The sequence below is a fragment of the Microbacterium alkaliflavum genome, assembly GCF_044325405.1.
Taxonomy (GTDB): domain Bacteria; phylum Actinomycetota; class Actinomycetes; order Actinomycetales; family Microbacteriaceae; genus Microbacterium; species Microbacterium alkaliflavum.
In genome coordinates this window covers 115,344-228,595 of sequence record NZ_JBIQWL010000003.1, presented here as the reverse complement: position 1 = coordinate 228,595, position 113,252 = coordinate 115,344, and the positions used below count along the sequence as shown (strand labels likewise).

102 protein-coding genes and 1 riboswitch (2 of these 103 cut by a window edge) are annotated in these 113,252 nt (G+C 70.3%); of the genes, 55 read left to right on the top strand and 47 right to left on the bottom strand.

The features are described from left to right. From ptsP to ACH3VR_RS10080, 8 genes are all read left to right on the top strand, one after another. Positions 1–1,235, top strand: the 3' portion of a protein-coding gene (ptsP, locus tag ACH3VR_RS10115) for a phosphoenolpyruvate--protein phosphotransferase (protein ID WP_396640663.1). The gene continues 439 nt to the left of window position 1, outside the view; only the last 1,235 of its 1,674 coding nucleotides appear in the window; the start codon falls outside the window, past its left edge; it ends in the stop codon at positions 1,233–1,235. 14 nt (positions 1,236–1,249) lie between these two features. Then, positions 1,250–2,812: a PTS mannitol transporter subunit IICB gene (locus ACH3VR_RS10110; protein WP_396640662.1), complete on the top strand. Its 1,563-nt coding sequence runs from the start codon at positions 1,250–1,252 to the stop codon at positions 2,810–2,812. Between the two features lie 165 nt (positions 2,813–2,977). Next, positions 2,978–3,418, top strand: a complete 441-nt coding sequence (locus tag ACH3VR_RS10105; protein WP_396640661.1) for a PTS sugar transporter subunit IIA — start codon at positions 2,978–2,980, stop codon at positions 3,416–3,418. A 2-nt stretch (positions 3,419–3,420) separates the two neighbouring features. Continuing rightward, positions 3,421–4,581: a mannitol-1-phosphate 5-dehydrogenase gene (locus ACH3VR_RS10100; protein ID WP_396640660.1), complete on the top strand. Its 1,161-nt coding sequence runs from the start codon at positions 3,421–3,423 to the stop codon at positions 4,579–4,581. Beyond that, positions 4,578–5,396: an alpha/beta hydrolase gene (locus ACH3VR_RS10095; protein ID WP_396640659.1), complete on the top strand. Its 819-nt coding sequence runs from the start codon at positions 4,578–4,580 to the stop codon at positions 5,394–5,396. The genes ACH3VR_RS10100 and ACH3VR_RS10095 overlap by 4 nt, the downstream gene beginning before the upstream one ends. A 128-nt stretch (positions 5,397–5,524) precedes the next feature. Beyond that, the gene (locus ACH3VR_RS10090) at positions 5,525–6,868 is read left to right on the top strand and encodes a flavin-containing monooxygenase (RefSeq protein WP_396640658.1); all 1,344 of its coding nucleotides are present in this window, start codon (positions 5,525–5,527) and stop codon (positions 6,866–6,868) included. Next, complete coding sequence (locus ACH3VR_RS10085) at positions 6,865–7,818, top strand: bile acid:sodium symporter family protein (RefSeq protein WP_396640657.1); 954 nt, start codon at positions 6,865–6,867, stop codon at positions 7,816–7,818. Before ACH3VR_RS10090 ends, ACH3VR_RS10085 begins: the two co-directional genes overlap by 4 nt. Then, entirely contained in the window at positions 7,818–8,768 is a 951-nt protein-coding gene (locus tag ACH3VR_RS10080) for an NAD-dependent epimerase/dehydratase family protein (RefSeq protein WP_396640656.1), read from the top strand. The genes ACH3VR_RS10085 and ACH3VR_RS10080 overlap by 1 nt, the downstream gene beginning before the upstream one ends. 119 nt (positions 8,769–8,887) lie before the next feature. Here ACH3VR_RS10080 and ACH3VR_RS10075 read toward each other — a convergent pair whose 3' ends face one another. The 8 genes from ACH3VR_RS10075 to ACH3VR_RS10040 form a co-directional block, all read right to left on the bottom strand. Beyond that, entirely contained in the window at positions 8,888–10,003 is a 1,116-nt protein-coding gene (locus tag ACH3VR_RS10075; protein ID WP_396640655.1) for an adenosine deaminase, read from the bottom strand. 64 nt (positions 10,004–10,067) lie between these two features. Continuing rightward, positions 10,068–11,387, bottom strand: a complete 1,320-nt coding sequence (locus ACH3VR_RS10070; RefSeq protein WP_396640654.1) for a thymidine phosphorylase — start codon at positions 11,385–11,387, stop codon at positions 10,068–10,070. Then, the gene (locus ACH3VR_RS10065; RefSeq protein WP_396640653.1) at positions 11,387–11,827 is read right to left on the bottom strand and encodes a cytidine deaminase; all 441 of its coding nucleotides are present in this window, start codon (positions 11,825–11,827) and stop codon (positions 11,387–11,389) included. Before ACH3VR_RS10065 ends, ACH3VR_RS10070 begins: the two co-directional genes overlap by 1 nt. A 5-nt stretch (positions 11,828–11,832) precedes the next feature. Beyond that, on the bottom strand, positions 11,833–13,110 hold the full coding sequence (locus tag ACH3VR_RS10060) for an ABC transporter permease (protein WP_397556499.1): 1,278 nt from the start codon (positions 13,108–13,110) through the stop codon (positions 11,833–11,835). Between the two features lie 8 nt (positions 13,111–13,118). Continuing rightward, positions 13,119–14,399 (bottom strand): ABC transporter permease, encoded by a 1,281-nt coding sequence (locus tag ACH3VR_RS10055; protein WP_396640652.1) that lies wholly within the window; start codon positions 14,397–14,399, stop codon positions 13,119–13,121. After that, entirely contained in the window at positions 14,396–15,916 is a 1,521-nt protein-coding gene (locus ACH3VR_RS10050; protein ID WP_396640651.1) for an ABC transporter ATP-binding protein, read from the bottom strand. Before ACH3VR_RS10050 ends, ACH3VR_RS10055 begins: the two co-directional genes overlap by 4 nt. 127 nt (positions 15,917–16,043) lie before the next feature. Next, positions 16,044–17,156, bottom strand: coding sequence for a BMP family lipoprotein (locus ACH3VR_RS10045; protein WP_396640650.1), 1,113 nt, complete (start codon positions 17,154–17,156; stop codon positions 16,044–16,046). A 198-nt stretch (positions 17,157–17,354) separates the two neighbouring features. After that, positions 17,355–18,467 carry a mannose-1-phosphate guanylyltransferase gene (locus tag ACH3VR_RS10040; protein WP_396640649.1) on the bottom strand — a complete coding sequence of 371 codons (1,113 nt, stop codon included), beginning with the start codon at positions 18,465–18,467 and terminating at the stop codon, positions 17,355–17,357. Between the two features lie 237 nt (positions 18,468–18,704). Here ACH3VR_RS10040 and sdhC point away from each other — a divergent pair, with 237 nt between their 5' ends. The 6 genes from sdhC (at position 18,705) to ACH3VR_RS10010 (ending at position 24,474) form a co-directional block, all read left to right on the top strand. Continuing rightward, entirely contained in the window at positions 18,705–19,139 is a 435-nt protein-coding gene (sdhC, locus tag ACH3VR_RS10035) for a succinate dehydrogenase, cytochrome b556 subunit (RefSeq protein ID WP_396640648.1), read from the top strand. Then, positions 19,139–19,591: a succinate dehydrogenase hydrophobic membrane anchor subunit gene (locus ACH3VR_RS10030; protein ID WP_396640647.1), complete on the top strand. Its 453-nt coding sequence runs from the start codon at positions 19,139–19,141 to the stop codon at positions 19,589–19,591. Before sdhC ends, ACH3VR_RS10030 begins: the two co-directional genes overlap by 1 nt. A gap of 43 nt (positions 19,592–19,634) precedes the next feature. Then, a complete protein-coding gene (sdhA, locus tag ACH3VR_RS10025) occupies positions 19,635–21,464 on the top strand; it encodes a succinate dehydrogenase flavoprotein subunit (protein ID WP_396640646.1) in 1,830 nt (609 codons plus the stop codon). Further along, positions 21,464–22,246: a succinate dehydrogenase iron-sulfur subunit gene (locus ACH3VR_RS10020; RefSeq protein WP_396640645.1), complete on the top strand. Its 783-nt coding sequence runs from the start codon at positions 21,464–21,466 to the stop codon at positions 22,244–22,246. Before sdhA ends, ACH3VR_RS10020 begins: the two co-directional genes overlap by 1 nt. Before the next feature lie 100 nt (positions 22,247–22,346). Continuing rightward, on the top strand, positions 22,347–23,615 hold the full coding sequence (locus ACH3VR_RS10015) for a YihY/virulence factor BrkB family protein (protein WP_396640644.1): 1,269 nt from the start codon (positions 22,347–22,349) through the stop codon (positions 23,613–23,615). 10 nt (positions 23,616–23,625) lie between these two features. After that, a complete protein-coding gene (locus ACH3VR_RS10010) occupies positions 23,626–24,474 on the top strand; it encodes an exodeoxyribonuclease III (protein WP_396640643.1) in 849 nt (282 codons plus the stop codon). Positions 24,475–24,508: 34 nt separating this feature from the next. Here the strand turns inward: ACH3VR_RS10010 and ACH3VR_RS10005 are convergent, their stop codons facing one another. After that, the gene (locus ACH3VR_RS10005) at positions 24,509–25,540 is read right to left on the bottom strand and encodes an NAD(P)-dependent alcohol dehydrogenase (protein WP_396640642.1); all 1,032 of its coding nucleotides are present in this window, start codon (positions 25,538–25,540) and stop codon (positions 24,509–24,511) included. Between the two features lie 131 nt (positions 25,541–25,671). Here ACH3VR_RS10005 and ACH3VR_RS10000 point away from each other — a divergent pair, with 131 nt between their 5' ends. The 4 genes from ACH3VR_RS10000 to ACH3VR_RS09985 all read left to right on the top strand — a co-directional run bounded on the left by ACH3VR_RS10000 (position 25,672) and on the right by ACH3VR_RS09985 (position 29,042). Then, the gene (locus tag ACH3VR_RS10000; protein ID WP_396640641.1) at positions 25,672–26,358 is read left to right on the top strand and encodes a TetR/AcrR family transcriptional regulator; all 687 of its coding nucleotides are present in this window, start codon (positions 25,672–25,674) and stop codon (positions 26,356–26,358) included. Between the two features lie 50 nt (positions 26,359–26,408). Then, positions 26,409–27,413 (top strand): tryptophan--tRNA ligase, encoded by a 1,005-nt coding sequence (gene trpS / locus ACH3VR_RS09995; protein WP_396640640.1) that lies wholly within the window; start codon positions 26,409–26,411, stop codon positions 27,411–27,413. Further along, positions 27,413–27,979: a GNAT family N-acetyltransferase gene (locus ACH3VR_RS09990; RefSeq protein ID WP_396640639.1), complete on the top strand. Its 567-nt coding sequence runs from the start codon at positions 27,413–27,415 to the stop codon at positions 27,977–27,979. Before trpS ends, ACH3VR_RS09990 begins: the two co-directional genes overlap by 1 nt. Positions 27,980–28,181: 202 nt before the next feature. Continuing rightward, a complete protein-coding gene (locus ACH3VR_RS09985) occupies positions 28,182–29,042 on the top strand; it encodes an Fpg/Nei family DNA glycosylase (RefSeq protein ID WP_396640638.1) in 861 nt (286 codons plus the stop codon). Positions 29,043–29,054: 12 nt separating this feature from the next. Here ACH3VR_RS09985 and glpK read toward each other — a convergent pair whose 3' ends face one another. Both glpK and ACH3VR_RS09975 read right to left on the bottom strand, forming a co-directional pair. Beyond that, positions 29,055–30,602, bottom strand: a complete 1,548-nt coding sequence (glpK, locus tag ACH3VR_RS09980) for a glycerol kinase GlpK (protein WP_396640637.1) — start codon at positions 30,600–30,602, stop codon at positions 29,055–29,057. Between the two features lie 119 nt (positions 30,603–30,721). Next, the gene (locus tag ACH3VR_RS09975; protein WP_396640636.1) at positions 30,722–32,458 is read right to left on the bottom strand and encodes a glycerol-3-phosphate dehydrogenase/oxidase; all 1,737 of its coding nucleotides are present in this window, start codon (positions 32,456–32,458) and stop codon (positions 30,722–30,724) included. A 177-nt stretch (positions 32,459–32,635) separates the two neighbouring features. After that, positions 32,636–32,794: riboswitch (FMN riboswitch) on the top strand. Between the two features lie 65 nt (positions 32,795–32,859). Here ACH3VR_RS09975 and ribD point away from each other — a divergent pair. From ribD to ACH3VR_RS09945, 6 genes are all read left to right on the top strand, one after another. Then, a complete protein-coding gene (gene ribD, locus ACH3VR_RS09970) occupies positions 32,860–33,927 on the top strand; it encodes a bifunctional diaminohydroxyphosphoribosylaminopyrimidine deaminase/5-amino-6-(5-phosphoribosylamino)uracil reductase RibD (RefSeq protein ID WP_396640635.1) in 1,068 nt (355 codons plus the stop codon). Further along, positions 33,927–34,601 carry a riboflavin synthase gene (locus ACH3VR_RS09965; RefSeq protein WP_396640634.1) on the top strand — a complete coding sequence of 225 codons (675 nt, stop codon included), beginning with the start codon at positions 33,927–33,929 and terminating at the stop codon, positions 34,599–34,601. Before ribD ends, ACH3VR_RS09965 begins: the two co-directional genes overlap by 1 nt. Continuing rightward, entirely contained in the window at positions 34,598–35,890 is a 1,293-nt protein-coding gene (ribA, locus tag ACH3VR_RS09960) for a GTP cyclohydrolase II (protein ID WP_396640633.1), read from the top strand. The genes ACH3VR_RS09965 and ribA overlap by 4 nt, the downstream gene beginning before the upstream one ends. Continuing rightward, complete coding sequence (gene ribH / locus ACH3VR_RS09955) at positions 35,887–36,384, top strand: 6,7-dimethyl-8-ribityllumazine synthase (protein WP_396640632.1); 498 nt, start codon at positions 35,887–35,889, stop codon at positions 36,382–36,384. The genes ribA and ribH overlap by 4 nt, the downstream gene beginning before the upstream one ends. A gap of 216 nt (positions 36,385–36,600) precedes the next feature. Continuing rightward, positions 36,601–36,954 carry a Fe-S protein gene (locus ACH3VR_RS09950; protein ID WP_396640631.1) on the top strand — a complete coding sequence of 118 codons (354 nt, stop codon included), beginning with the start codon at positions 36,601–36,603 and terminating at the stop codon, positions 36,952–36,954. Positions 36,955–37,206: 252 nt separating this feature from the next. Then, complete coding sequence (locus ACH3VR_RS09945) at positions 37,207–38,319, top strand: LLM class flavin-dependent oxidoreductase (RefSeq protein WP_396640630.1); 1,113 nt, start codon at positions 37,207–37,209, stop codon at positions 38,317–38,319. 111 nt (positions 38,320–38,430) lie between these two features. Here ACH3VR_RS09945 and ACH3VR_RS09940 read toward each other — a convergent pair whose 3' ends face one another. Further along, positions 38,431–39,309: an RNA polymerase sigma-70 factor gene (locus tag ACH3VR_RS09940; protein ID WP_396640629.1), complete on the bottom strand. Its 879-nt coding sequence runs from the start codon at positions 39,307–39,309 to the stop codon at positions 38,431–38,433. 9 nt (positions 39,310–39,318) lie between these two features. Next, the gene (locus ACH3VR_RS09935; RefSeq protein ID WP_396640628.1) at positions 39,319–39,900 is read right to left on the bottom strand and encodes a carboxymuconolactone decarboxylase family protein; all 582 of its coding nucleotides are present in this window, start codon (positions 39,898–39,900) and stop codon (positions 39,319–39,321) included. 168 nt (positions 39,901–40,068) lie between these two features. Between ACH3VR_RS09935 and ACH3VR_RS09930 the strand changes: the two genes are divergently transcribed. The 3 genes from ACH3VR_RS09930 to ACH3VR_RS09920 are packed head-to-tail and all read left to right on the top strand — an operon-like array spanning position 40,069 to position 40,996. Then, on the top strand, positions 40,069–40,563 hold the full coding sequence (locus ACH3VR_RS09930; RefSeq protein WP_396640627.1) for a hypothetical protein: 495 nt from the start codon (positions 40,069–40,071) through the stop codon (positions 40,561–40,563). Next, the gene (locus ACH3VR_RS09925; protein WP_396640626.1) at positions 40,560–40,727 is read left to right on the top strand and encodes a hypothetical protein; all 168 of its coding nucleotides are present in this window, start codon (positions 40,560–40,562) and stop codon (positions 40,725–40,727) included. The genes ACH3VR_RS09930 and ACH3VR_RS09925 overlap by 4 nt, the downstream gene beginning before the upstream one ends. Beyond that, entirely contained in the window at positions 40,727–40,996 is a 270-nt protein-coding gene (locus tag ACH3VR_RS09920) for a hypothetical protein (RefSeq protein ID WP_396640625.1), read from the top strand. Before ACH3VR_RS09925 ends, ACH3VR_RS09920 begins: the two co-directional genes overlap by 1 nt. 53 nt (positions 40,997–41,049) lie before the next feature. On the opposite strand, the gene ACH3VR_RS09915 is transcribed toward ACH3VR_RS09920, so the two are convergent. The 3 genes from ACH3VR_RS09915 to ACH3VR_RS09905 all read right to left on the bottom strand — a co-directional run bounded on the left by ACH3VR_RS09915 (position 41,050) and on the right by ACH3VR_RS09905 (position 43,741). Then, positions 41,050–41,820, bottom strand: a complete 771-nt coding sequence (locus ACH3VR_RS09915; protein WP_397556498.1) for an ABC transporter permease — start codon at positions 41,818–41,820, stop codon at positions 41,050–41,052. Between the two features lie 86 nt (positions 41,821–41,906). Continuing rightward, positions 41,907–42,803, bottom strand: coding sequence for an ABC transporter permease (locus ACH3VR_RS09910; protein ID WP_396640624.1), 897 nt, complete (start codon positions 42,801–42,803; stop codon positions 41,907–41,909). Beyond that, a complete protein-coding gene (locus ACH3VR_RS09905; RefSeq protein WP_396640623.1) occupies positions 42,800–43,741 on the bottom strand; it encodes an ABC transporter ATP-binding protein in 942 nt (313 codons plus the stop codon). Before ACH3VR_RS09905 ends, ACH3VR_RS09910 begins: the two co-directional genes overlap by 4 nt. Before the next feature lie 102 nt (positions 43,742–43,843). On the opposite strand from ACH3VR_RS09905, the gene ACH3VR_RS09900 reads away from it, so the two are divergent. After that, positions 43,844–44,980, top strand: a complete 1,137-nt coding sequence (locus ACH3VR_RS09900; RefSeq protein ID WP_396640622.1) for a 5-methyltetrahydropteroyltriglutamate--homocysteine S-methyltransferase — start codon at positions 43,844–43,846, stop codon at positions 44,978–44,980. Positions 44,981–45,146: 166 nt separating this feature from the next. Here the strand turns inward: ACH3VR_RS09900 and ACH3VR_RS09895 are convergent, their stop codons facing one another. From ACH3VR_RS09895 to ACH3VR_RS09880, 4 genes are all read right to left on the bottom strand, one after another. Next, complete coding sequence (locus ACH3VR_RS09895) at positions 45,147–46,097, bottom strand: VOC family protein (RefSeq protein WP_396640621.1); 951 nt, start codon at positions 46,095–46,097, stop codon at positions 45,147–45,149. A 48-nt stretch (positions 46,098–46,145) separates the two neighbouring features. Further along, positions 46,146–47,243: a 4-oxalomesaconate tautomerase gene (locus ACH3VR_RS09890; RefSeq protein ID WP_396640620.1), complete on the bottom strand. Its 1,098-nt coding sequence runs from the start codon at positions 47,241–47,243 to the stop codon at positions 46,146–46,148. Further along, entirely contained in the window at positions 47,230–47,937 is a 708-nt protein-coding gene (locus tag ACH3VR_RS09885) for a 4-carboxy-4-hydroxy-2-oxoadipate aldolase/oxaloacetate decarboxylase (protein WP_396640619.1), read from the bottom strand. The genes ACH3VR_RS09890 and ACH3VR_RS09885 overlap by 14 nt, the downstream gene beginning before the upstream one ends. An 88-nt stretch (positions 47,938–48,025) precedes the next feature. After that, positions 48,026–48,781 (bottom strand): PIG-L deacetylase family protein, encoded by a 756-nt coding sequence (locus ACH3VR_RS09880; protein WP_396640618.1) that lies wholly within the window; start codon positions 48,779–48,781, stop codon positions 48,026–48,028. Positions 48,782–48,994: 213 nt separating this feature from the next. On the opposite strand from ACH3VR_RS09880, the gene ligM reads away from it, so the two are divergent. After that, positions 48,995–50,398: a vanillate/3-O-methylgallate O-demethylase gene (gene ligM, locus ACH3VR_RS09875; RefSeq protein ID WP_396640617.1), complete on the top strand. Its 1,404-nt coding sequence runs from the start codon at positions 48,995–48,997 to the stop codon at positions 50,396–50,398. A gap of 48 nt (positions 50,399–50,446) precedes the next feature. Here the strand turns inward: ligM and ACH3VR_RS09870 are convergent, their stop codons facing one another. Next, entirely contained in the window at positions 50,447–51,388 is a 942-nt protein-coding gene (locus tag ACH3VR_RS09870) for a LysR family transcriptional regulator (RefSeq protein WP_396640616.1), read from the bottom strand. Between the two features lie 150 nt (positions 51,389–51,538). Here ACH3VR_RS09870 and ACH3VR_RS09865 point away from each other — a divergent pair, with 150 nt between their 5' ends. Further along, positions 51,539–52,897, top strand: a complete 1,359-nt coding sequence (locus ACH3VR_RS09865) for an aminomethyl transferase family protein (RefSeq protein ID WP_396640615.1) — start codon at positions 51,539–51,541, stop codon at positions 52,895–52,897. Positions 52,898–53,078: 181 nt separating this feature from the next. Then, positions 53,079–54,713: a tannase/feruloyl esterase family alpha/beta hydrolase gene (locus tag ACH3VR_RS09860; protein WP_396640614.1), complete on the top strand. Its 1,635-nt coding sequence runs from the start codon at positions 53,079–53,081 to the stop codon at positions 54,711–54,713. Positions 54,714–54,854: 141 nt separating this feature from the next. Here the strand turns inward: ACH3VR_RS09860 and ACH3VR_RS09855 are convergent, their stop codons facing one another. From ACH3VR_RS09855 to ACH3VR_RS09845, 3 genes are all read right to left on the bottom strand, one after another. Then, a complete protein-coding gene (locus tag ACH3VR_RS09855; RefSeq protein WP_396640613.1) occupies positions 54,855–55,631 on the bottom strand; it encodes a DUF1932 domain-containing protein in 777 nt (258 codons plus the stop codon). Further along, the gene (locus tag ACH3VR_RS09850) at positions 55,628–56,524 is read right to left on the bottom strand and encodes an IclR family transcriptional regulator (RefSeq protein WP_396640612.1); all 897 of its coding nucleotides are present in this window, start codon (positions 56,522–56,524) and stop codon (positions 55,628–55,630) included. Before ACH3VR_RS09850 ends, ACH3VR_RS09855 begins: the two co-directional genes overlap by 4 nt. Before the next feature lie 75 nt (positions 56,525–56,599). Beyond that, positions 56,600–57,982: an aminomethyl transferase family protein gene (locus ACH3VR_RS09845; protein WP_396640611.1), complete on the bottom strand. Its 1,383-nt coding sequence runs from the start codon at positions 57,980–57,982 to the stop codon at positions 56,600–56,602. 304 nt (positions 57,983–58,286) lie between these two features. On the opposite strand from ACH3VR_RS09845, the gene ACH3VR_RS09840 reads away from it, so the two are divergent. The 5 genes from ACH3VR_RS09840 to ACH3VR_RS09820 are packed head-to-tail and all read left to right on the top strand — an operon-like array spanning position 58,287 to position 62,992. Next, positions 58,287–59,069: an ABC transporter ATP-binding protein gene (locus ACH3VR_RS09840; RefSeq protein WP_396640610.1), complete on the top strand. Its 783-nt coding sequence runs from the start codon at positions 58,287–58,289 to the stop codon at positions 59,067–59,069. Continuing rightward, positions 59,056–59,766, top strand: a complete 711-nt coding sequence (locus tag ACH3VR_RS09835) for an ABC transporter ATP-binding protein (protein ID WP_396640609.1) — start codon at positions 59,056–59,058, stop codon at positions 59,764–59,766. The genes ACH3VR_RS09840 and ACH3VR_RS09835 overlap by 14 nt, the downstream gene beginning before the upstream one ends. A 3-nt stretch (positions 59,767–59,769) precedes the next feature. Then, positions 59,770–60,651: a branched-chain amino acid ABC transporter permease gene (locus tag ACH3VR_RS09830; protein ID WP_396640608.1), complete on the top strand. Its 882-nt coding sequence runs from the start codon at positions 59,770–59,772 to the stop codon at positions 60,649–60,651. Beyond that, the gene (locus ACH3VR_RS09825) at positions 60,651–61,730 is read left to right on the top strand and encodes a branched-chain amino acid ABC transporter permease (protein ID WP_396640607.1); all 1,080 of its coding nucleotides are present in this window, start codon (positions 60,651–60,653) and stop codon (positions 61,728–61,730) included. Before ACH3VR_RS09830 ends, ACH3VR_RS09825 begins: the two co-directional genes overlap by 1 nt. Further along, positions 61,727–62,992, top strand: a complete 1,266-nt coding sequence (locus ACH3VR_RS09820) for an ABC transporter substrate-binding protein (RefSeq protein ID WP_396640606.1) — start codon at positions 61,727–61,729, stop codon at positions 62,990–62,992. Before ACH3VR_RS09825 ends, ACH3VR_RS09820 begins: the two co-directional genes overlap by 4 nt. Positions 62,993–63,209: 217 nt before the next feature. Here the strand turns inward: ACH3VR_RS09820 and ACH3VR_RS09815 are convergent, their stop codons facing one another. Continuing rightward, positions 63,210–63,869, bottom strand: a complete 660-nt coding sequence (locus ACH3VR_RS09815; protein ID WP_396640605.1) for a GntR family transcriptional regulator — start codon at positions 63,867–63,869, stop codon at positions 63,210–63,212. Between the two features lie 239 nt (positions 63,870–64,108). On the opposite strand from ACH3VR_RS09815, the gene ACH3VR_RS09810 reads away from it, so the two are divergent. The 3 genes from ACH3VR_RS09810 (at position 64,109) to ACH3VR_RS09800 (ending at position 67,913) form a co-directional block, all read left to right on the top strand. Next, positions 64,109–65,599 carry an aldehyde dehydrogenase family protein gene (locus tag ACH3VR_RS09810; protein ID WP_396640604.1) on the top strand — a complete coding sequence of 497 codons (1,491 nt, stop codon included), beginning with the start codon at positions 64,109–64,111 and terminating at the stop codon, positions 65,597–65,599. Positions 65,600–65,723: 124 nt separating this feature from the next. Next, on the top strand, positions 65,724–65,936 hold the full coding sequence (locus ACH3VR_RS09805) for an AsnC family protein (RefSeq protein WP_396640603.1): 213 nt from the start codon (positions 65,724–65,726) through the stop codon (positions 65,934–65,936). A gap of 45 nt (positions 65,937–65,981) precedes the next feature. Then, a complete protein-coding gene (locus ACH3VR_RS09800; RefSeq protein WP_396640602.1) occupies positions 65,982–67,913 on the top strand; it encodes an ABC transporter ATP-binding protein in 1,932 nt (643 codons plus the stop codon). A 1,065-nt stretch (positions 67,914–68,978) separates the two neighbouring features. On the opposite strand, the gene ACH3VR_RS09795 is transcribed toward ACH3VR_RS09800, so the two are convergent. The 5 genes from ACH3VR_RS09795 to ACH3VR_RS09775 all read right to left on the bottom strand — a co-directional run bounded on the left by ACH3VR_RS09795 (position 68,979) and on the right by ACH3VR_RS09775 (position 74,118). Continuing rightward, entirely contained in the window at positions 68,979–70,670 is a 1,692-nt protein-coding gene (locus ACH3VR_RS09795) for a Dyp-type peroxidase (RefSeq protein WP_396640601.1), read from the bottom strand. Then, entirely contained in the window at positions 70,667–71,599 is a 933-nt protein-coding gene (locus ACH3VR_RS09790) for a hypothetical protein (protein ID WP_396640600.1), read from the bottom strand. The genes ACH3VR_RS09795 and ACH3VR_RS09790 overlap by 4 nt, the downstream gene beginning before the upstream one ends. Positions 71,600–71,678: 79 nt before the next feature. Next, the gene (locus tag ACH3VR_RS09785; protein WP_396640599.1) at positions 71,679–71,888 is read right to left on the bottom strand and encodes a hypothetical protein; all 210 of its coding nucleotides are present in this window, start codon (positions 71,886–71,888) and stop codon (positions 71,679–71,681) included. 2 nt (positions 71,889–71,890) lie between these two features. Further along, complete coding sequence (locus ACH3VR_RS09780; protein ID WP_396640598.1) at positions 71,891–72,040, bottom strand: hypothetical protein; 150 nt, start codon at positions 72,038–72,040, stop codon at positions 71,891–71,893. 188 nt (positions 72,041–72,228) lie between these two features. Then, entirely contained in the window at positions 72,229–74,118 is a 1,890-nt protein-coding gene (locus ACH3VR_RS09775) for a phosphoenolpyruvate carboxykinase (GTP) (RefSeq protein ID WP_396640597.1), read from the bottom strand. Positions 74,119–74,242: 124 nt separating this feature from the next. Here ACH3VR_RS09775 and ACH3VR_RS09770 point away from each other — a divergent pair, with 124 nt between their 5' ends. Further along, on the top strand, positions 74,243–75,685 hold the full coding sequence (locus ACH3VR_RS09770; protein ID WP_396640596.1) for a helix-turn-helix domain-containing protein: 1,443 nt from the start codon (positions 74,243–74,245) through the stop codon (positions 75,683–75,685). A gap of 520 nt (positions 75,686–76,205) precedes the next feature. On the opposite strand, the gene ACH3VR_RS09765 is transcribed toward ACH3VR_RS09770, so the two are convergent. The 3 genes from ACH3VR_RS09765 to ACH3VR_RS09755 form a co-directional block, all read right to left on the bottom strand. After that, positions 76,206–77,282 carry a winged helix DNA-binding domain-containing protein gene (locus ACH3VR_RS09765; RefSeq protein WP_396640595.1) on the bottom strand — a complete coding sequence of 359 codons (1,077 nt, stop codon included), beginning with the start codon at positions 77,280–77,282 and terminating at the stop codon, positions 76,206–76,208. 131 nt (positions 77,283–77,413) lie between these two features. Continuing rightward, positions 77,414–78,886, bottom strand: coding sequence for an NAD-dependent succinate-semialdehyde dehydrogenase (locus ACH3VR_RS09760; protein ID WP_396640594.1), 1,473 nt, complete (start codon positions 78,884–78,886; stop codon positions 77,414–77,416). A 252-nt stretch (positions 78,887–79,138) separates the two neighbouring features. Next, a complete protein-coding gene (locus tag ACH3VR_RS09755; RefSeq protein WP_396640593.1) occupies positions 79,139–81,037 on the bottom strand; it encodes an FAD-dependent monooxygenase in 1,899 nt (632 codons plus the stop codon). A 139-nt stretch (positions 81,038–81,176) separates the two neighbouring features. On the opposite strand from ACH3VR_RS09755, the gene ACH3VR_RS09750 reads away from it, so the two are divergent. Continuing rightward, positions 81,177–81,884, top strand: a complete 708-nt coding sequence (locus tag ACH3VR_RS09750) for an IclR family transcriptional regulator (protein WP_396640592.1) — start codon at positions 81,177–81,179, stop codon at positions 81,882–81,884. A gap of 45 nt (positions 81,885–81,929) precedes the next feature. Here ACH3VR_RS09750 and ACH3VR_RS09745 read toward each other — a convergent pair whose 3' ends face one another. Beyond that, the gene (locus tag ACH3VR_RS09745; protein WP_396640591.1) at positions 81,930–82,247 is read right to left on the bottom strand and encodes a hypothetical protein; all 318 of its coding nucleotides are present in this window, start codon (positions 82,245–82,247) and stop codon (positions 81,930–81,932) included. Positions 82,248–82,271: 24 nt separating this feature from the next. Continuing rightward, positions 82,272–83,204, bottom strand: coding sequence for a carbamate kinase (locus ACH3VR_RS09740; protein ID WP_396640590.1), 933 nt, complete (start codon positions 83,202–83,204; stop codon positions 82,272–82,274). 91 nt (positions 83,205–83,295) lie between these two features. Here ACH3VR_RS09740 and ACH3VR_RS09735 point away from each other — a divergent pair, with 91 nt between their 5' ends. From ACH3VR_RS09735 to ACH3VR_RS09725, 3 genes are read left to right on the top strand one after another with little or no spacing between them, the layout of a single operon-like run. Beyond that, entirely contained in the window at positions 83,296–84,174 is an 879-nt protein-coding gene (locus ACH3VR_RS09735; protein ID WP_396640589.1) for a DUF2877 domain-containing protein, read from the top strand. Next, positions 84,171–85,709 carry an acyl-CoA synthetase FdrA gene (gene fdrA, locus ACH3VR_RS09730; RefSeq protein ID WP_396640588.1) on the top strand — a complete coding sequence of 513 codons (1,539 nt, stop codon included), beginning with the start codon at positions 84,171–84,173 and terminating at the stop codon, positions 85,707–85,709. Before ACH3VR_RS09735 ends, fdrA begins: the two co-directional genes overlap by 4 nt. After that, a complete protein-coding gene (locus ACH3VR_RS09725) occupies positions 85,706–87,130 on the top strand; it encodes a YlbE family protein (RefSeq protein WP_396640587.1) in 1,425 nt (474 codons plus the stop codon). Before fdrA ends, ACH3VR_RS09725 begins: the two co-directional genes overlap by 4 nt. A 61-nt stretch (positions 87,131–87,191) precedes the next feature. Here ACH3VR_RS09725 and ACH3VR_RS09720 read toward each other — a convergent pair whose 3' ends face one another. Genes ACH3VR_RS09720 through ACH3VR_RS09695 form a run of 6 tightly spaced genes read right to left on the bottom strand, consistent with a single transcriptional unit; the run spans position 87,192 to position 94,247 of the window. Continuing rightward, positions 87,192–88,835 carry a thiamine pyrophosphate-binding protein gene (locus ACH3VR_RS09720; RefSeq protein WP_397556497.1) on the bottom strand — a complete coding sequence of 548 codons (1,644 nt, stop codon included), beginning with the start codon at positions 88,833–88,835 and terminating at the stop codon, positions 87,192–87,194. Next, positions 88,835–89,836 (bottom strand): ABC transporter ATP-binding protein, encoded by a 1,002-nt coding sequence (locus tag ACH3VR_RS09715; protein WP_396640586.1) that lies wholly within the window; start codon positions 89,834–89,836, stop codon positions 88,835–88,837. The genes ACH3VR_RS09720 and ACH3VR_RS09715 overlap by 1 nt, the downstream gene beginning before the upstream one ends. Continuing rightward, positions 89,823–90,848 (bottom strand): ABC transporter ATP-binding protein, encoded by a 1,026-nt coding sequence (locus ACH3VR_RS09710; protein WP_396640585.1) that lies wholly within the window; start codon positions 90,846–90,848, stop codon positions 89,823–89,825. Before ACH3VR_RS09710 ends, ACH3VR_RS09715 begins: the two co-directional genes overlap by 14 nt. Further along, positions 90,845–91,717 carry an ABC transporter permease gene (locus ACH3VR_RS09705; RefSeq protein ID WP_396640584.1) on the bottom strand — a complete coding sequence of 291 codons (873 nt, stop codon included), beginning with the start codon at positions 91,715–91,717 and terminating at the stop codon, positions 90,845–90,847. Before ACH3VR_RS09705 ends, ACH3VR_RS09710 begins: the two co-directional genes overlap by 4 nt. Then, positions 91,698–92,663 (bottom strand): ABC transporter permease, encoded by a 966-nt coding sequence (locus tag ACH3VR_RS09700; protein ID WP_396640583.1) that lies wholly within the window; start codon positions 92,661–92,663, stop codon positions 91,698–91,700. The genes ACH3VR_RS09705 and ACH3VR_RS09700 overlap by 20 nt, the downstream gene beginning before the upstream one ends. Positions 92,664–92,693: 30 nt before the next feature. Further along, positions 92,694–94,247 (bottom strand): ABC transporter substrate-binding protein, encoded by a 1,554-nt coding sequence (locus tag ACH3VR_RS09695; protein WP_396640582.1) that lies wholly within the window; start codon positions 94,245–94,247, stop codon positions 92,694–92,696. Between the two features lie 178 nt (positions 94,248–94,425). Here ACH3VR_RS09695 and ACH3VR_RS09690 point away from each other — a divergent pair, with 178 nt between their 5' ends. The 3 genes from ACH3VR_RS09690 (at position 94,426) to ACH3VR_RS09680 (ending at position 96,958) form a co-directional block, all read left to right on the top strand. Then, entirely contained in the window at positions 94,426–95,127 is a 702-nt protein-coding gene (locus ACH3VR_RS09690) for a GntR family transcriptional regulator (RefSeq protein WP_396640581.1), read from the top strand. A 167-nt stretch (positions 95,128–95,294) separates the two neighbouring features. Next, a complete protein-coding gene (locus ACH3VR_RS09685) occupies positions 95,295–95,906 on the top strand; it encodes an ankyrin repeat domain-containing protein (protein ID WP_396640580.1) in 612 nt (203 codons plus the stop codon). Positions 95,907–95,938: 32 nt separating this feature from the next. After that, complete coding sequence (locus tag ACH3VR_RS09680; RefSeq protein ID WP_396640579.1) at positions 95,939–96,958, top strand: hypothetical protein; 1,020 nt, start codon at positions 95,939–95,941, stop codon at positions 96,956–96,958. A gap of 74 nt (positions 96,959–97,032) precedes the next feature. Here the strand turns inward: ACH3VR_RS09680 and ACH3VR_RS09675 are convergent, their stop codons facing one another. From ACH3VR_RS09675 to ACH3VR_RS09660, 4 genes are read right to left on the bottom strand one after another with little or no spacing between them, the layout of a single operon-like run. Beyond that, entirely contained in the window at positions 97,033–98,253 is a 1,221-nt protein-coding gene (locus ACH3VR_RS09675) for a M24 family metallopeptidase (protein WP_396640578.1), read from the bottom strand. Then, positions 98,250–99,350, bottom strand: coding sequence for a sugar phosphate isomerase/epimerase family protein (locus ACH3VR_RS09670; protein WP_396640577.1), 1,101 nt, complete (start codon positions 99,348–99,350; stop codon positions 98,250–98,252). The genes ACH3VR_RS09675 and ACH3VR_RS09670 overlap by 4 nt, the downstream gene beginning before the upstream one ends. Positions 99,351–99,355: 5 nt before the next feature. Next, positions 99,356–100,795 (bottom strand): FAD-binding oxidoreductase, encoded by a 1,440-nt coding sequence (locus ACH3VR_RS09665; protein ID WP_396640576.1) that lies wholly within the window; start codon positions 100,793–100,795, stop codon positions 99,356–99,358. Between the two features lie 35 nt (positions 100,796–100,830). Continuing rightward, positions 100,831–101,904 (bottom strand): sugar phosphate isomerase/epimerase family protein, encoded by a 1,074-nt coding sequence (locus tag ACH3VR_RS09660; RefSeq protein WP_396640575.1) that lies wholly within the window; start codon positions 101,902–101,904, stop codon positions 100,831–100,833. Positions 101,905–102,038: 134 nt separating this feature from the next. On the opposite strand from ACH3VR_RS09660, the gene ACH3VR_RS09655 reads away from it, so the two are divergent. After that, positions 102,039–102,377 (top strand): nuclear transport factor 2 family protein, encoded by a 339-nt coding sequence (locus ACH3VR_RS09655; protein WP_396640574.1) that lies wholly within the window; start codon positions 102,039–102,041, stop codon positions 102,375–102,377. A gap of 119 nt (positions 102,378–102,496) precedes the next feature. Here ACH3VR_RS09655 and ACH3VR_RS09650 read toward each other — a convergent pair whose 3' ends face one another. Continuing rightward, positions 102,497–103,888: an MFS transporter gene (locus ACH3VR_RS09650; protein ID WP_396640573.1), complete on the bottom strand. Its 1,392-nt coding sequence runs from the start codon at positions 103,886–103,888 to the stop codon at positions 102,497–102,499. 113 nt (positions 103,889–104,001) lie between these two features. On the opposite strand from ACH3VR_RS09650, the gene ACH3VR_RS09645 reads away from it, so the two are divergent. The 6 genes from ACH3VR_RS09645 to ACH3VR_RS09620 all read left to right on the top strand — a co-directional run bounded on the left by ACH3VR_RS09645 (position 104,002) and on the right by ACH3VR_RS09620 (position 110,654). Further along, on the top strand, positions 104,002–105,477 hold the full coding sequence (locus tag ACH3VR_RS09645; protein ID WP_396640572.1) for a fumarylacetoacetate hydrolase family protein: 1,476 nt from the start codon (positions 104,002–104,004) through the stop codon (positions 105,475–105,477). Continuing rightward, positions 105,474–106,166, top strand: coding sequence for a GntR family transcriptional regulator (locus ACH3VR_RS09640; protein ID WP_396640571.1), 693 nt, complete (start codon positions 105,474–105,476; stop codon positions 106,164–106,166). The genes ACH3VR_RS09645 and ACH3VR_RS09640 overlap by 4 nt, the downstream gene beginning before the upstream one ends. 28 nt (positions 106,167–106,194) lie before the next feature. Beyond that, a complete protein-coding gene (gene hpaE / locus ACH3VR_RS09635; RefSeq protein WP_396640570.1) occupies positions 106,195–107,772 on the top strand; it encodes a 5-carboxymethyl-2-hydroxymuconate semialdehyde dehydrogenase in 1,578 nt (525 codons plus the stop codon). Positions 107,773–107,807: 35 nt separating this feature from the next. Next, on the top strand, positions 107,808–108,962 hold the full coding sequence (gene hpaD, locus ACH3VR_RS09630) for a 3,4-dihydroxyphenylacetate 2,3-dioxygenase (RefSeq protein WP_396640569.1): 1,155 nt from the start codon (positions 107,808–107,810) through the stop codon (positions 108,960–108,962). A gap of 118 nt (positions 108,963–109,080) precedes the next feature. Then, positions 109,081–109,866, top strand: coding sequence for a fumarylacetoacetate hydrolase family protein (locus tag ACH3VR_RS09625; RefSeq protein WP_396640568.1), 786 nt, complete (start codon positions 109,081–109,083; stop codon positions 109,864–109,866). Continuing rightward, a complete protein-coding gene (locus ACH3VR_RS09620; protein ID WP_396640567.1) occupies positions 109,851–110,654 on the top strand; it encodes an HpcH/HpaI aldolase family protein in 804 nt (267 codons plus the stop codon). Before ACH3VR_RS09625 ends, ACH3VR_RS09620 begins: the two co-directional genes overlap by 16 nt. Before the next feature lie 95 nt (positions 110,655–110,749). Here ACH3VR_RS09620 and ACH3VR_RS09615 read toward each other — a convergent pair whose 3' ends face one another. Next, positions 110,750–111,718, bottom strand: coding sequence for a helix-turn-helix domain-containing protein (locus ACH3VR_RS09615; protein ID WP_396640566.1), 969 nt, complete (start codon positions 111,716–111,718; stop codon positions 110,750–110,752). 112 nt (positions 111,719–111,830) lie between these two features. On the opposite strand from ACH3VR_RS09615, the gene ACH3VR_RS09610 reads away from it, so the two are divergent. Beyond that, positions 111,831–113,252 carry the start of a S8 family serine peptidase gene (locus ACH3VR_RS09610; RefSeq protein ID WP_396640565.1) on the top strand. Its footprint extends 2,397 nt past the window's final position, so 1,422 of the gene's 3,819 nt are visible here — the first part of the coding sequence; its start codon is at positions 111,831–111,833; its stop codon lies off the right edge, out of view.

Sequence of the window (113,252 nt, the reverse complement as noted above, 5' to 3'; positions counted from 1 at the left end):
CCGGGCATCCGTTCGTGCTCGTCGCGAAGGATCTCGCCCCGGCCGACACGGCGCTGCTCGACCTCGACAAGGTCCTCGCGCTCGTCACGACCGAGGGCGGTCCCACGTCGCACACGGCGATCCTCGCGCGCGAGAAGTCGATCGTCGCCGTCGTCGGCGCCGCGGCCGCGAAAGACCTCGCCGACGGCGAGACGGTGATCGTGGATGCCGCCGCCGGCGTCGTGACGACCGAGCCGACCGCCGCCGAGCTCGAGCGGGCCCAGAACCGCGCCGACGCGCGGGCTGCGCAGGCATCCGCCCCCATCACTCCGGGTGCGCTCGCCGACGGAACGGCCATCCCGCTGCTCGCGAACCTCGGCAAGCCCGAGGGCGCGGAGGAGGCGGTCGCCCTCGGCGCCGAGGGCGTCGGCCTGTTCCGCACGGAGTTCCTGTTCCTGAGCTCCACCCACGCGCCGACGGTCGAACAGCAGCGCGAGTCGTACACGAAGCTGCTGTCGGCGTTCCCCGGCCAGAAGGTCGTCGTGCGGGTCCTCGACGCCGGTGCCGACAAGCCGCTCGCGTTCCTCAACGACGCGCACGAGGAGAACCCGGCACTGGGCCTGCGCGGCATCCGCGCGCTGCGCGCGAGCGAGGACATCCTGCGCGAGCAGCTCACGGCGCTGGCCGAGGCGGATGCCGCGACCCGGCACACCGAGGCCGGCCCGGCGGACCTGTGGGTCATGGCGCCCATGATCGCCACCGTCGAGGAGACCGACTACTTCACCGCCCTGGCGCGCGAGTACGGCATCAAGACGGCCGGCGTCATGGTCGAGGTGCCCTCGTCGGCGCTGCTGGCCGACCGCATCCTGCGGGTCGCCGACTTCGCCTCGATCGGCACGAACGACCTCACGCAGTACACGCTCGCGGCCGACCGCCTGCTCGGCTCCGTCGCGGGGTTCCAGGATCCGTGGCATCCCGCCGTGCTCCAGCTCATCCGCGACGTCGGCCAGGCGGGCCGCGAGAACGGCAAGCCGGTCGGGATCTGCGGCGAGGCCGCCGCGGATCCGCTGCTGGCCGTCGTCCTCGTGGGCCTGGGCGCGACGAGTCTGTCCATGGCCCCCACCGCTCTCGCCGACGTCCGCGCGTCGCTTTTGGAGCACACCCTCGCTGAGGCGCGCGGAATCGCCGAAGCAGCCATCGCCGCGGACGACGCGGCATCCGCCCGAACCGCGGCTCGAGAAGCCGCTTCCCGATAAAAGGAGACACAGCAATGACAACGGCGTCAGCACCGGCTTCCGGTGCCAAGAAGGCGCAGGTTCACGTCCAGCGCTTCGGAACCTTCCTGTCCGGCATGATCATGCCGAACATCCCCGCGCTCATCGCGTGGGGCATCTTCACGGCGTTCTTCATCGAGGCCGGGTTCACCCCGAACGCGGCCCTCGCCACGATCGTCGGACCGTTCATCCACTACCTGCTGCCGCTGCTGATCGCCTATACGGGCGGCAACATCGTGTACGGCATCCGCGGCGGCGTCGTCGCCTCGATCGGCACGATGGGCGCGATCGCGGGTTCCGACCTGCTCATCGCGAACTTCAACGCCACGCTGCCCGAGGGCGCTGCGCCCCTCGGCCAGGTGCACATGTTCATCGGCGCGATGATCATGGCCCCGGTCGCGGCGTACAGCATGAAGTGGCTGGACAGTCTGTGGGAGGGCAAGATCAGGGCGGGCTTCGAGATGCTCGTCAACATGTTCTCGGCCGGCATCTGGGGCTTCGCGATGGCGATCCTCGGGTTCTACCCCATCGCGCTGATCGTCAACTGGCTCATGCAGGTGCTGTCCAACGCCGTGAACTGGCTCGTCGAGATGAACCTGCTGCCGCTCACGAGCATCGTGATCGAGCCCGCCAAGGTGCTGTTCCTCAACAACGCCATCAACCACGGCGTGCTGACCCCGCTGGGCATCCAGCAGGCGGCCGACGAGGGCTCGTCGATCCTGTTCCTCCTCGAGGCGAACCCCGGCCCGGGTCTCGGCATCCTGCTCGCGTTCAGCTTCTTCGGGCTCGGCGCGGCACGCGCGTCGGCACCCGGTGCAGCCGTGATCCAGTTCGTCGGCGGCATCCACGAGGTGTACTTCCCGTACGCCCTGATGAAGCCGATCCTCATCCTCGGCCTCATCGCCGGCGGCATGACGGGCGTCACGACGAACATGCTCCTCGGCGGCGCGCTGCGTGCCCCGGCCGCTCCGGGAAGCATCCTCGCCGTCATCGCGCAGACCCCTCCCGGCAAGTACTTCGCCGTCCTGCTGTCGGTCGTGCTCGCCGCGGCGGTGTCGTTCATCGTCTGCTCGCTCATCCTCCGGGCCACGCGCAAGCGCGACCTCGAGGAACTCGCCCTCACCGACGACGCGTTCGGCGCCGCGATCACGCAGACCGAGGCAGCCAAGGGCAAGTCGTCCGACGCGCTTCGCAACCTCCGCGGCGGGGCGGCCACCCAGGCCGACGGCAGCGCCGGTGCGGCGACGGCCACCGAGAAGGAGATCCGCAGCATCGTGTTCGCTTGCGACGCGGGCATGGGCTCGTCGGCGATGGGCGCGAGCGTCCTGCGCAACAAGATCAAGAAGGCGGGCATCGATGATGTCACGGTCGTCAACAAGGCGATCGCGAGCCTCGACGGCTCGGCCGACCTGGTCATCACGCAGAACCAGCTCACCGATCGCGCTCGCGCGCAGTCGCCCAACGCGGTGCACGTCTCGGTGGACAACTTCATGAACAGCCCGCGCTACGACGAGGTCGTCGACCTGGTCAAGGCGCAGCACGAGGACGCCGGAGCGTAGTCCGAAGACTCTCCGGGGTCGGATGCGCGAGATGCCCCGGCCCCGGAGTTCGGACTGTGCCCCGGTCGTCGCGCGGACACACGGCGCGGCGGTCGTCGCGCAGACGCAGCGCGGCGGCGGCCTCGCAGACACACAACGAGTACAGACAGCGAGAAAGGCGAAGACATGGCACGTGAGGTCCTGAGCATCGGGCAGGTCCGCATCCATTCGGGTGGAGCAACCCGCGACGATGCGATGAAGGAGGCGGCCGACATCCTCGAAGCGGTGGGCTCCGTCACCGGCGAGTACTTCGACGCCATGAAGCAGCGCGAGCAGACCGTCTCGACCTACATGGGCAATGAGCTGGCCATCCCGCACGGCACGAACGAGACGAAGAACACGATCCTCGCGTCGGGCCTGTCGGTCATCCGCTACGACGGCGGGGTCGACTGGGACGGCGAGCCCGTCACGTTCGTCATCGGCATCGCCGGCAAGGGCGACGAGCACCTCGAGATCCTGTCGCAGATCGCGATCCTCTTCTCCGACGAGGACGAGGTCGCGCGCCTGAAGACGCTCGAGACGCCGGAGGAGCTGTACAGCGCCCTCGCCGAAGCGGTCAACGAGTAGCGATGAAGGCCGTCCACTTCGGCGCCGGCAACATCGGGCGCGGGTTCGTAGGGCTGCTCCTCCACGAGGGCGGCTACGAGCTCGTGTTCTCGGATGTCGCGGCCCCCCTCGTCGACGCCATCAACGCCGTCGACCAGTACACCGTGCACGAGGTCGGGGAAGGCGGGCGCGACACCGTCGTGACCGGCTTCCGCGCCCTCAACAGCGGGACCAGCCCCGACGCGGTCATCGACGAGATCGCGAGCGCGAACGTCGTGACGACCGCCGTCGGGCCGACGATCCTCAAGTTCGTGGCACCCCTCGTGCTGTCCGGCCTCGCCCTGCGCGACCCGCAGGCTCCGCCGCTGCAGGTCATGGCGTGCGAGAACGCCATCAACGCGACCGACCTCCTTCGCGACGAGATCCGCGAGCGGGCGGGCGACGCGTGGGAGGCGCTGCAGGGCCGCGCGGTCTTCGCCAACACGGCCGTCGACCGCATCGTGCCGGCACAGCCCGAGGGCGGCGGCGTCGACGTGACGGTCGAGCCGTTCTTCGAGTGGGCGATCGAGCGACCGCCGTTCGGCGACGATCCGCCGAACATCCCGGGCGCCCACTTCGTCGACGACCTCGCGCCGTACATCGAACGCAAGCTCTTCACCGTCAACACGGGTCACGCGACGACGGCGTACTTCGGCGCGCAGGCCGGCGTCGAGCGCATCTCCGACGCCCTCGCCGACGAGTCCATCGCGGGCAGGGTCGCGGCGGCGCTGGAGGAGACGTCGGCGCTGCTCTCGGTCAAGCACGGCCTGGACCCCGCCGAGCTCGCCGAGTACCGCGCCACGATCCTCCACCGCTTCCGCAACGACGCCCTCCCCGACACGGTGTGGCGCGTCGGGCGGCAGCCGCTGCGCAAGCTCTCGCGGCACGAGCGGTTCATCGGCCCCGCCGCCGAGGCCGCCGAGCGCGGACTGTCGACGCAGGCGCTGATCGCCGCCATCGGGGCGGCGCTGGCGTTCCAGGATGCGGAGGACGAGCAGGCCGTTCAGCTGCAGGCCCTCCTCCGGGAACAGGATGCCGCGACCCTCACGGGGACGCTCACGGGCCTCGAGCCCGAGCATCCCCTCTTCCCCAAGGTGCAGGACGTCATCGCAAGGAGGCAGGCCGAACTAGGCTCGGTCGCGTGACAGCGGACGCGCCAGACACCTCCTCCGACGCCGCAGAGGCCGCAGCCGCCGACGCGCCGCCGCGCAAGCGGCGCCGCGTCGGTCTGCGGATCCTCTGGTGGACGCTCGGCGTCATCGGCGGGGTCATCGTCGCCGCGATCGTCGGCATCCTCATCTGGAGCCAGGTCGGGGTCGCGCAGGCCGAGCCCGAGCCGCTCGCCGCCGTCAAGGCGGACGACCGCATCGTCATCACAGACGACGAGGCGGGCATCCTGATGCAGCCCGCCGAAGGGGCATCCGACGTGGGTCTCGTCTTCATCCCCGGCGGCAAGGTCGACGCGTGGGCCTATGCGTCGAAGCTGTCCGGCGTCGTGGCGGACGACCACATCACCGTCGTCATCACGAAGCCGTGGCTCAACCTCGCGTTCTTCGACCTCCGGCCGCTCGGCTCGTTCACGGCGCTCGCGCCCGACATCAAGACCTGGATGGTGGGCGGCCACTCGCTCGGCGGCGTGCGCTCGTGCATGCTCGCCTCGCAGGCGAAGGCGCTCGTGCTGTTCGGCTCCTACTGCTCGAGCGACCTGTCCGGCTGGACGGACTACCCCGTCCTGAGCATCGGCGGGAGCGAGGACGGACTGTCCACCCCCGAGAAGATCGCGGACGCACGGCACCTGCTGCCCGAGGATGCCGAGCTCGTCGAGATCGACGGTGCGAGCCACTCCTCGTTCGGCGACTACGGGCTCCAGGACGGCGACGGCACCCCCACGATCTCCGACGAGGAGATGATCGCCGAGCTCACGCAGCTGCTGCGAACCTTCAGCGAGCGCGTGGGCTGACAGCCGGCCCGTCGCTCGAGTTAACACCCGCTAACATCGAGAGGTCGATCGGAGCCCGGTCGGCACGACGGCCGCGGCGCGGCCCGAATACGGCCGGGGTGCGGCCGGCACGACGGAGTGTGGGAGACATGCAGGAGCACCGGTACGCCATCATCGGGGCGGGCCCCTCGGGCCTCGCGGCGGCGCGCGCGCTGCAGAAGGCCGGGATCGCGTTCGACGGGTACGAGGCATCCCGCGGCGTCGGCGGACTGTGGGACATCGAGAACCCGCGCTCGACGATGTACGAGTCGGCGCACCTCATCTCATCGCGTACCACGACGCAGTTCGCCGAGTTCCCGATGGACGGGGCTCCCGACTACCCGAGCCACCGGGTCCTGATCGAGTACTTCCGCGACTACGCCGCGCGCTTCGGGCTCGACGCCCGCTTCCGGTTCGACACGAAGGTCACGCGCCTGGAGCGCACCGACGACGGCGGGTGGATGCTGCACGCCGACGGTGCCGTCGCCCAGCGCTACGCGGGGGTCATCCTCGCGAACGGCACGCTCGCCGAGCCCAACATCCCCGTGTTCCCCGGCGAGTTCACCGGCGAGCTGCTCCACACGAGCGCCTACAAGCGCGCGACGCAGCTCACCGGCAAGCGGGTGCTCATCATCGGCGCGGGCAACTCGGGCTGCGACATCGCGGTCGACGCCGTCCATCACGCGGCATCCGTCGACATGAGCGTCCGCCGCGGCTACTACTTCGTGCCGCGCTACCTGTTCGGGCGTCCCTCCGACACGCTCAATCAGGGCAAGCCGCTCCCCGCCCGCCTCAAGCAGCTCGTCGACACGCGCGTCCTCCGCGCCTTCACGGGCGACCCCGTGCGGTTCGGCTTCCCCAAGCCCGACTACCGCATCTACGAGTCGCACCCGATCGTCAACACGCTCATCCTCAACCACCTCGGCCAGGGTGATCTGCGCATACGGCCCGACGTCGACCGCTTCGACGGCACGACCGTGCACTTCCGCGACGGGTCGAGCGGCGAGTACGACACCGTGCTGCTCGCGACCGGCTACACGCTCGACTACCCCTTCGTCGACCGCGCCGAGCTCAACTGGACGTCCTGGTCGCCCGAGCTCTTCCTCAACGTCTTCCCGCCTTCGTTCAACGGCCTCTACGTCATGGGCATGATCGAGGCGTCCGGAATCGGCTGGCAGGGCCGCTACGAGCAGGCCGAGCTCATCGCCGAGTACCTCGCCGCGCTCGAGCGCGATCCGGCCCGGGCGGAAGAGCTCCGCCGCCGCGTCGCCGACGATCCCTGGCCCGACCTCACAGGCGGCTACCGGTACCTGGGGCTCGAGCGCATGTCGTACTACGTCAACAAGGACGCCTACCGCGCGGCCGTGCGTTCCGCCGTCGCGTCGCTGCGCGAGGCGCCCGGCCCTGCTGTTCGGGATGCCGCGCCCCGCCGCCGAGCGAAGGCACGCGCATGAACGTCGACGACGTCGTCCTGAACTTCAACCCGAACACGCTGCTGATCCTCAATGTCGTGCTCGCGCTCATCATGCTGGGCATCGCTCTGGACACGGCGCCGGAGGACTTCAAAGTCGTCGCACGCAAGCCCAAGCCCTTCGTCATCGCGATCCTCGCGCAGTTGATCGTGCTGCCCGCCGTGACGTTCTGCCTGACGCTCATCCTCCCGGTGACGCCGTCGATGGCCCTCGGCATGCTCCTCGTCGCGTGCTGCCCGCCGGGGAACATCTCGCAGGTGCTGACCCACCGCTCGGGCGGCAACGTCGCCCTGTCGGTGTCGATGACGGCCGTGTCGAATCTCATCTACATCGTGGTGCTGCCGTTGTCGATCGCGTTCTGGGGATCGCTTCATCCCACGGCGCGCTCTCTCCTGGAGACCGTCGAGCTCAACCCGTGGCAGATGCTCGTCGACATCTTCCTCATCATCGGCGTCCCCTTCCTCACGGGGCTCGGCATCCGCGCCCGCTTCCCCGCCTTCGCGGCGAAGGTGCAGCCGTTCGTCAAGTGGTTCTCGCTCCTCGCGCTCGTGGGCTTCATCGTCGCGGCCCTCGCGGGCAACTGGTCGTACTTCGTCGCCTTCCTCGGGATCATCCTCGCGGTCGTCGCGATCCACGACGCCGTCGCGCTCGCGATCGGCTACTCGACCGCGGTCGTCGGCGGGCTCGGCACGCGCGAGCGCAAGGCCATGACGTTCGAGGTCGGCATCCGCAACGCCGGCCTCGGCCTCGGGCTCGTCTTCACCTTCTTCGGCGGCCTCGGCGGCATGGCGATCGTCGCCGGCTGGTGGGGAATCTGGGACATCATCGCGGGCCTCGCCGTCGCGGCGCTGTGGGCGCGGCACACGCGCCGGCGCACCGGATCGGCCAAGGGCGACGCGACGCGGCACGCGACCGCCCCCGAGGCTGCCTGATGCGGGTCCTTGTGACCGGCGGCGCCGGCTTCCTCGGCACGCATGTCGCGTCGGCCCTCATCGCCCGCCCCGAGGTGGAGCTCGTCGTGGCGGGCGACGTGCGGCCGCCCGGCGAGCCCGTCGACGGCGTGGTCTACGACTCCTGCGATGTGACGCGCCCCGAAGGGCTCGAGCCACTGCTCGAGCGGCACCGCATCGACGTCGTCGTGCACCTCGCCGCGATCGTCAACCCGGGCCGCGACCACGACCTCGAGTTCCGGGTCGACGTCGACGGCACGCGACACGTGCTCGAGGCCTGCGTCGCGGCCGGCGTGCGCCGAGTCGTCGTCTCGTCGTCGGGCGCCGCATACGGGTACCACGCCGACAGTCCCGAGTGGCTGCGCGAGAGCGACCCCGTTCGCGGAAACGACGAGTTCCCGTACGCCAAGCACAAGCGGCTCGTCGAGCAGATGCTCGCGGGCTACCGCCTCGCCCACCCCGAGCTCGAGCAGGTCGTCTTCCGCATCGGCACAATCCTCGGTCCGACCGTGCGCAACCAGATCACGGCGCTGTGGGACGGTCGCCGCATCCTCGCGATCCGCGGCTCCGACTCGCCCTTCGTTTTCGTATGGGTCGACGACGTCGCAGCCGCCATGGCGCGCGCCGCGACGGACGGACCGCCCGGCGTCTACAACGTCGCCGGCGACGGCCGGGTGACAGTGCACGAGCTCGCCCGCCGCCTGGGCAAGCCCGTCCTCACCGTGCGGGCCGACGTGCTCGCGCTCGCCCTGCGGGTCGGACGCGCCCTGCGGCTCACGGTGCACGGCCCCGAGCAGGTCGGGTTCCTCCGCTACCGCCCTGTGCTGGCCAACGACGCGCTGAAGCGCGAGTTCGGCTACACCCCGGCCAAGACGAGCATCGAGGCGTTCGAGGCCTACCTCGCGACGCATCCCGGCGTCGCGCGCGGCTGACCGGCGGCATCCCCCTCCTGAATCCGGGTTTGGGGCGGATGCCGTCACCGACACGCCGCGTCGCTCAGCGTGTCGCGCGCGGGATGCGCCCCAAACGCAACGAAGGCGGGGGCCAGCCGTCAGGCGTCGAAGCCGTCGCTGATGATGTCGATCAGCTCCTCGCGCTCCTCGACCGGCAGGAACGAGCCGGCCGCGGCGTTGAGCTGGAAGGTCTCGAGGTCTTCGAGGTCGTACTCGAACGTTTCGGCGAGCAGGGCGAGCTCGCGCGTCAGCGACGTGCGGCTCATCGTGCGGTTGTCGACGTTCACCGTGACGCAGAATCCGAGCTGGTATAGCAGATCGAAGGGGTGGTCCTCGATCGTCGTGCCCCAGCGTGCGATCGCACCGGTCTGCAGGTTCGACGTGGGCGAGAGCTCGAGCGGGATCTCCCGGTCGCGCACCCAGCGGGCCAGGTCGCCGAAGGTGACGAGCACCTCCTCGCCCTCGCGCGAGACGATCTCGAGGTCCTCGGCGATGCGCACGCCGTGCCCGAGGCGCAGCGCACGCCCGTCGAGCAGCGCCGAGCGGATCGAGTCGAGGCCCGCCGCCTCGCCCGCATGCACGGTCGCCGGGAAGAACTCCGACGCGAGGTAGTCGAAGGCCGCCTTGTGCCGCGACGGCGGGAAGCCGTCCTCGGGGCCGGCGATGTCGAAGCCGACGGCGCCGCGGCCGCGGAAGTCGACCGCGAGCTTCGCGATCTCCAGCGAACGGTCGGTGTGGCGCATCGCGGTGATGAGCTGCCCGACGCGGATGTCGCGCCCGTCGCCGTCGGCGGCATCCTCGCCCTCTTCGATGCCTTCCTGCACCGCCTCGACGGCCTCCTCGAGCGACAGGCCCCGGCCGAGGTGCTGCTCCGGCGCCCAGCGCACCTCGCCGTAGACGACGCCGTCGGCGGCGAGGTCTTCGACGAACTCGCGCGCGACGCGACGGAGCCCATCAGCGGTCTGCATGACCGCAGTCGTCAGGTCGAACGTCTTCAGGTACTCGACGAGCGAGCCGGAGTCGCTCTTCTCGGCGAACCAGTCGGCGAGGTCGTCCGCGTCGTCGGACGGCACCTCCAGACCGATCTGGTCGGCGAGCTCGATGATCGTCGCGGGGCGCACGCCGCCGTCGAGGTGGTCGTGCAGCGAGACCTTCGGGAGGCTCCGGAGGGAGACGCCCTGGAGGACGGCGTCGCCGTGCTGGTCGATGGGCATGTGGGGGTTCTCCTCGGGTCGGCGATGGGGGCTGGATGCTGCAGGGCAGGGGTGCGCGGCGGGTTCAGGCGGTGATGCGCTCGAGCACGAGCGGCCCCGCCTGAGGCTGCTCGGCACCGATCTGCCACGCGTCGTCGAGGGCGGCGAGCGCGCGCTCGAACCGCGACGAATCCTGCCCGAGCAAGGTGAACAGCGGCTGACCGGCGACCACCGCGTCGCCCGGCTTGACGTGCAGATCGATTCCCGCGGAGTGGACGACGGGGTCTTGCGCGCGGGCGCGGCCCGCACCGAGGCGCCACGCCGCGATGCCGAACGGCAGCGCCTCGACGCGGGTCACGAAGCCCGAGTCCGCCGCCGTGACGGTGTGGGTCTCATTCGGCGCCGGGAGCGCGGCATCCGGATCCCCGTCCTGCGCGCGGATCATGGCGCGCCAGGCATCCATCGCCCGCCCGTCCTTGAGTGCGGCTTCGACATCGGCGTCGGGCTGACCCGCGAGGGTGAGCATCTCGCGGGCGAGCGCGACGGTGAGCTCGACGATGTCGGCGGGTCCGCCGCCGGCGAGCACCTCCACCGATTCGCGCACCTCGTTGGCATTGCCGATCGCGAGGCCGAGCGGTGTGTTCATGTCGGTGAGGAGGGCCGTCGTCGCAACGCCCGAGTCGGTGCCGAGCGCCACCATCGTGCGCGCGAGCTCGCGCGCCTTCTCGACGTCGCGCATGAAGGCGCCCGAGCCGAACTTGACGTCGAGCACGAGCGAGTCGGTGCCCTCGGCGATCTTCTTCGACATGATGCTCGACGCGATGAGCGGGATCGCCTCGACCGTGCCCGTGACGTCGCGCAGCGCATACAGCTTCTTGTCGGCGGGCGCGAGGCCCGACCCCGCGGCGCAGATGACCGCGCCGACGCCTCGCAGCTGCGCGAACATCTCCTCGTTCGACAGAGCGGCCCGCCAGCCGGGGATCGACTCGAGCTTGTCGAGCGTGCCGCCGGTGTGCCCCAGCCCGCGACCGGACAGCTGCGGCACGGCGACGCCGAACGACGCGACGAGCGGTGCGAGCGGCAGCGTGATCTTGTCGCCGACGCCGCCGGTCGAGTGCTTGTCGACCGTCGGCTTGCCGAGGCCCGCGAAGCTCATCCGCTCGCCCGACGCGATCATGGCGTCGGTCATGACGCGGATCTCGTCGCGCTGCATGCCGTTGAGCAGCACCGCCATCGCGAACGCGGCCATCTGCGAGTCGGCGACGTAGCCGCGCGTGTAGGCGTCCACCATCCAGCGCAGCGCATCCTCGGGGACAGCACCGCCGTCGCGCTTGGCGCGGATGACATCGACGGCGTCGAACGGCTCGACCTCGCCGGGGTCGCTCACAGCGGCCGAATCAGCCATCACCGCGCCACCTCTTCGAGGTCGCGCGGCCCGAACGCGTCGGGGAGTACCTCGTCGATCGTCCGGATGCCGGACACGGTCTCCAGCAGCATCCCGGGCAGTGCGTGCTCGTACAGCAACTGCCGGCAGCGTCCGCACGGCATGATCGTCTCACCGTCGTTGTTGACGCACACGAAGGCGACGAGCTGACCGCCGCCCGACATGTGCAGCTCGGAGACGAGTCCGCACTCGGCGCACAGCGTCACGCCGTAGGACGCGTTCTCGACGTTGCAGCCCTGGATGATCCGCCCGTCCGAGACGAGCGCGGCCGCTCCCACGCGGTAGCGGGAGTACGGCGCGTAGGCGCGCTCCATCGCCTCCGTCGCGGCGGCGCGCAGCTCGTCCCAGTCGATGTCGACGGGCACGTCGACCTCGTCTTCGCGGCGGTTTCTCTTGGCCAACCCGATCACCCCTTGATGTACGGTTTGCCGTCGGCGGCGGGAGCTCTCGACTTCCCGACGACGCCGGCCACGACGAAGATCGTGACGAGGTACGGCAGCATGAGCATGAACTCGCTCGGCACGGGCGACCCGATGACGCTGAGCGTGTTCTGCAGGCTCGATGCGAAGCCGAACAGGAGCGCCGCGAGCGTCGCCTTGATGGGGTCCCACTGGCCGAAGATGACCGCGGCCAGCGCGATGAAGCCGGCGCCCGCCGTCATCTCCTTGTTGAACGCGATGCCGTTGCCGATCGTGAAGACGGTGCCGCCGATGCCGGCGATGGCACCCGCCAGGATGACGTTCCAGAAGCGTGTCGGGTTGACCTTGATGCCGACGGTGTCGGCGGCCTGCGGATGCTCGCCGACGGCGCGCAGGCGCAGGCCCCACCGGGTGTGGAACATCCCGACGTAGACGAGCGCGACAGCGACGTACATGAGGTACACGAGGATCGTCTGCCGGAAGAACACGGGTCCGATCACGGGGATCTCGCTGAGGATCGGGATCGGGATGCGCGGGAAGCGCGGCGGGGCGTTCAGCTGTGCGGCGTTGGGCTGCAGCACCTGCGAATAGAGGAAGCTCGTCAGGCCCGCCACGAGGACGTTCAGCACGACACCCACGATGACCTGGTCGACGAGGTACCGGATCGCGAACGCCGCCAGGACGGCCGCGACGAGGATGCCCGCGAACGCCGCCGCGAAGAGCCCGAGGATGGGCTGGCGCGTGATCGTCGCGACGATCGCCGCCGTGAACGCGCCGGCGAGCAGCTGACCCTCGATCGCGATGTTGACCACGCCCGCACGCTCGCCGATGACGCCGCCGAGCGCGCCGTAGATGAGCGGGATGGCGAGGGTCAGCGATCCGGCGAGGAGCCCGGTGACCGGGATCGCCGCACCGGCCGCCGCCCACGTCAGGAACCCGAACACACCGATGAGGATGTATGCGATCACGATCCACAGCGGCGAGCGGCCACCCAGCCGGACGAGGGCGAACGACGCGATCGTCAGCAGCACGAGGAGCGCGAAGCAGATCCACGCCGTCGGCATGACGGGGACGACGAGATCGGGCAGCTGGATGGCGTCCGCCTGCGTCGACAGGCGGAACGTGGTGACGCCTTCGCGCGGTGCCGCGACGAGCAGCAGCCCGTAGAGCGCCGTGAAGATCGCGAGCGCGATCGGCGCCTTCCAGCTGCGGAGCACCGTCTTCTGCATGCCTTCGACGGGCATGAGCCCTTCCGTCGAGACCATCGGGGTCGTCACTTCGCGGCCCCCTCGAGCTCGGTGTCGGCCTTGACTTCAGCCTTGAGCGCCTTCTGCCGGGCCTTCTCGGCACGACGGCGATCCCGTTCGGGTGACGGGAGGAAGAAGATCGTCCGCACGAGCGGAGGCGCGGCGATGAAGAGCACGATGAGCGACTGGACGACCGCGACGATCTCGATCGGGATCTGCTGGGCCGCCTGCATCGAGAATCCGCCGGCTTTGAAGGCGCCGAACAGGATGCCGGCGGCGAAAGTGCCCCACGGGGTGGAGCGTCCGAGCAGCGCGACCGTGATGGCGTCGAAGCCGATGCCCGCGTCGATGTCGGCGCTGAAGCCCGTCGTGATCGTGCCGAGCACCTGGTTGACGCCCGCCAGACCCAGCAGGGCGCCGGAGATCAGCATCCCGTAGATGTACATATTGCGGACGTTGATGCCCGCGACCCGTGCCGCATTGGGGTTCACGCCCACGGCACGGAACTTGAAGCCGAGCGACGACCGGTTGATGATCCACGCGACGAGGAAGGTCGCGGCGATCGACAGGATGAATCCGAAGTGCAGGTTGAACTGCGGACCGAGCAGGTCGGGGAAGATCGCGGTCGCCTTCATCGGCGCCGTCTTGGGATTGCTCGATCCCGGCGCCTGGAGCAGGCCCGGCGTGCGCAGCATCCACGAGATGAGGTAGAACGCGACGTAGTTGAGCATGATCGTCACGATGACCTCGTGCGCACCCGTCGTGGCCTTGAGGACACCCGCGATGCCCGCCCACAGGGCTCCGGCGATCAGACCGGCGAGCAGGGCGACGATCATGTGCAGGGGGAACGGCAGATCCCACGCGAACCCGATGTAGCCGGCGGCGGCGGACGCCATGAGCATCTGTCCGCGGCCACCGATGTTGAACATGCCGATCCGGAAGGCGAGCGCGACGCCGAGGCCCGCCGCGATGAGCGGGGTGGCGAAGGTCAGCGTCTCGGTCAGCGGCCGGATCGCCCGCGCGAAGGTGGGGGCGCCGAAGTTGTAGATCGCGCCCTGGAACAGCGCCGCGTAGGCGCCCCACACGGCGCTCCAGACCGCGGCGATCGTGTCGCCGGGGCGCGCGAAGAAGTACTTCGCGGCCGCCTGCACGTCTTCGTCGGTGACGGCGATCAGGATGCCGCCCACGACGAGCGCGAGGAGCACGGCGAGCACCGAGATGATCGCGTTGCCCTGCGTGATTCGGCGGAAGGTGTCGTGCCACTTGGAGGGAGGCGGAGCCTCGGTCGGCTCGGACGGAGTTGTCACGCGGCGGCCCCTTCCCCGGCGGCGGGCTCGCCCGCCATCATCAGCCCCAGCACTTCGCGCGGAGTGTCTCCCGGCACGATCCCGACGATGCGCCCGCGGTACATCACCATGATGCGATCGGCGAGGGCCGCGACCTCGTCGAGCTCGGTCGAGACGACGATGACCGGCACGCCGGCGTCGCGCGTCTCGATGATGCGCTTGTGGATGAACTCGATCGAGCCGACGTCGACGCCGCGCGTCGGCTGCGCCGCGACGAGCAGCGACAGATCGCGGCTGAGCTCGCGCGCGAGCACGACCTTCTGCTGATTGCCGCCGGACAGCGTGCCGACGGGGGTCTCGATGCCCTGGGCGCGCACGTCGAACTCGCGGAACCGGTCTTTCGCGAAGTCCGCGAGGGTGTTGCGCTGCAAATTGCCCGCCTTCACGAAGGGTGCGCCGTTCGAGCGGTCGAGCATGAGGTTCTCGGCGATCGTGAACGTGCCCACGAGCCCGTCCTCGTTGCGGTCCTCGGGGACGAAGCCGACGCCCTCGTCGAGGATGTGCCGCACGCTCTTGCCGACCAGCTCCTCGCCGTTGAGGACGATCGATCCGCGCACCTGCGGCTGCAGTCCGATGAGCGCCTCGGTGAGCTCGGTCTGGCCGTTGCCCTGCACGCCGGCGATCGCGAGCACCTCGCCCCCACGCGCCTCGAAGCTGACGTCGTCGACCACGACCTGGCCGATCGGGTCGATCACGCTCAGGCCCTCGACGAGGAGGGTGCGGTCGTTGGCGCGGGGAGCGCCCTTCTTGACGGTCAGCTCGACGGCGCGGCCGACCATCATCGAGGCGAGCTCGGCGTTCGACGCCGTCGGCGATGCCTCGCCGACGACCTTTCCGAGGCGTACGACGGTGATGCGGTCGGCGACCTCGCGCACTTCGCGGAGCTTGTGCGTGATGAAGACGATGGATGCACCGGATGCCTTGAGCTGGCGCATGATCTCCATGAGCTCGTCGGTCTCCTGCGGCGTGAGGACCGCTGTCGGCTCGTCGAACACGAGCACCTTGGCATCCCGCGAGAGCGCCTTGATGATCTCGACCCGCTGCTGGACGCCGACGGGGAGGTCTTCCACGAGTGCGTCCGGATCGAGGTGGAAGCCGAACCGGGCCGCGATCTCGCGCACGCGCTCGCGCGCGGCCGGCAGATCGAGGAATCCGCCCGCCCGCGTCGACTCGTTGCCGAGCATGACGTTCTCGGCGACGGTGAAGACGGGGATGAGCATGAAGTGCTGGTGCACCATGCCGATGCCGGCACGCATCGCGTCGCCGGGGCCCTGGAAGTTCTGCACGTGGTCGTCGAGCAGGATGACGCCTTCGTCGGCCGTGTAAAGGCCGTACAGCACGTTCATGAGCGTGGACTTGCCCGCGCCGTTCTCGCCGAGGAGGCAGTGGATCTCGCCCGGCTCGACGACGAGATCGATGTGGTCGTTGGCGACGAGGGTGCCGAACCGCTTCGTGATGCCGCGGAGTTCGAGCTTCATGGTGCCGATCCTAGTGACGGGGCGCGGGAGCGCACGAGAGGCGGGAGGCGGGCCGTCGCGGTGCGCAGACGCCGGAGAGACGGGTGTGGGGAGGCCGGAAACCCGACCTCCCCACACACTCAGTGGATCACTTGTTGAGGTACGACTCGACCTTGATGGAGCCGTCGATGATGCCGGCCTTGATCGCATCGAGCTCGCCCTGCAGGTCGGGCGAGACCTTGCTCTCGAAGTCGTGGAACGGAGCCAGGCCCACGCCGTCGTTCTTCAGCGTGCCGACGAAGGGCGTCGGGTCGAAGTTGCCCTTGCCCGCCGACGTGACCGCGTCTTCCACGCCGACGTCGATGAGCTTGCGGACCGACGTGAGCAGCAGGTCGCCGACCGTGGGGTCGGTCTCGTAGACATCGGCGTCGACGCCGATGAGGGCGATGTCACGGCCCGAGCCGCGGATCACCGATGCGGCGCTCTGGTAGATCGGACCACCGACGGGCAGCAGCACGTCGACGCCCTGGTCCACGATGCCCTGGGCCGTGTTGATCGCGTCCTGGTTGGCGTCGAAGCCACCGGTGAAAGAGCCGTCCTGCGTGTCACGGTTCCAGCCGATGACCTGGACGTTGTCGCTCTTCTCCTGGTTCCAGTACTCGACGCCCTGCGCGAAGCCGTCCATGAAGATCGAGACCGTCGGGAAGTTCATGCCGCCGAACGTGCCGACCTTCTTGGCCTTCGAGTACGAGGCCGCCGCGTAGCCGGCCATGAAGGCCGCCTGAGCGGTGTCGAAGATGATCGGCTTGATGTTCGGGGCGTCCGTCTTGCCGTCGCCGTTCTGGTCGACCGTGTCGTCGATCGAGACGTAGTCGATGTCGGGGTTGGCGTTCGCGGACTCGAGGGCAGCGCTCGCGAGAGCGAAGCCGACCGTGGTGATCAGCGTGCAGTTCTGATCGACGAGGCTCGTCAGGTTGGGCGCGAAGTCGGACTCGGAGTTCGACTGCACCCCCTTGTAGTCGACGCCGAGCTCTTTCGCCGCCTTCTGGAGGCCCTCGTAGCCGAGCTGGTTGAACGACTTGTCGTCGAAGCCGCCGGCGTCGGAGACCATGCAGGGGAGGAATCCCGCGACGGCTGCGCCGCCGGTGGACTCGCCGGACGACGTGGACTCCTCGGGCGCCGAGGCGCAGCCCGCGAGGGCGACGACGATGCTGGCGGCGACGAGTCCGCCGAGCAGTCGCTTTCGGGTGGAAATGGTCAAGTCTGCCTCCCACGGAAGATGGCCCGCGGACCTCGCGGGTTCCCCACCCGCGGACCTCGCGGGTGCAGAACAGAAGTTACCTACTGTGACCGGGGACTTGCACGGTTGCACGCCGCGTGCGTGCGAATGGTTACAAAGACGCAACACGAGAGGGACCGGATGTCGCATTCCGCGCGACTCCGGCTCATCGGGTTTGCGTCAGAGCACGTCGCCCTGACCGTTGACCTTGAGGGCGTCGACGACGCCCTTGACGCGCTGCGCGTGCTCGCTCGTGGTGACCAGAAGGGCGTCCTCCGTGTCGACGATGACGATGTCCTTGACGCCGATGACGCTGATCACGCGCTTGGTCTGGCTCACGACGATCCCGCTGGACGCGTCGGCGAGGATCCGCGCGTTCTCCCCCAGGATCGCGAGGTCGTTGCGGCCGTGGGTGTTGAGCTTCGCGAGGCTCGCGAAGTCGCCGACGTCGTCCCAGTCGAAGTGGCCGGGGACGACGGCGAGCCGGCCGCGGTCGGCCGCGGGCTCGGCCACGGCGTAGTCGATCGCGATCTTGGTGAGCGTCGGCCAGACCCGGTCGACGACGGGCCCGCGGGCATCGCGGTCGTCCCACGCCTCTGCGAGCTCGAGCAGCCCGGCGTGCAGCTCCGGCTGGTTGCGCTCGAGCTCGGCGAGGAGCACATCGGCGCGGGTGATGAACATGCCCGCGTTCCACAGGTAGGAGCGGTCGGTGAAGTACGTCCTGGCGGTCTCGAGGTCGGGCTTCTCCACGAATCGCTCGACGAGGGCTGCCTCGGGCGCGCCCTCGACGACGATCTCGTCGCCCTTCTTGATGTAGCCGAAGCCGACCGAGGGCTCCACCGGCGGGATGCCGATCGTGCAGATGTAGCCCTCGCGCGCGGTCGCGACCGCCTGGCGCACGGCCCAGTCGAACACCTGCGTGCCGCGGATGACGTGGTCGGCGGCGAACGACCCGATGATGACGTCCGGCTCGCGGCGCGCGAGGATCGCGGCGGCAAGGCCGATGGCGGCGGCGGAGTCGCGTGGCTCGGACTCGAGGAAGACGTTCTTGTCGGGCACGCCCGGCAGTTCCCGCTCGACGGCGGCCCGGTGCGCCCGGCCCGTCACGACGGCGATGCGATCACGTCCGGCGAGGGGCTCGAGGCGGTCCCACGTGTCGCGGAGGAGCGTCTGCCCCGATCCGGTGAGGTCGTGGAGGAACTTGGGGGCGCCCGCCCGCGACAGCGGCCACAGCCGGCTGCCGATCCCTCCCGCGGGGATGACGGCGTAGAAGTCTGCGATCGGCTCAGCCATGCGATCCAGGCTACCCAGCGGCATTGCGGGGGCGTGTCGGCGAGTTGTCGGGAACGTGAAGCCGACGCCGGCCGGCTCGATCGGATATCTCGACGTCGAGACAGTCGGGGCGGCCTGATCCCGCTGCCGAGGAAGGCGGGAATAGGATGCTGGTGCGCCCGCGTGACGCAGGGGGACCAAACCCCCGAGGGGCACTGACCCGCCCCGACACAGTGTTCGAGCCAAGGAGGACGGCCCGTGTCTGCACCAGCACGCGTCACACCGTCGGTCGCCGAGACCACGTCGAAAGTGCCCCGCGGCACGCTCTACCGCGGACGCGAGGGAATGTGGTCGTGGGTCCTCCACCGCATCACGGGCATCGCGATCTTCTTCTTCCTGCTCGTGCACGTGCTCGACACCGCGCTCATCCGCGTCTCGCCCGAGGCCTACAACGCGGTCATCGGCACGTACAAGAACCCGATCATGGGCCTCGGCGAGGTCGTGCTCGTCGCGGCGATCGCGTACCACGCCTACAACGGCCTGCGCATCATCCTCGTCGACTTCTGGCCCTGGGCCACGCGCCACCAGCGCCAGCTGTGGTGGGGCGTCATCGGCCTGTGGGCCGTCACGATGCTCGGCTTCGCGCCGCGTCACCTCATGAACGTCTTCGCAGCAACGGGAGGGGGCCACTGATGAGCACCGTCGCCGCTCCGCGCTCCCCCATCGCCGCCCCGCGCCGCAAGGGTCCCAACCTCGAGAAGTGGGGCTGGATCTACATGCGCGCATCGGGCGTGCTGCTGGTCGTCCTCATCTTCGGCCACCTCTTCATCAACCTGATGACCGGCGAAGGCATCCACCAGATCGACTTCGCTTTCGTCGCGGGCAAGTTCGCCACGCCGTTCTGGCAGTGGTGGGACGTCATCATGCTGTGGCTCGCCCTCATCCACGGCGCCAACGGCATGCGCACCGTCGTCAACGACTACGTGACCCACAACGGCGCGCGCCGCGTGCTCGTGTGGGCGCTGTGGCTGGCCGCCGCCTTCCTCATCCTCCTCGGCACCCTCGTGGTGTTCACCTTCGACCCCTGCATCGGCGTCACTCAGGACAGCTCCCTGTGGGAGATGTGCCAGAGCGTCGCGGGCTGACGGTCGCCGCCGCGACCACGACAGAGACGAGAGCATCCCTCACGTGAGCACCCAGACCAACGCCGACAGCTACGTCAAGGACGGCGTCCACTACCACCAGTTCGACATCGTCATCGTGGGCGCCGGCGGCGCCGGCATGCGCGCGGCGATCGAGGCCGGCCCCGGCGCCAGGACCGCGGTCATCACGAAGCTGTACCCGACCCGCTCGCACACGGGTGCGGCGCAGGGCGGCATGGCCGCCGCGCTCGCCAACGTCGAAGAGGACTCGTGGGAGTGGCACACCTTCGACACCGTCAAGGGCGGCGACTACCTCGTCGACCAGGACGCCGCCGAGATCCTTGCCAAGGAGGCGATCGACGCCGTCATCGACCTCGAGAACATGGGCCTGCCGTTCAACCGCACCCCCGAGGGCAAGATCGACCAGCGCCGCTTCGGCGGCCACACCGCCGATCACGGCAAGACGCCCGTGCGTCGCGCCTGCTACGCCGCCGACCGCACGGGTCACATGATCCTGCAGACGCTGTTCCAGAACTGCGTCAAGCTCGGCATCAACTTCTTCAACGAGTTCTACGTGCTCGACCTCATCACGGTGAAGGATGCCGCCGGCAAGACCGAGGTCGCGGGGGTCGTCGCGTACGAGCTGGCCACGGGCGACCTGCACGTCTTCCACTCGAAGGCCGTCATCTTCGCGACGGGCGGCTTCGGCAAGATCTTCAAGACGACCTCCAACGCCCACACCCTCACGGGCGACGGCGTCGGCGTCGTGTGGCGCAAGGGCCTGCCGCTGGAGGACATGGAGTTCTTCCAGTTCCACCCGACCGGCCTCGCGGGCCTCGGCATCCTGCTCACGGAGGGCGCGCGCGGCGAGGGCGCGATCCTGCGCAACGTGTCGGGCGAGCGGTTCATGGAGCGCTACGCGCCCACGATCAAGGACCTGGCACCGCGCGACATCGTCAGCCGCTGCATGGTGCAGGAGGTCGCCGAAGGTCGCGGCGCGGGTCCGCACCGCGACTACGTGCTCCTGGACTGCACGCACCTGGGCGCAGAGGTGCTCGAGACGAAGCTCCCCGACATCACGGAGTTCGCGCGCACCTATCTGGGCGTCGACCCGGTCGTCGAGCCCGTGCCCGTCATGCCGACGGCGCACTACGCGATGGGCGGCATCCCGACCAACAACGACGCCCAGGTGCTGAGCGACAACACCACCGTCGTGCCGGGCCTCTACGCCGCCGGCGAGTGCGCGTGCGTGTCGGTGCACGGCTCGAACCGCCTGGGCACCAATTCGCTGCTCGACATCAACGTCTTCGGCAAGCGCGCCGGCCGCAACGCGGTCCAGTACGTCCAGACCGCCGATTTCGTGCCGCTGCCCGCCGACCCCGCGAAGGAGGTCCGCGACCTGCTCGAGGGCCTGCGCGACAATCCAGGCACCGAGCGCATCGCCGTGCTGCGCAAGACGCTGCAGGACGAGATGGACCGCAAGGCCCAGGTGTTCCGCACCGACGAGTCGCTCTCCGAAGTGCTCGGCACGATCGAAGACCTCCGCGCGCGCTACAAGAACGTGCACGTCGACGACAAGGGCAAGCGGTACAACACCGACCTGCTCGAGGCTGTCGAACTCGGCTTCCTCCTCGACCTCGCCGAGGTGGTCGTGGTCACGGCGAAGAACCGCAAGGAGAGCCGCGGCGGCCACATGCGCGACGACTTCCCCAAGCGCGACGACGAGAACTACATGCAGCACACGATGGCCTACCTGTCGGGCGACGCGCACTCGTCGAACGCCGAGGACCACATCCGGCTCGACTGGAAGCCCGTCGTCTTCACGAAGAACGAGGCCGGCGAGTTGCGCTATCCGCCGCTGGAGAGGAAGTACTGATGTCCGCCGCTGTCGCGCAGCCAGGCGCCGTGGAAGCCGTCGAAGACGCGGCGAACGACACCGGCATCCAGTCGTTCCTCGTCACCTTCATCGTCCGGCGCTTCAACCCGGAGGTCGATGAGGAGCCGCGCTGGGTCGACTACGACGTCGAGCTCTACTCGACCGACCGCGTCCTCGACGCGCTGCACAAGATCAAGTGGGAGGTCGACGGCTCGCTGTCGTTCCGCCGCTCGTGCGCGCACGGCATCTGCGGCTCCGACGCGATGCGCATCAACGGCCGCAACCGGCTCGCGTGCAAGACCCTCATCAAGGATCTCGACATCTCGCAGCCGATCTACGTCGAGGCGATCAAGGGCCTGCCGCTCGAAAAGGACCTCATCGTCGACATGGAGCCGTTCTTCGCGTCGTACCGCGAGGTGCAGCCCTTCCTCATCGCGAACTCGAAGCCCGAGGCCGGCAAGGAGCGCATCCAGTCGATCGTCGACCGCGAGGTGTTCGACGACACCACCAAGTGCATCCTGTGCGCGGCGTGCACGTCCTCGTGCCCCGTCTTCTGGACCGACGGCCAGTACTTCGGCCCCGCCGCGATCGTCAACGCGCACCGCTTCATCTTCGATTCGCGCGACGACGCCGCCGAGGTGCGCCTGGACATCCTCAACGACAAGGAGGGCGTGTGGCGGTGCCGCACGACCTTCAACTGCACCGAGGCGTGCCCGCGCGGCATCGAGGTCACCAAGGCGATCGCCGAGGTCAAGCAGGCGGTCCTGCGCGGCAAGCGCTGAGCCTCCACCTGATTGCCGAGAACGCGGGGGCCACCCGCGTTCTCGGCGTGCAGGTGAAGGCTCACGGTCCGAGGCATCCCGCGATCGCTAGTCTGTTCGCGTGAGCGCGTCGCCCCCTGGATCGGACGGAACGGGCGACCCCGCGGACAAGCGCGACGCCGCCGCGCGCGCCCGCCAGGAGGAGGAGCACCTCCGCCAGCGATGGGACACGAGGCAGGACGAGCTGCGCCAGCGGTTCGACGCGCCGATCGCGCGCGCCACGGCCATCACGAAGCGCACCCTCGCCTGGTTCCCCATCCGCGTCTGGCGTCACTTCCTGCTCTCGAACGGCTTCCTGCTGGGGGCCGGCGTGAGCTATCAGGCCCTCTTCGCCGTCTTCGCGGCGATCTACGTGGCCTTCGCGATCGCCGGCCTCTGGCTCGGCGGCAGCGAGAAGGCCGTGGAAGGCGTCATCAACGTCATCAACAGCTACATCCCGGGCCTCATCGGCGAAGACGGCATCCTCACCGAGGAGCAGGTCCAGCAGGTCGTGGATGCCAGCACCGGCGTCTTGAGCATCACGGGCCTCATCGCGCTCGGCGCCGTCATCTGGACGGCGATCGGCTTCGTGACGTACGCCCGGCGGGCCGTTCGCGACATCTTCGAGCTCCCGTTCGATCGCCGCTCGTACTTTCTGCTGAAAGCGCGCGACCTGGTCGCGGCGGTCATCTTCGGCATCGCCCTCATCGTCGGGGCGGGCCTCAGCTCGATGAGCACGTGGGCGATCGGCCTCGTGCTGGGTCTGTTCGGACTGGATGCCGACACGGGCCTCGTCTCGTACCTGCGCATCGGCTCGCTGATCGTGTCGTTCGTCATCATCTCGGCCGCGCTCGCGGCGCTGTTCCGGTTCCTGACCGGGGCGACCCTGCAGTGGCGGCGGATCTGGCCGGGATCCCTGCTCGGCGGAGCGGCCACGACGGTGCTGCTGCTCGGCGCCGGCCTCATCCTCGTCTACACGCCGTCGAACCCGCTGCTCGCGACGTTCGCCGTCTTCGTCGGGCTCCTGCTGTGGTTCAAGATCATCGGCATCATCATGCTCGTCGCGGCCGCCTGGATCGCCGTCTCGGCGAAGGACCGCAACATGGCCCTGCTCGAGCCGACGGAGAACGAGCGCCTCGCGGCCGAGCACCGGGCGCTGCTGCTCGCGGCGCAGGTGCGTCTGCGCACGGCGCAGGAGGAGCGCGCGCACGCCCCCTGGTACCGCGTCTGGTCGGCCGACCGCGCGGTGCGGCAGGCCGAGGACGAGCTCGCGGACGTGGAGTCATCCGCTCCCCCGCCGCCCACGCAGGGGATCTGGTCGGCGCCGACCGATGTCGGGGGGCGAGGCTAGGCTGGCCGTCGTGCCACGCCGCGTCCGCATCGCCTCCGTCAACGTCAACGGCATCCGCGCCGCCACTCGCAAGGGCATGCTCCCCTGGCTCGAGCAGGCCGACGTCGACATCCTCGCCCTGCAGGAGGTGCGCGCCACGGTCGACGAGCTCGCCGCCTCGCTCCCGGGATGGGAGCTGGTCAACGACGAGGCGCTCGCGAAGGGCCGTGCCGGCGTCGCGGTCGCATCGCGGGCGGGCTCGGTCGAGGTGCGCCGCGTGCTCGGCGACGACGACACCCTCGACTCGGCCGGCCGCTGGATCGAGGCCGACTTCGACGTCGACGGCACGACGCTGACCATCGTGAGCGCGTACGTGCCGACCGGCGAGGCCGACACCCCCAGGCAGGACGCCAAGTGGGCCTTCCTCGATGCGATGGAACGACGGATGCCGCTCCTGCGCGCCGAGCGCCCGCTGAGCCTCATCATGGGTGATCTGAATGTGGGTCACCGCGAGCTCGACATCCGCAATTGGAAGGGCAACGTCAAGAAGGCCGGGTTCCTCCCGCGCGAGCGCGGCTACTTCGACCGCTTCCTCGGCCCCGACGGCACCGAGGTCACAGGAGTCGACGGCTCGGTCGGGCCCGGGCTCGGCTGGGTCGACGTGGGGCGCACGTTCCACGGCGAGGTCGACGGGCCGTACACGTGGTGGTCGAACCGGGGCAAGGCGTTCGACAACGACACCGGCTGGCGCATCGACTACCACCTCGCAACGCCCGACCTGGCGGCGGTCGTGAGCGACTACCACGTCGTGCGAGCGCCCTCGTGGGATACACGGTGGAGCGACCACGCCCCCGTCGTCGCCGACTACGCCATCGGCTGACACGCCTCTCGGCTACGCCGTCGGCTGACGGCTCTCAGCCGATTCGCACGATGACGTTGCCGCGCTTGCGGCCGGTGTCGACGTACCGATGCGCCTCGCGGATCTCGTCGAGGTCGTAGACGCGATCGACGACGGGACGCAGCTCGCCGGAGCCCGCCGCCCGTGCGATCTCGGCGAGATCGGCGCCCGAGACCTTCTCGACGGTCTCGATCCGGCGGATGCCGCCGCGCACGGGCCGGAGCTTCGCCCCGATGAGTCCGGGCAGGTCGGTGATGACGAGGAGCAGCGCTCCGCCCGACCGCAGCACGCGACGTGCGCGCGAGAACGGGGAGTTGCCGACGCACTCGACGACGGCGTCGTATCGCTCGCCGCTCGCGGCGAAGTCCTCGTGCGTGTAGTCCACGATCCGGTCGGCGCCGAGCGACCGGACGAGGTCGGCGTTGGCGCCGGACGTGACGGCGGTCACGACCGCGCCTCGCCGATGGGCGAGCTGAACGGCGGCCGATCCGACCGCACCCGATGCTCCATTCACGAGCACGGCGTCGCCGGCGCCGACTCCCGCCGCGTCGAGGAACACCTGGGCCGTGGCGAAGCCGAAGACGAGCGCCGCGGCCTCGACGAAGGACAGCTCGTCGGGGATGCGCGCGATTGCGCCGTCGGCCGCGATCGTCGTGTACTCGGCGTGGCAGCCGAAGCGCGCGCCGCGGAGGAGGATGACCCGGTCGCCGGGCGCGAACGCCGTGACCCCGTCGCCGATCGCCTCCACGACGCCGGCGGCGTCCATCCCGAGCACGGGGTGCTTCGGCCGGAACATGCCGAGCGCAAGGGCGACAGGGAGCTTGAGGCCGCGCGGCACGTCTCGTGCCCGCACTCGGTGATCGGCGATGCTGACGCTCGCGGCGTGCACCCGCACGAGCACTTCGCCCGCCGCGGGCGTGGGGCGCGGCATCCGCTCGACTCTCACTACATCGGGACCGCCGAAGCGCCGGTACACCGCCGCACGCATCGTGGATCTGTCGTCGGATGCCGGAGCCCGACCTGCGGTCTGATCGATCGTGTCGCTCATCGCCTCGTCCTCTCGACCCAGCCTTACACTGTATGTCTTACGCAGTAAGGTAGCCTCGCGGTGAGTGGTTGTCCATGCCCTTCTTCGGAGAGGCTGTGATCCATCGGGCTGGCGTGGGAGCGGAGGTGGCGATGAGTGCGATCGAGATCGCACCACGGCGCGAGCCGCTGTCGCGCGAGCGCGTCCTGCGCACCGCCATCGGGATCGCCGATTCGCACGGCATCCAGGGCCTGACGATGCGCCGTCTGGCCGAGGGCCTCGGCGTCGAGCCGATGTCGATCTACTACCACGTGCGCGGCAAGGACGCGATCGTCTCGGGAGCGGTCGACCTGCTCTTCGTCGACGTCGGCGCCCGCGCGGCGTCGGCCTCGGCCAGTCCGGACTCAGGGTGGCGTCCCGTACTGCGGACCCGGATCCTCGCGGCGCGCGAGGTGATGCTCGAGCATCCCTGGGTTCCGCGGGCACTCGAGTCGGGCGGCATCATGACGCCCGCGCTCGCGACCTGGATCAACGGCAACGTCGCCGCGATGCATGACGGAGGCTTGTCGTTCGACCTCATCCACCACGCCCTGCACACGCTCGGGAGCCGCCAGTTCGGCTTCTCGCAGGAGCTCGTGCTGGAGGATCCGCGCGGTGCCGACGGCGAGGTCGACCAGCAGGCGGCCGCCGAGCTCGGGGGCCTCATGCCGCACGTCGCGGCCATGCTCGGCGAGGTCGCGCACGACGATCCCGACTCGACACTCGGGTGGTGCGACGACCAGGCCGAGTTCGAGTTCGCACTCGACGTGCTGCTGGAGGGCATCGAGCGTCGGGCCTGACGATGAGAGCCCCGGCCGGGGTCGCAGCATCCGTTCAATAGACTCGTCTGGTGACCAAACCGCGCCTCTACTCCGGCATGCAGCCCTCAGCCGACTCGCTCCAGATCGGCAACTACATCGGGGCACTCATGCAGTGGCGCGACCTGCAGGAGACCTACGACGCGTTCTTCTCGGTGGTCGACCTGCACGCCCTGACGCAGCCGAACGACCCCGCCGAGCTCCGCGAGAAGACGCGCCGCACCGCTGCGCAGTACATCGCAGCCGGCATCGAGCCCTCGAAGTCGACGCTGTACGTGCAGTCGCACGTGCCCGCGCACGCCGAGCTCGCGTGGATCCTCTCGACGGTCACGGGCTTCGGCGAGGCCGGGCGCATGACGCAGTTCAAGGACAAGTCGCAGCGCTACGGCAACGAGGCGACGTCGGTCGGACTGTTCACGTACCCCGTGCTGATGGCGGCCGACATCCTGCTGTACCAGACCGACATCGTGCCCGTCGGCGACGACCAGAAGCAGCACGTCGAGCTCACGCGAGACCTGGCCGAGCGGTTCAACGGCCGCTACGGGCAGACGTTCCGCGTGCCGATGCCCGTCATCCAGCAGGACACCGCGCGCATCTACGACCTGCAGAACCCCACCGCCAAGATGTCGAAGTCGGCCGAGTCGGACGCCGGCGTGCTCTGGCTGCTCGACGACCCCGCCGTGTCGGCGAAGAAGGTCATGCGGGCGGTGACCGACAGTGAGGGCTCGGTGCGCTACGACCGCGAGAACAAGCCGGGCGTCTCGAACCTGCTCGTCGTCTACGCGGCCCTCACCGGCCGCCAGATCCCGTCGATCGAGGACGAGTACGCGGGCCGCGGCTACGGCGACTTCAAGAAGGGCCTCGCCGAGGTCGTCGTGAACGAGTTCGGCCCCGTGCGCGCGCGTGCGCTCGAGCTGCTCGACGACCCCGCCGAGCTCGACCGCGTGCTCGCGGTGAACGCCGCGAAGGCCGAGGAGGTCGCCCGCGGCACCCTCGCCGCCGTCTACGACAAGGTCGGCCTGCTGCGCCGCGTCTGATGGAGCCCGTCACGCTGCGCACGGCGCGCTTCGAACTGACCCTGCCGGAGGCGGGTGACGTCGACGCGATCTACGACGCGTGTCAGGATTCCGGCATCCGCCGCTACACGACAGTGCCGACGCCGTACGAGCACCACCACGCCGAGGAGTTCATCGCCCGCGCGGCGAAGGGGTGGGCCGACGGCATCGAGTACACGTGGGTGGTGCGCGACGCAGGGGCGCTGGCCGGCATGGTCGGGCTGTACCGGCCCGCCGCGGGCCAGGCCGAGCTCGGGTACTGGACCGCCCCGGCCGCTCGCGGCCGCGGCGTCATGACCGAGGCATCCCGGGCCGTCGTCGACTGGGGCTTCTCGGCCGACGGGCTCGGCCTCGCGCGCATGGAGTGGCGCGCCGTCGTGGGCAACGTGCCGTCGGCGCGCATCGCCCGCACGCTCGGGTTCGGCTTCGAGGGCACGCTGCGGGGCGCTCTGCGCAACGGCGCCGGCGACCGGGACGACGGCTGGATCGCGGGCCTGCTCCTCGGCGACGACCGCACGCCGAAGCCCTGGCCGGTGCTCGAGGCCTGACGACCGGGCGCTGACTGGGCGCGAGTCGTCGCATCGCCGCCGGGATGCGACGGAATGCGCCCCGTGAGTCGCCGCCCTGCCGTCCGGGCGACGCTCGCTGGGCGCGAATCGCCGCATCCCCGCCCGGAGGCGACGGAATGCGCCCGGTGAGCGCAGACGCAAGCCCGGCCCGCGCGTCGGCGGCGCATGCCAGGATGGGCGCATGCCCGAGATGCCTGAGGTGCAGGGGCTCGTCGACTTCCTCCGCGACCGTGTGACGGGCCTCGAGTTCACGCGCGTCTCGGTCCCGGGCATCGCGGCGCTCAAGACGTACGACCCGCCGGTGCAGGCGCTCGAGGGCGCCCGGATCACGGGCGCCGAACGGCGCGGCAAATTCCTCGACCTCGCCACCACCGGGCCGCACCTCGTCTTCCACCTCGCCAAGGCCGGCTGGCTCCGGTGGTACGACAAGCTGCCGACGACGCTCATCCGACCCGGCAAGACGCCGATCGCCCTCCGCGTCGCGCTGAGCGACGGGTCGGGCTTCGACCTCACCGAGGCGGGTACGAAGAAGTCGCTCGCGATCTACGTCGTGCGCGATCCGGCCGACGTGCCGGGCATCGCGCGGCTCGGACCGGATCCGCTCGACCCGTCGTTCGACCGCGACACCCTCGCGGGCCTGCTCGAGGGGCGCCGCACGCAGATCAAGGGCGTGCTGCGCGACCAGATGATCATCGCGGGCGTCGGCAACGCCTATTCCGACGAGATCCTCCACGCGGCCAAGATGTCGCCGTACGCACTCGCCTCGTCGCTAACGCCGGAAGACGTCGACCGGCTCTACGCCGCCATGACCGACACCCTCGCCGAAGCGCTCGACGAGGCATCCGGAAAGCCGCCTGCGGAGCTGAAGGACGCCAAGCGGCGCGGGATGCAGGTGCACGGCCGGCGCGGCGAGACGTGCCCCGTGTGCGGCGACACGGTGCGCAGCGTGTTCTTCGCGGACAACTCGCTCGAGTACTGCCCGACGTGCCAGACGGGCGGCAAGATCCTCGCCGACCGCCGACTGTCGCGCCTGCTCAAGTAGCGTCGGGCAGGCTCAGGTGGCGTCAGGCGCCATCGTCCCGGCGAGGATCCGCGCGTCGTCGTCGACCCAGTCGAGCGACTTCGAGACGGCTTTGCGCCACATCCGGTAGCGGCGCTCACGCTCGTCATCGGGCATCGCCGGCTCGAACCGCACGTCCTCGCGCCAGTGCGCGCGCAGCTCGTCGGTGCTCTTCCACACGCCGGTGGCCAGCCCCGCCGCGTAGGCGGCTCCGAGCGCCGTCGTCTCGACGATCGCGGGCCGGATGACGGGCAGGCCGAGCACGTCGGCCTGGAACTGCATGAGCAGCCCGTCGCGGGTCATGCCTCCGTCGACGCGGAGTTCGGCGATGCGGCGCCCCGTGTCGGCGACGACGGCCTCCATGACGTCGCGGGTCTGGAACGCCGTCGACTCGAGCGCCGCGCGCGCGATGTGGCCGCGGTTCACGTAGCGGGTCAGCCCCACGAGGGCGCCGCGCGCGTCGGGACGCCAGTGGGGGGCGAACAGCCCCGAGAAGGCCGGCACGAAGTAGGCCCCGCCGGAGTCCTCGACCGAGTTCGCGAGCCTCTCGACGTCTTCCGAGTGCTCGATGATGCCGAGGTTGTCGCGCAGCCATTGCACGAGCGATCCGGTGACGGCGATCGACCCTTCCAGCGCGTATCGCGCAGGCTCGTCGCCACAGCGATAGGCGACGGTCGTGATCAGGCCGTGCTGCGACCGGACGATCTCGGTGCCCGTGTTCACGAGGAGGAAGTTGCCGGTGCCGTAGGTGTTCTTGGACTCTCCTGCGTCGAACGCCGCCTGACCGAAGGTGGCCGCCTGCTGATCGCCCAGGATCCCCGCGATCGGGACTCCGCTCGCGAAGCCGGGCAGCTGCGTGTCGCCGAGCACCTCCGACGACGAGCGGATCTCGGGCAGCATCGCCCGCGGGATCCCCCACACCTCGAGCAGTTCGTCGGCCCAGTCCAGTGTGCGCAGATCCATGAGGAGCGTCCGGCTCGCGTTGGTGACGTCGGTGACGTGGATGCCGCCCCGGATGCCGCCGGTGAGGTTCCAGACCACCCACGTGTCGGGTGTCCCGAACAGGAGGTCGCCGGCCTCGGCGGCCTCGCGCGCGCCCGGCACGTTCTCGAGGATCCAGGCGACCTTCGACGCGGAGAAGTAGGTCGCGAGAGGGAGCCCGGTCTGCGTCGCGAACCGGTCGGTGCCGCCGTCGGCGGCGAGGCGGTCGATGCGCTGCTGCGTGCGGGTGTCCTGCCAGACGATCGCGTTCGCGACCGGACGGCCCGTGCGGCGGTCCCACACGACCGCCGTCTCGCGCTGGTTCGTGACGCCGATGGCGGCCAGGTCGCCCGTGCCCAGGCGCGCCTGCGAGAGGGCCGACGACAGCACCCACTCGGTGTTCGTCCAGATCTCGATGGGATCGTGCTCGACCCAGCCCGCATGCGGCAGCAGCTGCGCGTGCTCGCGCTGCGCCGTGGAGACGACCCCGCCCTGCGCGTCGAACACGATGGCGCGCGTCGAGGTCGTGCCCTGATCTATCGCCAGCACGTGGTCGGCCACGTCGCCTCCTCTTCGTCGAGTGGTCGGGGTCGCCGCGCTCCGCGGGGACCGGCTCGGGTCAGGCTACCGCGACCCGGAAACCCTTGCCGGGCCCGCCGGATCGGCTGTCGAAGGATCGGCTATCGCGATGCCGGGGATGCCGGCATGGAGTCGGGCGCCGGCCAGGCGGGGTCGGCGGCGTGCACGCGGGCGAGAGCGCGCTGCACCTCCACCTGCCGCTTGTCGATGCTCCACCCCAGCACCGGCGCGATCGCCTCCGCGATCTCGGCCGCCGACTCCGACGACACGGCACCCGTGAACGCGAGGCTCGTGCGCCGCAGGAGCATGTCGTCGAGGTGCACGACCGCCTCGGTGCGCGCGAGGTGCCGGAGCTCGCCCGTCGAGTACGACGGCAGCGTCGCCAGCGGCTGATCGTCGTCGTCGATCGCGATCGCCTCGATGACGTCGGCCGCGACCGTGCCGTAGCGGTCGAGGAGCGTGGCGGCGCGCTCGAGGCCGTATCCGCCCTCGTGCGTCGCGAGCCACTGCCGGCGGGTGCGCTCCGTCGTCGGGTATCCGCGCCCACCGCCGATCGGCAGGCCCCGCGTGGAGCGGAGGCGCGGCTGCGACAGGAGCCCCAGCACGCGGTCGGCGAGGTGCTCCGCCGAGGCGCGGAAGGTCGTCCACTTGCCGCCCACGAGACTCAGGACGGTCGTGTCGGGGCTGCCGGCGAGGGGCGCCGACTCGACGCGGTAGTCGCGCGAGACGAAGCCGGGCGCGACGTCGCCGTGCCCGGGGAGCGGCCGCACGCCGGCGAAGCGGTAGACGATCTGCGATCTGTCGACCTCGATGCCGGGCAGGACGTGCCCGATGAGCTCGAAGAAGTAGTCGACCTCCTCCTCGGTGCAGACGATCGGATCGGCCATGTCGTGCTCGAGATCGGTCGTGCCGACGAGCACCCTGCCCTTGAGCGGGTAGATGAGCACGATGCGCCCGTCGCTGTGCTCGAAGAACAGCTCGCGCCCTCCCGTCGCCTCGAGCAGCTCGGGGTTGTCCAGCACGATGTGCGAGCCCTTCGTGCCGCCCATGTAGGCGGTCGGGTGATCGAGCGCCGCGTTGGTGAGGTCGGTCCAGGGCCCCGAGGCGTTGACGACGACGGATGCCGCGAACGGCGTCTCCTCGCCCGTCTCGAGGTCGCGCAGCACGACGCGGCCGTTCTCGACCCGGCTCGCCGTGGTGTAGTTGACGGCACGCGCGCGACCCCGGCCGGCGGCGAGGCCGTCGCGGAGCACGTCGAGCGCGAGCCTCTCGGGGTCGTGGAGCGAGGCATCCCAGTAGGTCGCCGTGTACTTGACCCGCGGATTGAGCCGGGGAAGCTGCTCGAGGGCGCGCTTGCGGCCGTGGAATTCGTGCCGGGGCACCTGCCCGCCGGCGCGCGAGAACGAGTCGTAGATGACGAGGCCGATCTTGATGAGCGCCGCTCCGCGCTCGCTGGGCCTCCCGCCGCCGTGGCGGAGGAATCGCAGCGGCGCGCTCAGCACACCGGAGAGCGTCGTGAAGATCGGGATCGTGGTCTGCAGCGGGCTCACGTAGTGCGGAGCGATGCGCAGCAGCCCGTTGCGCTCGGTGACGGCTTCGTTCACGAGCCGGAACTCGCCGTTCTCGAGATAGCGGATGCCGCCGTGGATCATGTGCGACGACGCGGCGGATGCGCCGCTCACGAAGTCGCCGCGCTCGACGAGTGCGACGTCGACGCCCTGCAGGGCGAGCTCGCGGAAGGTCGCGAGGCCGTTGATGCCACCGCCGACGATCAGGACGTCGGCATACGGACGCCGGGCGAGGGCATCCATTCGTCGCTCCGAACCCGTGGTGGTCATCGCTTCCTCTCCTCAGTGCGTGCCGTCGCACCATCATCGCATCGCTGGTCGTCGGTGCAGGCCGTCTGCACATACGTGCACGCTGTGAATCGTGCGCGAGCGCAGCGGCACCCGGAAGTCGCTCCATGTCGAGGAATGAATCGACGGATACCGCGTTTACTACACTCGAGAGCATCGACGTGCTCCGGGGTCGGTGAGAATCCGAACCGGCGGTGACAGTCCGCGAGCTTCAGCAGCCGCTCCTCCGGGAACGTGCCGAGGCCGATCCGGTGGAAATCCGGGACCGACGGTGATGCAGCGCACACGCGCTGCGAGTCCGGATGGGAGGCAGCACGGGCGGCGCGTTGTGCGCACCCGCTTCCTCATGCCCCGGCGATCTCGCGAGGCAGGCAGGAAGACGGATGACGGTGAACGACGCGGAACACAGCGCCATGCGGCGCGCGTTCACGATCGCGCTCAACGGTCCCCGCGGGGTGAACCCCCAGGTGGGCGCCGTGCTGCTGTCGCCCGACGGTCGCGTGCTCGCAGAGGGCTGGCACCGCGGCATCGGCACGCCCCACGCCGAAGTCGACGCGCTGTCGAAGCTCGCCCCCGGCGCCGCCCGAGGCGCGACCGCGGTCGTGACGCTCGAGCCCTGCAACCACACGGGACGCACGGGTCCGTGCGCCGAGGCGCTCATCGCCGCGGGTGTCGCGCGGGTCCTATACGCCGTCGACGACCCCGGCGACCACTCCTCGGGCGGCGGCGACCGCCTGCGCGAGGCGGGCGTCGCGGTCGAGGCCGGAGTCCTCCGCGACGACGGCCGCCGTCTGCTCGACTCGTGGCTCACCGTGCAGCGCCTGGGTCGCCCGCACGTCACCGTGAAGTGGGCGCAGAGTCTCGATGGCCGCGCTGCGGCGTCCGACGGCACGAGCCAGTGGATCACCGGCCCCGAGGCGCGCGCCGACGTGCACCGCCGGCGCGCGCAGGCCGACGCGATCGTGGCGGGCACCGGGACCGTCCTGGCCGACGACCCCGCCCTCACCGCGCGCGACGCGGACGGCGCTCTGCTCCCGCATCAGCCCATGCCGGTCGTGCTCGGTGTCCGGGGGGTCCCCGAGAATGCGGCCGTGCGGCGGCATCCGCTCCCCTACCTGCAGTATTCGGGCGACGACCTGCGGGCGGCCCTGGCCGACCTGCGCGAGCGTGGCGTGCAGCGCGTGTTCGTCGAAGGCGGGCCGACCGTCGCGAGCGCCTTCGTGCGTGAACGGCTCGCCGACGAAGTGCTCGCGTACATCGCGCCCGTCCTCCTCGGAGGAGGTCGGCTCGCGCTGGGCGACGTCGGCGTCGCCACCATCGGCGAGGCGAAGCGACTCGAGGTCGTGTCGGTCGAACGGCTCGGCGACGACCTGCTCGTCGTGTCGGCGCCGCGGGCGGCCATGGCCGCCGCTGCGCCGCGCACGGACCACCACGAAGAAGGAGACCACTGATGTTCACGGGCATCGTCGAGGAGATCGGCGACGTGACCGGCGTCACACCGTCGGGTGACGGAGTGCGGCTCACCGTGCGCGCGCCGAAGGCGGTATCGGATGCCGCGCACGGCGACTCCATATCGATCAGCGGGGTCTGCCTCACGGTCGTCGACCAGGGCGACGACTGGTTCACCGCCGACGTGATGAAGCAGACGCTCGACATGTCGACGCTCGCCGGTGTGTCCGCGGGCCTCCGTGTCAACGTCGAGCGCGCGACGCAAGCGCACGGCCGCCTGGGCGGGCACATCGTGCAAGGGCACATCGACGGCACCGGCGAAGTGCTCGAGGTGCGCCGCGGCGAGCAGTGGCGCGTCCTGCGCATCGGGCTTCCCACGGCGCTCGCCCCGCTCGTCGTCGACAAGGGCTCGATCGCCGTCGACGGCGTGTCGCTGACGGTCAGCGCCGTCAGCCCCGCCGCTGCCGCCGCGCAGTGGTTCGAGGTCTCGCTCATCCCCGAGACCCTCGAGGCGACGACGCTCGGCGCGCGCCGCGCGGGCGAGAACGTCAACCTCGAGACCGACATCCTGGCGCGCCACGTGCAGCGCCTCGTCTCTTTCGGCATCCCGGCGGCGGCGTCCGCCCAGACAGACCCTGCGGCATCGGCCGCGGCAACGGAAGGAGGCTCCCGATGAGCCTTTCCACGATCCCCGACGCGCTCGAGTCGCTGCGTCAGGGCCGCCCCGTCATCGTCGCGGACGATGAGAACCGCGAGAACGAGGGCGACGTCGTGCTGTCCGCCGAGCTCGCGACCCCCGAGTGGGTCGCGTGGACGGTGCGCTGGTCGAGCGGTTTCATCTGCGCTCCCATGCCGGCCGAGTGGGCCGACCGCCTCGACCTGCCGCCGATGGTCGCCGTGAACGAAGACGCGCGCGGCACGGCCTACACGGTGAGCGTCGACGCGGCCGATCGTCAGTCGACGGGCATCAGCGCCTCCGATCGCGCCCACACCCTCAACGTGCTGGCCGACCCCGACTCGACGCCGTCGAGCGTCATCCGGCCCGGTCACATCCTGCCGCTGCGCGCGGTCGACGGCGGCGTGCGCGAGCGCGGCGGTCACACCGAGGCCGCGGTCGAGCTCATGCGCCTCGCGGGCCTCAAGCCCGTCGGGGCGATCGCCGAGGTTGTCGCCGAGGACGGCTCGATGATGCGGCTGCCGGGCCTGATCGAACTGGGGCAGCGCGACGGCGTGCCGGTCATCACGATCGAGCAGCTCGTCGCCTATCTGCACGAGAACGAGCCGCTCGAGGAGCCGGCGCACGCTGCCCACAAGCGCCGCGTGAGCCTGCGCGCCGAGGCCAACGTCCCCACGTCGCACGGCAACTTCCGCCTCCTGGCGTACAAGGACCGCATCACCGGCACCGATCACGTCGCGATCGTGTCGGGTGAGCTCGCCGACGACGCGCCGCTCGTGCGCGTGCACTCGGAGTGCCTGACGGGCGAGGCGTTCGGCTCGCTCAAGTGCGAGTGCGGCCCGCAGCTCGAGGCCGCCCTCGACGCGATCGAGCAGGACGGCGGCGTCGTCATCTACATGCGCGGGCATGAGGGCCGCGGCATCGGCCTCATCAACAAGCTGCGCGCCTACAGCCTGCAGGAGCGCGGCCTCGACACCGTCGACGCCAACCTCGCGCTCGGCCTGCCGGCCGATGCGCGCGACTACGCGTCGGCCGCCGGCATCCTCGCCGACCTCGGCGTCGACAAGGTGCGCCTGCTCACCAACAACTCCGACAAGGTCAACCAGCTCCGCGAGCTCGGCCTCGACATCGTCGAGCAGGTGCCGCTCCTGGTCGGCGTCGGGCCCAACAACCACCAGTACCTGGCCACCAAGCGCGACCGCATGGGCCACATCATCGACGAGCAGGAGCTGAGCGACGCTCTTGCGCAGATGAAGGAGTCGCACCTGACCGGAGGAGCAACCGCATGAGCGGCAAAGGCGCACCCATCGTCGGCGGAACGGATGCCACGGGTCTCGACGTCGTCGTGATCGCGGGCACGTGGCACGACACGATCACGGACGGCCTCATCGCCGGCGCCGAGCGCACGCTCGAGGCGTCGGGCGCCGACTGGCGCGTCGTGCGCGTGCCGGGATCGTTCGAGCTGCCCGTCGCCGCGAAGGCGGCACTGGATGCCGGAGCCGACGCCGTCGTGGCGCTCGGCGTCATCATCCGGGGCGGCACGCCGCACTTCGAGTTCGTCTCGAACGCGGCGACCGACGGCCTGACGCGCGTCGCGGTCGATACCGGCAAGCCCGTCGGATTCGGCGTGCTGACCCTCGACACCGAGCAGCAGGGCATCGACCGGGCAGGCCTGCCCGGGTCGAAGGAGGACAAGGGCGCCGAAGCGGCAGATGCCGCGATCCGCACGGCGCTCGTGCTGCGCGAGCTGCGCGCGGCCCAGCGCCGGCCCGCAGGCTTCTGACACCGCCGCGGTCTTTCCGGGCCGGCCTTCCGGGCTGGCCGAGCCACGCGGTCGAGCCTTCGGGACTCGGTCGAGCCTTCGGGACTGGGTCGAGGCGGCCGAAGACTCGACCCGAACCCCGGGCCTCGACTCGACCTCGGAGCCTCGACTCGCGCCGCGGGCTGGAATCGGCTGGAGCGGCACTTGCTTCAGCCTTACGAAAGGTAGGCTGGGCGCATGGAAATCCTGCGCCATGTCGTCGTCCTCATCCACCTCGTCGGATTCGCCATCCTCTTCGGGGCGTGGGTCGTCGAGGCCGTCAACGGCCGCCGCCACGTCACCCGGCTCATGAACTGGGGCCTCGCGATCGCCGCGGTCGCCGGCCTCATCCTCGCCGCGCCGTGGGGCATCGACTACTCGCTGAACTACACCAAGCTCGGCGTCAAGCTCGTCATCCTGCTCGCGATCGGCGCGCTCCTCGGCATCGGGTCGGCACGTCAGCGCAAGAACGGCTCGGTGCCCGGCGGCATCTTCTGGTCGATCGGCGTCCTGACGCTCGTCAACGCCGCCATCGCGGTGATCTGGCGCTGAGGCACCTGCCGTCTCTCGAAGGGCGGATGCTGCGACCCCCAAGTCGCGGCATCCGCCCTTCTTCTGCACCCGGGCGTCCCGGATCACGGCTGACCGCGGCGACACGCCGCTGCGCGACCGGCCATTCGCCCCTTCCGCCACAGCAGGCCGAGCTGAGGCACGTGTCACACGGCGAAACGCCCCGGGAGGCGGGAGTGCCACCCGCCGTAGAGTGAGCCCCGCGCCGAGGCCCGGCGCAGACGAGGAGCGGTCGTGGCGGAGCAGTCGAAGGTGATCCTGGACTGGTTCCTCCCCCTGACGGGCGACTCGCGCACGAACCTCGCGCTCGGCAGCGCGACCGACAATGATCCGGCCCGGCTTCAGGCAGCGTCGCGTCGGCCGACGCTGGAATATCTTGGCCAGATCGCACGCGCATCCGAGAGCCTCGGGTTCGAGTCGGTGCTCGTGCCGACCGGCGGCGGCAACGAGGAGAGCTGGACCATCGCGACCGCCCTCACGCAGCACACGCGGCGGCTCGAGTACCTCGTCGCGGTGCGACCCGGCCTCGTCTCGCCGACGCTGCAGGCGCAGGTGACGGCGACGTTCCAGAACGTGAGCGACGGGCGGCTGCGCATCAACGTCGTCGCCGGCGGCGAGGATGCCGAGCAGCGGCGGTTCGGCGACCGGATCGGGCACGACGGCCGGTACGCGCGCGCCGCCGAGTATCTCGAGGTGCTGCAACGCCTCTGGACGGGCGAACGGGTCACGCACCACGGCGAGTTCTTCGACATCGAGGACGCCCGCATCCCGCCGATCTCGAAGGTCCCGGAGGTCTACCTCGGCGGATCATCGGATGCCGCGATCGGCGTCGCCGCCGAGCACGCCGACGTCTACCTCACGTGGGGCGAGCCGCCCGCGCTGGCGGGCGAGAAGATCGCGCGGGTCGCGGAGCGCGCCGCCTCGCGCGGACGGAGCCTGCGCTTCGGCATCCGCCTGCACGCGATCGCGCGTCCGACGTCAGCAGAGGCGTGGGCCGTCGCCGACACCCTCGTCGCAGGGCTCGATCCCGCCGTCGTCGCGGATCGCCGTGCGGCCTTCGCCGCGTCGGGCTCCGTCGGACAGCAGCGGCAGTTCGCCCTCACGAACGGCGGCACCTCGCGCGCCGACCTCGAGATCCACCCCGGCCTCTGGGCCGGCGCGTCGCTCGTGCGCGGCGGCGCGGGCACGGCGCTGGTCGGCAGCCATGCGGAGGTCGCCGACCTCATCGAGGAGTATCGGGCCGTCGGCTTCTCGGAGTTCGTGCTGTCGGGGTATCCGCACCTCGAAGAGGCGTACTGGTTCGGCGAGGGCGTCCGCCCCGAGCTCGCCCGGCGCGGCCTCTTCTGACCCGGCGCGAACGGTCACCCGGCCTCGAACCGTGAGCCTCCACCGGACTGCCGAGAGCGCGGGTGGCAGCCGCGCTCTCGGCAGGCAGATGGAGGCTCAGCGTCCCGGGGGTCAGCGCAGGAGGGCGGCCTCCTCGGCGAGCCGGCCGAGCTTGTCGGGGTTCGCGATCGAGTAGATGCGCGTGATGCGGCCGTCCTCGACCGTGAGGCTCACGACCCCGACGAGCTGCCCGTCGAGCTCCATTCGGATGCCGGGCTGGCCGTTGACCCACATCTCGCTCGCGTGCACGACACCGCCCGCCTTCGCCAGCCCGCCGACGAGGTAGCGAGCGAGCCGCTCGGCGCCGACGATGGGGCGGCGGGCCGCGCCCCGCACCTTGCCGCCGCCGTCGGCGACCGACACGACATCGGGCGCGAGCACGTCCATGAGCCCCTGCAGATCGCCCGAGTTGAGCGCCGCGACGAGCCGGCCGACGACCTCCTCGAACTCCGAGCGCTCGACGCGCACCCGCGGCCGCCGGGCCGTGACGTGCTCTTTCGCCCGGTGCGCGATCTGGCGCACTGCTGCGGGACTCCGGCCCACGGCATCCGCGATCTCGTCGTACGGAAGGTCGAAGACCTCCCTCAGCACGAAGACCGCCCGCTCGGCCGGTCCGAGCGTCTGGAGCACCGTGAGCATCGCGATCGAGACGCTGTCGGCGAGCTCGACGTCGTCGGCCACGTCGGGACTCGTGAGGAGGGGCTCGGGGAGCCACTCGCCGAGGTAGTCCTCCCGACGGCGGGCGATCGTGCGGAGATGGTTGAGCGCCTGCCGCGTGACGATCCGCACGAGGTAGGCCCGTGGGTCGCGGACCTCGGCCTGATCGACCGAGGCCCAGCGCAGCCACGACTCCTGCAGCACGTCCTCGGCGTCGGCGGCCGACCCGAGGAGCTCGTACGCCACGGTGAACAGCAGGCCCCGGTGGATGACGAACGGGTCGTCGCTGCTCATGGTGCGAGCCTACGCGCGGCCCGCGACGGCGGACCGGACGGCGAGGGGAGGCAGCCCGCACGCATCGGCGAACTGCTCCGAGTGGATGCCGAGCGCGAGATTCATGCGGGCCGACATGTTCATGAACGCGACGCGGGCGGCGAGTTCGATGACCGCCGCTGCGCCGAGCTCGGCGACGAGCGCCTCGGAGAGCTCGTCGGTGACGGCCGGCGGCGTCTGGCTCGCGGCCTCGGCGTACTCCATGACACGGCGCTCGAGCGGCGTGAAGGCACTCGACTCGCGCCAGCGCGGCACCTCGCGCACCTTGGCCTCGTCGAGTCCGTGGTTGTGCGCCAGGAAGTAGTTGAGGTCGAGGCAGAAGCTGCACCCGATCGCCGCGGCCGAGGCCATCGCCGCGTACGATGCGAGCGCGGGATCGAGCTCCTTCCAGTGCTCGACCTTCTGGCCGATCGCCATCGCGTCCTTCATGACGCGCTGGTGGCGCCAGAGGATTCCGACCGAGTCGGGCACCTTGCCGGTCATGCGCCGGGCGAAGGTCTTCACGAGTGCGCCGTAGGGGCCGGTGACGGGGATGGGGTCGATGCGGGTCATGTCGTGCTCCTTGTCCTTTGTCGTTCGACATGAAGACACCGGCCGACCACGTCGTGTGACATCCCGGCCCAAAGGGGTTGGGTCGGCGAGACTGCGGCGGAGGGGTCGCGCTTGACAGGGCCGGACGGGGGCCCGAGGGTGAAGGGAACGTCGAAGGGACCTCGCCCGGTGTCACACAGTCAAACGGCCCTGCAGGAGACCGCGAGCGGATACCTGCCGGGCTCGGCCATCATCGCGCGGATCCGGCGGCTCGCCGTCATCGCCGTGATCGCCGGTGTCACCTACTCCACGTTGACGCAGGCCAGCAGGGGCGGGTGCGCAGGCGGCGCCGAGGGGGCATACGCGGATGCCGCGACCGGCGACGCCCCGCAGTGCTACCAGCTCACGATGCACGCCAACCCGCTCGTCGTGGTCGCGATCGCGCTCATCGTCGTCTTCGCGATCGGCCGCGTCCTCAGGGCCGAGAGCATCAGCGGCGCTCTGCGCACGCTCGACCGCGCGGGCTACCTCGTCATGGCGATCGCGGGGGTCTCGCTGATCGTCGCGCAGGTGTGGTTCGCACTGATCCCGGTCCACGTCCTGGAGTCGGAGAGCTTCACGCTGTACTACCCGGCTCCGTTCGCCATGGTCGACCTCCAGCTCGCACCGACGGCGATCCCGTGAGTGCCGCGAATCCGATGGACGGCAGGAAGCGCCAAGTCCGGACGGCCTGGCTCATCGTCGTCGGCACCGTCCTCGCGGCGCTGTCGCTGTACGTGGGAGCGGCCGCAGTGTCGTCGCTGCTCGTCGACGCCGCCGACCGCGCCGTCGTGGAGCCCGCGAGCTGATGGCCGCTGAGTCTCGGCAAGCGCGCCTTGCGATGCGCACCGTCGTCGTCGCCTCCACGCTGCTCGTGGTCGTGGGACTCGCTGTCGCACTGACCGTCGAGCAGCGGGCGTCGTTCGGCTGGTTCGCCTACGCGCCGCTCAGCCAGACCGTCTTCGTTCCGGGGCTCGGCGTGTGGCCGCAGACGGTTTGGGGACTCATCCTGGCCGGGATCGGTCTCGTGGGCCTCGGGTTCGGCGTCGGCTGGCTCGTCGCGACGCGTCGGAGGTGAGCGGCGAGAAGTCGCCGCGCGGGCCCGCTGAGGCATCCCGAGCGTGCGCAACCTCAGTCGAGGAACAGCGCGCGCAGCCGCTTGGTCGTGAACACGAGACCCACGGCGATCATCACGAGGTAGTAGACGACATGCCAGATCATGGCCGGTGTCATGACGCCGGTCGTGAGGCCGCGGACGAGCTCGACCCCGTGCCACAGGGGGAAGGCCATGACGATCGTCTGCACCCAGTCGGGGTAGACCGTGATCGGGTAGAGCGTCGCCGAGAACAGGAACATCGGCAGCAGCACGAAGTTGATCCAGTCCATCTGCTGGAAGGTCTTCATGTAGCTCGTGACGGCCATGCCGAGCGCCGCGAAGCCGAACGCGATGAGCAGCACGGCGGGGATCGCGAGGATCGCGGTCGGGGCGAGATTGAGCCCGAGCACCTGCATGATGATCATGAAGCCCGTCGCGTAGAGCAGGCCGCGCAGCAGCGCGTACAGGATCTCGCCGAGCGCGACGTCGAGCGGACCGAGCGACGTCGCGAGCATGCCCTCGTAGAGCTTGCCGTAGTTGAGCTTGAAGAAGACGTTCCACGTCGAGTCGTAGAGCGCGCCGTTCATGGCGGAGGTGGCCAGGAGCGCCGGCGCGATGAACGCCGCATAGGGCACCTCCACGCCACCCGACGTCGGCACGTCGCCGATGAGCGATCCGAGTCCGAGTCCCATCGAGGCGAGGTAGAAGACCGGCTCGAAGAAGCCCGAGAGCACGACGACCCAGCTGGACGAGCGCGCGGCGATGAGGCCGCGCTGCACCACGGCGCCCGGGTTGCCGGCCCACAGTGCGCGGACGCTGCCGCGCCGCGCCGGGGCATCCGTCCGCTCTTCCGGTCCCTGTGGTTCGACAGGCTCACCAACCGGTCGAAGGGTCACTTGGCGAGCCTCTTCGTGAACACGCGCCGGGCGGCGACGAAGCCGCCGATCGTGAGGGCGAGCAGATAGAGCAGATGCACCCAGGAGAGGGGCTCGGCGGCCCAGGAGCCGTACGTCACGGTGCGGCCGAGCTCGGTCGCATGCCAGAGGGGCGAGATCCACCCGATCCACTGCAGCCACAGCGGCAGGTTGGCGAGGGGATAGAACGTGCCCGAGAACAGGAACATCGGCATGAAGATGAACCGCTGCACGAGAGCGAACTGTCCCTTGTCGTCCTCGATGGATGCCGCGTACGCCATGAGCGGGATGCCGAACGACAGACCCGCCAGCACACCGATCGGCATCATGAGCCACGCAGTGCCGGGCGAGGTCGCGTCGGGGTAGAGCCACGCGAAGAAGATCCAGATGAAGAGGTAGTAGAGCACGACCGTCACGCCCATGCGCGCCGCCCCACCCGTCACGACGCCGCCCGCGATCTGCGGCGACGACAGGGCCGACGCGTTGAAGCCGTAGAAGTAGCGGCGCCACTTGAACCCGGCCATGACGGGGTAGGTGAACTCCTCGGACGCGACCGCGATGGCGGACGTCATGAGCAGGGCCGGCGCGACGAACACGAGGTACGGCACCTCCATGCCGCGGTCGTCGACAGGGGCTTGGATGAGGGCGGCGAGACCGACCGCCAGCCCGAGCAGGTAGAGGATCGGCTGGCCGAGGGCGCCGACGATGATGGTCCAGCCGTAGGCGCGCATCGCGCGGAGCATGTGCTCGGTGACGTACCAGAGGCCGCGCCGGCGCGGCTTGCGGCCCCACTCCATCGCCTCGGCGCGCAGCTCTTCGAGCGTGGGGTGGGTCGAGACGGATGCCCGGGGCCCGGCGTCGTCGGCGGGGGTCATTCGATGAGCGACCTTCCCGTGAGCCGCAGGAAGACGTCTTCCAGCGAGGAGCGCCGCACGAGCGACGTCAGCGGTTCGAAGCCGAGCGACGTGATGCGCTCGAGCGCCTTCTCGCCGTTGCCGGTGTACACGAGCAGGCGGTCGGGCAGCACCTCGAGCCGATCGCCGATGCCGGCGATCTGGGGCGCGACCTGCTCGTTGCGGTCCGACCCGAACCGCACCTCGAGCACCTCGCGGCTGGAGTGCTCGCGGATGAGGGAGGCGGGAGTTCCTTCGGCCATGATGCGGCCCTTGTCGACGACGATGAGGCGGTCGCACAGCTGTTCGGCCTCGTCCATGTAGTGCGTCGTGAGAACGAGGGTCGTGCCGCGCTCCTTGAGCCGGAACAGGCGGTCCCACAGCACGTGCCGCGCCTGCGGGTCGAGCCCCGTCGTGGGCTCGTCGAGCAGCAGGATGCGCGGGTCGTTGATGAGGCCGCGCGCGATCGTGAGGCGGCGCTTCATGCCGCCGGAGAGCTGGTCGACCTTGCTCTTGGCCTTGTCCTCCAAGGCGGCGAACGCGAGGAGCTCGTCGGCCTTCTCGTGGCACACCTTGCTCGGCAGGCCGAAGTAGCGGCCGTAGATGAAGAGGTTCTCGCGCGCGTTGAGCTCGCCGTCGAGGTTGTCCTGCTGGGGCACGACGCCGAGGCGCGAGCGGATCTCGGGTCCGTACTGGTCGGGGTCGAGGCCGAGGATCGTGAGGTCGCCGCGTGTGCGGGTGGACACGGCGCCGATCATCTTCATCGTCGTCGACTTGCCGGCGCCGTTCGGGCCGAGCAGGCCGAACGACTCACCGGGTGCGACCTCGAACGACAGGCCGTCGACTGCGAGGAAGTCGGGCTTGCCTTTCATCTTGTAGGCCTTCACGATGTTCGCGGCTTCGATGACGGGCGCAGGCACCGATCCACACTAACCCCGGGCTCGGACACCGGGTCAGGCATCCCGTGTCGGCCTGTGACAGGTCACTAGGCCCAGAGGTATCGGCACGACTACGATCGCGGAGTGACCAACGACGCCCCCACCCTGACCGCCCGCGCGCCCTACCGCGCCGACATCGTCGGAAGCTTCCTCCGACCGGCCGCCGTCGCCGAGGCGCGGCACGAGCACGCGACGGGCGACCTCGCGACCGCGACGCTCCGCGCCATCGAGGACGAGGCGATCGCCGACCTCGTCGCGAAGGAGCAGGCAGCCGGCCTCCAGCTCGCGACCGACGGCGAGTTCCGCCGCTCCTGGTGGCACTTCGACTTCTTCGGCCTGCTCGACGGCGTCGACATCGTCGAGCTCGACCACGGCATCCAGTTCCAGGGGGTGCAGACCAAGCCGCGCGGCGTGCACGTCTCGGGTCCGATCCGATTCACCGACGACCACCCTTTCCTCGCGCACTTCCGCTTCCTCAAGGAGCAGGCCGACGCTGCGGGCGTGACGCCGAAGTTCACGATTCCGGCTCCGACGGTGCTCGACTTCCGCGTCGAGCCCGGTCACATCGACCCCGTCGCCTACCCGGGCGGTCACCCCGCCATCGCCGACGACCTCGTGCAGGCCTACCGCGACGCGTGGCAGGCGTTCTACGACGCGGGCGCGCGGTACCTGCAGTTCGACGACACCGCATGGGCGTACCTGTGCAGCGACGTCGAGCTCGAGAAGGCGCGCGAACGCGGCATCGAGACGAACGGCATCGCCGAGCGCTATGCGACGCTGCTCAATCGCATCCTCGACGGCAAGCCCGACGACCTCGTCGTGACGACGCACGTGTGCCGCGGCAACTTCCGCTCGACCTGGATCTCGTCGGGCGGCTACGAGCCCGTCGCGGAGCAGCTCCTCGGCAACACCGCGTACGACGGCTACTTCCTGGAGTACGACAGCGAGCGCGCAGGCGGCTTCGAGCCCCTCCGATTCCTGCCCGAGGGCGACAAGCGCGTCGTGCTCGGCCTCATCACGACCAAGAGCGGCGAGCCCGAAGACCCCGAGGTCGTCAAGCGCCGTATCGACGAGGCGTCGCACTTCGCGCCGCTCGACCAGCTGGCGCTGAGCCCGCAGTGCGGCTTCGCTTCGACCGAGGAGGGCAACCTGCTCAGCGAGGACGAGCAGTGGGCGAAGATCCGCTCGGTCGTCGACATCGCCGCCGACGTCTGGAAGTAGCCCCCTCGACTCAGCGGCAACGCCCCGGCCCCTTGTGAGGGCCGGGGCGTTGCTCTTCCCGCTGCTCCTGGGGCCAGAGCCCGTGCTGTGACCGAGTGCCCACGTTTTGCACCGGTCATAGCGGGTGCTCTCGGCGAGAGCACGGGCTATGGACGACAGACGAGGATCAGACCAGCGGGGTTCCGTGGGTGTGGAACGTCTCGATCGTCTTCATCCCCCACGCCTGGCCCTTGCGGCGCTCGGCCTCGGACCACTCCACGACGGGCTGGTCGGGGTCGAGCAGCAGACGCGCTCCGGCGTTGGCGAACTCGATGCGGTTGCCGCCAGGCTCCCACACGTAGAGGAAGAACGTCTGGTTGATCGCGTGCTTGTGCGGGCCCGACTCGATGTGGATCCCGTTCTCCAGGAAGATGTCGGCCGCCTTGAGGATGTCTTCGCGAGTGTCGGGCGCGAACGCGATGTGGTGCAGGCGGTTGCCGTGCTTGGTCCAGTCGTCGGAGTACACCACGTCGTACGACTTCAGCGAGAAGTGGAACCACCACGCGGCGAACTTGCCCGAGTCCAGACGGATCCGCTCGGACTCGCGCATGCCGAGCGCGTTCGCGAGGAACTGCCCGTTGGCCTCGACATCCTTGGCCAGGTAATTGATGTGGTCGAGGCGCCGGGCGTTCACGCCGCGGCCGGGGAACGCGGACGACTGGTTCGTCAGCGCCGGCCGGTCCTCGTCGAATGCCTCATACCTCTGGGTCTCGTAATACAGAGCCATCGCGTGCCCGTCCGGGTCGTGGAAGGCGTAGGTGGGTCCCGTGCCGACCTCGCCGTCGACCCAGCCGTCGCCGAGCCCCATCGCGTCGATCGCCGCGACGCGCCGGTCGAGGGCCTCCTTCGAGGAGGCGCGGAACGAGGTACGGCCGACGCCCGCGGCATCCGACGCCGTCAGCTTGATCGTGTAGAGCTCGTACTCGTCCCACGTGCGGAGGTACACGGAGTCGTCCTCCTGGGCGACGACGCGCATCGCGAGGAGGTCGCGGAAGAACCACAGGCTCTTCTCGAACTCGGGGGTCAGCAGCTCGACGTTCGCGAGATGCGCAACGTCGAAAGCGGAGTGGTCGGTCATCGGGGGTCCTCTCTGACGGGCGGGAAAATCCGGGGTGGGTACGGCGGATCAGGGTCGCGGGAACACGACCCCGTCGAAGATCTTGCGGGCGGTGCGGACCGAGTGCGACGAACCGTGCCAGACGCCCTCGGCGTCCTGCGAGACGTGCACGTCGGCGGGGAAGACCCCGGTCGGATGCTCGATCGGCGTGGGCCCGTCGTCGGTCACCGCCGACGGGTCGGCGAGGTCCGCACCGACCGCGCCGGGAAGCCGGATGCCGGCCGCGACGGATGCTGCCATCAGAACTCCGATCGACGTGTGCACGCGCGTCGGGATGAACGCACGCGTCGAGATGGCGCCGCCGTCGCGAGGCGCCGACAGCAGGAACATCTTCGGGACGGTCTGCGCCGCGACGTCGCCGAGGCCCATGAGGCGGCCCGCGAGGAGTCGCAGCCGTTCGACCTCCGAGGCGAGGCGCGTGTCGGCCTCGAGCTGCTCGGGCGGCTCGGCACCCGTCACACCGAGGTCTGCGGCATCCAGCAGCACCACCGGCATCCCGTTGTCGATGAGCGTCGCGCGATGGCCGCCGATCTCGTCGACGACGCTGCCGGTCGGCAGCAGGGGCTTGTCGACACCGCCCGTGATGTCGAGGTCGATGCGCGCGGCCGTGCCCGGCACGCCGGCGATCGCCGTGTCGCCGTCGTAGTCGACGCGGCCGGCGGGCGTCGGGAAGACGGCCGTCGCGACGTCGCCCGTGTTCAGCAGCCGGATCCTCACGGTCGTCTCGTCGGGAGCGGCCGTGACGAGGCCGCGCTCGATGGCGAAGGGGCCGATGCCGGCGAGCAGGTTGCCGCAGGTCTGCGCGTCGCTGACGACGGGCCGGTCGACGACGACCTGGAGGAAGAGGTAGTCGATGTCGACACCGGGCTGGGGTGAGGCCGAGACGATCGCGACCTTGCTCGTGAGCGGATGCGCGCCGCCGAGCCCATCGATCTGCTTCGGGTCGGGACTGCCCATCACGCGGAGCAGGAGGTCGTCGCGCACGGCGGGGTCCGTGGGCAGATCGGACGCGAGGAAATAGGCGCCCTTCGAGGTTCCGCCGCGCATGAGCATGCACGGGATGCCGTCGCGCACCGCCGCGGAGAGGTCGACCTCAGTGCCCGCCATCGTCGTATTCCGCCTGCGTCATATAGCTCACGCCGAGGTCGGCGAGGGTCTGTCGCAGGCCCTTCCGGTCGAGGCTCAGCTCGGCCCCGGAGCCGTAGGCCGCACGGTCCGAGGCCTCCTTTTCAACGCGTGCGTCGGCGGCGGTCAGGGCGGAAGCCGCCTCGAGCCGCGGCACGATCACGACGCCGTCGTCGTCGGCGATCACGACGTCGCCGGGTCGCACCGTCGCGCCTGCGACGACGATCGGCACGTTGACCGAGCCGGGCGTCGCCTTGACCGTGCCCTGCGCGTGGACCGCGCTCGACCACACCGGGAAGCCCATCTCGCGCAGGTCCGCGACATCGCGGACCCCCGTCGTCGTGACGAGGCCCCGCACCCCGCGGGCTTTCAGCGCCGTCGCGAAGAGATCGCCGAACGCGCCGTCCGTCGAGGGCGACGTCGTCGCGATCACGAGCACGTCGCCCGCCTGGCACTGCTCGATCGCCGCATGGATCATGAGGTTGTCGCCGGGCCACGACAGCACCGTGACAGCCGACCCGGCGATGCGCGCGCCGTCTTGGATAGGACGGATGCCGGGGCCGACGAGCCCCGTGCGGCCCATCGCCTCGTGGACCGTCGCGACGCCGTGCACCGCGAGGGCGTCGACGGTCGCGGCATCCGCGCGCGCGATGTCGGTGACGATGACGGGCTTCACGATCGCACCGCCCGCTCGCGAGACTTCGCATCTGTCAGGTTCTCGCACGAGAGGGGTGACACGCGTGAAGTCTCGCGGCTCGAGGCGCTCATTCGAGCACGTCCGTGACCTGCGGGTAGTGCCGCACGTACGCCTCGCCCATCGTGTCGACCGGCAGGCCGAGGTTGGGGCCGGCGTTGCGCTTGACCTGCACGCCGCGGCGGATCGCGAGCTGCGTGTAGTACTCCCACATGTGCTTCTGCGCAGGCAGGCACTCCATCGCGGCACGCTTGCGCGGGAACGCCTCGGTGATGTCGAGGAGGACGTTCGGCTTGAAGTCGGACTGCTCGGGCTGGTGCGGCTCGAAGAAGAAGACCGGCGGGGCGCCGATGATCTCCTCCCTCGAGGGGAATGAGCCGTCGGAGTTCGCCACGCCGATCGCCTGCGCCAGCACCCGCGCCTCCAGCGCCATCCGCGCCGCGGCCGGGTGGTCGCCGTTGTACGGGTCGGCCAGCGGATGCGTCAGCACGACCGTCGGCTGCACACGCCGGTAAACGTCGACGAGCTTGGAGACGGCCTCCGGCGACTCCACCAGCGGGTAATCGCCCAGGTCGAGGAACTCGACCTCGGCACCCAGAGCGGATGCCGCAGCCTCGGCCTCTTCGCGGCGGATCGCCTTGATCTCGTCGAGGCTCTTGCCCGCCAGCCACTGGCTCGCCGACTCGCCGCGCTCACCATAGGACAGGCACACGACGACGGCACGCTCGCCGCGCATCGTCGCCGCGGCGATCGCACCACCGGCGCGCCAGACGAAATCGCCCGCATGCGCGCTGACGACCAGCATCGTGGACCCATTGTCGGCCATCGTGCTCCTCAGAAAAGTCGGGCCGCCCGGACAGGGCGAGCGGTCGCCATCGGCATCGATCGGCGACAACGCCAGCGAATCACACCCCTGGCGCATTGGTCAAGATTCTGTCTACAATCTTGGCGACCGGTAATCCCTCTGGACATAGGTATTTGATCGTGCCTACGATGCCGGACAGACCCCACAACCACGGACAAGGAAGTCGAGGCCCTCATGGCACGCAATCTGCAGGAGCTGCTGGACGAGAAGGGCAACGTCGTCGAGATGCTGCGCGACTCGCAGCTCGGCACCTATATCTACCCCGTCGTGCCCGCCGAGTTCTCGAACTGGCGCCGCGAGCAGAAGGCATGGCGCGAGACGGCCGTCCTCTACGACCAGACGCACCACATGGTCAACTTCTTCGTCTCGGGCCCCGACGCGCTGCGCCTGCTCCGCGAGACGGGCATCAACAGCTTCGCGAACTTCCCCGTGAACACGGCCAAGCAGTTCGTGCCGACCGCGTCGAACGGCGGCGTCATCGGCGACGGCATCCTCTTCCACGAAGCGCAGGACGAGTTCGTCTACGTCGGCCGCGCGCCTGCCGCGAACTGGCTGCAGTTCCACGCCGAGACCGGGGGCTACGACGTCGAGTTCCGCTACGACGACCGCTCCCCCTCGCGCCCGTACGGCCAGGCGGTGCACCGCGAGTACTACCGCTTCCAGATCCAGGGCCCGAACGCGTGGCCGATCATCGAGAAGCTCGCCGGCGGCCCCGTCGAGCAGGTCAAGTTCTTCCATATGGGCGAGCTCGAGATCGCGGGCGAGAAGGTGCGCACGCTGCGTCACGGCATGGCCGGCGCGCCGGGCCTCGAGATCTGGGGACCCTACGAGCAGCACGGCAAGATCCGCGACGCGGTCCTCGAGGCCGGCCGAGAGTTCGGCATCGAGCCGTGCGGGTCGCGCGCCTACTCGTCGAACACGCTCGAGTCGGGCTGGATCCCCTCACCGCTCCCCGCGATCTACTCCAGCGAGGCCGAGCGCGCCTACCGCGAGTGGCTGCCCGCGAACAGCTACGAGGCGATCAACGCCCTCGCAGGATCCTTCGTGTCGCAGAACATCGAGGACTACTACCTCAGCCCGTGGGAGCTCGGCTACGGCTCGTTCGTGAAGTTCGACCACGACTTCATCGGCCGCGACGCCCTCGAGAAGGTCGACCCCGAGGCGCAGCGCAAGAAGGTCACTCTCGCGTGGGACGACGAGGACCTCGCGAAGATCCTCACGAGCGTCATCGACCGCGACCGCCCCGGCTACCAGTTCTTCGACCTGCCGAACGCGAACTACGGCTCGTCGAACTACGACTCCGTCATCGACGCCGATGGCAACAACGTCGGACTGTCGCTCTTCACGGGTGTCACGGCCAACGAGAAGCGCGGCCTGTCGCTCGCGACCGTCGACCGCGAGATCCCGATCGGCACCGAGGTGCGGGTCGTCTGGGGTGAGCCGAACGGCGGCTCGCGCAAGGCCACGGTCGAGGCGCACGAGCAGATCGCCGTGCGCGCCGTCGTCAGCCCCGTCCCTTACGCCGAGACGGCGCGCCTCGAGTACCACGGCGGCTGGCGCTCGACCGGCACGCTCTGAGGACGAAAGAAGGAGGAGGGGATGCCGCGGCATCCCCTCCTCCTTCTTTCATGCCGTGGGCGCGGCCGCCAGGGCGTCCCCGTGGATGACGAAGAACTGGCCCGACGAGCCCTCGACGGCACGCGCGACCGTCGCATAGAGCCAGTCGAGCGCCGCCGTGTGCTGCGTCGTCGCGCGGCGATAGAGGTAGACCTCGACGGGCGGCATCGCGAAGGGCAGGGGTCGCACGACGAGCGGCCAGGTCGCGGCCCAGCCCGCCGCGATCGTGTCGGGCACGCTCGCGATGAGGTCGCGGCTCGCCGCGAGGACCGGAGGCAGCGTCGTGACGTGCCGGATGGCGACCTGGGGCTCGATGACGATCCCCGCCCGCCGCTGCGCCGCGACGAGCATGGGCGCTCCCGAGTCGCCGCCGACCGTGACGTGCGGCGCCGCGACGTAGGCCTCGAGGTCGAGCGTGCCCTCGGCCAGTGGGTTGGCCGCCGACATCGCGACGGCGTACTCCTGCGACTTCAGGAGGCGCCGGTCGAATCCGCCGGGCACGTGCGACGTCGTGATGCCGAGGTCCACGGTGCCGCGCGAGAGCCACTCGGGCAGCGCCTCGACATCGAGCGACACGACCTCGAGCCGCATGTGCGGCGCGCGGGTGCGGATCGCCGACAGGATCGCGGGGAGCCAGCCGATCTCGCCGAGCTCCGAGAGGGCGATGCGGAAGAGACGATGCGATGCGGAGGGATCGAAGGCGTGCACGGCGTCGATCGTGCGGTCTATGCCGGCGACGGCGTCGCGGAAGCCGGGGAACACCGTGTCGGCGAGCGGCGTCGGACGCATCGTGCGACCGTCGCGCTCGAAGAGCGGATCGTCCAGCTCGCGCCGGAGGCGCGCGAGCGCCTGGCTCACGGCGGGCTGCGTCACGTACAGCCGCGCGCCCGCGGTCGTGAGGCTGCGCGTCTCGTACACCGCGACGAAGACGCGCACGAGGTTCAGGTCCACGGCGCCTCCGCGGGCCGACTTAGAACTGCTTCGATAAGCATAAGCAGAGCTTATCGCCAGACTCTTTTCAAAGAACCAGCGATAACTAGCATGAAGAGCGGTGCAGCGCCGTCCGCAGCATTCATCCCCCTCGAACGAAGGAGTTCTTCGATGTCCGAGTCCGCCGCTGACGCGATCACCCGAGTCGGGAGCCCTGTCGAGCTCCTGCGCAACGCGCAGGCGCGGCCCACGATCTTCCCCGTGACGCCGGAGTTCACCAACTGGCGCTCGGAGCAGCTGTCGTGGCGCACGAGCGTCGCGCTGCTCGACCAGTCGCACCACATGACCGACCTCTTCATCTCGGGGCCCGACGCCCTGCGGCTGCTCCGCGACACGGGCGTCAACACGTTCGAGAACTTCGGTGTCGACCGCGCGAAGCAGTTCGTCGCGGTCAACCACGAGGGCTACCTGATCGGGGACGCGATCCTCTTCCACCTCGAGGAGGAGGTCTTCGACCTCGTCGGCTGGTTCATGGTGCTCGATTGGGTGCAGTACTTCGGCGAGACGGGCGACTACGACGTCACGTTCGAGCGCGACGCCAACTCCCTCATGCGCGAGGCCGGAGTGCCGCCGAAGCTCTACCGCTACGAGCTGCAGGGTCCGAACGCCCTCGCACTCATGGAGAAGCTGACGGGCGGCCCCGTGCCCCCGACGAAGTTCTTCCACATGGCGACCTTCACGATCGACGACCTCGAGGTGCGGTCGCTGCGCCACGGCATGGCCGGTCAGCCCGGCTTCGAGCTGTTCGGACCGTGGGAGGAGGGCGAGCGCGTGCGCAACGCCATCGTCCACGCCGGGGAGGAGTTCGACCTCGTGCTCGTCGGGGCGAAGGCCTACTCGTCGGCGAACCTCGAGTCGGCGTGGGTGCCCTCGCCCCTGCCCGCGATCTTCACGGGCGAGGGCTCGGCCGAGTACCTGAAGTGGCTGCCGGCGAACCGCGTCGGCTCGCTCGCCGGCAGCTTCGCCTCCGACGACATCGAGGACTACTACCTCACGCCCTACGACCTGGGCTACGGCCGGAGCGTCGCCTTCGACCATGACTTCGTCGGACGCGCGGCGCTCGAGCGGCACGCCGCGGCGCAGCAGCGCCAGAAGGTCACGCTCATCTGGAACCCCGAGGATGTCGCGGCCGCCCAGCGCTCGCTGTACGAGCCCGGCACCCCGGCCAAATACATCGACTTCCCGAAGGCACGCTACGGCGTCTATCAGGTCGACCGCGTGCTGGCCGACGGCCAGGAGGTCGGCATCTCACACGACGCGGGCTACATCACGGGCGAGCAGGTCTTCGCGTCGCTCGCGTCCGTCGAGGCCGCGCACGCCGAGCCCGGCACGGAGGTCACTGTCGTGTGGGGCGAGGAGCCGAACTCGACGAAGCCGGCCGTGGAGCCGCACCGCCAGATCGAGATCCGCGCGACGGTGTACCCCGCGCCGTACTCGGCGTTCGCCCGGGAGAACTACCGCAAGAACTGAATGACGGACGAGGAGACGGATGCCGGCCGGCATCCGTTTCCTCGTCGCGTCCGGGGCTTTTCGCCTCCAAGAATGAGACAACTCTCATCTCCAAGATTGTTAACGATTCTGGATTGCATCCGCTCTAGGCTCGGCCGCGGGACCATCGGCGGTCCCACAGCGAACTCATAGAGGAGTTGTCATGCGGAGAAGGAGAAGTGCGTTCACGGCGGCATTCGGAGCTCTGGTGCTCGGGGCGACCGTCCTCACGGGCTGGGCGGGCGCGAGCCCCGCGACGGCCGCCGACGGCGCGCCGGGAATCGACGAGCAGCGCTGCGCGGCGCTCGGCGACTTCACGATCCCGGCGAAGAAGATCGACCTGCCCACGACGGGCGCCGACGTCACGAGCGCGACGTGGGTCGCGGACTCGGGCGGGCAATGCCGCGTCGTCGGCGACATCCATCCCGTCGACCCGGCGGCTCCGCGCATCGAGTTCCAGGTGAACCTTCCGGCGAACTGGAACCAGCGTGCGCTGCAGATGGGCGGCGGCGGGTACGACGGCACGCTCGTCACGGGCCTCGGCGCGTACAGCCTGCAGCCCGCCGGTCAGCCCACGCCGCTGCAGCAGGGCTTCGTGACGCTCGGGTCCGACGGAGGTCACAAGGGCGCGGGATTCGATTCCTCCTTCGGCCTCAACGACGAAGCGCTCGCCAACTACGGCACGGACTCGATCAAGAAGACGCACGACGCCGCGCTCGCCGTGATGAAGGAGATCTACAAGAAGACGCCGCGCTACTTCTACTTCGTCGGGTTCTCGCAGGGCGGCCACGAGGCGATCAATGCGGCAGGCCTCTACCCGAAGGACTACGACGGCGTCGTGTCGGGCACGCCCGCGTACAACGTGGCCATGATGCACGCGGGCATCGGCTCCGCCTACCGCGATGCGCTCTACCGCGACGGCGGCATCGGCTGGCTGAACCAGGCCAAGACCCAGCTCATCGTGCACGCGGTGTACCAGACGTGCGACGGACTGGACGGAGTCGCCGACGGAATCATCTCCGACACGAAGACGTGCCTCGGCACTTTCGACGTGCAGACGCTGCGCTGCCCGGATGGCGCCGACACCGGTGACTCGTGCCTGTCCGACGCGCAGATCGCGACGGCGGACATGATCGGGAGCGAGCACGACCTCGGCTTCCCGATCGAGGGCAACAGCATCGTGCCGGCGAGCCCCATCTACTACGGCGCGCTCTACTCGGCCTTCAACCTCGGCTCGGTCTCGCAGCCGGCATACCCGGCGAGCGGCAAGGAGGCCTTCCAGTACTCCGTGCTCAACGCCATCGCGACGAACATCGTGACGCGGGATCCGAACTACGACACCCGCACGTTCGACCTCGACGAGTGGTCGGCGCGCATCCAGGAGGTCGGCAAGGTGCTCGACAGCACGCAGGTCGACCTGACGAAGTTCTCGCAGCGCGGCGGCAAGATGATCCTCACGACGGGTCTCGCCGACGACGGCGTCGTGCCCGAGAACACCCGCGCGTTCTACGAGCGGCAGGTGGCGGCCTTCAGCGGCAAGAAGCTCGACGGCTTCCTGCGGTACTACGAGATGCCCGGCTTCTCGCACGGGTTCGGACCGTTCAGCGTCACCTACGACGCCCTGCCCGCGCTCATGAACTGGGTCGAGAACGGCGTCGCGCCGCAGAACCTCGTCATGACCGACGCGAACGCCGCGACGGCCGGTCGCACACGTCCGATGTGCGAGTTCCCGGCCTGGCCGAAGTACACCGGCTCCGACCCCGCGTCGGCCGCGAGCTTCACCTGCGTCACGCAGTGACCGCGTGAGAGAGGGGATGGATGCCGGGCGCCGACGCCCGGCATCCATCCTCGCCGCTCAGCCCCGGTGCTCCGCGACGACCCGCTCAGCCCTGGTGCTCCGCGACGACCCGCTCAGCCCTGGTGCTCCGCGACGACCCGCTCAGCCCTGGTGCTCGGCGACGATCCGCTCGAACCAGGCGAGCGTCGCGCGGGTCATGTCGGCCGGCTGCCCCGTCGACTCGAGCGCCGCGAGCGCATCGCGCACCTCGTGCTCGCGCCGCACCGCGTGGTGATGCGTGCCGGCGATGAGGCGCTCGACGAGCGCGTCGCCGTCGGGTCCGAGCTCGCCGGCGATCTGCCCGCGCAGCCAGTCCCCCGCCCCGACCGCCTGCGCCGCCGTGTCGGCCTCGATCACGAGTGCGGCGAGCCCCTTCATGAAGACGCTCCGCAGCAGGCGCAGCCGAGCGGCATCGCCCGCGTCGCCGTCGACGAGCGTGAGAGGAACGCCGAGGGGTGTGAGCCTCTCGGCGAGGAGTGCGGCGCCGGGTCCGCTCGCGAGGAGCGGCGTGCGGTGCGCGTCACGCATCACGGGCGCGAGCACGGCGACGTCGGCCATCGCGACCTCGTGGGCCGCGGCGAGCGCCGCCACGTCGCGCTTGAGCTCCGGCGAAGCCGTGTTGAAGTCGGCGTAGACCGCGTCGGTGCCGACGAGCGGCAGCGCTTCTCGCGCGACGGATGCCGCCGCCCCGCCTCCGACGAGGCTCAGCACGACGTCGGCGCCCGCGAGTGCCTCCGCGAGGTCGGGGACCTGCCGCACGGCGGGGTCGCCGAGCACGTGGTGCGGGTCGTATCCGCGCACGTCGGCGCCCGCGCCGAGGAGCCCCCGGGCGTACAGCCGGCCGGCTTCGCCGAGGCCCAGGATCGCGATCGTCGTCATCTCGTGCGCTCTCCCTGGGTTGCGGTCGTCGGCCACGGCGTCGCCTCGAGCGACTCGAAGTAGTCGAGCGACCGCTGCGACGACGTCACGAGCGCGCGCAGCCCGCGCGCGCCGTCGTGCGTGGCTCCCCCGCCGTCGGGCAGGTAGGCCTCTTCGAGCGCGCGCGTGATGCCGGCTGCCGCGACGGTGAGCAGCTCGATCGCCGGCTGCGGCGACGTGCCGTCGTTGGCGACGACGACGCCGATCGCGGCGTACACGGCGCCGTGCGGTCCGAGTACCGGCACGGCGATACCGCGCGACTCGGCGTGGATCTGCCCGTTCGTGACGGCGAAGCCGTCGGCCCGCACGTGCCGCAGCCTGTCGCGGAGCGCGTCGCGGCGGATCGTCTCGGGCGTGTAGGCCGGCCACCCCGCCGCGATGACCTCGTCCACGAGGGCGGGCGCGGCGTGCGCGAGCAGCACGAGCCCGCTCGAGCTCACGGGGAGCGGGGTGCGACCGCCGATCAGCGTCAGGTTGAGCACGGCATCCCGTGTCGACATCCGCTCGATGAACAGCACGTCGCGGCCGCTCAGGACGCCGAGCTGCGTATGCTGCCGCACGCGCGAATGCACGGCGCCGAGCCAGGGGCGGGCCAGCTCCCGCAGGCCGAGGGCGCCGGGCGTGCGCGAAGCGAACTCCCACAGTCGCACGCCGAGCCGATAGGTGCGATCGGGCAGGCGCTCGAGCAGGCCCTCGCGCTCGAGCTCGGCCACGAGGCGGTGCGCCGTCGAGAGCGCGAGGCCCGAGGCATCCGCGATCTCGGTCAGCGTCAGGAACGGGCGCAGCGCGTCGAACGCCTGCAGCACCCGCAGGTGCTTGTGCAGGACGGACTCGCCGTCGGAACCACGTGCCACGTCGCCAACTCCCTCGACCGCGCCATGCTACCCCGATTCCGTTGATCGGAATCGGGGCAGCACGGATGCGGCGATCTACGCCGGGACGGCCGCGTCGGCGCGATACACGGTGCGCGCCCACTCGTGATACGGCGCGGGGGCCACCGTCGCGCGGATGTGCACCTGGCGGTGGTCGGCGTCGACGGCGTCCTTCCGCGAGATCGGGTTCTCTCCCCACACGACCTCGACCTCGTCACCGTCGGCGACGTCGAGATCGAGTGTCGCGAGGGACATGTACAGCTGGTCGTAGGCGATGTACCCGGCGTCGGTGGAGATGCCGACGCGGCGGCCCGACTGCACGACCTCGTCCATCTGGAACAGGCCGTAGCGCGCCTTCGGGAAGTCGAGGAACTTGGCGGGCGTGCCCGGCTCGAGCTGCGAGCGCACGACGGCCGCGACATCCTCGGCGTTCCACAGGAGCGTGACCTTGCGGCGCCGCTGGTTCTCGGCGTGCTTCTCGAGAGCCGCGCGGCCGTGGAAGTCGTGGTCGAAGCGCACCGACTTGCCGAGCCCGATGTCGTAGGGCGTCAGGTAGAACTCGTGGATGTCGTCGGAGTACAGCGACCCTCCGATCGAGCCCGCGCGCGCCGCGGGCAGCCACTCGCGGTACTCGGCGAAGTCCTCGTCGAAGATCGCCGGGAACGGGGTCGGCACCCAGCCCGACTCGAGCGGCGTCGCCGAGTAGGCCTTGGCTCCCACGCGCTTGATGTCGAACTCGGCACCGGCGTCGAGGATCGCGTCGAGCACGACCTGGCTGTCCTCCCAGGGTCCGAAGAACTCGAAGCCAGGCTGCCCGGCCATGCCGTGGCGCAACGCCTTGACGTTCTTGCCGGCGATGGTGAAGTCGGCGATGTGGAAGAACTTCACCTCGGGCACGGGTCCGCCGAACAGCTTCTCCATGACCTCGTTCGCGTGCGGCCCCTGAAGCTCGTAGCGGTAGAACGTGGGCGGCCCCTGCCGCATGTGCGAATTCGCCTCGAGACGGTGGTGCACGTCCTTGCCCGCGGCGGCCGCCTTCTCGGCGTTGAAGCGCACCCAGTCGATCAGCAGGTGGTGGCCGATGAGCACGAGCCCCTCGGGGCCCTCGGAGTTGTAGAAGAGGATGCCGTCGCCGATCAGGTAGCCGTCCTGATTGACCGAGATGAGCTGCTTGGCGACGCCCGGGCGGAACGTTCCGAACGTGTTCGGCGAGATCGACTCGAGCAGCGGGATGAGGTCGGCGCCGTGCAGGAACAGCTGGGTCATGTGGTGGGACTGGTCCATGAGCGCGACGCTCGTGTTCCACGCGCGCTGCTCGTCGCGCCAGTTCGTGAACTCCGGCGCGACCGGGAACGTGAACGCGGGCCAGTTCTGGTTGCGCAGCAGCTCCACGGGGCTGCCCGCGCGGGTGATCGCCTCAGCGAGAGATTCGGACGTCATCGTCGGCCTTCCTGTCGGGTGGTGACGGCCACGCTACGAACCCCACGGAAGCCCGGCATCGCGACTTCCGTTCAACGGAACAAGTCGAGGGGATGCTTCTCCCGCCGGGCGACGATGGCTGCCGAGCCGCTCAGACCCGGGACCATCCGTCCCACCGGTCACGATTCGGATACGGTCACGGGAATCACGCCAAAATCGTTGACAATCTGAGCGCGAATACGTACCGTCCCATTCACGGGGACAGGTCGTCCTGTCGACCCGACCCGTGCCCGAACCGGATGACGCGACGACGCGAAGGGTGAGCATGGCCGCTCGACTGACACTGCAGGACGTGAGTCTGCAGTTCGGTGGCATCAAAGTGCTGCAGGATGTCTCGTTCACAGTGGAGCCCGGGCAGATCTTCGGGCTCGTGGGCCCGAACGGCGCCGGCAAGACCTCGCTGTTCAACTGCATCAGCGGCCACTACAAGCCGTCGGCGGGATCGATCACGATCGACGACGCCGAAGTCAGCGGATCGCGCCCCGCGACCCTCGCGAAGCACGGTCTCGCCCGCACGTTCCAGCACCCCGCCCTGCAGCTGCACTCGACGGTGCTCGAGAACGTGCTCCTCGGCGCCCACACTCGTCTGCCCGGCGGCCCCGTGGAATGGTCGTTGCGCCTCCCCCGCACGTGGCGCTCCGAGCGCGCGCTGCGCGACGAGGCGCTCGCGCTCCTCGAGCGCAACGGCCTGGGCTGGGCCGCGAACCTGCCGGCCGACGAGCTGTCGCACGGCCTGCACAAGGGCGTCGAGCTGTGCCGCGCACTCCTCATGCGGCCGCGTCTGCTGCTGCTCGACGAGCCCGCCGCGGGCCTGCCCCACAGCGAGGTGGAGCAGCTCATCGAGACGGTCCGCCGCGTGCGCACCGACGACGACATCACGGTCGTCATCGTCGAGCACCACATGGGACTCATCGCGGCACTCACCGACCGCGTCGTCGTGCTCGACCACGGACGCAAGCTCATGGAGGGCAGCGCCGCCGAGGCGCAGTCCGACCCGCGCGTCATCGAGGCCTACATCGGAAAGGATGCCGCGGATGACGCTGCTTGAGCTCACCGACGTCACCGCGTTCTACGGCCCTGTGCAGGTGCTCGACGCCGTGTCGCTGAGCGTGCCGGACGGCGGCGCCGTCGGCATCCTCGGAGCCAACGGCGCGGGCAAGACAACGACGCTGCGCGCGATCAGCGGCACCGTCCGCGCGGGCGGCTCGATCGTCTTCGACGGCAAGGACATCCGCGGCCTCCGGCCCGACCAGGTCGCGGGGCTCGGCATCGCGCATGTGCCGGAGGGCCGGGGGACGCTGGGCGATCTCACCGTGCGCGAGAACCTCCGCGTCGGGGCGTACAAGCGCAAGGACCGCAAGGGCATCCAATCCGACATCGACTACTGCATCGACCTGTTCCCGCAGCTGAAGGAGCGCATCAAGTCCAACGCGTCGGCGCTGTCGGGCGGTGAGCAGCAGATGCTCGCGGTCGGGCGCGCGATCATGTCCAAGCCGCGGCTGCTGCTGCTGGACGAGGCATCCCTGGGACTCGCGCCGAGCACGGCGAAGACCGTCTACGAGGCGATCCGTCGCCTGCGCATCGAGTCGGGCATCGCCATGGTCGTCGTCGAGCAGAACGCCAACCTCGCCTTCACCCTGGTCGACAGCGCGACGGTGCTCGAGACGGGCCGAAACGTGCTCACGGGCTCCTCAGCAGAGCTCAAGGGCATGGACGAGATCCGCCGCGCCTATCTGGGGGGCTGACGCATGGGGACCTTCATCCAGCTCGTCGTCGACGGCCTCTCGACCGGTTCGATCTACGCGGCGCTCGCGCTCGCCATCGTGCTCGTGAATCAGGCGACAGGCCTGATCAACTTCGCGCAGGGCGGCATGGCGGTGCTGTCGGCCTACGTCGCCTGGCAGCTGACGGCGTGGAACGTGCCGCTCCTGCTCGCGATCCTGCTCTCGATCGTCGTGTCATTCGTCATCGGGGCGATCGTCGAGCGGTTCCTCATGCGCAAGTTCGAGGGCGGCGATCCAGACACGGCGGTCGTCGTGACGATCGGCCTTCTGACCCTCATCACCGGCGTGTGCGCGTGGATCTGGTCGTACAACAACAGGCTCTTCCCGTCCCTCTTCCCGCTGGAGACGATCACGATCGCGGGCGCCGTGATCAGCGTGCGCTCGCTCGGCACGATCCTCGTGATCGTCGCGATCATGGTCCTCTTGCAGCTCCTGTTCCTCGGCACGAAGCTCGGCCTCGCGCTCCGAGCCGTCGCGATCAACCCGCAGTCGGCCGCCTTCTCGGGAATGCCCGTGGGGAGGCTCCTCATGGTGGGCTGGGGACTCGCGGCAGGACTCGGCGCGGTCGCCGGCGCCCTCGTCGCCCCACAGCTCACATTGACGCCGAACATGATGGACGGCGCGCTCGTCTACGCGCTCGCCGCGGTGATCATCGGCGGCCTCACGAGCCCCATCGGCGTCGTCATCGCGGCGTGGCTCATCGGCGTCCTGGAGAACCTCGCCGCCGTGTACGTGCCCTTCATCGGCCACGACCTCAAGATCGCGGTGCCGTTCATCATGATCTTCGTCGTGCTGATCATCCGACCCCAGGGCCTGTTCGGCCGGAAAGCGGTGGTGCGCGTCTGATGTCCTCCGCCACCGCCTTCCTGCACAAGCCCTGGGTCCGCTGGACCGGCGTCGCCCTCATCGTCGTGGCGATGATCGTCTTGCCGCTTCTCCTCCCCGAGCTCGCCAACACGACCCTCGCCCGCATCGGCGTCTTCGCCGTCGCGGTGCTCGGACTCAACGTCGTCATGGGGTACACGGGCCAGGTCTCGCTGGGCCAGATCTTCTTCCTCGGCCTCGGCGCCTACGTCACCGCATACGGCGTCGAGCAGGGCTGGAACATCGTCCTCGTGTTCGTCCTGGCCTGCATCATCCCGGCCGTGACGGGCCTGCTCGTCGCCCTCGCCGCCGCGCGGCTGGGCGGCCTGGCGATCGCCATGGTCACGATCGCACTGCCGATCGTCGGCGTGCCGCTCGCCAAGCGCCTGTCCGACTTCACCGGCGGATCGCAGGGCATCTCGGCGCGGTTCACGGATGCCCCCGAATGGACGGGCCTCTACAACGACCAGTGGCAGCTCTACATCGTGCTGCTCATCGGGGGCATCTCGTTCCTGCTCACGCGCAACCTCGTGCGCGGCAAGTACGGTCGCGCCTTCGCGATCGTCAAGGGCAATGAAGCCGTGGCCTCGTCGATGGGCATCTCGCCGTACCGGTACAAGGTGCTCGCCTTCACCGTGGCATCGCTCCTCGGCGGCGTGAGCGGCTTCCTCTACATGGTCGTCATCGAGTACACGTCGCCCGAGACGCTCAACTTCGGCCACTCGATCACGCTGGTCGCCTCGATGGTGATCGGCGGCGCGGGAAGCATCATCGGGTCGCTCCTCGGCGGCGCGTACTACGTGCTCGCTCCGCAGCTCACGAACCTCGTCGACCCGGGCCTCACCGCCGTGCTGCAGGGCGCCATCCTGCTCGTCGTCCTCTTCATCCTGCCCGGCGGCCTCGTCTCGCTGCCTCGGCTGTGGCGCCGGCGCGGCGGCGGGCACACCGGTGGCACCGCAGCGGCGCGGGCTGCGGCATCCACCCCCTCCTCGGCCGGCGCGCAGGGCGCCGACGTCTCCATCCCCCCACCCACAGAGTCACAAGAGAGGCAAGACACATGATCAGTCACCGCACCAGGATGCGGGCCGTGTCGGTCGTCGCAGGTCTGGGCATCGTCGCCCTCCTCGCAGCCGGCTGCTCCCGCGGAGGCGAAAGCGGAAACCCGTCCGAGAGCGGTGCCGCCGCGGCGAGCCCCGGCATCACCGACGACAGCATCACGCTCGGCATCACGACGCCCCTGTCCGGCGCGACCGCCGGCCCCGGCACGTGCACGGTCGCCGGCATCACGGCCTACTTCGGCGCCAAGAACGCCGACGGCGGCGTCAAGTTCGGCGACGGCAAGACGCGCAAGGTCGAGATCAAGGCGCTCGACGACGCGTACGACCCGCAGAAGGCCGCGGCCAACTACGACCAGCTCAAGGACAGCGTCTTCGCCATGACGGCCGGACTCGGCACGCCGACCAACCGCGCCTGGCGCGAGGCGGCCATCGCCGACAAGGTGCCCCAGGCTCTCATCATGACGGGCGACCCGATCTTCTCCGACCAGAAGCAGAGCCCGTGGCAGCTCGGCTACGTGCCGATCTACCAGAACGAGGGCGAGGCCTTCGGAAAGCTCCTCGCCTCCTCGACCGACAACCACAAGGTCGCGATCCTGTCGCAGAACGACGACTACGGCCAGGGCTACGTCGAGGGCTTCAAGAAGGGCATCGAGGGCGCCAAGAACATCGAGATCGTCAAGGAGCTCACCTACGAGGCGACCGACACGTCGGTCGACGCGCAGCTGACCGAGCTCGCCGGCTCGGGCGCCGACGTCTTCTTCAATGCGATGTCGATCACGCCCCTCGTGATCTCGTCGCTGCAGAAGACGCAGGAGCTGGGCTGGAAGCCCAGCTGGTTCCTCCCCTCGAACACCTCGAGCCCCAGCGCGATCCTCGAGCCCGGCGGCGCCTCGGCGTTCCCTGGCGTCTACACCGTCGCGTTCGCGCAGTCGGCAGCGGCGCCGACCTTCGCCGACAGCGAGGACGGCAAGACGTTCCTCGCCGACCTCAAGCAGTACGCGGACTACCCGGACACCCCCGCGTTCCCGCACTGCGTGTGGTCGTACCAGGTCGGCGCGACGCTCGACCAGGTCTTCCAGAAGATGACCGAGCCCACGCGCGACGACTTCATGAAGGAGCTCCGCTCCGTCAAGGACTACGTCGCACCCCTCATGCTCGAGGGCTCGAGCGTCAACACGACCGAGGACGGCCTCCCCGCCGTCTCCACCGTCCAGGTGCAGAAGTACAACGGCAAGGGCTACGCCCCGGCCACCAGCTGGCAGTGATCTCCGGCTGAACGGGAAGAGGCGGTCCGCGTGAGCGGGCCGCCTCTTCGCTTTTGTCTCGGCCGCTTCGGCTCAGCCGCGGCATACTGCGGGTCGAGGCCGCCGGCACCCGCAGGATTCCGCGGGCGAGCGACATGCCCGGGATGCTCACCCGCGGCGAATCGCGGGTCGAGGCCGCCGGCACCCGCACGATGCCGCGGGCGAGCGACAGGCCTCCTCAGTCGAGGCTGTGGAGCACCTCGACGATGCCGCTCAAGTGGGCGCGGGTGGCCGCCTCGGCGGCATCCGGATCCTTCGCGAGGATCGCGTCGATGATGGCGATGTGCTCGGGCGCCGACTGCGCGGCGCGACCGGGATGGAAGGCCAGGCGGAACTGGTGGCGCGCCGACTGCGCCCGCAGCCGCTCGAGCAGCTGGGTCGCGGTTGTGTGCCGGCTGAGCTCGCGGATGCGGCGGTCGAGCTCCTGATTGAGGCGGGAGTACTCGACGAGGTTCCCGGATGCCACGGCCGCCGTGATCGCGTCGCGCAGGCGTCGCAGCTCGCGGGCGTCGTCGTCGGACAGGTTCTCGGCGGCCTTGCGAGCGCACAGGGTCTCGAGGCCGATGCGCACCTCGACGATCTCGACGGCCTCGTCGACGCTGATCGCGCGGACGCGCGCGCCGCGGTTGGGCACGCGCTCGACGAGACCCTCGCTCGTGAGGTTGAGCAGCGCCGTGCGCACCGCGGCGCGCGACGCGTCGTAGCGCTCGCTGAGATCCGCCTCGATGAGCCGCTGATGCGGCGCGAACTCCGCACCGAGGATCGCGTCACGGATCTGCTGCGTCAGGTCGGGGCGCGCCACGGCGTCGACCTCCTCGACGACGACGGTGTCGGTCATCCCCCGGTTCCCTTCGGTTGCGCGGACGGCGAGCCGTCTGGCACTAGGCTATCCGCCGCCCTCGGCATTGCATACGAAATTGCACGGGATTTTGTCTGCAATCTTGCCAGGATGCCGCGCCGGGGGCACGCTGTAATCGTGCGTCCGCGGCGAGCGCGGCAGTCGACCCTCCCCTCCCCGGACCCCCACGACGACGGCGCGTGCTCGACGCGCCGGAGACACACAGAGAGGTGGACGAGTTGTCGAACACAGTGACGGATGCCCCGGTCACGACGGGGCTCTACATCGGCGGCGAGGTGCGCGAGGCGGCCGAGTCGCTCACGATTCCCGACCCCGGCAAGCCGGGTGTCATCGTCGGCCACGCGGCGTCGGCGAGCCCCGATGACGTGGCCGACGCGGTCGCGGCGGCGAGGGCGGCGTACCCGGCCTGGGCGGCGCTGACGCCGCAGGAGCGGGCCGCGAAGATGGCGGAGGCGATCGCCGGCATCGCCGACGACCGCGACACCGACGCCGCGATCCTCTCGCAGGAGAACGGCAAGGTGCGCTTCGAGGGCTGGGTCGACGCGCTCGTCTTCGAGATCCGCTGGAACCTCGCCCTCATGCTCGCGGACGACGTCGATCAGGGGCACACGCTTCCCGTCGTGCCCGGGGCGATCCCCGTCTCGACCGACGTGTCGTATCAGCCACTGGGCGTCGTGACGGTCATCGTGCCGTTCAACTGGCCCATCGCGATCCTGGGCGCGTCCCTCCCGCACGCGCTTCTCGCCGGCAACACGGCGATCGTCAAGCCGCCGCCCTCCGCACCGCTCGCGACCACGCGCGTCGTACAGCGCGTGGCCGAGAAGCTGCCGCCCGGCGTGCTCAACGTCGTGACAGGCAAGGACGAGAACATGGCCGGCCTGATCAGCGACGTCGACAAGGTGTGCTTCACGGGGAGCGTCAACGGCGGCAAGCGGATCATGGAGATGGCCTCGAAGACGCTGACGCGCGTCACGCTCGAGCTGGGCGGCAACGATGCGGCGGTCTTCCTCGAAGACGCGATCCTCGACGACGCGCACCTCGACCGTCTGTACGCGGCGATCTTCGACACGACGGGCCAGATCTGCATGAACGCGAAGCGGATCTACGTGCACCGCTCGCGTGTCGACGAGGTCGTCGCAGGGCTGTCCGACCGCCTCGACAAAGCCGTCATCGGGTACGGGCTCGACGAGGGCACCACGATGGGACCGCTGCACTCGCCCGTGCAGAAGGCCTTCGTGGCCGACATCATCCAGGAGGCGAAGGATGCCGGCGCCGACGTCCGCGAGTTCGGCGAACTCCCCGGCGGCGATCTGGAAGGCGGCAACTTCCTGCGTCCGGCGATCGTGCTCGACCCCGACCCGGCCCTGCGGGTCGTGACGCAGGAGCAGTTCGGGCCCGTCATCCCGATCATCCCGTTCGACACCGAGGACGAGGCGATCGCCGCGGCGAACGACACGTGGGGCGGCCTGTGCGGCTCGGTCTGGACGGCATCGCCCGAGTCCGCGCAGCGCGTCGGATCGCAACTCGTGTGCGGGTACGTCTGGGTCAACGACCACGGCGCCACACGCCTCGACCTGCGCGCACCGTTCGGCGGCATGAAGCAGTCCGGCATTGGACGCGAGCAGGGCATCGAAGGCGTCCGCGCCTTCCAGGACACCCGCTCCATCGCCACGATCGATCCGGAGGCGCTCGCCGCAATGGCTCACTAGAGTGCACGACCTGTTCCAGCAGGGAGGCCCGGCTCCGCTTCGGCGGGGCCGGGCCTTTTGCGCGGCGACTCATGCCGTCAACTTCGGTTGACGGCATCCCGGTTCGTCAACTAGAGTTGACGACGTGAGCGACGACATACGCACCGCTATCGGCGCGGCAGAGGGCGGCGATCCCCTTCCCGAGCTGCGCAGGCTGCGCGCCCTGCACGCAGACCTCTCCCGGGCGGAGGCCGAGCAGGTGCGGCGCGCTCGGGCGCAGGGATACTCGTGGCTCGCGATCGCCGACGCCCTCGGTGTGAGCAAGCAGGCCGTGCACAAGAAGTACGGTCGTAGGTAGGGCTTTCGCCCACTTCTCCCGAAGCAGTCAGAACGGGGAACCCGCATGTCCACTTCCGTCTCGCCGCGCCGCGGCCGCCGCGCTTCTCAGGAAGGCCCGCGCGCGAGCCTCAAGCAGCTGCTGCCGTTCCTCTTCGAGCACAAGCGCGTGCTCGTGATCGTGGCACTGCTGAGCATCGTCGGGGCTGTCGCGACCCTCGCCCAGCCGCTTCTGGTCGGCGCCGTCATCGGGCGCGTCGAGGCCGGTGAGGCTCTCGGCTATCTCGTCTGGGGCATCGTCGGCCTCGTCATCGTGGCATCCCTCATCTCCGGCTATCAGCACTACTTGCTGCAGCGCACGGGCACCGCCGTCGTCTATTCGTCGCGCCGCAAGCTCATCGGCCGCATCCTGCACCTGCCGATCGGCGAGTTCGATGCGCGCCGCACGGGCGACCTCGTCTCGCGCGTGGGCACCGACACGACGCTGCTGTACGCCGTCCTCACTCAGGGACTCGCAGACGCGGTCGGCAACGGCCTCATCTTCCTCGGCGCCCTCGTCGCGATGGCGATCATCGACCCCGTCCTGCTGGGGCTCATCGTCATCGTGATCGGTGCCTCGATCGCGACCGTGGGTCTTCTCAGCGGCCGGATCCGCAAGGCCACGCGCGACCAGCAGGAGAAGGTCGGCGAGCTCGCGTCGGGCGTCGAGCGGGCCATCGGATCGATCCGCACGGTGCGCGCCTCGGGTGCGAGCGGCCGTGAGGAGCAGGCGATCTCGGGCCTCGCGAGCGATGCCTACGACCAAGGCGTGCGCATCGCGAAGGTGTCGGCGCTGATCGTGCCGGTCGCGGGCATCGCGCTGCAGCTGTCGCTGCTCGTCGTGCTCGGTGTCGGCGGCCTGCGGGTCGCGGCAGGCGCGATCTCGGTCGCTGCGCTCGTGACCTTCGTCATGTTCCTGTTCATGCTCGTCGCTCCCCTCGGCACCTTCTTCGGCGCCTTCACGTCGGTCAACCAGGCCCTCGGCGCGCTCGGCCGCATCCAGGAGATCCTCGACCTGCCGACGGAGACGCAGGCGGATGCCGCGATCGCGGCCTCCGTCGGCGAGCGTGAGCCCGCCGCGGAGACGCCGGCCGCGGCGATCGAGTTCCGCGACGTGCGCTTCCGGTATCCCGAAGCGGTCGTGGCCGCGCGCCGCAAGGCCGAGGACGCGGCCCTCGCCGCCCTCGAGGACGCCCACGTCGACAAGTCGGTCGCCGACGACCTGCGCCGCCTCGCCGAGGCCGACGGCACGCCGATGCCGGAGGAGACGGACGTCTCCGCGGAGGTGCTGCGCGGCGTCTCGTTCTCGGTGCCGCGCGGCGCACGCGTCGCGCTCGTCGGCCCGTCGGGAGCCGGCAAGAGCACGACCCTCGCGCTCATCGAGCGGTTCTACGACCCGACGGCGGGTGCGGTGCTGCTCGGCGGCGACGACGTGCGCACGCTCGACCGCGATGAGCTGCGCGCGCAGCTCGGCTACGTCGAGCAGGATGCCCCGACTCTCGCCGGCACGATCGCCGAGAACCTTCGGCTCGCGTCGCCCGAGGCATCCGATTCCGACTGCGAGCGCGTGCTCCGCGCGGTCAATCTCGGCGAAGTGCTCGAGCGCAACCCGCTGGGCATCGAGGCGCCCGTCGGCGAGAGCGGCGTCATGCTGTCGGGCGGCGAGCGCCAGCGCCTCGCGATCGCCCGCGCCCTGCTCGCGGCTCCGCCGATCCTGCTGCTCGACGAGTCGACCTCGTCGCTCGACGGGCTCAACGAGCAGCGCATGCGCGACGCGATCGACGCCGTCGCGACGGGCCGGACGCTCGTGGTCATCGCGCACCGCCTCTCGACCGTCGTCGACAGCGACCACATCGTCGTGATGGACCGCGGCCGCGTCGTCGGCCAGGGCACGCACTCCGAGCTCGTCGAGTCGACGCCGCTCTACCGCGACCTCGCGAGGCACCAGCTCCTCGTCTGACGGCGAGGCGCGATCTCCCCGGTCGCTGAGCTTGTCGAAGCGTCGAAGCCCGTACCCGCGAGGAGAGGTCTGGCGTCGACCCCTCGACAAGCTCGCGACCGAAAAAGGGCGCTCCTCGGAGGTCAGGCGTCGACCCCTCGACAAGCTCGGGGACCGAAAAAGGGCGCTCCTCGGAGGTCAGGCGTCGACCCCTCGACAAGCTCGGGGACCGAAAAAGGGCGCTCCTCGGAGGTCAGGCGTCGACCCCTCGACAAGCTCGGGGACCGAAAAAGGGCGCTCCTCGGAGGTCAGGCGTCGACCCCTCGACAAGCTCGGGGACCGAAAAAGGGCGCTCCTCGGAGGTCAGGCGTCGACCCCTCGACAAGCTCGGGGACCGAAAAAGGGCGCTCCTCGGAGGTCAGGCGTCGACCCCTCGACAAGCTCGGGGACCGAAAAAGGGCGCTCCTCGGAGGTCAGGCGTCGACCCCTCGACAAGCTCGGGGACCGAAAAAGGGCGCTCCTCGGAGGTCAGGCGTCGACCCCTCGACAAGCTCGGGGACCGAAAAAGGGCGCTCCTCGGAGGTCAGGCGTCGACCCCTCGACAAGCTCGGGGACCGAAAAAGGGCGCTCCTCGGAGGTCAGGCGTCGACCCCTCGACAAGCTCGGGGACCGAAAAAGGGCGCTCCTCGGAGGTCAGGCGTCGACCCCTCGACAAGCTCGGGGACCGAAAAAGGGCGCTCCTCGGAGGTCAGGCGTCGACCCCTCGACAAGCTCGGGGACCGAAAAAGGGCGCTCCTCGGAGGTCAGGCGTCGACCCCTCGACAAGCTCGGGGACCGAAAAAGGGCGCTCCTCGGAGGTCAGGCGTCGACCCCTCGACAAGCTCGGGGACCGAAAAAGGGCGCTCCTCGGAGGTCAGGCGTCGACCCCTCGACAAGCTCGGGGACCGAAAAAGGGCGCTCCTCGGAGGTCAGGCGTCGACCCCTCGACAAGCTCGGGGACCGAAAAAGGGCGCTCCTCGGAGGTCAGGCGTCGACCCCTCGACAAGCTCGGGGACCGAAAAAGGGCGCTCCTCGGAGGTCTGGCAATCAGCCGCCGGAGAGGATGCCGGCGACGGCCGAGATCGAGGGGGCGAAGAAGTAGCCTCCGCCGGTCGTCGTCACGAACTCTCGCTCGAGCGTGAACACCGCACCAGAGCCGGTCTCGAACGTGCGCGTGCGGTCGCCGTGCACCTCGCTCTGGCCGATGACCGGGTCGTGGCCGCCGGCGTTGGGCTGCAGCGCCGAGTTCGCCCAGCGGCGCACGACGAACTCGAACTGGTCCTCGATCGAAGCCATGTACGCCGCGAACATGAGTCCGCGCTCGGTCGCGACGAGCTCGTCCGAAGGGTCTTTCACGCCGGCCAGCGCAGGTCCGTACGGGATGCCGCGACGCAGCATGAGCCGCAGGAACGTGTCGGCCGGCGCGCCGAAGTCGGTGCCGCTGTCGCGCGGATTGACCTTGCGGATGTGCCCCGCCATCGGGCACACCTCCCCGAAGACGTCGGCGCGCGCCGGCGGGTGGTCGTCGCCGGGGTACCCCGCCTCCGCGAGCTCGGGGCTCGGCATCCAGGCTCTCGTGTCATCGTCGAACTGGAAGTGGCTCGCGGCGAACTCGTCCCCCGCGAGCGCCAGGTCATCGGCCTCGGGCGCGCGCGAGATCGGGGCGCCGCTCGGCCAGCGACCCACCATGAGCGATGCGAAGCGCACGGGGTCGGTCCCATGGCCCGCGGCTGCGCGGGCGGCGAAGTCCCAGAAGGCGGGCACGTCCTGAGCCAGCCGCCGCACCACGAGGTACGAGCCGTTGCGGGCCCAGTCCGGGAACACGCCGGTGCCCGCATCGGCCACGAGCGGGTCGGCGGGATTCTGGCGCGGCCACCCCGCGAGGAACTGTCCCGGCCAGACGAGAGGCTGACCGGGCTTGCCGAAGATCCTCGAGTGCGGATTGCGCGTGTCGAGATACCGCGGCGCGAGGTACTCGCCGTCCTCCGTCGTGCCGCGGATGCCCGGCTGCGAGATGCCGTCTTTGAACCCGAAGTGCTCGTGCCCGGCCAGCGTGCCCGGCAGGTTCTCGCCGAGCTGGTCGAAGGTCACCTCGACACCGTGGCGCGCGCCCTCGTCGATGACCGCGGATGCCGCACGGTCGAGGTCTTTCAGCGAATCCGAGGCGACGATCACCAGGAAGTCCGGTTCGACTCCGCCGCCGACCCGCCACGCGTCGCGATGGCCCGCGACTCCGGGTTCGCTCGGATCGCCGAGGTACGTCGAGCGCACGGCCATCCCCTGACGGAACGCTTCGTCGCCGAGCTCTTCGAGCGCGTCGGCGCCCACCAGCTTGACGACGCCCGCTCGCGACAGCGCGAACGCGGTCCAGGTCGCCTTCTTCGACGGCTTCGCGCTTCCCGAGGCGAGCCGCTCGCGCCGGAACTCCCGGCGGAAGTCGAGCACCTCCTGCATGCTCGACAGCCGCGGCGCGAGCCACCGCAACCACGCTCGCGCCCCGTCCGTTCCGGTCGCCGTGCAGAAGAGGAAGCGCTGGTGGTCCTTGTTGAACCCCGGGATGACGTTGCCCTGGATGTCGGCCGTCGCCGCCGCGTCGAAGACGGGCTCTCCCGACTCGGGTGCCGCCGACCTCGCCCCGCGAGACGCAGCCGCCGGCGGCCCGGGCAGGGTGATTCCCGAGAGGCGCTGCACCCCGGCATCCATGAGGCTCGCGAGAGCCCCCGCACCCTCGTCGCTCATGCCGCTCCTCCCACCACGACGTGCGCCGACATGGTGATGTGCTCGGCCAGCTGGCCGCCGAACTCGACGGGACGACCGCCGATCGCGATGTCGCCGACGAGGAACCCTTCGCCCTCCGGCACCCGATAGGTGACGCGCAGGGCGGCGCCCGGGCGACCGCGCTCGATCGTCCAGTAATCGCCCACAGGCGTGCCGTCGGGCTTCGTCCATCCCGAGTCGTCCCAGCCGACCATGTACAGGCCGGGCGGATTCGCCGTCGCGATCAGCAGACCCTGCCGCGCCATCGCCCAGACGTCGAAATTGATCCGCGCATCGGCGCCCGTCGCGCGCGAGTACGGCAGGGCGTCGAGCCCGTCGTCGGCGTGCTGCGAGGGCTCGAGCTCCTGCGAGACGCCGAGCAGGTCGCCCATCGAGTTGATCGGCATGACGTAGTGGACGATCCCGTCCGTCGTGTTCCACCGGTTCAGCGGGTCATATCCGCCGCCCGGGAAGAGGTCCTTGCGGGTGACGCGGCGCGACACGAATCGCCGGTACAGCTTCAGGACGACATCGGGATGCCGCGCCGCGAGCAGCTTCCAGTACTCCGGCGTCTCGGTCGTGAACGTGACGCGCGAGACCTTCCCGTCCGTCCGCTCGACGTGCCACTCGAGATACTCGATCTGCGCGCCGCGATCCTCGGCCGCCTCATAGGCGGCCCGACGATCGTCGCGATGCTCCGTGAGCAGCGGCCGGGACAGGCCCGTCCATGTGATGGCCCGCTCGTGCTCGGGACGGACGTCGCGCAGCGCGGGATTGATGTAGGCGCCGCGTCCGCTCACTTCGGTCGCTTCGGCGATCAGGTCGCTGACGAGCTCGTGCCATGCTGCCCGGAAGTCATCGTCGTGCACGTCCGCGAGGTCGCCGGGCGGGGAGAACCGAACGAGAGCCATTCTCGGAAGCTAGCAGTGGCCGGCGCCCCACACGACGACGAAGTGCCCGGCCGCCGCACCGAGGCGGCGGCCGGGGTGATCACGTCGGGATCTTGTCGGCGGCGCGCTTCGCCGTCTTCTCGAGCTGCGCGTAGGCCCGCTTCCGCATCTTCTCCACGGCGGGGTCGTCCCACATCCTCTTCGCGGTGGCGCTGATCTCGCGATAGCGGGCGCGGCCCGCCTTCGTCCCGGCGACGTAGGCCGCCGCGGCGGCGCCCGCGATGAGCACGAGTGCGATGAGCTTCGGCATCGTCATCCTCCCGAAGGGTTGTCGACGGGACGGCCGTGCTCGTCGGTCGTGTCGTCTCGGTCGGGCTCTTCGGGCGCGCCGCCCGACGCCGTATCGGCTTCGGGGTTCTCGTCGGCGACGCCTTGCGTGTTCGGCTTGTCTCGATCGGTCATGCGGCGAATCTAGATCGGGGAGCGTGTCGCTTCGCCGGGGTTGACGATCGACCCCGCCGATGCGACCATGCCGATCCGCGGGCGGCGGCAGGGCGGGAACGACGGATGCCCCGGGCGGCGGCACGCCGCGAACGACGGATGCCCCGACCCGGTGCACAGTGCGGGTCGAGGCATCCTCGGATCAGGTGTCAGCGCTGGGCGACCTTGAGCCGGTAGCGCAGCGCGGCGAGCTCGGCCTGGAGCGCCGCAGGGACGCGGCCGTCGAACGTCGAGTAGAACTCCTCGGTCAGGTCGGCCTCACGCGTCCACGAGACCGGGTCGATCGCGAAGAGCTCGTCGAGGTCCGCCTGCGGCACGTCGATGCCCTCGAGGTTGAGATCCTCCGTGCGCGGCAGGCGCCCGATGGGGCTGTCGACGGCGGGCACCTGGCCCTCGATGCGACGGATGATCCAGTCGACGACGCGCGAGTTGTCGCCGAACCCGGGCCAGAGGAACCGGCCGTCGGCGCCCTTGCGGAACCAGTTGACCTGGAACACGCGCGGCGCGCGGTCGAAGCGCAGCTTCTGGCCCACCTTGAGCCAGTGGCCGAAGTAGTCGGCCATGTTGTATCCGCAGAACGGGAGCATCGCGAACGGGTCGCGGCGGAGCTCCCCCACCGTGCCCTCGGCGGCCGCGGTGCGCTCCGACGAGATGTTCGAGCCCATGAAGACGCCGTGCGTCCAGTCGGTCGCCTCGACGACGAGCGGCACGTTCGTCGCGCGGCGGCCGCCGAAGAGGATCGCGTCGAGCGGCACGCCCTGCGGGGCATCCCAGTCGTCGGCGATCTGCGGGCACTGCGCGGCGCTCACCGTGAAGCGCGAGTTCGGGTGCGCGGCGGGGCGGCCCATCGCGGGCGTCCACGGGTTGCCCTCCCAGTCGGTGAGGTGTGCCGGCGGCTCGTCGGTGAGGCCCTCCCACCAGACGTCGCCGTCGGGGCGGAGCGCGACGTTCGTGAAGATCGTGTTGCCCCACAGCGTCTCGACGGCCGTGACGTTCGTCGACTCGCCCGTGCCGGGCGCAACGCCGAAGAAGCCGGCCTCGGGGTTGATCGCCCAGAGGCGTCCGTCCTCGCCGGGGCGCAGCCACGCGATGTCGTCGCCGAGCGTCTCGACACGCCATCCGGGGATCGTGGGGCGGAGCATCGCGAGATTGGTCTTGCCGCACGCCGAGGGGAACGCCGCCGCCACGTGGTAGGCCTTGCCGCGCGGATCGATGACGCGGATGAGGAGCATGTGCTCGGCGAGCCAGCCTTCGTCGCGACCGATGACCGACGCGATGCGCAGGGCGAAGCACTTCTTGGCGAGGATCGCGTTGCCGCCGTAGCCCGAGCCGTACGACCACACCTCGAGCGTGTCGGGGAAGTGCACGATGTACTTCTCGTCGTTGCACGGCCACGCGACATCCTGCTGGCCCGGCGCGAGCGGCGCACCGACCGAGTGGACGGTCTTGACCCAGTGCGCGCCGCCGGCGATCTCGCGGAGCACGTCGGCACCGACGCGCGTCATGATGCCGATGGAGGTGACGGCGTAGGGGCTGTCGGTGACCTGCACGCCGATGTGCGAGAGGGGCCCGCCGACGGGGCCCATCGAGAACGGCACGACGTACATCGTGCGTCCGCGCATGCTGCCCTGGAACAGCGGGTTCAGGATGCCCCGGATCTCGGTCGGCGCGATCCAGTTGTTGGTCGGCCCCGCGTCCTGCTCGTTCTCCGAAGCGATGAACGTGCGCGCCTCGGTGCGGGCGACGTCGCTGGGGTGCGAGCGGGCGAGGTACGATCCCGGACGCCACTCGGGATTGAGCTTGATGAGCTTCCCCTCGTCGACCATGGCGCGCAGGAGCGCCTCGTTCTCGGCGCGGGAGCCGTCGACCCAGTGGACGGCTGCAGGCTCGGTGAGTGCCGCGAGCTCCTCGACCCACTCGACGAGCGCCGTCATGCCGGCACCGGCGATCTCGGGACGCGCGCCGAAGGCAGGGGTCGTGGGAGCGGGCTGGGCGGAGCTGAAGGGGATGGGACGCGTGAAGATGTCGGCAAGCGCCATGTCGAGTTCCTCCTCGGGCGGCGGCCGCGCTTTTCGCGGCTCCCTTCCACCATGCGACCTTTCCCGCACTGCTTACGACGTCATCTCGGCTCAAGAACCTGGATTCTTTCGCTATTCTCAAGGAATGCCTCCGACCTCGATCGAACTGTCCACACTGGGCCACCGCATCCGCCATCAGCGCGTGACCCACGGGTACACGCTCGACGAGCTCGGCGAGAGGATCGGAGTCGCCGGCAGCCAGCTGAGCCTCATCGAGAACGGCAAGCGCGAGCCCAAGCTGTCGCTCCTGCAGGCGATCGCACAGGTGACGGGCGTCGAGGTCGCCGACCTGCTCTCCAGCGAGCCGCCCAACCGGCGCGCGGCTCTGGAGATCGAGCTCGAGCGCGCGCAGTCGAGCTCCGTGTTCCGTCAGCTGGGCATCACGCCGGTGAAGATCACGAAGGGCATGACCGACGACACGATCGAGGCGGTGCTGGGGCTGCACCGCGAGCTGCAGCGGCGCGAGCGCGAGGCGATCGCGACACCCGAGGAGGCCCGGCGCGCCAACACCGACCTGCGGCTCCGCATGCGCGCACACGACAACTACCTCCCCGACATCGAGAAGCTCGCCGAGAAGCAGCTCAAGTCGGCGGGGCACGTGTCGGGCGCGCTGACGCACCGCACCGTGAGCATCATGGCGGAGCAGCTCGGCTTCGAGCTCATCTACGTGAGCGACCTGCCCCACTCGGCGCGCTCGGTCACCGACCTCGAGAACGGGCGCATCTACCTGCCGCCCGCGTCGATCCCCGGCGGGCATGGCCTGCGATCGATGGCGCTCCAAGCGATGGCGCACCGCCTGCTCGGGCACAAGCCCCCCACCGACTACGCCGACTTCCTGGCCCAGCGGCTCGAGATCAACTACTACGCCGCGTGCTGCCTCATGCCCGAGACGGCGTCGGTGGCGTTCCTGCAGCAGGCCAAGAAGGACCGCAACCTCGCCGTCGAGGACTTCCGCGACGCGTTCGGCGTGACGCATGAGGCCGCCGGCATGCGCATGACCAACCTGCTGACCGTGCACACCGGCATCCCCCTGCACTTCCTCCGCGTCGACGGGTCGGGCTCGATCTCGCGCGTCTACGAGAACGACGACCTGCCGGTGCCGATGGATGTCACGGGGTCGGTCGAGGGACAGATCGTGTGCCGCCGCTTCCTCGCGCGCTCGGCGTTCGAGGAGCAGAACCGCACGACCGAGCACTACCAGTACACCGACACCCCCTCGGGGACGTTCTGGTGCTCGACGCAGACCGGCACGACCTCGGCCGGCGAGTTCTCGATCACGGTCGGCGTGCCCTTCGACGACGCCCGCTGGTTCCGTGGCCGCGAGACGCAGAAGCGCGCCGTGTCGCGCTGCCCCGACGAAGCGTGCTGCCGCCGGCCCGCCTCCGACGTCGCGGAGCGCTGGGGCGGCAAGGCCTGGCCGAGCGCGCGCGTGCACATGCAGATGTTCTCGCCGCTCCCGCGCGGCGCCTTCCCGGGCGTCGACGACAACGAGGTGTACGACTTCCTCGACCGCCACGCCGCCGGCTGAGCGGGTCCGGCCGTGCCCGCCCGGCGTCGAGACAGGGGATCTCGCCGAGGCAGGGCGTCTGGCATCCCGGTCTCGGCGGAACCCCCTGTCTCGCCGCCATCTCGCCGAGACCGGGGATCTGCGTCGAGACCCAGGGCGATGCCCTCGCGTTCGACGTGAATCCCCTGCCTCGAGGACCACGCCGCCGGCTGAGCGGTCCGGCGCGCCGCGAGGCAGGGGATCTCGCCGAGGCAGGGCGTCTGGCCACTCGGTCTCGGCGAAACCCCCTGTCTCGCGGCCATTTCGCCGAGACCGGGGATCCGCGTCGAGCCCCAGGGCGGTACCCTCGCGTTCGCCGTGAATCCCCTGCCTCGAGGCGGGAGTGGATGCCGCGACACGGCCCGGCCCCGCTTGGCGGAGTGCGTCCGCTCGGCGGAGGGGGCGGAGTGCGCAGCTGAGGCCGGGCCGCGCCACGGCCCCGCCGAGGGTCGGGCGGAGGGCGCAGCGGAGGTCGGGCCGCCTCAGGCCGTCCGGGCCGGCGTCAGGCGGTGATGAAGCGGCGGTACCGGTCCAGCGCCGCGCCGATCTCCTCCGCGGTCGCGGCGCCGGGCGCGAAGAGCTCCGGGATCGGGTCGTCGGTGTGCCGACCGACGGCGAGCGAGTGCGTCCACACCCCGACCGCCTCGCCCCGCGCCACGAGGATCGGCCGCACGATGCCGTTCATGTGCGGCCCGATCGCCTTGAGGAACTCCGGTGCGCACGGCACCGTGCGGTCGGCGTACGACAGGTAGTACTCCTCGAACGGCGGGAGCGCGAAGACCTCGGGCGCCGACGCCACGCGGCGCGGTGCGGGCGCCGCGACGAGATACTGCGGCTCCGACTCGTCGTCCACGACCTTCAGGCGATCGGATGCCGCCTCCGCCGCATCCCGCGAGACGCCGAGCGGCAGCCCCGTCCACCACGCGAAGTCGCGCGCCCCGGCGGGGCCGTGCGAGGCGATGAAGCGCACGAAGAACTCGGCGAGCGGATCCTTCGGGGCGAGCTGGTCGGGCGCCCACTCCTCGAGCAGCACGAAGTACTGCTCCCGCGTCGGCCCCTTCTCTCGCGGGACGACGGCGCCCTGGCACAGGATGCCCCGCACCGAGAGCGCGAACAAGAGGTGATAGCCGCGCTGACCCCGCGTCGAGACGCCGCCGTCCTCCCAGACCCGGAACATCTCCTTGCGGGCGAGCCGGTTCCCGCCCCGGAGCGCGGTACGCGCGAGCGCTCCGGCGCGAGCGACCTCGGCGGCGTCGATCGACTCGGACCGGTGCTGCGGGGCGGCCTTGCGGAACTGGCGCTCGCCCGTCACCGACACCACCCACGCGACCTCGCGCGCCGGGATGATGTGGATCGTCCCGCGCATCGTCCACGTGCGCACGATCTCGCCGCGGTCGAACGCGGCGTCGACGTCGCGCACGGTCGGCTCGCCGCGCGTGCGCGCCGCGATCGCCCAGCGCCCGCCCCAGAACTCCTGGGCCTGCGTGGCGAGCATGTGCTCGGCCGCCGCGGCGACCGTCGGTGCGGGCGCGCTCAGCCGGTGCGACCGGAGCCGCTCGTCGCGCACGGATTCCAGCATCCCCTCATCCTGCCGTCTGCGCCCGCGAGCCGATACAGACGCGACGAGCCGATACGCCCCGAACGGTGTCGGGCGTATCGGCTCGTCGAGGACGTATCGGCTCGCCCCTCGACAGGCTCGGGGACCGAAGGTCAGGCGAAGGGGTTCGGCGTGAGGGTGTACTTCGTCTGGAGGTACTCGTGGATGCCCTCGGCACCGCCCTCGCGTCCGAGGCCCGACGACTTCCAGCCGCCGAACGGGGCGGCGGCGTTGGAGACTACGCCGACGTTGAGGCCCATCATGCCGGTCTCGAGGCGCTCGATCATGCGCTGTCCGCGGGCGAGGTTCTCGGTGAAGACGTAGGAGACGAGGCCGTACTCGGTGTCGTTGGCGATGCGCACGGCGTCGTCTTCGGTGTCGAAGGGGATGATCGCGAGCACGGGTCCGAAGATCTCCTCCTGGAGGATCTCGCTGCCGGGCTTGACGTCGGTCACAACGGTGGGGGCGTAGAAGGTTCCGGGACCGTCGATCGCGTGCCCGCCGGTCGTGACGACGGCGCCGCGGGAGACGGCATCCTGAACCAGCTCCGACGCCTTCGCGACGGCGCGGTTGTCGATGAGCGGGCCGATCGCGACGCCCTCCTCGGTGCCGCGGCCGATCTTGAAGGCCTGCACCTTCTCGGTGACGCGGCGGGCGAACTCGTCCGCGACCGAGCGGTGCACGATGAACCGGTTCGCGGCCGTGCACGCCTGGCCGATGTTGCGGAACTTCGCCAGCATCGCCCCGTCGACCGCCTTGTCGAGGTCGGCGTCGTCGAAGACCACGAAGGGCGCGTTGCCGCCCAGTTCCATCGAGGTGCGCAGGATGCCGGACGCGGCCTGCTCGAGCAGGCGCACGCCGACGGGGGTCGAGCCCGTGAACGACAGCTTGCGCAGCCGCGGGTCGCGGATGATCGGCTCCGACACGGCACCCGACGTCGAGGTCGTGAAGACGTTCACGACGCCCTTGGGCAGGCCCGCGTCCTCGAGCAGCTTCACGAAGTACAGGGTCGTCAGCGGCGTGAGCTCGGCCGGCTTGATCACGACGGTGCAGCCCGCCGCGAGCGCCGGGGCGATCTTGCGGGTCGCCATCGCGAGCGGGAAGTTCCACGGCGTGATCAGGAAGCACGGCCCGACGGCGTGCTGCGACACGATCATCCGGCCGGTGCCCTCGGGGTTCGACCCGTAGCGGCCCTGGATGCGCGCGGCCTCCTCGCTGAACCAGCGCAGGAACTCGCCGCCGTACGCGACCTCGCCGCGCGCCTCGGCCAGCGGCTTGCCCATCTCGATCGTCATCAGCAGCGCGAACTCCTCCTTGCGCTCCTGCAGCAGGTCGAAGGCGCGGCGCAACAGCTCGCCGCGCTCACGCGGCGGCGTCTGCGACCAGGACGGGAACGCGGCATCCGCAGCGTCCAAAGCGGCCATGCCGTCCCCGGGCGACGCGTTCGCGATCTCCTTCACGACCTCGCCCGTCGCGGGATCGAACACCTTCAGCGTCTTGCCGCCGTCGGCGGCCAGCCACTCCCCGTCGATGAACAGGCCATCGGGCACCTTCGCCAGCAGTTCGCTCTCGCGGTTCTCGCTCATGGGACTCCTTCGTCGTCGGCCGCTCCGGGCGGTCCGTGTCGTTGGTCTGCGGCCGTCGCCTGCACTCATTCTCATGAGCGGTGCGGCGACGTGCCTTCTCCGTGACGGCGAGCGCGGGCATCCTTTTCGCCGTCATGTACAAGGGGGATGCCGCGCCGCGGCGCGGCATCCCTTCGCGAGACTTCGCGCATGTCACGATTTCGCCCGTCGGGCGTGACACACGGGAAGTCTCGCGGCGCGGGCCGGCAGCCTTCAGCTCGCCGGGACGGCGACACGCTGCGGCAGCAGGCAGCCCTCGAAGAACGCGGCCAGCTCGTCGGTCGCCTCCAGCGGCAGCACCGCGGCGACGTACTGGTCGGGCCGCACGACGACCACGACGCCATCGCGCGACAGCTCGCGCTCGGCGAAGATGTCGAGGCTGCGCCACCCGTCCGGGCCCGCGGCGTAGACCTTCTCCCAGTCCGTGAGCCCGAGGGGCCCGGACTTCGGGAGGAAGGCGGCGGGCACGCGCGTGAGGTCGACGTCCTCGTGTCGCTGCTGGTAGATCGCCTTCACGTCGAAGACGGCGTCGACGTCGGCACCCTCGGGGGTGAACCGCGCGACGGGCGACTCGGGCGAGGCGATCCACTCCGCCCAGTCCGCGAGCGCCGATGCCTCGCCTGCGGCGGGCGCGTCGGCGAAGGCGTAGACGCGCCAGCGTCCGTCGGCCTTCGCGTGGTGGCCGAGGTGGATGACGTTGCCGTCGCAGATCCGCGTGACCTCGGCCGACTTGAAGCGCTTGCCGAGGGGGAACCCCGCGGCGAGCGCCTGGTGCGCGGCATCCGTCACGATCGCCGACGGGCCGTACTGCGTCATGAATCCCGAGGGGAACTCCGCGGTGCCGAGGTAGAACGTCGCGAGCTCCTGCGGGTCGGAGATCTCCTCCGGCTTGCGTGCCATGAGGCTCGACCACTCCTTGTCGAAGTCGATGAGCTGCTGCGCGACGGGTCGGCGCTCGGCCGAGTACGTCTCGAGGAGCGAATCGGGTGCGAGGCCGGTCAGCACGTGGCCGAGCTTCCAACCGAGGTTGAAGCCGTCCTGCATCGAGACGTTCATGCCCTGCCCGGCCTTCGCGCTGTGCGTGTGGCACGCGTCGCCGGTGAGGAACACGCGCGGGTGGCGGTCGGAGTCGCCCGCATCGTCGAAGCCGTCGGTCACGCGGTGGCCGACCTCGTAGACGCTGTGCCAGGCGACCTGCTTCACGTCGAGCGTGTAGGGATGCAGGATCTCGTTCGCCTTGCGGATGATGTCGTCGATCGAGGTCTGGCGGACGCGGTGGTTGTCGTCGTCGGCGACCGCGCCCAGGTCGATGTACATGCGGGAGAGGTAGCCGCCCTCGCGCGGGATGTGCAGGATGTTGCCCGCCTCGGCGTTGATGGCGCACTTGGTTCGCCAATCGGGGAAGTCGGTGTTGACGAGCACGTCCATGACGCCCCACGCGTGCGCCGAGATGCCGCCCACGTGCTTGCGCCCGATCGCCTCGCGCACGCCGCTGCGCGCGCCGTCGCACCCGGCGACGTACTTCGCACGCACGGTGCGCTCCTCCCCGGCGCGCGGGCCGCTCGTGTGCCGCACGCGCACGTCGACGTGGTCGTCCTGCACGGTCAGTCCGAGGAACTCGACGCCGTAGTCGGGCACGATGCGGCCGGGGCCGTGCGCGGCGGCCTCGGCGAAGTAGTCGAGCACGCGCGCCTGATTGACGATGAGGTGCGGGAACTCGCTGATCTTGAGGGCGTAGTCCTCCGTGCGGGCCGTGCGGATGATGTTCGCGGGGTTCTCCGGATCGGGACCCCAGAAGTTCATGTAGGCGATGTTGTACGCCTCGGCGACGATCCGCTCGGCGAAGCCGAAGGCCTGGAACGTCTCGACGCTGCGCGGCTGGATGCCGTCGGCCTGGCCCAGCACGAGCCGCCCCTCGCGGCGCTCGATGATGCGCGTCACGACGCCGGGGAACTGCGACAGCTGCGCTGAGAGCAGCATGCCCGCGGGGCCCGAACCGACGATGAGCACATCCATCTCGTCGGGGAGTTCGGCAGGGCGATCGATGCCCGTACCCGCGGCATCCTGCACGCGCGGCTCTCCCGAGACGTAACCGTGGTGGTGGAACTGCATCTTCGTCGATCCTTCCCGGACATCGCTGTCAGGTCTTGTTCGCGATCGGATCGTGTTCTATATTCGAACACGCCGTTCTACTATTGAACAGATCGTATACGAAGTGGATGCCCCGGCACAAGGGCGGGAAGGATGCCGCATGCCCGACGAGTCGAAGGCGCCCGCGTCGCAGACCCTGAGCCGCGGCATCCGGATCCTCGAGATCCTCGCCGACGCCCGCGCACCGCTCACGATCGACGACCTCGCCGCACGGCTCGGCGTGCACCGCTCGATCGCCTACCGCCTCCTGCGCACGCTGGAGGACCACGGGCTTGTCGTCCGCGACGCCGACGGCCGCGTGACGCTCGGCGCGCGCATGGCGGCGCTCGCCGCCGGCGTCGCGCAGGACCTTCAGGCCGAGGCGCTGCCCGAGCTCACGGAGGCGGCGAACGATCTGGGCATGACGTGCTTCCTGTCGATCCTCGACCGCGACGAGTGCGTGACGCTCGCGAGCGTGGAGCCGCGCCACGGCGTCGCCTCGGTCGCGCAGCGGCCGGGGACACGGCATCCTGTCACCGTCGGCGCACCGGGGAAGGCGATCCTGACCCTCGCGCCCGAGCCGTCATGGCCGGAGTCGCTCGACGACCGGCACCGCGCCGACGTCCGCACGGCGCGCGAGCGCGGATGGGCGACGAGCCACGACGAGGTGATCGCGGGCCTGCGCTCGATCGCCGTGCCGCTGCGGCTGCCCAAGGGCGAGCGCGCGGCGGTCGCGGTCGTCTACCTCTCCGACCCGCACCCCGACGCGGACATCGCCGCGCGCCTCGAACGGGTCGCGCGCGCGATCACCGCGGCGATCGGCGGCTGACGGGCACCGAGCCCGTCGAGGGGTCAGCCGGCGACGCCGGGCAGCTCAGCCGGTCGCGCCGGCGACGCGCACCTCGTCGGCGAAGCGGATGTCGTGCGCCGAGATGCGCTGCGGCACGCCGACGGATGCCGCGGCGCGCTCGGGCGATTCGAGGTACGTCTTCTCGATCGCGAGGAACGCCTCGCGGTCGCCCTCCGCGCTGACGGCCCAGACGAACTCGTTCGACTCGCGGAGCCCGTAGGCGAACTCGATCGCGAATCCGGCCGCGGGCCGGAGGCGCGGCATCCACTCGTCCCACCACGCCAGGAAGGCGTCGTACTCCCCGTCGACGAGCGTGTACCGGCGCAGCTGGATCGTCCTCATCCTGCGATCCTCCCACGCGCCCCGTCAGACGTAGACGATGCCGCCGTCGAGGTCGGGTCGCACCTCGGTGCCCACGCGGCGCGCGAGGAGGTCGTCGAGCCGGTCGAGCGGACCGATGAGCGCCCGCCCGCCCGCGCGCGCGACGCGGATCGCGGCGTCGACCTTGGGCTGCATCGACCCCTCCGCGAAGGCGAGCTCGGAGATGGCGTCGGCGGAGGCGGTGAGGATGTCGCGCTGCCGCGGGGTGCCCCACGCCTCGCTCACGTAGTCGCCGTCGGTGAGCATGATCAAGAGGTCGGCGTCGAGCTCGGCCGCGAGCGCGGCGCTCGCGAGGTCCTTGTCGACGACGGCCTGCACGCCCGTCTGGCGCCGGCCGTCGGCATCCGTCCGCACGGGAACCCCGCCCCCGCCGACGCACACCACGAGGTGATCGTTCTCGAGGAGGAGGCGCACGAGCGGCGCCTGCACGATGCGGATGGGATCGGGCGAGGGCACGACGCGCCGGAAGGCGGCGCCGTCGCGAGCGATGGTCCAGCGGTACTCGGCCGCCGCCTCGGCGGCGTCCTGCGCGGAGTACTGCGGGCCGATGAGCTTGGTCGGGCGCTCGAACGCCGGGTCCGCCTCGTCGACGACGGTCGTCGTGAGCACGGCCGCGACGTCTCGTTCGCCCGCGAGCGCGTTGGACAGCTCCTGCTGCACGACGTAGCCGATCATGCCCTGCGTCTCGGCGCCGAGGATGTCGAGCGGGTAGGCCGCGACGTCCTGATAGGCGAGGTTCTGCAGTGCGAGGAGGCCCACCTGCGGACCGTTGCCGTGCGTGATCACGAGCTCGCTCTCGCGCGCCAGATCCGCCAGGGCCTGACATGTCGACCGCACGTTCGCCCGCAGCCGGTCGGCCGTCATCGGCTCCCCCCGGCGCGCGAGCGCATTGCCTCCCAGAGCCACGACGACCCTCATGCCTGTCCTCCTCGTTCGGTGAAGATGCGAGATTGAATATGGTATACCGTCTGCCATAAGATTGCGACAAGTCTCAGTGGAAGGGGGCGCGATGACGACCACCGCTCCCCCGCGCGCCCTCTCGCTCGACCTTGCGCTTTCCGACCGGCTGCGGGCCGGCGTCGTGCGCGGCCGCGTGCACTCGACGTTCGCGCGCGTCGTGAATCTCGAGGCCGACGACGGCACCCTCGTCTCGCTGTCCGCGCGCACGGTCGACGACGGCCCGTGGGCGATCCGCGCCGACGTGGCAGGGTGGGCGCCCGAGCGGTGGACTCCCGGGCGCCGCGTCGAGATCGGCCGGGACGTCGTCCGCCTCGAGACCGACCCGCACCCGGCTCTCGTGGTGACGGATGCCGGCATCTGGGCGCCTCGCATCGCACCGCTGCCGGACGACCCCGCCGGGCTCGTTCCGGGGATGGACGTGCTCGCCGCGATCGCCGAGCGGGCGTCGACCCCCGCCGACGCCTTCTCCGCCGCCGTCGCGGCACGGCTGCGCGACGGGGTCGGAGCGATCGTGCGGGGCGAGCTCGCCGGCGACGCGCAGACCCTGGGCAGCGGCATCCGGGCGCTCCTCGGCCTGGGCCCGGGACTGACGCCGTCGGGCGACGACGTGCTCGCCGGCCTCGCGCTCGTCGCGACGCGCCCGGGGAGCCGCGTCGCGGTCTATCTCCCCGCGCTGGAGCGAGCGCTCGAGCGGCGAGGGGCGACGACGACGCTCGTCTCGCGCGCCATGCTGCGCGCGGCGCTCGCCGGTCGCGCCCGGCACAGCGTCATGCGGCTGCTGCTCAGGCTCTCCGCGCCGGCCGACGGCGCGGCACTGCACGACGCGGCCCGAGCGGTGGCGGCCATCGGGCACACCTCCGGCATCGACCTCATCACCGGCATCCTCGCCGGCCTTCGACTCGAGACAGAACTGAGAGGCACCGCGTGACCGTCACTGCTGTGATCAAGAGCAACACCTACATCGACTCCGTGTCGCTGATGTCGATCTCGACGCGGGCGAACGCGATCGACGGCATCGACCAGGCCTTCGTCGCGATGGCGACGGAGATGAACAAAGGCGTCCTGGGGAGCCTGGGCCTGCTCGTGCCGGCGCTCGAGGCGGCGACCAGCAGCGACCTCATGATCGTGGCCGTCACGGGCGACGACGCCGACTCCGAGGAGGCGGTCGCCGCGATCGAAGCCCTGCTCGAGGCGCGGCATGCGCGCGCCGCGACGTCGCGGCCCCGCCCGCGCACGATCAGGGGCGCGGTCGCCGTCCAGCCCGACACGAATCTCGCCGTCATCGCGGTAGGCGGCGCCTTCGCCGCCCGCGAAGCGCGCACGGCGCTCGAGCACGACCTGCACGTCATGCTCTTCAGCGACAACGTGCCCGTCGAGGACGAGGTCGCGCTCAAGGCGCTCGCGCACGAGCGCGGGCTCCTCCTCATGGGCCCGGACTGCGGCACGGCCATCATCAACGGCACGGGCCTCTGCTTCTCGAACGCCGTGCGCCGCGGGACCATCGGCATCGTCGCGGCGTCCGGCACAGGCTCGCAGGAGGTCGCCGTCCGCATCCATGCGCTGGGCGGCGGCGTCTCGCAGCTCATCGGCACGGGCGGCCGGGACCTGAGCGCCGAAGTCGGCGGGATCATGATGATCGACGGCATCCGGGCGCTCGCCGCCGACGAGGGAACCGCCGCGATCGTACTCGTCTCCAAGCCGCCCGCGCCCGAGGTGGAGGAGCGGGTGCTCGCCGAGGCCGCCGCGGCGGGCAAGCCCGTCGTCGTCTACTTCATCGACGGCTCGGAGGCCGCCGTCATCGCCGCGGGCGGCCGGTTCGCGGCGAGCAGCGCCGAGGCCGCCCTGCTCGCGGTCCGGGCCGTCGTCGAACCCGCAGCGTTCCTTCCGGAGTGGGATCGGGATGCCGCATCCGCCGTCCGTCGCCGCCTTCCGGCCGATCAGCGGAACGTCCGCGGCCTCTTCTGCGGAGGCACGCTGTGCGACGAGTCGATGTACGCCCTCCGCGACGCGGGCGAGGAGGTCTGGAGCAACATCCAGAAGGATCCGGCACTGCGGCTCGAGGCGGGTCGGCCGAGCCGAGGCCACACGTTCCTCGACTTCGGCGACGACGCGTTCACGAACGGGCGCCCCCACCCGATGATCGATCCCTCGCTCCGGCTCGAGCGCCTCGTCCAGGAGGCCGCAGACCCCTCCGTCGGCGTCATCGTCATGGACTTCGTGCTCGGGTACGGCGCGCACGACGACCCCGTCGGGGTCACCCTCCCCGCCATCGCCGCGGCTCGGGCGGCGGCCGCCGGCCGCGAGCTCGAGTTCGTCGGATATGTGCTCGGCACCGACCTCGACAGCCCGTCGCTGGGGGCGCAGGTCGCCGCGCTCGAGGGCGCCGGCGTGACCGTCACCCGCAGCAGCACCGAAACCGGCGCGTACCTCAGCGCCCTCATCCGGAAGGACGCCACCGCATGAGCACCCGAACGAACGACCTCTTCACGAAGCCGCTCGACGTCGTCAACGTCGGACTCGCGATGTTCGAGGAGGACATCGCGCGGCAGGGCGCCGCCGTCACGGGCGTCGACTGGGCGCCGCCGGGCGGCGGCGACCCCCGGGTCGTGGCGGCGCTCGACGCCCTCGCGACAGGCGCGCTTCCCGACCGCATCGCCGCCGCGAACGCCGAAGCCGTCGACCGCATCATGAGCGCCCGCCCCGTGCTCGTCGGCTTCGGCCGCGCGCTCGACGTCGTGCCCGGAATGACCGCGACCACGATCCTGCACGCGGGCCCGCCCATCGAGTGGGAGCGGATGTCGGGGCCGATGAAGGGCGCCGTCACGGGCGCGCTCGTCTTCGAAGGCCTCGCGCGCGACCTCGACGAGGCGGCCGCCGTCGCGGCCTCCGGGCGGATCACGTTCTCACCCTGTCACGAGCACGCCTCCGTCGGATCGATGGCCGGCGTCACCTCCGCGTCGATGTACGTGCACATCGTCCGCAACGAGACGCACGGCAACGTGGCGTACACGAACCTGTCGGAGCAGATGGCGAAGATCCTGCGGATGGGCGCCAACGACGACAGCGTCATCGCGCGCCTGAACTGGATGCGCGACACGCTCGGTCCGATGCTCGCCGAGGCGATGGAGATCGGCGGCCCGATCGACCTGCGCCTCCTCCTCGCGCAGGCACTGCACATGGGCGACGAAGCGCACAACCGCAACATCGCCGGCACGCTCCTGCTGTTCCAGGCCCTCGCGCCGGCACTGCTGCAGACCCGATTCACCGCGGCGCAGAAGAAGGAAGTGTTCGACTTCATCGCGAGCTCCGACTACTTCTCCGGCCCGACCTGGATGGCCGCGGCCAAGGCGGCCCTCGATGCGGCGGAGGGCATCCCGGACTCGACCGTCGTCACGACGATGGCGCGCAACGGCATCGAGTTCGGCATCCGCGTCGCGGCCCTGCCCGGGCAGTGGTTCACAGGACCGGCGCAGCAGGTGGTCGGGCCGATGTTCGCGGGCTACACGCTGGACGACTCGGGCCGCGACATCGGCGACAGCGCGATCACCGAGACCTTCGGCTTCGGCGGGTTCGCGATGGCGGGCGCGCCCGCCATCGTGGCGCTCGTCGGCGGCACGGTCGGGGAGGCGCGGGCCCACACGCTCGCGATGGGCGAGATCACGACGACCCCGAACCAGAACCTCACGATCCCGGCCCTCGACTTCGCCGGACTGCCGACGGGCATCGACGTGCGCAAGGTCATGGAGACCGGCATCCTCCCGCTCATCAACACCGCCATCGCGCACAAGGAACCGGGCATCGGGATGATCGGGGCCGGCATCACGCACCCGCCCGTCGAGGCCTTCCAGAAGGCGACGCTCGCGCTGGCGGACGCGCTCGCCTGATCGTCCGCACGGCGTGAGAAGGCCCTCGTCCCTTCGGGGACGAGGGCCTTCGCAGGATCCCTCAGTGCTTGGACATCGCGTGCGCGTTCATCCAGGACGGGAAGGCCGCGATCTTCGCGTCGATGACGAGGGGCCGCGTCCGCGGTCCGGCCAGCCACGCGCGGACGGGCTCGATGTCGTCGAGGCTCCGCACGGTCACGGCATCGCAGCCGTAGCCGCGGGCGATCGCCGCGATGTCGGTGTCGGGGAAGACGACGGTGCGCAGATCCTCCGTGGTGAAATGCTGTGCCTCGGCGCCGTACGCGTCGTCGTTGTAGACGACCACGACGATGCCGAGCCCCAGCCGCACCGCCGTGTCGAGTTCGACGTGCGACATCATGAACGAGCCGTCGCCGAGGCCGACGACCGGCACGCGGCCGGGAGAGGCGACTCCGGCGCCGATGCCGCTCGCGAGCGAGAGCCCGATCGACTGGAAGGCGAGGGGGAGCACGAACCCGCGCTCGTCCGGGACGCGGAGGAACATGGCGGGGTAGCCGCAGAAGTTGCCCCCGTCGACGGTGAGCACGCGCTCGGAGGGGATCAGGTCATCCAGCGCGATCGTCAGCGTGCGGGGGTCGATATGCGCGTCGTCGCCCTCGTCCTCGTACGGGATGTCGCGCCAGCGGCGCGTCTGGTCGATGCGCGTCCGCACCTCGGCGGTGCGGTAGCCGCCGGACGGCGATCCGCCGTCGCGCGCCAGCAGCGCCTCGACGGCGCACGCGACCTCTGCCGCATCGCCGATCACGCCGAGATCCACCGCCTGATGGCTGCCGATCGCGGCGGCGCGGTCGTCGACCTGCACGAGGGTCTTGGCCCGCGCGAGCGCGCCGTTGCGGGTCGTCCAGCGGGTCAGGACCGCGCCGAAGGCGACCACCAGATCGGCGTCCGCGATGAGGTCGGCGACGGGATCGGTTGAGAAGCCGCCCATGACGTCGACGCTCCACGGATCGTCGGCGAAGAGGCCGCGCGCGACGGCCGAGGTCGCCAGCAGCGCGCCGGTGGTGGCCGCGAGGGCGCGCAGCTCGGCGGCCGCGCCCCGCGCGCCGCGGCCGGCGACGATGACGGGGCGCTCGGCGCGGCGCAGCAGCTCGGCGAGCTCGCGCACCGCGTCGGGCGAGGCATCCCCGGACCGGATCGTCGCCGGGAGGCGCACGTCGGCCGGATCCCAGTCGATCTCGGCGGCCTGCAGGTCGAGCGGAAGGGACAGCACCACGGTCCGGCGCTGGGTGACGGCGTCGGCGAAGGCGCGGCACGTGTCGGCCACCGCGGTGGAAGCGCGGTGGATGCGGTGGGGCGAGGCGCCCAGGGCGGCGACCGCAGCATCCTGATCGATGTAGAAGTTCGAGGTCTTCTCGTACGCGGGGGTGTCGCCGCTCACGACGATGATCGGCGTGCCGCTCTTGGCCGCCTCGCCGATCCCGGTCATCGCGTTCGTCAGGCCGCAGCCCTGGTGCACGCTCACGGCGCTCACCCGGCCGGTCACGCGCGTGAAGGCATCCGCCATACACGTGGCGCCCATCTCGTGACGCGTGGCGACGAACGGGACGCCCGCTGCGATGAGGGCGTTGGTGACGTGGAAGTTGCCGCTGCCCACGACCCCGAAAGCGTGCGCGACGCCGAGGTGGGCCAGTGTGCGCCCGACCGCCTCCGCGACCGACACCCGCATCACGCGACGGCCTTGCCGTTGTGCGACTCGAACAGCTGCTCGGCGTCGAGCGGGAAGTGGCAGGCGGCGAGCTGGCCGGCCTGGCCGCGCAGCGCGGGAGTCTCCGTCGCGCAGATCTCCTGCGCGAGGGGACAGCGCGTGCGGAATCGGCATCCGCTCGGCGGATTGCTCGGCGACGGCAGCTCGCCGTGCATGCGCAGCGCCGAGGTCGCGGCGCGGCCCGGGACGGCGTCGAGGAGGATCTGCGTGTAGGGGTGCCGCGGCGTCCGGAACACCTCCTCGGCGGGGCCGAGCTCGCAGAGGCGGCCGAGATACATGACGGCGACGCGGTCGCTGATGTGGCGGACGACCGACAGGTCGTGCGATACGAAGAGGTAGCTGAGGTTCAGCTCGCGCTTGATGCGCTCGAGCAGGTTGATGATCTGGGCCTGCACCGACACGTCCAGCGCCGAGACGGGCTCGTCGCAGACGAGCAGCCGGGGGCTCAGCGCTATCGCACGGGCGATCGCGACGCGCTGGGCCTGGCCGCCGCTCAGCTGACGCGGATACCGCGGTCCGTGGATCTTCGGATCGAGCCCGACGAGGTCGAGCAGCTCGGCGACCCGGGCGGCGCGCTGCGCGGGCGTCATCGAGGTCTCGAGGCGGAGCGGCTCGTCGAGCGACTTCTCGACCGTCCAGCGCGAGTCGAGCGACGACATCGCGTCCTGGAAGATCATCTGGGTGTCGCGCCGGGCCGCCCGCAGTCGCGCCCCGCGCAGCTGAGAGAGGTCTTCGCCGTCGAGGAGCACGCGTCCGCCCGTCGCCTTCGTCACGCCGAGGATCGTCCGCACGAGCGTCGACTTGCCGCTTCCGGTCTCGCCGACGATGCCGAGGGTCTCGCCCGGGGCGAGGGTGAACGACACGTCGGAGACGGCCTGCACCTGGTCGCGCGAGCTCGTCTTGAACGTCTTGACGAGGTTCTCGACGGTAAGGAGCGGGGCGTGGTCGTCAATCGCGGGCATCGGATGCTCCGTTCGCGAGGGGGTGCCAGCAGCGGAAGGAGTGCTCGCCGGTGCCGGTGAGCTGGGGATCGCGGGTCGTGCACGTCTCGGTCGCGAAGGGGCAGCGGGGCGCGAACGCGCACCCGTCCGGCAGGTTGCGCAGATCCGGCGGACGCCCGTCGATGACGGGCAGCAGCGAGTGCGGCGGCGAGTCCGGTTGCGGCACCGCCGTCATGAGGGCCTTCGTGTACGGCATGCGCGGACGGTTGATGACGGCGCCGACAGGCCCGTCCTCGACGATGCGGCCCGCGTACATCACCGCGACGCGATCGGCGTGATCCTCGGCGATGCGGATGTCGTGGGTGACGAGCACGACGGCCGTGCCGTTGCTCCGCTGCAGGTCGCCCAGCAGCCGCAGGATCTCGGCCTGCGTCGTGACGTCCAGCGCCGTCGTGGGCTCGTCGGCCAGGAGTACGCGCGGGGCGCAGCTCAGGGCGATCGCGATCACGATGCGCTGCCGCATGCCGCCGGAGAGCTGGTGGGGATACTCGTCGTACCGGCGCGCCGCGTTGGGGATCTGCACCTGCTCGAGCAGGTCGAGCGTGCGCGCCTTGACCTTCGCCGAGGAGAGCCCCCGTTCGTGGATGCGGATCGCCTCCGCGATCTGCGCGCCCACCTTCACGGTGGGGTTGAGCGACCGGAGCGGGTTCTGGAACACCATCCCCACCTCGGACCCGCGGATGCGCCGCCAGTCCGACTCGGCGAGGGACGTGACATCCCTCCCCCCGATCAGGATCGACCCGCCGGTCACCTGACCGCCCGGAGGCAGCAGTCCCATCGCGGCCTTCACCGTCATCGACTTGCCGGCGCCCGACTCGCCGACGAGCGCGAGCATCGCGCCCGGCTCGACGGCGAGCGAGACGCCGTTGACGACGTGCGCCTCGCCGAGGCGCACGCGCAGATCACGCAGCTCCAGGGCGGCGGCGGTACCCACCGCAGCCGACCCGATGATCGCTTCTGCCATGGTCGTCATCGCTCATCCCTTGCTTGGCGCAGCGACTCGCCCAGCAGGTTGAGCGCGCCGATCGTGAGGAACAGGAAGGCGCCGGGAACGAGCACGACCCACGGCGTGTCGGCGAGCGACTGCTGGCCGCTGGCCATCATGTTGCCCCAGCTGGGCGCGGGCGGCCGGATGCCGAGGCCCAGGAAGCTCAGCGTCGCCTCGATGATCATCGCCGTGCCGCACTGCAGGACCGCGAAGGTCAGCAGCGGCGAGGAGATGTTCGGGATGATGTGCCGGCGCACGATCGTCGACTCCCGCACACCCGCGAGCCGCGCCGCGACGACGAATTCCTCCCTCCGCACGGACATCGTCGAGGCCCGCGCGACCCGCGCCGTGGCGGGGATGAGGAAGATGGAGACCGCCCAGATCTCGTTCATGAGACTGGGACCGAGGTACGCGGCGATCGTGAGCGCGAGGATGAGCGCCGGGAACGCGAGGAGCACGTCGAACACCCAGCCCAGCGTCTTGTCGGTACGACCGCCCCGGTAGCCGGCGATCATGCCGAGCGTGCCGCCGACGACGAGGCCGATCAGGGTGGCGCCGATGCCGACGATGAACGAGACCCGCCCGCCGTAGAGCGACCGGGACAGCATGTCGTTGCCCAGCGCGTCGGTGCCGAGGGGATGCCCCGGGGTCAGCGGAGGCAGTCGCGCATCGATGAGGTCGCCGCCGGAGGCGGGCGGGAGGGGGAAGATCGCGGGCACGATGAAGCACGCGACGAACATGAGGATCAGGACCCCCGCGGCGATCTGCGCCAGCCCGATCCGCCGATGCCGGCGGATGCGGCGGGCGGGAGGCGGGACGGCGAGGGAACGGGTATCAGGCGTCAGCGTGATCATGGCGGATCCTTGGGTCTACGACTCCGTAGAGCATGTCGATGACGAGGTTGACGATGACGACGCTCGCGGCGATGAAGACCACGATGCCGAGGACGACGGGCACGTCGCGCGACGTGATGCTCTGGATGAGCAGCGACCCGATGCCCGGGACGCCGAAGATGCTCTCCACGACGACCGAGCCGCCGACGAGCAGGCTCGTCGTGAGGCCGACCATCGTCATCATGGGGAACACCGAGTTGCGCAGGACGTGGCCGTAGAGGATGCCGCGGCGCGGCACGCCCTTGGCCCGCGCCGTGGTCACGTAGTCCTCGCGCGTGAGCTGCTCGGCCATGTCGGCCCGCAGCAGCCGGGAGAAGTACGCGAACGGCGTCGCGGCGAGCGTCAGGGCGGGGAGGAACGCCGTCGAGAGGTTGCCCAGCGGGTCCTCTGTGAACGGGATCCACCCCGACACCGGGAACCAGTGGAGGTTGATCGCGAAGATCAGGATCACGATCAGGCCGATGAGGAACGACGGCGTCGCCAGGAACGAGAAGCTCAGGAGGCCGAGCAGCCGGTCCACGACCCCGCCGGGCTTGCGCACCGCGATGAGCGCGGCGGGGACCGCCGCGCCGATCGCGAACAGCAGCGCGAGCCCGACGAGCTCGAGTGTCACGGGGATGCGCGGGACGACGGCATCCCACACCGGCTGGTGGTTGACGAGCGACGACCCGAGGTCTCCCTGCACCGCCGCTCCGAGCCAGAACAGGAACCGCAGCGGGATGGGCTGGTCGAGGCCCAGCTGGGCGGTCAGCGCCGCAACCTGCTCCGGGGTGGCCTGGTCGCCCAGCACGGCCGTCGCGACGTTGCCCGGCAGGAGGTTGATGAGGAAGAAGGTGAGCACACAGACGCCGAGGACGACGCCCACCAGCCGGCCCAGCCGGCTTGGCAGCTTCCGAACCTGATCCATCGCGTCCTCACCTTCCTCGCTCGTCGTCGATCACTTGCCGGACACCCACGCGGTGTTCAGGTAGAACGGGTCGATCGGGAGGTAGACGACACCGTGCAGGCGCTGGTTCTGCAGGCGCATGGGCGGCACCTCCGACAGATACACCGCCGGGACGACCTCCGCCATCCGCTCGGCCACCTGAGCGTAAATGTCCTTGCGCGCGTCCTGCCCCGCCGTCGTGCGCCCCTGCTTGAAGAGGGCGTCGAGCTCGTCGTCCTGCAGGCCGCTCGGGTTGGCGCCCGCCGTGCTGTCGAAGAACGGTCGGACGTAGTTGTCGGGGTCGGGAAGGCCCGGCACGACGAACTGTCCGGCCTCGTAGTTGCGCGAGAAGATGTCGGCGATCTTCTGCGACGGCTCGACCGTGTCGATCTGCATGTCGATTCCGGCCTTGGCGAGCTGCGATTGGACGGCTGTCATCTGCTGGAGGAAATCGGTCGTGTTCGACACCTTGAGTGAGAACGACAGGCCGCCGATGTCCTTCACGAGCTTCTTCGCCTTGTCGAGGTCGAACGCCGGGTATCCCTTGACGGTCTTGCCGGGCCAGGCCCACGATCCGCTCGCCATCATGCTCTGCGTCGGGGTGTAGTAGCCGTAGTAGAGGCCCTTCGAGAGCGCCTCCTGGTCGATGGCGTAGCCGACAGCCTGGCGCGCCCGCACGTCGTCGAACGGAGGCTTGGTCGTGTTGAAGATGATGTAGTGCACGCTCGTCGCAGGGCTCTCCTGAAGCGTCAGCGACGCGTCGCCCTTGGCCGCGTTCGCCTGTTGCGGGCCGACGTAGTCCATCATGTCGGCGCCCCCCGCCTTGAGGGTCTGCAGCGCGGAGTCCGCCGAGCCGAGCGTGCGGTACGTGACCGCGTCGAGATAGGGCTCACCCTTCACCCAGTAGTCCGGGTTCTTGACGAGCTTCGCCTCCTGCCCGACGATCTGCGAATCGAGCATGAACGGCCCTGTTCCGACGGGGTGCAGGCCGTACTCGCCGCCCCACTTCTGGACCGCGGTGGGCGATGCCATGAGCCCGACCGCCGTGGTCGCGAGCGCCGAGGGGAGAGACTCGTCGGGCTCGCTGAGCTTGATGACGACGGTCAGGTCGTCGGGCGTCTCGACCTGGATGTCGCGGGGCAGGTTGCCGCCCTCCCCCGCGTGCTGATTCGGGTCGATCTGCCGGAGGAGGTTGAACTTCACGGCCTCCGAGTTGAACGGCGTCCCGTCCGTGAAAGTCACGTCGGGCTGGAGCGTGAACGTCCAGGAGAGACGGTCGTCGGACGCCTTGTAGGACTTCGCCAGCCACGGCTCGATGTCGCCCTCCGGCGTCAGGCGGAGGAGGCTGTCGTAGATCGCGTTGATGAGGCCCTTGATCGGCGTCACCGCCGGAACCGCGACATCCAGGTGCGCCCAGGTGCGCCCGCTGATGACGATGGTCGCGTCGCCGCCGGCGACGGGACTCGCCTCGGCGGAGGGGGTCGTACCGGAAGCGCCTCCGGCGCTGCAGCCGGCGAGCAGGAGAGCTGCCGCCACGAGCGCCGTTGCTGCGAGACGTACACGCATGTGCGTACTCCATTCGGGTTTGGGTCGGGGCAGGGAACCCCGATGAGTTGGATGGTATACAGTGCACATTAGACTGTCAAGGACTCTTTCCGCCCCGATTGGGGGCTCATTCCCGCCCTGACAGCGACAGGGTGCATACGGTATGCCTGTGAGACAAGAACCCTTCGAGGAGATCGCCATGACGCAGCTCCCTCCCGCGCGCTTCATCGACGCAGCGGCGGACTCCGCGCCGAAGCTGGGCGCGACGCACCAGCCCTTGCGCGAGCGGGTGCGCGATCTCATCCGCGACCGGATCGTGCGCGGCGAGTTCGCCCCCGGTGACCGGCTCGTCGAACGCGTTCTCGCCGAGGAGCTCGGCGTGTCGCGCGTGCCCGTGCGCGAGGCGCTCAACCTGCTGAAGGGCGAGGGATTCGTGCAGGACGTGCCCCGGCGCGGCGTGATCGTCACGATGCTCTCGCGCGATGACCTCGACGACCTCTTCGAGGTGCGCGAGGCGCTCGAGGTGCAGAGCGCGCGGCTCGCATGCCTCCGCGCGAGCGACGCGGAGCTCGCCGCCCTGGCGGATCTCGCACGTCAGGCCGACGAAGCGCTCGCGGCGGGTGACCGTGATCGCCTCTCCGACTGCAACGAGGCGTTCCACGACGCCATCCCGCGCCTTGCGCACAATCGCATCCTCGCGACCACGCTCGAGCCCCTCGAAGGGCGCCTGCACTGGCTGCTGCGCCAGAACCGCTCGCCCGGCGTCCTGATGGACGAGCACCGCGAGCTCGTCCAGGCCCTCACCGCTCGCGACCCCGAGCGGGCAGAGGAGATCGCCCGCCGGCACGTCCACACGAGCCGCATGATCTGCCACGAGCTCATGTTCGGCGAGACGGACTGAGCCCGGCTCGACACCGACCCTCACACGCCGCTGCCGCAACGGCGGTTCTTCGTCGAGCCCGGATGCCTTGACTGAGCTTCTGAATTTAGGGCTACCGGATGCTGTATACCATCCTCTATGCTGATGACCGGGGTCGCTGAGACCCCCGCGAGTACGAGGAGGTAGGCGTGACCACGACCAAGACGATGTCGCGACCTTCGCTTTCCGAGGCGGCCTCTGAAGGCCGGATCGACGCCATGGAGGAGCTCATCTCCGGCGGCGCCGACCTCGATTCCCCCGATGCCCGGGGCCGGACGCCGATCCTGCTCGCCGCCGCGGCGGGACAGTATGACGCCGTCGCGCTGCTCATCGCCCGCGGCGCCGACATCGATCGCCAGGACAACACGTGCCTGAACCCGTTTCTCGTCGGCTGCACGACCGGCGACCTTCGGCTCGTGCGGATGATGCTGGACGCGGGTGCCGACCTCACGAGACTCACGCGCTTCGGCGGCAACGGCCTCACCCCCGCAAGCGAGAAGGGCTTCCTCGAGATCGTCGAGGAGCTGCTCGTGGGCACCGACATCAACGTCAACCACACGAACGGCGTCGGCTGGACGGCCCTCATCGAGGCCGTCATCCTCAACGACGGCGGCCCGCGCCAGCAACGGATCATCGAGCTGCTGCTCGAGCACGGCGCAGACCCCCTCATGACCGACAAGTACGGCGTCACGCCCCGCGAGCTCGCACTGCGGCACGGGTACGACGAGATCGCTGCCATCATCGAGGCCGCGGGCGGCTGAGTCGCGCCTTCACACCACGAGAGGACCGGCGGATGACAACGACCGCACCAGACCGCTCCCCCGACGCGCGCCGCGCGGGCTCGCTGCCGCATCGCGTCCGGCCGGGCCGGATCGGCCTCGTCGGTCCTGCCGGCGCGGCGTCGGCAGAGCCGGCCGTCCGCGTGCACGACTTCGGCGCGGGGATCTCACGGTGGGTCGAGACGACCCACGACGACCTCGCCGATGGCGCTGCCGGCACGGGGACGATCCGCGGGATCGACGCGCTGCTCGCCGACGACGAGACGGGAGTCATCCTCGTCGTCGCGTTGTCACCGGCTCCGGAAGCCGCGGAACGCGTGCTCGAGCGGGTGCGGGGATGCCGCAAGCCGGTCGTCGTCTGCTTCGTGGGCGCCGCTCCTGCCATCGTCGACGGGGCGTCGGCGTGCGGGCTGACTCTCCACACGCGAACCAAGCCGGCCGCGCTCGCCGCCGTGGCGGCGTCGGGTGTCGACGAATCGACCCTCGACCTCCACGCGCTGAACTGGCCGCTCATCCACGAGGTCCGGAGCCTGCTCGCGCCGCCGCAGCACGAGATCCGGGGCCTGTTCACGAGCCGCGCACTGTGGGCCGAGACGGCTTCTCTCGTGCGCGAAACACACGGCGACGTCGCAGCCATCGCCGCGATCCGCGGCACTGAACCCGCGGGCCTCTCCCGCGGCCATGTGCTCCTCGACCTCAGCGCCCTCGACGATCCGGCAGTCATGTCGGCGGAGCGGGCGCGACACCTGCGCGCCGCCGCCGACGATCCCATGGTCGGGGTGGTCGTGGTCGACTTCACGCTCGGGAGGCACCCCGATCCGGTGGGCGCGCTGGCGCCGGCGATCGTCGAGGCGAAGGCGATCGCGACCGCGCAGGGGCGGCACCTCGAGGTGCTCGGGTACGTCCTCGGCACCGAGGACGACACGCCGTCGCTGTCCGCCCAGGCGGCCGCCCTCGTGGCGACGGGCGCGACCTGGGCCTCGTCGTCGACCAACACGGGTCTGCTCGCACGCGAGTTCGTCGTGTCGGACTGAACGCCGCATCCACTCCCGCACGAATGAATCGGCCGCCGGCGCAATGCGCACGGCGGCCGATTCGTCGGACCGCGTCAGATGACGACGAGGCGGTTGGGGATCGTGTTGAGCTCCTCGGGCCCGTCCTCCGTGAGCAGCACGGTTCCGCCGATGCACACGCGCTGCCCGTCGCGGAGCGCGTTCGGCTCGAACGCGAACGCGTGACCCGGCTCGATCACGAAGTCGCCGTCGAGCGGGACGCCGAGCGGCAGCCGGGGAAGGCCGGCGAGGGCGGGGTCGACCTGCGGGTTCAGCCGCGTCGCCGAGTTGTAGATGGGGGGAACCGTCTGCACCATCGGTCCGGTGTTCCACGTGCGCGACGACGCCAGCGGCGCCTCCATGATGGCGGCGAGCTCGGAGAACCGCATTCCGGGGCGCAGCGCCGCGAGGCCGGCTTCGTAGGAGTCGCGGCACACGGTCTCGAGCTCGCGCAGGAGAGGGCTCGCCTCCCCCACGCACACGTCGATCTGCTGCTGCGATTCGATGCCGCCGTAGAACGCGAAGATCTCGGCGGCGATCGTGTCGCCGGGCTGCAGCACATAGGGTGCGCCGCCCATCGCGAACCACTCCGGCACGGCCCAGGCGAACATGCCGCCGCCCGCCCGCTCGAGCATGAACGGAGCGCGCACCCAGCCCCCGCCCGCGATGATCGCGTGGAACGAGGCCGCCGCGATCTCGTGCTCGTTGCGGCCTTCGCGTGCGGCCTCGACGAACGCCTCGCACCCGCGCTCGCCGAGCGAGGCCGCCTTGCGGAGCATGGCGCGCTCTTCGTCGCCGAGCACGATCGCCACAGACTCGTAGCAGTCGGCGATGTCCTTCCAGCGGACATCGGGCAGAACTGCGGCAAGCCGCTCCCACGTGGTGTGCGAGATGACGCCGGCCCACTCGCCGACGGCGCGGCTCGTGAGCCCGACGATCCCGAGGCGCGACGCCGCGAGCCCGCGATCCTTGACGCGGGCGGCGAGCTCGGCGATCGGGTTGCCGGCGACCCAGTCGGAGACCCACCGCTCCCACCGCGCACCCGGGCCGTCGAAGTGGTCGAGTGGCACGTCGCCGAGGAACATCACGGGGTCGTCGTCGCGCGTGAGGAGGGTGATCGACTTGCGCGCCTCGTTGGTGAGATACGAGTCGAGCGCGTTGCGCCCGTGGCCGAAGACGACGACACCATCGAGCTCCTCGCGCACGAGCAGATCCCTGATGCGCTGCCACCGGCGGTCGCGCTCGGCGAGGGACAGGGTCGGGTACTCGGCGTTCATTCGTTCTCCTTGCTGGACAGGGCCGCCAGGCCGGCGGGCTCGGAAAGCGGTGCGGTCACGGACTGCGTGACGGTCTCGGTGAGATGGCTGCGCAGGGCACGGGCGCTGCGCAGCAGGAATTCGAGCGGCTCGCCGGACGAGACCGGCCCGCTCAGAGCTGCGGCATCCGGAACGAGACCCTGACGCGCACGCTCCTCGTAGTCGTCGGCGAGCCGGAAGAGCTCCTCGCGCTCGTCGGCGACCTGGTCGGGATGGCCGGACTCCCACCGCTCATCGAAGAACGGGATCGGCATGGCGGCGCGGCTCGAGATGATGCCCTCGATCGAGAGCATGGGCTCCGCGGCCGCGATCGCCTCGAGGACGCCGGGCCAGTCGATGACCCCTTCTCCGACCGGCCGGAGGATGCGCGTGAGCCCGTCCTCGGCGTGGACGAGGGCCGCGTCGCGGACATGCGTCGCGCGCACGTACGGCGCCACGCGGCGGGCGGCGGCGACGGCCGACTCGCCGCGTACGAGCACATTCGCGGTGTCGAAGGTGATGCCCACGACATCCTGCCCGACCTCCTCGACGATGCGGACAAGCTCGAAGCTCGTGATTTCCTCATGCGTCTCGAGGTTCACATGCGTGCCGTGCGCGCGCAGCACGGGTGCCAGCGTCTTCAGGAAGCGCACCGTCGCCGTCAGCTGCTCCGACCACTGCACGTCTGTGCGGAACCGGTCGAACGCGTCGAGGCCGCGCAGCGAGAACTGGTAGTTGCACAGCGCGCTCCACAGTTCGTGGACGCCGCACTCTGCCGCCGCCTCGATCAGGAGGTGCATCGCCCGGCGGTAGTCTCCGCCGCCGAGCGCGCGCAGATCGGGCAGCTCGGGCACGGTGAAGGGGTTCACCTTCCCGATGCCCGCTTCGATGCGAAGGTCGAGGTCGCGCGCGCAGTCCTGCACGTCGCGCAGCTCCGCCGCGTCGAGAGCCGGGCTGAGCTCGAGGACCGAGCGGAAGTAGACCCCCTCGAACCCGAGCTCGTCGACGCGCTCCAGCAGCCCGATGGCGGTGAGGTCGCGCGCACCCGGGAACTTCGTGCTGTCGACGCCGATCCGCATGGCGCTCAGCTCGCCGCGGTGGCCAGCGAGTCGTTGATCTCCTCGAGATCGATGAGCCCGTGGTCGAAGACGTTGGCGGGGTCGTATGTCGACTTCGCGCGCACGAGACGGTCGTACTTGTCGCCATAGATCGCGCGGGCGCCGCGTGCATCGCTGTGCTCGGAGGTGAAGTTGATGTAACTGCCGCTCTCCCACTCGGCGATGGCCGCCGTGAATCGTCTGACCCAAGCGACAAGCTCCTCGCGTTCGTCCGGGTACTCCCAGTCGGCACCGATGTTGCCCGCCCACCGCGAGTGGATGCCGGTCGTCGAGTCGTTGCGGTGGTCGCGCGGGGTGAGCTTGCCGGCGATGAGCTCGAACGGGCACATCACCTGGTGGGTGATGAACGAGCTCGAGTTGAGCGGGCGCCCGGGGTACTCGTCGGCGAACTCGATCGCACTGTCGATGAGGTCGTCGGGCAGCTCACGGAACGACACGTGGCGCCAGTAGTGGCGCAGTCCGTAGCGGAACTCGTCGTCGGTCGAGTGCTGCAGCGTGACATGCGGAATGCTCCGCACACTGCTGTAGAGCGGTTCGCCGTGGTCGAAGACCCGCGCGGTGAGCGCAGGCTCGTCGGCGGGATCGCCGTACGTCACGGTCGCGACCGAGATGATCGGCTGGCCGCGGTGGGCCGCTGGGACCTGGCTCCAGTAGGGCGGGCAGCGGTAGAGGCGGACGTAGGTCGTGACGTTGTCGGGCATCGCCGGGCCGAGCTCGCGGAACTGCTGCAGGATCTCGCGGCGGCGGTCGGCGGGGAACAGCGCGAGCCGTACGGTCGCGAGCCCGGGGAGCTCGACGTAGCGGTAGACGAACTCGGTCGCGATCCCGAAGTTGTGACCGGCGCCCTTGAGCGCCCAGAACAGGTCGGGCTCGTTCTGCTCGTTCACGCGGCGGATCGTGCCGTCGGCCGTGACGATCTCGACCTCGAGGAGGTGGTCGACGGTCGCGCCGAACATGCGCGAGAGGTAGCCGATGCCACCGCCCAGGGTGAGACCCGCGACGCCGGTGTGCGAGACGACCCCCGCGGGCAGGGCGACTCCGAACGGCTCGGCGGCGCGATCGACGTCGCCCCACCGGCAGCCCGCACCCACCGTGAGCGTGCGGGCGTCGGTGTCGACGGTGACGCTGCGCAGCAGCGCGGTGTCGATCAGCACGCTCCCGTCGGAGACCGACGTGCCGGCCAGGTTGTGGCCGCCCCCGCGCACGGTGAGCGAGACGCCGTTCTCGGTGCACCAGCGCAAGGCATCGGCGGCGTGTTGCGGGGTCGTGCAGCGCACGATGGCGGACGGGTACTGGTCGATGTCGGCGTTCCAGACGCGGCGCAGCGACTCGTAGCCGGGCTCGCCGGGGAAGATGACGTCGCAGTCGACGGCTTCGCGCAGCGTCGACGTCGTCGTTCCGGTCATGCGGGCTCCTTCGGTTCGGTTCGGTTCGGTCGGATTCAGCGGGCGGCGGCGCCCGCGCTCCGTGCGGCATCCGCCGGCACGAGCGCGCGGAGCGCGGCGAGCGATCGGGCGAGGAAGTCCCGATGGTCGGCGACAGGCTCGGAAGTCGTGCGCAGCCGGGCGGCATCAGGTCCTTCGCCGGAACGGGCGAGCTCCTCCTGCGTGCCCGCGACGCGCTCGAGCTCGGCGATCTCGGAGGGGTCGAGGTCGGGGTGTGCGGCCACCCAGAACGGGTCGCGCGGCTGCAGCAGCATCTCGGCGCGCGTGCCGCCGATGCCCTCGACGATGAGGTCCACGTCGTCGCGGCCGCGCAGGGCCTCGAGCAGCCCGGGCCAGTCGATGCAGCCATCGCCGATGGGCGCGAGGAACCGCGAGATCCCATGCTCGGACGGCAGCAGCACGAAGTCGCGCAGATGTGTCAGATGCGTGAGAGCGGCGACCCGAGCGGCGGCCGGTGCGACGGCTTCGCCGCGCACGGGGAGGTTCGCGGGGTCGAGGCACACGCCGGCGATGTCCGGCCCGAGGGACTCCACCAGGCGAACGAGCTCGTGGGTCGTGATCTCCTCGTGCGTCTCGATGTTCAACCGCACGCCTTCGGCACGCAGGGTCGGGGCGAGCACCTGGATGAAGCGGGCCGTCGAGTCGAGCTGCGCCTGCCACGTCACGTCGGTGCGGAACCTGTCGAAGCAGAAGGGCGCGGGCAGTCCCGGCTTGAACCCGCCGACCGCCGTCCACACCTCGGTCCAACCGAAGCGGGCGCACAGCCGGATCATCCGCTCCATGCCCGCGCGGTAGCTTCCGCCGCCCAGCTGTCGCACGCGAGGCAGCTCGGCGGTCATGTAGGGATTGACTTTGCCGATGCCCATGCGCACGAAGAAGCCGTGCTCGTCGGCGGTGTGCGCGAACGAGGCGATCTCGCGCTCGTCCAGTGTCGGGAATGCCTCGTCGATCGTGCGCACGAGGATTCCCTGGTAGCCCAGTCCGGCGAGCGCCCCGATGGCACTGCGCGGGTCGTCCGCGAGACGGCACGCGCCATCGTGGAACTTCACGTCTGCGCCGATCCGGGTCATGGCGTTCCTTCGTTGGTATACAACCCTGTTGGTATACAGAATGCCGCGGCTCGCCCGGGTTGTCAACCTTCCGATGGCCCCGGCACTGGTGCGGCGTCCGCAATGAGCGCACTCTGGTCCGAGGAAGGCAGGGAATGTCCGCCGAGCAGACCAAGACGACGATCTCGCGGTACTTCGACCTCATGGGCCAAGGCGCCGATTTCTCTGAGTGCTGCGCCCCGGACGTGACGTGGCTCGTCGCCGACACGGGCGAGGTCATAGAGGGTCGCGAACGCGTGCGTGACTACATCGTGGCCCTGCACTCATCGATGGTCGACGCGCGCACCCGGACTCTCGTCGTCGCCGACGACAACGTGTTCCTCGAGGGCGACTGCGCGGCACTTGTCGTGGGAGCCCGCACCCGCTACTGCGTCGCGTACGACATCAGCGGCGAACTCATCACCGCCATGCGCGGCTACGGTATCGACCTCTGACCGGGCCGCACCGCGCCCGACGAGCCCCCGAACGACGAAGCAGGGGATCCTCGTCGAGACGCAGGGCAGCGCCCTGGGGTTCGCCGAGAATCCCCTGCTTCGCGAGGAGAGGCCGGGAGTCAGGCCTTCGAGAGACCGTAGATCGGGCTCTGCGCCTGCTCGGCCTCGTGGTCGGGGCCGAGCGGGATGCCCGTGCGGTCGCGTAGCAGCAGCGTCGCGGCGAGGCCGACGAGCGTCATGCCCGCGAGGTACCACGTGACCGAAAGCGTCGACCCGGTCGCCTGCACGAGCGCCGTCGCGATCGTCGGTGCGAACGCGCCGCCGAGGATCGCGCCGATGGCGTACGAGATCGAGACACCCGAGAAGCGGATGGATGCCGGGAAGAGCTCCGAGTAGAGCGCCGCCTGCGGCCCGTACGTGAAGCCGAGGCCGATCGTGAGGATCGCGAGCCCGAGGAACAGCAGCCACACGTTGCCCGTGTTGACGAGCGGGAACAGGGCGAAGACGCCGACGAGCTGCAGGATCCACCCGATGATGTACGTCGTGCGGCGGCCGAGACGGTCGGAGACGAATCCCGCGGCGAAGGTCGCGAGCAGCCACGTCACGGCCGAGGCGGCGACGGCCCAGAGCACGGGCGTGCGGTCGAGCGCGAGCGGACCCTCGGGGTTCGTCGCGTAGTTCTGGATGTAGCCGCCCGTCGTCATGTAGCCGACGGCGTTGTTGCCCGCGAAGACGAGCGCCGCGATCACCACGAGCAGCAGGTGCTTGCGGAACAGCTGTGCGATCGGCGTGCGCGCCTTCTCCTTGCGCTCCGCGAGCTCGACGAACACGGGGCTCTCCTCGACGCGCCGGCGGATGTACCAGCCGACGAGGATCAGCACGACGCTGAGCAGGAAGGGCACACGCCAGCCCCACGCGAGGAAGGCATCGCCCGGCGCGATCATCGCCATGAGCGCCATCACGCCCGAGGCGAGCAGAAGGCCCAGCGGCACGCCGATCTGCGGCGACGCGCCGAACGCGCCGCGGCGCTTCTTGGGGGCGTGCTCGACGGCCATCAGCACCGCGCCGCCCCACTCGCCGCCGGCCGACAGGCCCTGGAGGATCCGCAGCAGCACGAGGAGGATGGGCGCCGCGATGCCGATCGCCTCATACGTCGGCAGCAGGCCGATGAGCGCCGTCGACAGGCCCATGAGCACGAGCGTCCACATCAGCACGACCTTGCGGCCGTACTTGTCGCCGAAGTGCCCGGCGAGGAAGGCACCCAGGGGACGGAACAGGAAGCTGATGCCGACAGTCGCGAATCCGACGAGGACGCTGTTCGCCCCGAGCGGCGCGAAGAAGAGCTGCCCGAACACGAGGCCGACGGCGGTCGCGTAGATGAAGAAGTCGTACCACTCGACGGTCGTTCCGACGACGGTCGCGAACACGACCCTTCGCCGGTCGGCGCCGGTGGCTATCGTGCCCGTGGGGGTGAACCCCGCGGCTGCTGATGACTGATCGCGTGTGCTCATGTGGATGACTTCCTCGTCGGTCGGCGTCTTCGTCCGGATTTCGATCGGCGTCTTGCCCGATCGTTCACCGATGATATACGATTTCGGATACGACGCCAAGAGCGAGGGAGCTCATGACCACTGACACCGACCCCCGGTTCGCCGGCCTTCCCGGCCGCCCCGGCAAGATCATCGCGGTGCACCTCAGCTACGCCTCGCGCGCCGACCAGCGCGGCCGGCGCCCCGCCGACCCCTCCTATTTCTTCAAGGTGTCGAGCTCTGTCGCGGCATCCGGCGGCACGATCGAACGCCCCGCGGGCACCGAACTGCTCGCCTTCGAGGGCGAGATCGCGCTCGTCATCGGGACGGCCGCCCGCCGCGTGTCGCTCGAAGACGCCTGGCAGCACGTCGGCTGGGTCACGGCGGCCAACGACTTCGGCCTGTACGACCTGCGCGCGAACGACAAGGGCTCGAACGTGCGGTCGAAGGGCGGTGACGGGTTCACCCCGATCGGCCCGGCGCTCATCGACGCGCGTTCGGTCGACCCCGGCGCGCTGCGGCTGCGCACGTGGGTCAACGGCGACCTCGTCCAGCACGACACGACGGCCGGCCTCATCTTCCCGCTCGCCCAGTTCGTCGCCGACCTGTCGCAGCACTTCACGCTCGAGCCGGGCGATGTCATCCTCACGGGCACGCCCGCGGGCTCGTCGGTCGTCGTGCCTCAAGACGTCGTCGAGGTCGAGGTCGATGTGCCCGACGGGCCGTCATCCGGGCGCCTCGTGACGACCGTCATCGACGGGCCCGACGTTGCGTTCGATGGCTCGGTCGGCTCGCTCCCCGCGGTCGACGACGTGCAGCGCGCCGAGGCGTGGGGCTCGCGCGACGCGGCGGGTCTTCCCGAGCCTGCGAAGGCCGGGCTCTCGCCTGAACTGCGCGACAAGCTGGAGCGCACGCCCGTCGCCGGCATCTCCCAGCAGCTGCGCAAGCGCGGCCTGAACAACGTAACGATCGACGGCGTCGCCGCCCTCACCCCGGGAACGAAGATCGTCGGCACCGCCAAGACCCTCCGCTTCGTGCCGAACCGCGAAGACCTGTTCACGTCGCACGGCGGCGGCTACAACGCGCAGAAGCGCGCGTTCGACGCCGTCGGCGAGGGCGAGGTCATCGTCATCGAGGCGCGCGGCGAAGCCGGCTCGGGCACGCTGGGCGACATCCTCGCGATCCGCGCCCACGCTCGCGGTGCGGCCGGGATCGTCACCGACGGCGGGGTTCGGGATGCCGCGGCCGTGGCATCCGTCGGCATCCCTGTCTTCTCGAACGGCGCACACCCCGCCGTGCTCGGTCGCAAGCACGTGCCCTGGGACGTGGACGTGACAATCGGATGCGGCGGCACGACCGTGCAGCCGGGCGACATCATCGTCGGCGACGCCGACGGCGTCATCGTCATCCCGCCCGCCCTCGCCGAGGAGGTCGTCGACGCGGCCCTCGCACAGGAGGACGAGGACGCCTGGATCGCCGACCAGGTCGCGGCGGGGCATCCCGTCGACGGACTGTTCCCCATGAACGCCGAATGGCGCGCTCGCTACGAGTCGGAGAGGGGCGAGCGATGACCATCGACAGCCTCAGCAAGTCGCAGGTGGCCTACGGCTGGATCAAGGAGCGCATCTCCCGCCACGAGTACACACCGGGGTACCGGCTCGTGCTCGGCACGATCGCGGCGCAGCTCGACATGAGCGTCGTGCCGGTGCGCGAGGCCGTGCGCCAGCTCGAGGCCGAGGGGCTCGTGACCTTCGAGCGCAACGTCGGCGCGCGGGTGACGCTCGTCGACGAGTCGGAGTACGTGCACACGATGCAGACGCTCGGTCTCGTCGAAGGGTGCGCGACCTCCCTGTCGGCGCCGCTCCTCACGCCCGACGACCTCGACCGTGCCGCCGAGGTCAACGACCGGATGCTGCACCTGCTCGAGCACTTCGATCCGCACGCGTTCACGCAGCTCAACCAGCAGTTCCACTCGGTGCTCTACGAGCCGTGCCCCAATCCGCACATCCTCGACCTCGTGCACCGCGGCTGGGCGCGCCTGTCGGGCCTGCGCGACACGACGTTCGCGTTCGTCCCCGGCCGCGCGCAGCACTCCGTCGAGGAGCACGCCGAGATCCTCGACCTCATCCGCACCGGCGCCGACCCGCTCGAGATCGAGCTCGCGGCGCGCAACCACCGCTGGCGCACGATGAACGCCTTCCTTGCCGCCAGGCATCCCGATGACACTGCCGTGCGGCACCCCCACGCCGACTCCCACTGACACTTCCCACCAACGACGGAGGAATCCCATGACCGACACCGCCATCCAGACGGCGCGGCGCCACGTGCCGGCCGACCTGCCCACCCGCATCCAGCACTACATCGACGGCGAGTTCGTCGATTCGGCCGACGGCGACACGTTCGACGTGCTCGACCCCGTCTCCAACGAGGTGTACCTGCAGGCCGCCGCGGGCAAGAAGGCCGACATCGACAAGGCCGTCGCGGCCGCGCGGCGCGCGTTCACGGACGGTCCGTGGCCGCGCATGCTGCCCCGCGAGCGGTCCCGCGTGCTGCACCGGATCGCCGACATCGTGGAGTCCCGCGACGCCCGCCTCGCGGAGCTCGAGTCGTTCGACAGCGGTCTGCCCATCACGCAGGCCCTCGGCCAGGCGCGGCGCGCGGCGGAGAACTTCCGGTTCTTCGCGGACCTGATCGTGGCGCAGGCCGACGACACCTACAAGGTGCCGGGCCGGCAGATCAACTACGTCAACCGCAAGCCGATCGGCGTCGCAGGGCTGATCACGCCGTGGAACACGCCGTTCATGCTCGAGTCGTGGAAGCTCGGGCCCGCCCTGGCGACGGGCAACACGGTCGTGCTGAAGCCGGCCGAGTTCACGCCGCTGTCGGCGTCGCTGTGGGCGGGCATCTTCGAGGAGGCGGGACTGCCGAAGGGCGTGTTCAACCTCGTCAACGGACTGGGTGAGGATGCCGGCGACGCGCTGGTGAAGCATCCCGATGTGCCGCTCATCTCGTTCACCGGCGAGAGCTCGACGGGACAGCTGATCTTCGGCAACGCGGCCCCGTTCCTGAAGGGCCTGTCGATGGAGCTGGGCGGCAAGAGCCCGGCGGTCGTGTTCGCCGACGCGGACCTCGACGCCGCCGTCGACGCGACGATCTTCGGCGTCTTCTCCCTCAACGGCGAGCGCTGCACCGCCGGCTCGCGCATCCTCGTCGAGCGCGGCATCTACGACGAGTTCGTCTCGCGTTATGCGGCGCAGGCGGGGCGCGTCAAGGTCGGCTACCCGCACGACCCCGCGACCGAGGTCGGCGCGCTCGTGCACCCGGAGCACTACGACAAGGTCGTGTCGTACATCGAGATCGGCAAGACCGAGGGGCGCCTGGTCGCCGGCGGCGGCCGGCCCGAAGGCTTCGAGACGGGCAACTTCGTCGAGCCGACCGTGTTCGCCGACGTGTCGCCGGATGCGCGGATCTTCCAGGAGGAGATCTTCGGGCCCGTCGTCGCGATCACCCCGTTCGACACCGACGCCGAGGCCCTCGAGCTCGCGAACCACACGAAGTACGGGCTGGCCGCCTACATCTGGACCAACGACCTCAAGCGCGCGCACAACTTCTCGCAGGCCGTCGAGGCCGGCATGGTGTGGCTGAACTCGAACAACGTGCGCGACCTCCGCACCCCGTTCGGCGGCGTCAAGGCCTCCGGCCTCGGACACGAGGGCGGCTACCGGTCCATCGACTTCTACACCGACCAGCAGGCCGTGCACATCACGCTCGGCGAAGTCCACAACCCCACCTTCGGCAAGGCCGGCCCTTCGACAGGCTCAGGGACCGATCCGGCGGCCGACCTCGACGATCCCGACCCCCGCTGACCCTCTCACCGATCTCCGCTAGCAAGGACGCTGACATGACCACCGACAAGACCCTCACCTCTTCCGGCTTCTACGTGAGCCAGGAGGCGCCGATCTTCTCCGACAACCCGATCCCGACGCCCCAGGCGTCCCCACCGGACATCCTGCGCTGCGCGTACATGGAGCTCGTCGTGACCGACCTCGTCGCGTCGCGCGAGTTCTACGTCGACGTGCTCGGCCTGTACGTGACGGAGGAGGACGACCAGGCGATCTACCTCCGCTCCACGGAGGAGTTCATCCACCACAACCTCGTGCTCCGCCAGGGCCCGATCGCCGCCGTCGCCGCGTTCTCCTACCGCGTCCGCACGCCGGAGGATCTGGACAAGGCCGTCGCGTTCTACGAAGAACTGGGATGCCGCATCCAGCGCCGCTCCGAAGGCTTCACGAAGGGCATCGGCGACTCCGTGCGCGTCACCGACCCGCTCGGCTTCCCGTACGAGTTCTTCTACGCCACCGAGCACGTCGAGCGCCTCTCCTGGCGGTACGACCTGCACACCCCCGGCGAGCTCGTCCGTCTCGACCACTTCAACCAGGTCACCCCCGACGTGCCCCGTGCGGTCAACTTCATGCAGTCCCTCGGCTTCCGCGTCACGGAGGACATCCAGGACGAAGAGGGCACCGTCTACGCCGCGTGGATGCGCCGCAAGCCCACCGTGCACGACACCGCCATGACCGGCGGCGACGGCCCCCGCATGCACCACGTCGCGTTCGCCACGCACGAGAAGCACAACATCCTCGCGATCTGCGACAAGCTCGGCGCGCTGCGCCGCTCCGACGCGATCGAGCGCGGCCCCGGCCGCCACGGCGTCAGCAACGCGTTCTACCTCTACCTGCGCGACCCCGACGGGCACCGCGTCGAGATCTACACGCAGGACTACTACACCGGCGACCCCGACAACCCCGTCGTCACGTGGGACGTCCACGACAACCAGCGCCGCGACTGGTGGGGCAACCCCGTCGTGCCGTCCTGGTACACCGAGGCCTCCCTCGTCCTCGACCTCGACGGCAACCCGCAGCCCGTCGTCGCCCGCACCGACAGCTCCGAGATGGCCGTCACGATCGGCGCCGACGGGTTCTCCTACACGCGCCCCGACGACGACGAGATGCCGAGCTGGAAGCTGGGCGAGTACAAGCTCGGCGCCCAGCTGTAGCCAGCGCGGGGCCAGACGCATTGCCGGTCCCTGAGCTTGTCGAAGGGTCGTACCCCTCGACAGGCTCGGGGACCACCCCCGACCGGCTCGGAGACCGTGGCAAAGACAGGAGAAACGGATGCTGACATCCGAGCAGATCGCGCAGATCGCGGCCGAGCTCGCCGAGGCCGACCGCGCGCACGGCGTGATCCCGCGGATCACGGCGCGCTACCCGGAGGCGACGGTCGAGGACTCGTACGCGATCCAGGGGGTCTGGCGCGATCAGAACCTCGCCGCCGGGCGGAAGCTCGTGGGGCGCAAGATCGGCCTCACGTCGAAGGCGATGCAGCAGGCGACGGGCATCACCGAGCCCGACTACGGCGTCATGTTCGACGACACCGTGTACTGCTCCGGCGCCGACATCCCGGTCGCGCATTTCTCGAACGTGCGCATCGAGGTCGAGCTCGCCTTCGTCCTGAAGACGCCGCTGGCGGGCCCCGACTGCACGGTGGAGGACGCCCTCGCCGCGATCGACTACGCCGTGCCTGCCCTGGAGGTGCTCAACTCCCACATCGAACTCGAGGGCCGCACGATCGTCGACACGATCAGCGACAACGCCGCCTACGGCGCGATGGTGCTCGGCACCGTGCACAAGCGCCCCGACGAGATCGACCTGCGCTGGGTTCCCGCTCTGCTGTACAAGAACGGTCAGATCGAGGAGACCGGCGTCGCGGCCGGCGTGCTCGACCACCCCGCGACGGGCGTCGCGTGGCTGGCGAACAAGTTCCACCAGCACGGCGCGCGTCTCGAAGCCGGGGAGATCATCCTGGCAGGGTCGTTCACGAGGCCCATGTGGGTCGCGCAGGGCGACACGGTCCGCTGCGACTACGGACCGATGGGAGTGATCGAATGCCGCTTCGTCTGACCCCCACCTTCCGTGATGCGCTGGGCGAGGCATCCCGCCCCCTCGCGGGGATCTGGGTGTGCTCGGGAAGCGCCCTCGTCGCCGAGATCTGCGCCGGTGCGGGCCTGGACTGGGTGCTCATCGACATGGAGCACGCCCCGAACAGCCTCGAATCGGTCGTCGCGCAGCTGCACGCCGTGTCGGCCTACCCCGTGACGCCGGTCGTGCGGGTGCCGATCGGCGACGTCGTGACGATCAAGCAAGTGCTCGACCTCGGCGCACAGAACCTCCTCGTGCCGATGGTCTCGTCGGCTGCGGATGCCGAGGCCGCCGTCGCCGCCGTGCGCTACCCGCCCCGCGGGACCCGCGGCGTCGGGTCGGCGCTCGCGCGCAGCGCGCGGTGGAACCGCGTCGACGGCTACCTCGCGGGCGCCGACGAGCACGTCTCGCTGTTCGTGCAGATCGAGACCACCGCCGGCGTCGACGAGGCGGCCGCGATCGCGGCGGTCGACGGCGTCGACGGCGTCTTCGTCGGGCCCAGCGACCTCGCCGCGTCGATGGGCGTGCTCGGCGAGCAGACACACCCCGACGTCGTCGCCGCCGTGAAGCACACGTTCGACGCCGTCCGGAAGGCGGGCAAGCCCGTCGGCGTCAACGCCTTCGACCCCGCCGTCGCCGACCGCTACCTCGAGGCGGGCGCGTCCTTCGTGCTCGTCGGCGCCGACGTCGCCCTCCTCGCCCGGGGCTCCGAGGCCCTTGCCGCGCGGTTCACCCTGACCGCCGGCGATTCCCCGCGCGCCTCCTACTGAGCTCTGCCCCGCCGAGGCAAGGGATCTCGCCGAGCCCAGGCATCCCGTCCCCCTGTCTCGACGAGATCCCCCGTCTCGGCGAAGTCGGAACCGGCTCAGACCCAGCCCCGACGGACGGCCTCGGCACCGAGCTGGATGCGCGTCGCGACGCCCGCGCGCTCCATGAGCTCGGCCACTCGCCGTTGCACCGTCCGCACCGAGATGCCGAGCTGCGTCGCGGCCGCGGCATCCGTCAATCCCAGGAGCAGGAGCGAGAGCAGATCCGTGTCGACGGGGTCGTCGGCCCGCTCCTGCAGCACTCCACGTGAGGCGAGGAGCGTGGGAGCGGACTTCCACGCCTCCTCGAACATCGCCATGACGAGGTCGAGCAGCCCGCTCGGGTGGATCAGCAGGCCGCCCGCGACGCGGCGCTCTCCGCGCGAGTACATCGGGATGAGCGCGTGCGACTCGTCGGCGACGAACAGCCGCGTCGGCAGGCTCGGGAGCACCCGCACCTCCTCGCCGAGGGGCTCGAGCTCGCGCACGGCGTCGATGTAGCCGGGCCGGTCGAGCACCCCCGACTCGACGAGCACGCGGTAGCGCACGCCGCGAGCGAGCGCCCGGTCCTCCTCGACGTTGTCGGCGCCCGACATGATCGCGACGTCCTCCAGCACGAAGGCCCGCACCTGCCGCTCGGCGGACGCCTGCAGCTGGCCGAGCCGCTGCGCGACGGCCTCGGGGCCGAAGACGACCTCGACGACATCGGGAGCGGCGCGCTGCGCGGCGCCCTCGCGATACAGCTCGCTCAGATGCACGAGGGCCTGATGCCCCGCGGCGAGCTGCCGTTCGCGCTCGCGGAGGATCGGCAGCATCGCGACGGCGGGAGGGGATGCCACGATCCGGTCGGGCGACGACGCGAGACGCGCGATGAGCCCCAGCTCTTCCAGATCGTCGATGACCCGACGCGCCGTACGCACCGAGATCGAGGCCTCGCTCGCAATGCCGGCCATGTCGGACGACGGCTGCGCGAGCAGCATGCGATAGACCGCCGAATGGTCGTCGCTCAGGCCGAGCGCTTCCAGCATGATGACCTCCGTGCGGCGATTGGCGGATCGACGCCATGGCGCTTCTCCGCCACCACACTAGACGCCTCCTCGGCGACAGTGGGAGGGACGCTTCACGAGAGGTCGCTCCCCCATGTCACAGCACGACAGTTCCCCCCTGCGCCGACTGCGCGCCGTCGCCGCGATCGGCGCGGCCGCCGTCGCCCTCGCCACGATCGGCGCCGCGGCACCCGCGACGGCATCCCCGCCCGCGCCGCCCGGCGCGACTCCCCCGAATGCCGAGCACACCGTGACGCTCATCACGGGCGATCGCGTGCACGTCACGACCCTCGCGGGCGGCAAGCAGGTCGTCGACGTCGACACCGTCACTCCGGGCGCCGGCTATCGCACGCTCACAGTCGACGGCGACCTGATCGTGCTGCCGGACGGCGTCGAGCGGTACGTCGCGGCGGACGTCGTCGACCGCGACCTGTTCAACGTGAGCCGTCTCATCGAGTTCGGCTACGACGACGCGCACGTCGACGCGACGCCCGTCATCCTCGAGCTCGCCTCCGGCCCGTCGACGTTCAGCGCGCCTGTCCCCGGCATGGAACTCGGCGTCCCGCTCGAGAGCATCGGCGGCGCGGCAGCGAAGGCGGAGCACGAGGATGCCGCAGCCACGTGGGCCGCGCTGACGAGCGGCCCGACCGCGTTCGACGCCGGCGGTGCGAGCCTCGGCGGCGGGGTCGAGGCGATCCACCTCGACGGCAAGGTGAAGGCGATGCTCGACTCGAGCGTGCCGTGGATCCACGCGCCCGAGGCGTGGGCCGAAGGCTACACGGGAGCGGGCGTCACCGTCGCCGTGCTCGACACGGGCTACGACGACACACACCCGGACCTCGCGGGCCGCGTGCTTCCCGAATCGACGAGCTTCGTGCCCGACGAGGACGTCGCGTGGGACCCCAACGGTCACGGCACGCACGTCGCCTCGACCATCGCCGGCACGGGCGCCGCGAGCGGCGGCGCACACCATGGCGTCGCCGACGGCGCCGACCTGCTCGTCGGCAAGATCCTCGACCAGACCGGCGAGGGCCAGGACTCGTGGGTCATCGCCGGCATGGAGTGGGGGGCGCAGCACGCCCCCATCGTCTCGATGAGCATCGGCTCGATGACGCCGTCCGACGGCGACGACATCATGGACACCGCACTCGACGAGATCGCAGAGGCGACGGGCACGCTGTTCGTCGTCGCGGCCGGCAACTACGGAGCGCCCGAGACGATCGGATCGCCCGGAGCAGCCCGCGAAGCCCTCACCGTGGGATCGGTCGACGACCCGAGCGGCGAGATGTCGTGGTTCACGAGCCAGGGCCCGCTGACCCTCTCCGGTGCGATGAAGCCCGACATCGCCGGTCCCGGCAACGACGTCACCGCGGCACGGTCTGCCGACTCACCCGGCGAGGGAGACTACATCGCGATGAGCGGCACGTCGATGGCGACGCCGCACGTCTCGGGTGCGGCGGCGATCGTCAAGCAGCGGCATCCCGAGTACACGGCAGAGCAGCTGCGGGCTGCGCTC

Bases quoted from the DNA above. Each gene is read 5' to 3' on its own strand.
- ACH3VR_RS10110 (WP_396640662.1), top strand. From the start codon at position 1,250: ATGACAACGGCGTCAGCACCGGCTTCCGGTGCCAAGAAGGCGCAGGTT.
- ACH3VR_RS09655 (WP_396640574.1), top strand. From the start codon at position 102,039: ATGTCCGCCGAGCAGACCAAGACGACGATCTCGCGGTACTTCGACCTC.
- ACH3VR_RS09625 (WP_396640568.1), top strand. From the start codon at position 109,081: ATGCTGACATCCGAGCAGATCGCGCAGATCGCGGCCGAGCTCGCCGAG.
- ACH3VR_RS09715 (WP_396640586.1), bottom strand. From the start codon at position 89,836: ATGCCCGCGATTGACGACCACGCCCCGCTCCTTACCGTCGAGAACCTC.
- ACH3VR_RS10040 (WP_396640649.1), bottom strand. From the start codon at position 18,467: ATGGCTGAGCCGATCGCAGACTTCTACGCCGTCATCCCCGCGGGAGGG.
- ACH3VR_RS09790 (WP_396640600.1), bottom strand. From the start codon at position 71,599: ATGGCTCTCGTTCGGTTCTCCCCGCCCGGCGACCTCGCGGACGTGCAC.
- ACH3VR_RS09755 (WP_396640593.1), bottom strand. From the start codon at position 81,037: ATGCAGTTCCACCACCACGGTTACGTCTCGGGAGAGCCGCGCGTGCAG.
- ACH3VR_RS09740 (WP_396640590.1), bottom strand. From the start codon at position 83,204: ATGAGGGTCGTCGTGGCTCTGGGAGGCAATGCGCTCGCGCGCCGGGGG.
- ACH3VR_RS10090 (WP_396640658.1), top strand. From the start codon at position 5,525: ATGCAGGAGCACCGGTACGCCATCATCGGGGCGGGCCCCTCGGGCCTC.
- ACH3VR_RS10085 (WP_396640657.1), top strand. From the start codon at position 6,865: ATGAACGTCGACGACGTCGTCCTGAACTTCAACCCGAACACGCTGCTG.
- ACH3VR_RS09665 (WP_396640576.1), bottom strand. From the start codon at position 100,795: ATGACCGGAACGACGACGTCGACGCTGCGCGAAGCCGTCGACTGCGAC.
- ACH3VR_RS09670 (WP_396640577.1), bottom strand. From the start codon at position 99,350: ATGCGGATCGGCGTCGACAGCACGAAGTTCCCGGGTGCGCGCGACCTC.
- ACH3VR_RS09935 (WP_396640628.1), bottom strand. From the start codon at position 39,900: ATGACCCGCATCGACCCCATCCCCGTCACCGGCCCCTACGGCGCACTC.
- ACH3VR_RS09865 (WP_396640615.1), top strand. From the start codon at position 51,539: ATGTCCGAGTCCGCCGCTGACGCGATCACCCGAGTCGGGAGCCCTGTC.
- hpaE (WP_396640570.1), top strand. From the start codon at position 106,195: ATGACCGACACCGCCATCCAGACGGCGCGGCGCCACGTGCCGGCCGAC.
- ACH3VR_RS09910 (WP_396640624.1), bottom strand. From the start codon at position 42,803: ATGACCCCCGCCGACGACGCCGGGCCCCGGGCATCCGTCTCGACCCAC.
- ACH3VR_RS09615 (WP_396640566.1), bottom strand. From the start codon at position 111,718: ATGCTGGAAGCGCTCGGCCTGAGCGACGACCATTCGGCGGTCTATCGC.
- ligM (WP_396640617.1), top strand. From the start codon at position 48,995: ATGGCACGCAATCTGCAGGAGCTGCTGGACGAGAAGGGCAACGTCGTC.
- ACH3VR_RS09855 (WP_396640613.1), bottom strand. From the start codon at position 55,631: ATGACGACGATCGCGATCCTGGGCCTCGGCGAAGCCGGCCGGCTGTAC.
- ACH3VR_RS10030 (WP_396640647.1), top strand. From the start codon at position 19,139: ATGAGCACCGTCGCCGCTCCGCGCTCCCCCATCGCCGCCCCGCGCCGC.
- ACH3VR_RS09835 (WP_396640609.1), top strand. From the start codon at position 59,056: ATGACGCTGCTTGAGCTCACCGACGTCACCGCGTTCTACGGCCCTGTG.
- ACH3VR_RS09725 (WP_396640587.1), top strand. From the start codon at position 85,706: ATGAGCACCCGAACGAACGACCTCTTCACGAAGCCGCTCGACGTCGTC.
- ACH3VR_RS09845 (WP_396640611.1), bottom strand. From the start codon at position 57,982: ATGACGTCCGAATCTCTCGCTGAGGCGATCACCCGCGCGGGCAGCCCC.
- ACH3VR_RS09940 (WP_396640629.1), bottom strand. From the start codon at position 39,309: ATGAGCAGCGACGACCCGTTCGTCATCCACCGGGGCCTGCTGTTCACC.
- hpaD (WP_396640569.1), top strand. From the start codon at position 107,808: ATGACCACCGACAAGACCCTCACCTCTTCCGGCTTCTACGTGAGCCAG.
- ACH3VR_RS10075 (WP_396640655.1), bottom strand. From the start codon at position 10,003: ATGCCCATCGACCAGCACGGCGACGCCGTCCTCCAGGGCGTCTCCCTC.
- ACH3VR_RS10105 (WP_396640661.1), top strand. From the start codon at position 2,978: ATGGCACGTGAGGTCCTGAGCATCGGGCAGGTCCGCATCCATTCGGGT.
- ACH3VR_RS10005 (WP_396640642.1), bottom strand. From the start codon at position 25,540: ATGAGCGACACGATCGATCAGACCGCAGGTCGGGCTCCGGCATCCGAC.
- ACH3VR_RS09880 (WP_396640618.1), bottom strand. From the start codon at position 48,781: ATGGCCGACAATGGGTCCACGATGCTGGTCGTCAGCGCGCATGCGGGC.
- ACH3VR_RS09720 (WP_397556497.1), bottom strand. From the start codon at position 88,835: ATGCGGGTGTCGGTCGCGGAGGCGGTCGGGCGCACACTGGCCCACCTC.
- ACH3VR_RS09675 (WP_396640578.1), bottom strand. From the start codon at position 98,253: ATGAACGCCGAGTACCCGACCCTGTCCCTCGCCGAGCGCGACCGCCGG.
- ACH3VR_RS10020 (WP_396640645.1), top strand. From the start codon at position 21,464: ATGTCCGCCGCTGTCGCGCAGCCAGGCGCCGTGGAAGCCGTCGAAGAC.
- ACH3VR_RS09985 (WP_396640638.1), top strand. From the start codon at position 28,182: ATGCCCGAGATGCCTGAGGTGCAGGGGCTCGTCGACTTCCTCCGCGAC.
- ACH3VR_RS10080 (WP_396640656.1), top strand. From the start codon at position 7,818: ATGCGGGTCCTTGTGACCGGCGGCGCCGGCTTCCTCGGCACGCATGTC.
- ACH3VR_RS09840 (WP_396640610.1), top strand. From the start codon at position 58,287: ATGGCCGCTCGACTGACACTGCAGGACGTGAGTCTGCAGTTCGGTGGC.
- ACH3VR_RS09830 (WP_396640608.1), top strand. From the start codon at position 59,770: ATGGGGACCTTCATCCAGCTCGTCGTCGACGGCCTCTCGACCGGTTCG.
- ACH3VR_RS09620 (WP_396640567.1), top strand. From the start codon at position 109,851: ATGCCGCTTCGTCTGACCCCCACCTTCCGTGATGCGCTGGGCGAGGCA.
- ACH3VR_RS09770 (WP_396640596.1), top strand. From the start codon at position 74,243: ATGCCTCCGACCTCGATCGAACTGTCCACACTGGGCCACCGCATCCGC.
- ACH3VR_RS09705 (WP_396640584.1), bottom strand. From the start codon at position 91,717: ATGATCACGCTGACGCCTGATACCCGTTCCCTCGCCGTCCCGCCTCCC.
- ACH3VR_RS09650 (WP_396640573.1), bottom strand. From the start codon at position 103,888: ATGAGCACACGCGATCAGTCATCAGCAGCCGCGGGGTTCACCCCCACG.
- ACH3VR_RS09765 (WP_396640595.1), bottom strand. From the start codon at position 77,282: ATGCTGGAATCCGTGCGCGACGAGCGGCTCCGGTCGCACCGGCTGAGC.
- ACH3VR_RS10050 (WP_396640651.1), bottom strand. From the start codon at position 15,916: ATGAAGCTCGAACTCCGCGGCATCACGAAGCGGTTCGGCACCCTCGTC.
- ACH3VR_RS09780 (WP_396640598.1), bottom strand. From the start codon at position 72,040: ATGACCGATCGAGACAAGCCGAACACGCAAGGCGTCGCCGACGAGAAC.
- ACH3VR_RS09710 (WP_396640585.1), bottom strand. From the start codon at position 90,848: ATGACGACCATGGCAGAAGCGATCATCGGGTCGGCTGCGGTGGGTACC.
- ACH3VR_RS09775 (WP_396640597.1), bottom strand. From the start codon at position 74,118: ATGGCGCTTGCCGACATCTTCACGCGTCCCATCCCCTTCAGCTCCGCC.
- ACH3VR_RS09800 (WP_396640602.1), top strand. From the start codon at position 65,982: ATGTCCACTTCCGTCTCGCCGCGCCGCGGCCGCCGCGCTTCTCAGGAA.
- ribH (WP_396640632.1), top strand. From the start codon at position 35,887: ATGAGCGGCAAAGGCGCACCCATCGTCGGCGGAACGGATGCCACGGGT.
- ACH3VR_RS09735 (WP_396640589.1), top strand. From the start codon at position 83,296: ATGACGACCACCGCTCCCCCGCGCGCCCTCTCGCTCGACCTTGCGCTT.
- ACH3VR_RS09975 (WP_396640636.1), bottom strand. From the start codon at position 32,458: ATGACCACCACGGGTTCGGAGCGACGAATGGATGCCCTCGCCCGGCGT.
- ACH3VR_RS09695 (WP_396640582.1), bottom strand. From the start codon at position 94,247: ATGCGTGTACGTCTCGCAGCAACGGCGCTCGTGGCGGCAGCTCTCCTG.
- ACH3VR_RS09690 (WP_396640581.1), top strand. From the start codon at position 94,426: ATGACGCAGCTCCCTCCCGCGCGCTTCATCGACGCAGCGGCGGACTCC.
- ACH3VR_RS09920 (WP_396640625.1), top strand. From the start codon at position 40,727: ATGGCCGCTGAGTCTCGGCAAGCGCGCCTTGCGATGCGCACCGTCGTC.
- ACH3VR_RS09990 (WP_396640639.1), top strand. From the start codon at position 27,413: ATGGAGCCCGTCACGCTGCGCACGGCGCGCTTCGAACTGACCCTGCCG.
- ACH3VR_RS10100 (WP_396640660.1), top strand. From the start codon at position 3,421: ATGAAGGCCGTCCACTTCGGCGCCGGCAACATCGGGCGCGGGTTCGTA.
- ACH3VR_RS09640 (WP_396640571.1), top strand. From the start codon at position 105,474: ATGACCATCGACAGCCTCAGCAAGTCGCAGGTGGCCTACGGCTGGATC.
- ACH3VR_RS09645 (WP_396640572.1), top strand. From the start codon at position 104,002: ATGACCACTGACACCGACCCCCGGTTCGCCGGCCTTCCCGGCCGCCCC.
- ribA (WP_396640633.1), top strand. From the start codon at position 34,598: ATGAGCCTTTCCACGATCCCCGACGCGCTCGAGTCGCTGCGTCAGGGC.
- ACH3VR_RS09745 (WP_396640591.1), bottom strand. From the start codon at position 82,247: ATGAGGACGATCCAGCTGCGCCGGTACACGCTCGTCGACGGGGAGTAC.
- ACH3VR_RS09750 (WP_396640592.1), top strand. From the start codon at position 81,177: ATGCCCGACGAGTCGAAGGCGCCCGCGTCGCAGACCCTGAGCCGCGGC.
- ACH3VR_RS10070 (WP_396640654.1), bottom strand. From the start codon at position 11,387: ATGGCTGATTCGGCCGCTGTGAGCGACCCCGGCGAGGTCGAGCCGTTC.
- ACH3VR_RS09825 (WP_396640607.1), top strand. From the start codon at position 60,651: ATGTCCTCCGCCACCGCCTTCCTGCACAAGCCCTGGGTCCGCTGGACC.
- ACH3VR_RS09680 (WP_396640579.1), top strand. From the start codon at position 95,939: ATGACAACGACCGCACCAGACCGCTCCCCCGACGCGCGCCGCGCGGGC.
- ACH3VR_RS09700 (WP_396640583.1), bottom strand. From the start codon at position 92,663: ATGGATCAGGTTCGGAAGCTGCCAAGCCGGCTGGGCCGGCTGGTGGGC.
- ACH3VR_RS09890 (WP_396640620.1), bottom strand. From the start codon at position 47,243: ATGGCGGGCACTGAGGTCGACCTCTCCGCGGCGGTGCGCGACGGCATC.
- ACH3VR_RS09860 (WP_396640614.1), top strand. From the start codon at position 53,079: ATGCGGAGAAGGAGAAGTGCGTTCACGGCGGCATTCGGAGCTCTGGTG.
- ACH3VR_RS10000 (WP_396640641.1), top strand. From the start codon at position 25,672: ATGAGTGCGATCGAGATCGCACCACGGCGCGAGCCGCTGTCGCGCGAG.
- ACH3VR_RS09895 (WP_396640621.1), bottom strand. From the start codon at position 46,097: ATGACCGACCACTCCGCTTTCGACGTTGCGCATCTCGCGAACGTCGAG.
- ribD (WP_396640635.1), top strand. From the start codon at position 32,860: ATGACGGTGAACGACGCGGAACACAGCGCCATGCGGCGCGCGTTCACG.
- ACH3VR_RS09950 (WP_396640631.1), top strand. From the start codon at position 36,601: ATGGAAATCCTGCGCCATGTCGTCGTCCTCATCCACCTCGTCGGATTC.
- ACH3VR_RS09820 (WP_396640606.1), top strand. From the start codon at position 61,727: ATGATCAGTCACCGCACCAGGATGCGGGCCGTGTCGGTCGTCGCAGGT.
- ACH3VR_RS09760 (WP_396640594.1), bottom strand. From the start codon at position 78,886: ATGAGCGAGAACCGCGAGAGCGAACTGCTGGCGAAGGTGCCCGATGGC.
- ACH3VR_RS09965 (WP_396640634.1), top strand. From the start codon at position 33,927: ATGTTCACGGGCATCGTCGAGGAGATCGGCGACGTGACCGGCGTCACA.
- ACH3VR_RS09815 (WP_396640605.1), bottom strand. From the start codon at position 63,869: ATGACCGACACCGTCGTCGTCGAGGAGGTCGACGCCGTGGCGCGCCCC.
- ACH3VR_RS09785 (WP_396640599.1), bottom strand. From the start codon at position 71,888: ATGCCGAAGCTCATCGCACTCGTGCTCATCGCGGGCGCCGCCGCGGCG.
- ACH3VR_RS09795 (WP_396640601.1), bottom strand. From the start codon at position 70,670: ATGAGCGACGAGGGTGCGGGGGCTCTCGCGAGCCTCATGGATGCCGGG.
- ACH3VR_RS09660 (WP_396640575.1), bottom strand. From the start codon at position 101,904: ATGACCCGGATCGGCGCAGACGTGAAGTTCCACGATGGCGCGTGCCGT.
- ACH3VR_RS10060 (WP_397556499.1), bottom strand. From the start codon at position 13,110: ATGGTCTCGACGGAAGGGCTCATGCCCGTCGAAGGCATGCAGAAGACG.